Source organism: Pseudonocardia sp. CA-142604 (genome assembly GCF_050948475.1).
GTDB lineage: Bacteria > Actinomycetota > Actinomycetes > Mycobacteriales > Pseudonocardiaceae > Pseudonocardia > Pseudonocardia alaniniphila.
This window is the reverse complement of record NZ_CP192045.1, coordinates 7,152,450-7,264,901: the sequence shown is the minus strand read 5'-3', so window position 1 is coordinate 7,264,901 and position 112,452 is coordinate 7,152,450. Positions and strand designations below refer to the sequence as shown.

Annotated in this window: 110 protein-coding genes (2 of these 110 running past the window's edge); 59 read left to right on the top strand and 51 right to left on the bottom strand. The window is 70.1% G+C overall.

Annotation, left to right across the window (positions count from 1 at the left end; all coding sequences use genetic code 11):
* On the bottom strand, nt 1–228 hold the 5' portion of the coding sequence (locus tag ACQPZQ_RS32990; protein WP_433287332.1) for a hypothetical protein. Its footprint begins 627 nt before the window's first position; the window shows 228 of its 855 coding nt (coding positions 1–228); the start codon lies at nt 226–228; its stop codon lies beyond the left edge, outside the window.
* An 88-nt stretch (nt 229–316) separates the two neighbouring features.
* On the opposite strand from ACQPZQ_RS32990, the gene ACQPZQ_RS32985 reads away from it, so the two are divergent.
* Together ACQPZQ_RS32985 and ACQPZQ_RS32980 are read left to right on the top strand one after the other, a co-directional pair.
* Nucleotides 317–1,936 (top strand): hypothetical protein, encoded by a 1,620-nt coding sequence (locus ACQPZQ_RS32985; protein WP_433287330.1) that lies wholly within the window; start codon nt 317–319, stop codon nt 1,934–1,936.
* A gap of 39 nt (nt 1,937–1,975) precedes the next feature.
* On the top strand, nt 1,976–3,199 hold the full coding sequence (locus ACQPZQ_RS32980; RefSeq protein WP_433287328.1) for a hypothetical protein: 1,224 nt from the start codon (nt 1,976–1,978) through the stop codon (nt 3,197–3,199).
* Between the two features lie 1,505 nt (nt 3,200–4,704).
* Here ACQPZQ_RS32980 and ACQPZQ_RS32975 read toward each other — a convergent pair.
* The 4 genes from ACQPZQ_RS32975 to ACQPZQ_RS32960 all read right to left on the bottom strand — a co-directional run bounded on the left by ACQPZQ_RS32975 (nt 4,705) and on the right by ACQPZQ_RS32960 (nt 7,423).
* Complete coding sequence (locus ACQPZQ_RS32975) at nt 4,705–4,863, bottom strand: DUF6760 family protein (RefSeq protein WP_338104185.1); 159 nt, start codon at nt 4,861–4,863, stop codon at nt 4,705–4,707.
* Complete coding sequence (locus ACQPZQ_RS32970) at nt 4,860–5,333, bottom strand: hypothetical protein (protein ID WP_433287326.1); 474 nt, start codon at nt 5,331–5,333, stop codon at nt 4,860–4,862. Before ACQPZQ_RS32970 ends, ACQPZQ_RS32975 begins: the two co-directional genes overlap by 4 nt.
* Nucleotide 5,334: 1 nt before the next feature.
* Nucleotides 5,335–5,784 carry a phage tail protein gene (locus tag ACQPZQ_RS32965; protein WP_241036087.1) on the bottom strand — a complete coding sequence of 150 codons (450 nt, stop codon included), beginning with the start codon at nt 5,782–5,784 and terminating at the stop codon, nt 5,335–5,337.
* 61 nt (nt 5,785–5,845) lie between these two features.
* A complete protein-coding gene (locus ACQPZQ_RS32960; RefSeq protein ID WP_433287324.1) occupies nt 5,846–7,423 on the bottom strand; it encodes a phage tail sheath family protein in 1,578 nt (525 codons plus the stop codon).
* A 222-nt stretch (nt 7,424–7,645) separates the two neighbouring features.
* On the opposite strand from ACQPZQ_RS32960, the gene ACQPZQ_RS32955 reads away from it, so the two are divergent.
* Both ACQPZQ_RS32955 and ACQPZQ_RS32950 read left to right on the top strand, forming a co-directional pair.
* The gene (locus ACQPZQ_RS32955; RefSeq protein ID WP_433287322.1) at nt 7,646–9,127 is read left to right on the top strand and encodes a hypothetical protein; all 1,482 of its coding nucleotides are present in this window, start codon (nt 7,646–7,648) and stop codon (nt 9,125–9,127) included.
* A gap of 35 nt (nt 9,128–9,162) precedes the next feature.
* Nucleotides 9,163–9,777 (top strand): eCIS core domain-containing protein, encoded by a 615-nt coding sequence (locus tag ACQPZQ_RS32950; protein WP_433287320.1) that lies wholly within the window; start codon nt 9,163–9,165, stop codon nt 9,775–9,777.
* Between the two features lie 37 nt (nt 9,778–9,814).
* Here the strand turns inward: ACQPZQ_RS32950 and ACQPZQ_RS32945 are convergent, their stop codons facing one another.
* From ACQPZQ_RS32945 to ACQPZQ_RS32930, 4 genes are all read right to left on the bottom strand, one after another.
* On the bottom strand, nt 9,815–11,833 hold the full coding sequence (locus tag ACQPZQ_RS32945; RefSeq protein ID WP_433287318.1) for an AAA family ATPase: 2,019 nt from the start codon (nt 11,831–11,833) through the stop codon (nt 9,815–9,817).
* Nucleotides 11,830–12,450, bottom strand: a complete 621-nt coding sequence (locus tag ACQPZQ_RS32940) for a DUF4255 domain-containing protein (protein WP_433287316.1) — start codon at nt 12,448–12,450, stop codon at nt 11,830–11,832. Before ACQPZQ_RS32940 ends, ACQPZQ_RS32945 begins: the two co-directional genes overlap by 4 nt.
* 61 nt (nt 12,451–12,511) lie before the next feature.
* Nucleotides 12,512–13,051 (bottom strand): helix-turn-helix transcriptional regulator, encoded by a 540-nt coding sequence (locus ACQPZQ_RS32935; RefSeq protein ID WP_433299477.1) that lies wholly within the window; start codon nt 13,049–13,051, stop codon nt 12,512–12,514.
* A 116-nt stretch (nt 13,052–13,167) separates the two neighbouring features.
* Nucleotides 13,168–13,509: a COG4315 family predicted lipoprotein gene (locus ACQPZQ_RS32930; RefSeq protein ID WP_433287315.1), complete on the bottom strand. Its 342-nt coding sequence runs from the start codon at nt 13,507–13,509 to the stop codon at nt 13,168–13,170.
* 643 nt (nt 13,510–14,152) lie between these two features.
* Here ACQPZQ_RS32930 and ACQPZQ_RS32925 point away from each other — a divergent pair.
* Nucleotides 14,153–16,654 (top strand): beta-glucosidase family protein, encoded by a 2,502-nt coding sequence (locus ACQPZQ_RS32925; RefSeq protein ID WP_433287313.1) that lies wholly within the window; start codon nt 14,153–14,155, stop codon nt 16,652–16,654.
* On the opposite strand, the gene ACQPZQ_RS32920 is transcribed toward ACQPZQ_RS32925, so the two are convergent.
* Nucleotides 16,647–16,910, bottom strand: coding sequence for a PLD nuclease N-terminal domain-containing protein (locus ACQPZQ_RS32920; protein ID WP_433287311.1), 264 nt, complete (start codon nt 16,908–16,910; stop codon nt 16,647–16,649). The two genes, ACQPZQ_RS32925 and ACQPZQ_RS32920, sit on opposite strands and share 8 nt — an antisense overlap.
* On the bottom strand, nt 16,907–18,073 hold the full coding sequence (locus tag ACQPZQ_RS32915; protein ID WP_433287309.1) for a VanZ family protein: 1,167 nt from the start codon (nt 18,071–18,073) through the stop codon (nt 16,907–16,909). Before ACQPZQ_RS32915 ends, ACQPZQ_RS32920 begins: the two co-directional genes overlap by 4 nt.
* 272 nt (nt 18,074–18,345) lie before the next feature.
* Between ACQPZQ_RS32915 and ACQPZQ_RS32910 the strand changes: the two genes are divergently transcribed.
* The 4 genes from ACQPZQ_RS32910 (at nt 18,346) to ACQPZQ_RS32895 (ending at nt 22,007) form a co-directional block, all read left to right on the top strand.
* Entirely contained in the window at nt 18,346–19,155 is an 810-nt protein-coding gene (locus ACQPZQ_RS32910; protein ID WP_433287307.1) for an IclR family transcriptional regulator domain-containing protein, read from the top strand.
* Nucleotides 19,156–19,349: 194 nt separating this feature from the next.
* Entirely contained in the window at nt 19,350–20,537 is a 1,188-nt protein-coding gene (locus tag ACQPZQ_RS32905; protein ID WP_433287305.1) for a cytochrome P450, read from the top strand.
* 1 nt (nt 20,538) lies between these two features.
* On the top strand, nt 20,539–20,736 hold the full coding sequence (locus tag ACQPZQ_RS32900) for a ferredoxin (protein WP_433287303.1): 198 nt from the start codon (nt 20,539–20,541) through the stop codon (nt 20,734–20,736).
* Nucleotides 20,737–20,813: 77 nt separating this feature from the next.
* Nucleotides 20,814–22,007, top strand: a complete 1,194-nt coding sequence (locus tag ACQPZQ_RS32895; protein ID WP_433287301.1) for an acyl-CoA dehydrogenase family protein — start codon at nt 20,814–20,816, stop codon at nt 22,005–22,007.
* A 51-nt stretch (nt 22,008–22,058) separates the two neighbouring features.
* Here ACQPZQ_RS32895 and ACQPZQ_RS32890 read toward each other — a convergent pair whose 3' ends face one another.
* Nucleotides 22,059–22,856, bottom strand: a complete 798-nt coding sequence (locus ACQPZQ_RS32890) for an alpha/beta fold hydrolase (protein WP_433287299.1) — start codon at nt 22,854–22,856, stop codon at nt 22,059–22,061.
* Nucleotides 22,857–23,122: 266 nt separating this feature from the next.
* Here ACQPZQ_RS32890 and ACQPZQ_RS32885 point away from each other — a divergent pair, with 266 nt between their 5' ends.
* Genes ACQPZQ_RS32885 through ACQPZQ_RS32870 form a run of 4 tightly spaced genes read left to right on the top strand, consistent with a single transcriptional unit; the run spans nt 23,123 to nt 27,507 of the window.
* Nucleotides 23,123–24,301 (top strand): sugar ABC transporter substrate-binding protein, encoded by a 1,179-nt coding sequence (locus tag ACQPZQ_RS32885; protein WP_433287297.1) that lies wholly within the window; start codon nt 23,123–23,125, stop codon nt 24,299–24,301.
* A 6-nt stretch (nt 24,302–24,307) separates the two neighbouring features.
* The gene (locus tag ACQPZQ_RS32880) at nt 24,308–25,918 is read left to right on the top strand and encodes a sugar ABC transporter ATP-binding protein (RefSeq protein WP_433287295.1); all 1,611 of its coding nucleotides are present in this window, start codon (nt 24,308–24,310) and stop codon (nt 25,916–25,918) included.
* A gap of 2 nt (nt 25,919–25,920) precedes the next feature.
* A complete protein-coding gene (locus ACQPZQ_RS32875; RefSeq protein ID WP_433287293.1) occupies nt 25,921–26,937 on the top strand; it encodes an ABC transporter permease in 1,017 nt (338 codons plus the stop codon).
* Between the two features lie 9 nt (nt 26,938–26,946).
* A complete protein-coding gene (locus tag ACQPZQ_RS32870) occupies nt 26,947–27,507 on the top strand; it encodes a VOC family protein (protein WP_433287291.1) in 561 nt (186 codons plus the stop codon).
* Between the two features lie 10 nt (nt 27,508–27,517).
* Here the strand turns inward: ACQPZQ_RS32870 and ACQPZQ_RS32865 are convergent, their stop codons facing one another.
* The 8 genes from ACQPZQ_RS32865 to ACQPZQ_RS32830 form a co-directional block, all read right to left on the bottom strand.
* A complete protein-coding gene (locus ACQPZQ_RS32865) occupies nt 27,518–27,988 on the bottom strand; it encodes an RpiB/LacA/LacB family sugar-phosphate isomerase (RefSeq protein ID WP_433287289.1) in 471 nt (156 codons plus the stop codon).
* Nucleotides 27,985–28,932: a hypothetical protein gene (locus ACQPZQ_RS32860; RefSeq protein ID WP_433287287.1), complete on the bottom strand. Its 948-nt coding sequence runs from the start codon at nt 28,930–28,932 to the stop codon at nt 27,985–27,987. The genes ACQPZQ_RS32865 and ACQPZQ_RS32860 overlap by 4 nt, the downstream gene beginning before the upstream one ends.
* A complete protein-coding gene (locus ACQPZQ_RS32855; RefSeq protein ID WP_433287285.1) occupies nt 28,929–30,188 on the bottom strand; it encodes an NAD(P)/FAD-dependent oxidoreductase in 1,260 nt (419 codons plus the stop codon). The genes ACQPZQ_RS32860 and ACQPZQ_RS32855 overlap by 4 nt, the downstream gene beginning before the upstream one ends.
* A 96-nt stretch (nt 30,189–30,284) precedes the next feature.
* On the bottom strand, nt 30,285–31,307 hold the full coding sequence (locus ACQPZQ_RS32850; protein ID WP_433287284.1) for a Bug family tripartite tricarboxylate transporter substrate binding protein: 1,023 nt from the start codon (nt 31,305–31,307) through the stop codon (nt 30,285–30,287).
* Entirely contained in the window at nt 31,304–31,816 is a 513-nt protein-coding gene (locus ACQPZQ_RS32845; protein WP_433287282.1) for a tripartite tricarboxylate transporter TctB family protein, read from the bottom strand. The genes ACQPZQ_RS32850 and ACQPZQ_RS32845 overlap by 4 nt, the downstream gene beginning before the upstream one ends.
* Entirely contained in the window at nt 31,813–33,348 is a 1,536-nt protein-coding gene (locus tag ACQPZQ_RS32840; RefSeq protein WP_433287281.1) for a tripartite tricarboxylate transporter permease, read from the bottom strand. Before ACQPZQ_RS32840 ends, ACQPZQ_RS32845 begins: the two co-directional genes overlap by 4 nt.
* Before the next feature lie 2,974 nt (nt 33,349–36,322).
* A complete protein-coding gene (locus ACQPZQ_RS32835) occupies nt 36,323–37,348 on the bottom strand; it encodes a cupin domain-containing protein (protein WP_241036061.1) in 1,026 nt (341 codons plus the stop codon).
* A gap of 79 nt (nt 37,349–37,427) precedes the next feature.
* A complete protein-coding gene (locus ACQPZQ_RS32830) occupies nt 37,428–38,636 on the bottom strand; it encodes an MFS transporter (RefSeq protein WP_433287278.1) in 1,209 nt (402 codons plus the stop codon).
* 139 nt (nt 38,637–38,775) lie between these two features.
* On the opposite strand from ACQPZQ_RS32830, the gene ACQPZQ_RS32825 reads away from it, so the two are divergent.
* The 6 genes from ACQPZQ_RS32825 (at nt 38,776) to ACQPZQ_RS32800 (ending at nt 46,728) form a co-directional block, all read left to right on the top strand.
* On the top strand, nt 38,776–39,882 hold the full coding sequence (locus ACQPZQ_RS32825; RefSeq protein ID WP_433287277.1) for an ornithine cyclodeaminase family protein: 1,107 nt from the start codon (nt 38,776–38,778) through the stop codon (nt 39,880–39,882).
* A 240-nt stretch (nt 39,883–40,122) separates the two neighbouring features.
* The gene (locus ACQPZQ_RS32820; RefSeq protein WP_433287275.1) at nt 40,123–41,232 is read left to right on the top strand and encodes an ABC transporter substrate-binding protein; all 1,110 of its coding nucleotides are present in this window, start codon (nt 40,123–40,125) and stop codon (nt 41,230–41,232) included.
* Between the two features lie 47 nt (nt 41,233–41,279).
* Complete coding sequence (locus ACQPZQ_RS32815) at nt 41,280–42,404, top strand: ABC transporter substrate-binding protein (protein ID WP_433287273.1); 1,125 nt, start codon at nt 41,280–41,282, stop codon at nt 42,402–42,404.
* 30 nt (nt 42,405–42,434) lie between these two features.
* Nucleotides 42,435–44,189: an ABC transporter permease gene (locus tag ACQPZQ_RS32810; protein ID WP_433287271.1), complete on the top strand. Its 1,755-nt coding sequence runs from the start codon at nt 42,435–42,437 to the stop codon at nt 44,187–44,189.
* Nucleotides 44,190–44,219: 30 nt separating this feature from the next.
* Entirely contained in the window at nt 44,220–45,386 is a 1,167-nt protein-coding gene (locus tag ACQPZQ_RS32805; RefSeq protein WP_433287269.1) for an ABC transporter ATP-binding protein, read from the top strand.
* Nucleotides 45,387–45,417: 31 nt separating this feature from the next.
* The gene (locus tag ACQPZQ_RS32800; RefSeq protein WP_433287267.1) at nt 45,418–46,728 is read left to right on the top strand and encodes an MFS transporter; all 1,311 of its coding nucleotides are present in this window, start codon (nt 45,418–45,420) and stop codon (nt 46,726–46,728) included.
* 20 nt (nt 46,729–46,748) lie between these two features.
* Here ACQPZQ_RS32800 and ACQPZQ_RS32795 read toward each other — a convergent pair whose 3' ends face one another.
* Nucleotides 46,749–47,618: a FadR/GntR family transcriptional regulator gene (locus ACQPZQ_RS32795; RefSeq protein ID WP_433287266.1), complete on the bottom strand. Its 870-nt coding sequence runs from the start codon at nt 47,616–47,618 to the stop codon at nt 46,749–46,751.
* A gap of 217 nt (nt 47,619–47,835) precedes the next feature.
* On the opposite strand from ACQPZQ_RS32795, the gene ACQPZQ_RS32790 reads away from it, so the two are divergent.
* The 4 genes from ACQPZQ_RS32790 to ACQPZQ_RS32775 all read left to right on the top strand — a co-directional run bounded on the left by ACQPZQ_RS32790 (nt 47,836) and on the right by ACQPZQ_RS32775 (nt 51,189).
* Complete coding sequence (locus ACQPZQ_RS32790) at nt 47,836–48,150, top strand: 2Fe-2S iron-sulfur cluster-binding protein (RefSeq protein WP_433299475.1); 315 nt, start codon at nt 47,836–47,838, stop codon at nt 48,148–48,150.
* Between the two features lie 112 nt (nt 48,151–48,262).
* Nucleotides 48,263–49,549 carry a Rieske 2Fe-2S domain-containing protein gene (locus ACQPZQ_RS32785; protein ID WP_433287264.1) on the top strand — a complete coding sequence of 429 codons (1,287 nt, stop codon included), beginning with the start codon at nt 48,263–48,265 and terminating at the stop codon, nt 49,547–49,549.
* 16 nt (nt 49,550–49,565) lie between these two features.
* Complete coding sequence (locus ACQPZQ_RS32780) at nt 49,566–50,069, top strand: hypothetical protein (RefSeq protein ID WP_433287262.1); 504 nt, start codon at nt 49,566–49,568, stop codon at nt 50,067–50,069.
* A gap of 145 nt (nt 50,070–50,214) precedes the next feature.
* On the top strand, nt 50,215–51,189 hold the full coding sequence (locus tag ACQPZQ_RS32775) for an ABC transporter substrate-binding protein (protein ID WP_433287260.1): 975 nt from the start codon (nt 50,215–50,217) through the stop codon (nt 51,187–51,189).
* Nucleotides 51,190–51,243: 54 nt separating this feature from the next.
* Here ACQPZQ_RS32775 and asnB (ACQPZQ_RS32770) read toward each other — a convergent pair whose 3' ends face one another.
* From asnB (ACQPZQ_RS32770) to ACQPZQ_RS32750, 5 genes are all read right to left on the bottom strand, one after another.
* Nucleotides 51,244–53,115 carry an asparagine synthase (glutamine-hydrolyzing) gene (asnB, locus tag ACQPZQ_RS32770; protein WP_433287258.1) on the bottom strand — a complete coding sequence of 624 codons (1,872 nt, stop codon included), beginning with the start codon at nt 53,113–53,115 and terminating at the stop codon, nt 51,244–51,246.
* Nucleotides 53,116–53,650: 535 nt separating this feature from the next.
* Nucleotides 53,651–53,845 (bottom strand): hypothetical protein, encoded by a 195-nt coding sequence (locus ACQPZQ_RS32765; RefSeq protein ID WP_433287256.1) that lies wholly within the window; start codon nt 53,843–53,845, stop codon nt 53,651–53,653.
* Between the two features lie 49 nt (nt 53,846–53,894).
* The gene (locus tag ACQPZQ_RS32760; protein ID WP_433287254.1) at nt 53,895–54,488 is read right to left on the bottom strand and encodes a cyanamide hydratase; all 594 of its coding nucleotides are present in this window, start codon (nt 54,486–54,488) and stop codon (nt 53,895–53,897) included.
* A gap of 49 nt (nt 54,489–54,537) precedes the next feature.
* Complete coding sequence (locus ACQPZQ_RS32755; protein WP_433287252.1) at nt 54,538–54,939, bottom strand: cupin domain-containing protein; 402 nt, start codon at nt 54,937–54,939, stop codon at nt 54,538–54,540.
* A 50-nt stretch (nt 54,940–54,989) separates the two neighbouring features.
* A complete protein-coding gene (locus ACQPZQ_RS32750) occupies nt 54,990–55,922 on the bottom strand; it encodes an NADP-dependent oxidoreductase (protein ID WP_433299473.1) in 933 nt (310 codons plus the stop codon).
* 283 nt (nt 55,923–56,205) lie between these two features.
* On the opposite strand from ACQPZQ_RS32750, the gene ACQPZQ_RS32745 reads away from it, so the two are divergent.
* On the top strand, nt 56,206–57,369 hold the full coding sequence (locus ACQPZQ_RS32745; RefSeq protein WP_433287251.1) for an MFS transporter: 1,164 nt from the start codon (nt 56,206–56,208) through the stop codon (nt 57,367–57,369).
* A 131-nt stretch (nt 57,370–57,500) separates the two neighbouring features.
* Here the strand turns inward: ACQPZQ_RS32745 and ACQPZQ_RS32740 are convergent, their stop codons facing one another.
* Complete coding sequence (locus ACQPZQ_RS32740) at nt 57,501–57,677, bottom strand: hypothetical protein (RefSeq protein ID WP_433287249.1); 177 nt, start codon at nt 57,675–57,677, stop codon at nt 57,501–57,503.
* Between ACQPZQ_RS32740 and ACQPZQ_RS32735 the strand changes: the two genes are divergently transcribed.
* Nucleotides 57,670–58,590 carry a CapA family protein gene (locus ACQPZQ_RS32735; RefSeq protein WP_433287247.1) on the top strand — a complete coding sequence of 307 codons (921 nt, stop codon included), beginning with the start codon at nt 57,670–57,672 and terminating at the stop codon, nt 58,588–58,590. The genes ACQPZQ_RS32740 and ACQPZQ_RS32735 overlap by 8 nt on opposite strands.
* Nucleotides 58,591–58,736: 146 nt before the next feature.
* Here ACQPZQ_RS32735 and glnA read toward each other — a convergent pair whose 3' ends face one another.
* On the bottom strand, nt 58,737–60,161 hold the full coding sequence (gene glnA / locus ACQPZQ_RS32730; protein WP_433287245.1) for a type I glutamate--ammonia ligase: 1,425 nt from the start codon (nt 60,159–60,161) through the stop codon (nt 58,737–58,739).
* 161 nt (nt 60,162–60,322) lie between these two features.
* On the opposite strand from glnA, the gene ACQPZQ_RS32725 reads away from it, so the two are divergent.
* The 3 genes from ACQPZQ_RS32725 to ACQPZQ_RS32715 are packed head-to-tail and all read left to right on the top strand — an operon-like array spanning nt 60,323 to nt 62,222.
* Nucleotides 60,323–60,796: an RDD family protein gene (locus ACQPZQ_RS32725; protein ID WP_433287243.1), complete on the top strand. Its 474-nt coding sequence runs from the start codon at nt 60,323–60,325 to the stop codon at nt 60,794–60,796.
* Between the two features lie 34 nt (nt 60,797–60,830).
* Nucleotides 60,831–61,418 (top strand): GyrI-like domain-containing protein, encoded by a 588-nt coding sequence (locus ACQPZQ_RS32720; protein WP_433287241.1) that lies wholly within the window; start codon nt 60,831–60,833, stop codon nt 61,416–61,418.
* A 24-nt stretch (nt 61,419–61,442) separates the two neighbouring features.
* Complete coding sequence (locus tag ACQPZQ_RS32715; protein ID WP_433287239.1) at nt 61,443–62,222, top strand: MerR family transcriptional regulator; 780 nt, start codon at nt 61,443–61,445, stop codon at nt 62,220–62,222.
* 35 nt (nt 62,223–62,257) lie between these two features.
* Here the strand turns inward: ACQPZQ_RS32715 and ACQPZQ_RS32710 are convergent, their stop codons facing one another.
* Entirely contained in the window at nt 62,258–62,986 is a 729-nt protein-coding gene (locus ACQPZQ_RS32710; protein WP_433287238.1) for a DUF4191 domain-containing protein, read from the bottom strand.
* A gap of 85 nt (nt 62,987–63,071) precedes the next feature.
* Nucleotides 63,072–64,073 (bottom strand): lipoyl synthase, encoded by a 1,002-nt coding sequence (gene lipA, locus ACQPZQ_RS32705; protein WP_433287236.1) that lies wholly within the window; start codon nt 64,071–64,073, stop codon nt 63,072–63,074.
* A 102-nt stretch (nt 64,074–64,175) separates the two neighbouring features.
* On the opposite strand from lipA, the gene ACQPZQ_RS32700 reads away from it, so the two are divergent.
* Entirely contained in the window at nt 64,176–65,111 is a 936-nt protein-coding gene (locus ACQPZQ_RS32700; protein ID WP_433287234.1) for an LLM class F420-dependent oxidoreductase, read from the top strand.
* Nucleotides 65,112–65,135: 24 nt separating this feature from the next.
* On the opposite strand, the gene ACQPZQ_RS32695 is transcribed toward ACQPZQ_RS32700, so the two are convergent.
* Complete coding sequence (locus ACQPZQ_RS32695; RefSeq protein WP_433287232.1) at nt 65,136–65,612, bottom strand: ArsR/SmtB family transcription factor; 477 nt, start codon at nt 65,610–65,612, stop codon at nt 65,136–65,138.
* 42 nt (nt 65,613–65,654) lie between these two features.
* Here ACQPZQ_RS32695 and ACQPZQ_RS32690 point away from each other — a divergent pair, with 42 nt between their 5' ends.
* A complete protein-coding gene (locus ACQPZQ_RS32690) occupies nt 65,655–65,879 on the top strand; it encodes a hypothetical protein (protein WP_433287230.1) in 225 nt (74 codons plus the stop codon).
* 6 nt (nt 65,880–65,885) lie between these two features.
* On the opposite strand, the gene lipB is transcribed toward ACQPZQ_RS32690, so the two are convergent.
* The 4 genes from lipB to lpdA all read right to left on the bottom strand — a co-directional run bounded on the left by lipB (nt 65,886) and on the right by lpdA (nt 70,980).
* A complete protein-coding gene (gene lipB / locus ACQPZQ_RS32685; protein WP_433299471.1) occupies nt 65,886–66,632 on the bottom strand; it encodes a lipoyl(octanoyl) transferase LipB in 747 nt (248 codons plus the stop codon).
* Between the two features lie 111 nt (nt 66,633–66,743).
* Nucleotides 66,744–67,634 (bottom strand): TIGR01777 family oxidoreductase, encoded by an 891-nt coding sequence (locus ACQPZQ_RS32680; RefSeq protein ID WP_433287229.1) that lies wholly within the window; start codon nt 67,632–67,634, stop codon nt 66,744–66,746.
* Nucleotides 67,635–67,699: 65 nt separating this feature from the next.
* Nucleotides 67,700–69,529: a 2-oxoglutarate dehydrogenase, E2 component, dihydrolipoamide succinyltransferase gene (gene sucB / locus ACQPZQ_RS32675; RefSeq protein ID WP_433287227.1), complete on the bottom strand. Its 1,830-nt coding sequence runs from the start codon at nt 69,527–69,529 to the stop codon at nt 67,700–67,702.
* Between the two features lie 68 nt (nt 69,530–69,597).
* Nucleotides 69,598–70,980, bottom strand: coding sequence for a dihydrolipoyl dehydrogenase (gene lpdA / locus ACQPZQ_RS32670; protein WP_241042828.1), 1,383 nt, complete (start codon nt 70,978–70,980; stop codon nt 69,598–69,600).
* Nucleotides 70,981–71,223: 243 nt separating this feature from the next.
* Between lpdA and ACQPZQ_RS32665 the strand changes: the two genes are divergently transcribed.
* The gene (locus ACQPZQ_RS32665; protein WP_433287225.1) at nt 71,224–71,571 is read left to right on the top strand and encodes an oxidoreductase; all 348 of its coding nucleotides are present in this window, start codon (nt 71,224–71,226) and stop codon (nt 71,569–71,571) included.
* Nucleotides 71,572–71,588: 17 nt separating this feature from the next.
* On the opposite strand, the gene ACQPZQ_RS32660 is transcribed toward ACQPZQ_RS32665, so the two are convergent.
* Nucleotides 71,589–73,100: a leucyl aminopeptidase gene (locus ACQPZQ_RS32660; protein ID WP_433287223.1), complete on the bottom strand. Its 1,512-nt coding sequence runs from the start codon at nt 73,098–73,100 to the stop codon at nt 71,589–71,591.
* Nucleotides 73,101–73,271: 171 nt separating this feature from the next.
* On the opposite strand from ACQPZQ_RS32660, the gene ACQPZQ_RS32655 reads away from it, so the two are divergent.
* The 4 genes from ACQPZQ_RS32655 to ACQPZQ_RS32640 all read left to right on the top strand — a co-directional run bounded on the left by ACQPZQ_RS32655 (nt 73,272) and on the right by ACQPZQ_RS32640 (nt 77,237).
* On the top strand, nt 73,272–74,525 hold the full coding sequence (locus tag ACQPZQ_RS32655) for an APC family permease (RefSeq protein ID WP_433287222.1): 1,254 nt from the start codon (nt 73,272–73,274) through the stop codon (nt 74,523–74,525).
* 7 nt (nt 74,526–74,532) lie between these two features.
* The gene (locus ACQPZQ_RS32650; RefSeq protein WP_433287220.1) at nt 74,533–74,955 is read left to right on the top strand and encodes an SRPBCC family protein; all 423 of its coding nucleotides are present in this window, start codon (nt 74,533–74,535) and stop codon (nt 74,953–74,955) included.
* A gap of 11 nt (nt 74,956–74,966) precedes the next feature.
* Complete coding sequence (gene gcvT, locus ACQPZQ_RS32645) at nt 74,967–76,064, top strand: glycine cleavage system aminomethyltransferase GcvT (protein WP_433287218.1); 1,098 nt, start codon at nt 74,967–74,969, stop codon at nt 76,062–76,064.
* 66 nt (nt 76,065–76,130) lie between these two features.
* Nucleotides 76,131–77,237, top strand: coding sequence for a branched-chain amino acid aminotransferase (locus ACQPZQ_RS32640; protein ID WP_433287216.1), 1,107 nt, complete (start codon nt 76,131–76,133; stop codon nt 77,235–77,237).
* A gap of 19 nt (nt 77,238–77,256) precedes the next feature.
* Here the strand turns inward: ACQPZQ_RS32640 and ACQPZQ_RS32635 are convergent, their stop codons facing one another.
* The 3 genes from ACQPZQ_RS32635 to ACQPZQ_RS32625 all read right to left on the bottom strand — a co-directional run bounded on the left by ACQPZQ_RS32635 (nt 77,257) and on the right by ACQPZQ_RS32625 (nt 79,758).
* Nucleotides 77,257–78,039 carry an adenosylcobinamide-GDP ribazoletransferase gene (locus ACQPZQ_RS32635; protein ID WP_433287214.1) on the bottom strand — a complete coding sequence of 261 codons (783 nt, stop codon included), beginning with the start codon at nt 78,037–78,039 and terminating at the stop codon, nt 77,257–77,259.
* 91 nt (nt 78,040–78,130) lie between these two features.
* Nucleotides 78,131–79,171, bottom strand: a complete 1,041-nt coding sequence (cobT, locus tag ACQPZQ_RS32630; RefSeq protein WP_433299469.1) for a nicotinate-nucleotide--dimethylbenzimidazole phosphoribosyltransferase — start codon at nt 79,169–79,171, stop codon at nt 78,131–78,133.
* Nucleotides 79,172–79,200: 29 nt separating this feature from the next.
* Nucleotides 79,201–79,758, bottom strand: coding sequence for a bifunctional adenosylcobinamide kinase/adenosylcobinamide-phosphate guanylyltransferase (locus ACQPZQ_RS32625; RefSeq protein WP_433287212.1), 558 nt, complete (start codon nt 79,756–79,758; stop codon nt 79,201–79,203).
* Here ACQPZQ_RS32625 and ACQPZQ_RS32620 point away from each other — a divergent pair.
* A complete protein-coding gene (locus tag ACQPZQ_RS32620) occupies nt 79,757–79,954 on the top strand; it encodes a hypothetical protein (RefSeq protein WP_433287210.1) in 198 nt (65 codons plus the stop codon). The two genes, ACQPZQ_RS32625 and ACQPZQ_RS32620, sit on opposite strands and share 2 nt — an antisense overlap.
* A gap of 46 nt (nt 79,955–80,000) precedes the next feature.
* Here ACQPZQ_RS32620 and ACQPZQ_RS32615 read toward each other — a convergent pair whose 3' ends face one another.
* A complete protein-coding gene (locus tag ACQPZQ_RS32615) occupies nt 80,001–80,633 on the bottom strand; it encodes a DUF3043 domain-containing protein (RefSeq protein WP_433287208.1) in 633 nt (210 codons plus the stop codon).
* Between the two features lie 33 nt (nt 80,634–80,666).
* On the opposite strand from ACQPZQ_RS32615, the gene ACQPZQ_RS32610 reads away from it, so the two are divergent.
* From ACQPZQ_RS32610 to ACQPZQ_RS32590, 5 genes are all read left to right on the top strand, one after another.
* Complete coding sequence (locus ACQPZQ_RS32610; RefSeq protein WP_433287206.1) at nt 80,667–81,785, top strand: glycerate kinase family protein; 1,119 nt, start codon at nt 80,667–80,669, stop codon at nt 81,783–81,785.
* 146 nt (nt 81,786–81,931) lie between these two features.
* Nucleotides 81,932–82,294, top strand: coding sequence for a HesB/IscA family protein (locus ACQPZQ_RS32605; RefSeq protein WP_241042839.1), 363 nt, complete (start codon nt 81,932–81,934; stop codon nt 82,292–82,294).
* A gap of 145 nt (nt 82,295–82,439) precedes the next feature.
* Complete coding sequence (locus ACQPZQ_RS32600) at nt 82,440–83,360, top strand: carbohydrate kinase family protein (RefSeq protein ID WP_433299467.1); 921 nt, start codon at nt 82,440–82,442, stop codon at nt 83,358–83,360.
* Nucleotides 83,361–83,589: 229 nt separating this feature from the next.
* Nucleotides 83,590–83,907, top strand: a complete 318-nt coding sequence (locus ACQPZQ_RS32595; protein ID WP_433287204.1) for an ArsR/SmtB family transcription factor — start codon at nt 83,590–83,592, stop codon at nt 83,905–83,907.
* On the top strand, nt 83,904–84,329 hold the full coding sequence (locus ACQPZQ_RS32590; protein ID WP_433287202.1) for an SRPBCC family protein: 426 nt from the start codon (nt 83,904–83,906) through the stop codon (nt 84,327–84,329). Before ACQPZQ_RS32595 ends, ACQPZQ_RS32590 begins: the two co-directional genes overlap by 4 nt.
* A gap of 14 nt (nt 84,330–84,343) precedes the next feature.
* Here the strand turns inward: ACQPZQ_RS32590 and ACQPZQ_RS32585 are convergent, their stop codons facing one another.
* Complete coding sequence (locus tag ACQPZQ_RS32585; RefSeq protein WP_433287200.1) at nt 84,344–85,354, bottom strand: MsnO8 family LLM class oxidoreductase; 1,011 nt, start codon at nt 85,352–85,354, stop codon at nt 84,344–84,346.
* 55 nt (nt 85,355–85,409) lie between these two features.
* On the bottom strand, nt 85,410–87,323 hold the full coding sequence (asnB, locus tag ACQPZQ_RS32580) for an asparagine synthase (glutamine-hydrolyzing) (RefSeq protein WP_433287198.1): 1,914 nt from the start codon (nt 87,321–87,323) through the stop codon (nt 85,410–85,412).
* A gap of 224 nt (nt 87,324–87,547) precedes the next feature.
* On the opposite strand from asnB (ACQPZQ_RS32580), the gene ctaC reads away from it, so the two are divergent.
* The 5 genes from ctaC (at nt 87,548) to ACQPZQ_RS32555 (ending at nt 92,678) form a co-directional block, all read left to right on the top strand.
* Nucleotides 87,548–88,459: an aa3-type cytochrome oxidase subunit II gene (gene ctaC, locus ACQPZQ_RS32575; protein WP_433287196.1), complete on the top strand. Its 912-nt coding sequence runs from the start codon at nt 87,548–87,550 to the stop codon at nt 88,457–88,459.
* A gap of 10 nt (nt 88,460–88,469) precedes the next feature.
* Complete coding sequence (locus tag ACQPZQ_RS32570) at nt 88,470–88,868, top strand: cytochrome c oxidase subunit 4 (RefSeq protein WP_433287194.1); 399 nt, start codon at nt 88,470–88,472, stop codon at nt 88,866–88,868.
* Between the two features lie 177 nt (nt 88,869–89,045).
* Complete coding sequence (locus ACQPZQ_RS32565; protein ID WP_433287192.1) at nt 89,046–90,530, top strand: purine-cytosine permease family protein; 1,485 nt, start codon at nt 89,046–89,048, stop codon at nt 90,528–90,530.
* Nucleotides 90,527–91,072, top strand: a complete 546-nt coding sequence (locus tag ACQPZQ_RS32560) for a cysteine hydrolase family protein (protein ID WP_433287191.1) — start codon at nt 90,527–90,529, stop codon at nt 91,070–91,072. Before ACQPZQ_RS32565 ends, ACQPZQ_RS32560 begins: the two co-directional genes overlap by 4 nt.
* Before the next feature lie 196 nt (nt 91,073–91,268).
* Nucleotides 91,269–92,678 carry a multicopper oxidase family protein gene (locus tag ACQPZQ_RS32555; protein ID WP_433287189.1) on the top strand — a complete coding sequence of 470 codons (1,410 nt, stop codon included), beginning with the start codon at nt 91,269–91,271 and terminating at the stop codon, nt 92,676–92,678.
* A 24-nt stretch (nt 92,679–92,702) separates the two neighbouring features.
* Here ACQPZQ_RS32555 and ACQPZQ_RS32550 read toward each other — a convergent pair whose 3' ends face one another.
* Nucleotides 92,703–93,503: a FadR/GntR family transcriptional regulator gene (locus ACQPZQ_RS32550; RefSeq protein ID WP_433287187.1), complete on the bottom strand. Its 801-nt coding sequence runs from the start codon at nt 93,501–93,503 to the stop codon at nt 92,703–92,705.
* A 91-nt stretch (nt 93,504–93,594) separates the two neighbouring features.
* On the opposite strand from ACQPZQ_RS32550, the gene ACQPZQ_RS32545 reads away from it, so the two are divergent.
* Nucleotides 93,595–94,527: a proline iminopeptidase-family hydrolase gene (locus tag ACQPZQ_RS32545; protein WP_433287185.1), complete on the top strand. Its 933-nt coding sequence runs from the start codon at nt 93,595–93,597 to the stop codon at nt 94,525–94,527.
* Nucleotides 94,524–95,912: an APC family permease gene (locus tag ACQPZQ_RS32540; RefSeq protein ID WP_433287184.1), complete on the top strand. Its 1,389-nt coding sequence runs from the start codon at nt 94,524–94,526 to the stop codon at nt 95,910–95,912. The genes ACQPZQ_RS32545 and ACQPZQ_RS32540 overlap by 4 nt, the downstream gene beginning before the upstream one ends.
* An 18-nt stretch (nt 95,913–95,930) precedes the next feature.
* Here the strand turns inward: ACQPZQ_RS32540 and ACQPZQ_RS32535 are convergent, their stop codons facing one another.
* The 3 genes from ACQPZQ_RS32535 to ACQPZQ_RS32525 form a co-directional block, all read right to left on the bottom strand.
* Complete coding sequence (locus ACQPZQ_RS32535) at nt 95,931–97,088, bottom strand: acyl-CoA dehydrogenase family protein (protein ID WP_433287182.1); 1,158 nt, start codon at nt 97,086–97,088, stop codon at nt 95,931–95,933.
* 81 nt (nt 97,089–97,169) lie between these two features.
* Complete coding sequence (locus tag ACQPZQ_RS32530) at nt 97,170–97,679, bottom strand: hypothetical protein (RefSeq protein ID WP_433287180.1); 510 nt, start codon at nt 97,677–97,679, stop codon at nt 97,170–97,172.
* A gap of 90 nt (nt 97,680–97,769) precedes the next feature.
* Nucleotides 97,770–98,435, bottom strand: a complete 666-nt coding sequence (locus tag ACQPZQ_RS32525) for an O-methyltransferase (protein WP_433287178.1) — start codon at nt 98,433–98,435, stop codon at nt 97,770–97,772.
* 132 nt (nt 98,436–98,567) lie between these two features.
* Here ACQPZQ_RS32525 and ACQPZQ_RS32520 point away from each other — a divergent pair, with 132 nt between their 5' ends.
* The 8 genes from ACQPZQ_RS32520 (at nt 98,568) to ACQPZQ_RS32485 (ending at nt 106,270) form a co-directional block, all read left to right on the top strand.
* Nucleotides 98,568–99,875, top strand: coding sequence for a sensor histidine kinase (locus ACQPZQ_RS32520; RefSeq protein WP_433287176.1), 1,308 nt, complete (start codon nt 98,568–98,570; stop codon nt 99,873–99,875).
* Nucleotides 99,876–99,889: 14 nt separating this feature from the next.
* Nucleotides 99,890–100,531: a response regulator transcription factor gene (locus ACQPZQ_RS32515; protein ID WP_433287174.1), complete on the top strand. Its 642-nt coding sequence runs from the start codon at nt 99,890–99,892 to the stop codon at nt 100,529–100,531.
* Nucleotides 100,532–100,603: 72 nt separating this feature from the next.
* Complete coding sequence (locus ACQPZQ_RS32510) at nt 100,604–101,143, top strand: TIGR00730 family Rossman fold protein (protein WP_433287172.1); 540 nt, start codon at nt 100,604–100,606, stop codon at nt 101,141–101,143.
* A gap of 87 nt (nt 101,144–101,230) precedes the next feature.
* On the top strand, nt 101,231–101,731 hold the full coding sequence (locus ACQPZQ_RS32505; protein WP_433287171.1) for a carboxymuconolactone decarboxylase family protein: 501 nt from the start codon (nt 101,231–101,233) through the stop codon (nt 101,729–101,731).
* A 68-nt stretch (nt 101,732–101,799) separates the two neighbouring features.
* Nucleotides 101,800–102,525 (top strand): isocitrate lyase/PEP mutase family protein, encoded by a 726-nt coding sequence (locus ACQPZQ_RS32500; RefSeq protein ID WP_433287169.1) that lies wholly within the window; start codon nt 101,800–101,802, stop codon nt 102,523–102,525.
* Between the two features lie 176 nt (nt 102,526–102,701).
* Nucleotides 102,702–103,874: an acyl-CoA dehydrogenase family protein gene (locus tag ACQPZQ_RS32495; protein ID WP_433287168.1), complete on the top strand. Its 1,173-nt coding sequence runs from the start codon at nt 102,702–102,704 to the stop codon at nt 103,872–103,874.
* 44 nt (nt 103,875–103,918) lie between these two features.
* Entirely contained in the window at nt 103,919–105,163 is a 1,245-nt protein-coding gene (locus ACQPZQ_RS32490) for an MFS transporter (RefSeq protein ID WP_433287166.1), read from the top strand.
* A 171-nt stretch (nt 105,164–105,334) separates the two neighbouring features.
* The gene (locus tag ACQPZQ_RS32485; RefSeq protein WP_433287164.1) at nt 105,335–106,270 is read left to right on the top strand and encodes an acetamidase/formamidase family protein; all 936 of its coding nucleotides are present in this window, start codon (nt 105,335–105,337) and stop codon (nt 106,268–106,270) included.
* A 3-nt stretch (nt 106,271–106,273) separates the two neighbouring features.
* On the opposite strand, the gene ACQPZQ_RS32480 is transcribed toward ACQPZQ_RS32485, so the two are convergent.
* On the bottom strand, nt 106,274–107,128 hold the full coding sequence (locus ACQPZQ_RS32480; protein ID WP_433287162.1) for an alpha/beta fold hydrolase: 855 nt from the start codon (nt 107,126–107,128) through the stop codon (nt 106,274–106,276).
* A gap of 26 nt (nt 107,129–107,154) precedes the next feature.
* Nucleotides 107,155–107,562: a hypothetical protein gene (locus ACQPZQ_RS32475; protein ID WP_433287160.1), complete on the bottom strand. Its 408-nt coding sequence runs from the start codon at nt 107,560–107,562 to the stop codon at nt 107,155–107,157.
* A gap of 135 nt (nt 107,563–107,697) precedes the next feature.
* On the opposite strand from ACQPZQ_RS32475, the gene ACQPZQ_RS32470 reads away from it, so the two are divergent.
* Complete coding sequence (locus ACQPZQ_RS32470) at nt 107,698–108,642, top strand: LysR substrate-binding domain-containing protein (protein ID WP_433287158.1); 945 nt, start codon at nt 107,698–107,700, stop codon at nt 108,640–108,642.
* A 16-nt stretch (nt 108,643–108,658) separates the two neighbouring features.
* Here ACQPZQ_RS32470 and ACQPZQ_RS32465 read toward each other — a convergent pair whose 3' ends face one another.
* A complete protein-coding gene (locus tag ACQPZQ_RS32465) occupies nt 108,659–108,883 on the bottom strand; it encodes a hypothetical protein (protein ID WP_433287156.1) in 225 nt (74 codons plus the stop codon).
* Between the two features lie 228 nt (nt 108,884–109,111).
* On the opposite strand from ACQPZQ_RS32465, the gene ACQPZQ_RS32460 reads away from it, so the two are divergent.
* Nucleotides 109,112–109,294, top strand: a complete 183-nt coding sequence (locus ACQPZQ_RS32460; RefSeq protein WP_241042043.1) for a MerR family DNA-binding transcriptional regulator — start codon at nt 109,112–109,114, stop codon at nt 109,292–109,294.
* 103 nt (nt 109,295–109,397) lie between these two features.
* On the top strand, nt 109,398–109,670 hold the full coding sequence (locus ACQPZQ_RS32455) for a hypothetical protein (RefSeq protein ID WP_433287154.1): 273 nt from the start codon (nt 109,398–109,400) through the stop codon (nt 109,668–109,670).
* Between the two features lie 32 nt (nt 109,671–109,702).
* Here the strand turns inward: ACQPZQ_RS32455 and ACQPZQ_RS32450 are convergent, their stop codons facing one another.
* Complete coding sequence (locus ACQPZQ_RS32450; protein WP_433287152.1) at nt 109,703–110,779, bottom strand: DUF418 domain-containing protein; 1,077 nt, start codon at nt 110,777–110,779, stop codon at nt 109,703–109,705.
* On the bottom strand, nt 110,772–112,452 hold the 3' portion of the coding sequence (locus ACQPZQ_RS32445; RefSeq protein ID WP_433287150.1) for a Pls/PosA family non-ribosomal peptide synthetase. The gene runs 1,244 nt beyond the window's last position; 1,681 of the gene's 2,925 nt are visible here — the last part of the coding sequence; its start codon lies beyond the right edge, outside the window — the gene reads right to left on this strand; it ends in the stop codon at nt 110,772–110,774. The genes ACQPZQ_RS32450 and ACQPZQ_RS32445 overlap by 8 nt, the downstream gene beginning before the upstream one ends.

Sequence of the window (112,452 nt, the reverse complement as noted above, 5' to 3'; positions counted from 1 at the left end):
CGACGTGCCGGTGCGGCGCCGGAGCTGCACCGCCGGCGGCGAGGCCGGTGGTGCGGGCGATGCCACGGTTCCCGGCGTCGGCCTCGGCGCCGGGTCCTGAGCTCCGCTCATCGAGGATTCGGCCAGGCCCAGCACCGAGATGCCACGCAGCGGCGCCAGGTCCGTCCGGGACGGTGGGGAAGCCGGCGACAGGCCGTCGGGCAGCTCGGAGGTGGTCGAGTTCTCCATCGCCCGTTGAACCGCGGTCGACGCTGACAATCCCGTCGCCGTCGCCCCGAGGCGCGACATCGACGCTCCGCTCGCCGAGGTCAACGGCGTGACAGCGCTCGAGGCGTGTCCCACGCCGTCGGACCGGGCCGACGAGGGGCCGGTCGCGCCGCTGCCCGGTGATGCGGATCGGAGAGGGCGTGTCACGGCCGTGCTCGTGCTGCGTTGGACGGCGGTGCCAGCCGGCGTACTCGACGACGACGTCGGGGTCGTCGCTGTGCTGCGTTGCACGGTGGAGGCGCCCGGTGTGGCGGGCGACGCGGTCGTGGCACCCGATGTACTGCGACGCACGGCGCCGCCGCCCGTGCCGGGTGCTGCGGACAGCGGAGCCGCGGTGCCCGACGTGGCGGTTCCTACGGTTCCTGCGTCGGCACCGGCTGTTGCGACGGGTGATTGCCTGACCGTTCTGCCGGGAGCGGCGACCGGGAGGCCCGACGTGTCCGAGTCGGCCAGGCGTTGCACGTTCGCGCCGGATGACGACGCGAGCGGAGCACCCGGAGCGGACGCCGAGGCTCCGGGCTGTGGCGCCTCGCGGTTTGCCCCGGAGGACTGCGGCGTGAGCGGCGTCGCGGAGGCGATCGGCCTGGTACCCGTCGTCGCCGCGCCGGTCGACGACGAGGGTGCGGTGCTGGATGGAGCGGAGGCATCCGCGGCACCCGTCGCGGCCGGGCCTGCTGTGGAGGGGCGCGCGCCCGGTATTGCCGAACCGGTCGACGGTGGTGTCGTGGCCCGCGCAGGTGTGGCGGATGCGCGTTGCACCGTGGTTCCCGTTCCCGTCCCCGTCCCCGTCCCCGACCCCGGCGACGCGGTTGCGGAGGTCGAGGGGGACGACGGTGCGGTCCGTGGGCTCTCCGTGGTGCTGCCGGTCCCGGCGGCCGGGTTGCCCAGCCGGGAGATGGCCGGCGGGGTAAGGGTCGACGACGTTGTTGCCGCCGGGTTGGTTGCCGCCCGATTCGTTGCTGCCGGGTTGGTTGCCGCCGGATTGGTGGCCGTCGGATCGGTGGGTGCAGGCGTAGTGGCCGCCGGGGTGGTGGCGGTCAGGGGTGGTGCCGCGGACGTGAGGGGTCGGCGCTGCACCGCGGCGGGTCCGCCCGACGGCGATGTGGCCGACGGCGATGTGGACGACGTGCTGGTGGTCGATGTGGTCGATCCGCCGGAGGAGGTCGACGTGCTGGCCCTCGTCGATTCGCCGGATGCGCTCGGCGTGCTGCCGGTGGACGAACCGCCGGACGTGGCCCGCCCGCCGGACGTGCTCGGCGGGGTCGACGAGCTCGCCGAGCGCGACGTTGCCGAGTTGCTGCTCGGCGTCGTGCCCGGCGTGGCTGGACCGGCAGGGGAGGTGCGCGGCTGCTGCGGCGAGCGATCGGCTGCCGCCGAGCGCCCCGGCCCTGGCGTGGCCGGGGTCGTGGCACCGGCGGCCGTCCGTTGCACGGTGGTGCTCCCGGTCACCGGGGTCGAGGTCGTCGTAGGGGTGCCTGCCGATGTGGTGGGCCGATGTCCCTCGGCGATGGTCCCGGTCGTGGACGACGGCGCGGTAGCCGGTGGGGTCGTGGAGGTCAGGGGTGGTGCCCCCGAGGTCAGGGGTCGGCGCTGCACCGCTGTCGGTTCGCCGGAACGCGATGCGGCCGCTGAGGTCGACGTCGTCGAGGGGCCGGACGTGGACACCTGACCGGACGTGGCCGACTGACCGGACGAAGACGACCCGCTCGTGGTTGACGTACCCGTGGCCGACGTACTTGAAGTCGAAGTACTCGACGAAGTCGATGTGGACGGCGAGTTCGACGTGCTCGACGTGCTCGACGTGCTCGACGTGGTGGACGACGTCGACGCGGCCGGAGGCGACCCCGACCGGGGCGCGGTCGACGGCGACGTGGCCGCCGGGGGTGTGGTCGCCCGCTGTGCGCTGGTCGACGTGGGGGAGCTGGTCGGGGAGGGGCCGGTCGTGCTGGGCGCGGCCTGGTCGGGGGCGGGCCGTGACGAGTCGCCCGGCCTTGCCGAACGGCTCGCGGGTGATGTCGTGGGAGCCCCGGCCGCGCGTTGCACGGTGGTGCTCGGCAAGGACACGGGTGACGGCGCCGCGGACCCGGGCGTCGAGGTCGAGGTCGCCGACGGGGAGGTCGGTCGGCCCTCGGTCGTGCTGCCGGCCGCGGGGGAAGCCGGCGGCATGGTGGTGGTCAGGGGTGGTGCCGCGGAGGTGAGCGGTCGCCGCTGTACCGCTGCGGGGTCGCCCGAGCGTGACGAGGTCGCCGCGCCCGACGGGGAGGCAGCCGTCGAGGAGCTTGCGGATGTGGCCGATGCGCCGGTTCCGGATGTGCTGGATGTAGATGCGGCTGACCGTGCGCCGGCTGAGGGGGTGCCGGCGGATGTGGCCGTGGGGGAGGCACCGCTTCCGGATGTGCTGGATGCGGATGTGGCCGATCGGGAGGCGGCCGAGGAGGAGCCACCGGATGTGGCCGTGGGGGAGGCACCGGATCCGGATGTGCGCGAAGTGGATGTGGCCGATCGGGAGCCGGCGGATGTGGCCGTGGGGGAGGAGGCGGTTCCGGATGTGCTGGATGCGGCCGGTCGGGAGCCGGCCGAGGGGGTGCCACCGGATGTGGCCGAGGGGGTGCCACCGGATGTGGCCGAGGGGGAGGCACCGGATCCGGATCCGCCCGAAGTGGACGTAGCCGGTCGAGAGCCGGCAGGCCCGGACGTGCTCGATGTGGACGTGGCCGATGGGGAGGCGGCCGACGAAGAGCTCGCGGATGTGCCCGACCGAGCGGTGGCCGACGGGGAGGCGACCGATCGGGAGATGACGGGTGGGGGAGGGGCCGACGGCGTGGTGCCGGATGGGGAGGTCGACGGCGCGGTCGGGGATGTCGGGGGTGTCGGGGTCCGGCGTGAGCGCGACGTGGGTGTGGACGTCGACCCCGGGTTCGGCGTGGTCTGACCCGCGGGGGAGGTGAGCGGCCGGCCGGGCGCCGCCATCCGGGCCTCGGACGGTGCCGGAGGCGCGATGGGCGTGGCGGCCTCGCGTTGCGCGGTCGTGTCGGCCGTCCCCGGCGTCGGGGATGCCGGGGTGCTGGCCGTCAGCGGAGGTGCCGCGGACGTGAGGGGTCGGCGCTGCACCGCGACGGGCTCACCTGAGCTCGACGTGGGCGCGGACGCAGCGGACGAGGTGGCACTGGCTGCCGAGGCCGGCGTCTGCGACTCCTTCGCCGTTGCCGTGGACGCCTCATGGACCGGTTGTGCTGCGGGCGCGCGCTGCACCGTGGACGAACCCGGTGCTGTGGCGGGGGACGTCTGGCTTCCCCCGTCACTGGACGTTGTGCGCGGCCCGCGGCCTAGTTCGGTGGACGCCGGTGCCGGGGAGTCGGCGTCCGGTGGTGTGACGGGTACGGCGGGCACCTGTGACGCGCCGGCTGGGGAGCGGAACGTTTGCGTCGGAGGTGTCGGAGCCGAGGCTCCGGTGGCAGTGCGCTGCACGTGGGTGTCGGTCGTGGCGGGCGGGCCGCTCGTTGCGGTCGGCGAGATGGGCGGCCCGATCCGTGACCGGCGACGGACCGTCCGGAGCGGCTGGCTGTCCGGATGGTTCTCGCTCCGCGATGCGGGCGGGGCAGGGGTCGGTGTTGATTCCCCTCGTGGAGTCCCGGTCGTGTTGGTGAGCGGCGCGCCGAACCCGACGGGTCGCCGTCCGGGCGGGGTGGATGTGCGCTGGACAGTCGTGTCGCCGCTGTGGGACGGCTGCGAAGCGGTGGGGGTGACAGCCGCCGGTGTCGAGGACACATCCGGTGCGGGCTCGGAGGAGAGAACGCCCGGAGTAGCTCGTCGTTGCAGGACCGGAGCCTGTCCATCGACCGACGCGTGCGGCGGGGAGGAAGTGCTCGACGTCGAGCGGCTCGGCCGATCCGGCGGCGAGTTCGCAGGATCACCGACCGGACGTGGTGGCGGGGTGGCCGCCGCCTCGGGCGAGGCCGCTGTCGGGTCCGAATGTGCAGGTCGGGGAGGGGGCGTAACCGCCGCCAACCGCCGGACAGGGGCCTGCGGAGCGGCCGAGGTCATCCGACCGGGTTTCGTCGTTCGTTGCACCCGCACCACAGGGTGCTCGGGCTCCGGTGCCGGCTCGGCCGCCCGGGATTCGACCGGCAGCGGCGGCATGTCCAGGTCGAGCGGTTGCGGCTGCCCGATCCGCGTGAAGAGCAAGCCGTGCATCACCCCGCTCGGCGCGTCCGCACTCACGTTGTGACCAAGGTCGCCGCTGGTCATCCGCGGATCCGCGAAGGTCGCGGGACCCCTCACACCGGTGTCGCTGACGCGCTGGGGAGCGGCCACGACCCGTTGTATGGGCCCGACGTTCTTCCATTCGGACGGCGGAGCGGCCGGTGGCGCGGCCGGCGTCGCCGGCCGCGCCGAGGCCGGCCGCGGCCGGCGGAAGCGTGAAAATAGGTCCATCGATTACTGGCTTTCCTCGATCCGGCGCACGAGGGCGCTCGCCTCGGCCACGTACCGACGGCGGTCGTGGTGCTCGAGATCCAAGACGTCCTCCAAGCGCCAGTGAAAGTAAAAGGCCAGGTACGCAATCTCCTCATGAATACGAGGAGTTGCGTACGTCACGATTCCCCCAGGCGGCTCCCACCGAGCTCCACATCGAAGGGCTGTTCACAGTGCGGACAGACCACAGATGCGCGCGTGTGGCCTTCCGCGTTGACCTGCCGGTAGAAGTCCTGCAGGAATGCCAGATCGGCGGCGAACATCTTCTCGACGATCTGGTCGTTCGCGGGCCCGAGTGTGCCCAGTTCGGTGATCACCCGCCCGAGAAGCACCACCGAGAGGTACGCCGGGTTCTCCTTGACCCTTATGTCCCGCAACGGCAGAAGTTCGTCACGGGCCGTGGCCAACCGCATCTTTCCTCGACGATGCAGGGTGCCCGACTCGTCGATGTAGCCCCGGGGCAGCTCGAACTCGAACTCGGTGCGCAGGGCCTCTCGCTGCGGCGGTGCATCGAGAGGCTCCGGCTCCGGTACCAGGGGTGCGGGCTCCAGCGTGGAAGGAGCAGAACGGATTCGCTGGCCGCCTCGACGCATATCAGCTGTTCTGGATGTTCATTGTTTCCCAGTTGATCTCGATGTCCTGGGTGAACGGTGACGTGCTGCCGGCTTCGCCGCCCGTGGTCGTCACGCTGCTGACCCAGGCGTTCGTCAGGTTGAACCGCATCTTTTCCTGTCCCGTGTAGTCGTTCACCACGAGGGACACGTTCTTGCGGGCCGTGTCCATGTTGCCGGCCATTGCGTCGTCGACCCACTGCGAGAACTGGCTGGCATTGTCATCGAGACCACGGGTGACCGTGACCGTGCCGCCGTCCGGAGCGCCGGGCATCTTCTTGCGGAGCGGCTTCCCCTGCTGGTCGACCTGCTGGTACTCGACGACGCCCAGCGAGTACTTCATCTCCCCGATCTTGTTGATCGGCTCCTGGATGCCGTCGATGTCGACGGTGAACTGATGAGCAACATACGCGTCGCCCGGCTGGAGAGTCATGAGCGGCTCCTTGGAGATCTACCTGTGAGAACTGGGTGAGCGAGGGGTGGTCGGGCTGCTGTCACTCGGTGAGCTCGCCGCCGCCCTCGGAGTACTGGGAGAGCCGGAAGACCACGAATTCGGCGGGCTTCACCGGCGCGACTCCGATCTCGCACACCACTCGGCCCTGGTCGACCGACTCGACGGGGTTGGTCTCCTCGTCACACTTGACGTAGAACGCGTTCTGCGGCTGGTTGCCGAACAGCGCTCCGCTTCGCCACTCCTGGAGCAGGAACGCCGTGACGTTGCGCCGGATCCGCGCCCACAGCGATCGGTCGTTCGGCTCGAAGACGACCCACTGGGTGCCGTCGAGGATCGACTCCTCGAGGTAGTTGAAGTAGCGGCGCACGTTGAGGTAGCGCCAGGCCGGGTCCGAGGAGAGCGTGCGGGCGCCCCAGACGCGGACACCGCGGCCGGGGAAGACCCGGATGCAGTTGATGCCGACCGGGTTGAGCAGGCCCTGCTCACCACGGGTGATCTGCGTGCCGAGGTCGATGGCGCCGCGCACCACCTCGTTGGCCGGAGCCTTGTGGACGCCGCGCTGGGCGTCGGTGCGTGCCCACACACCCGCCATGTGACCGCTCGGCGGGACCAGCCTCGGCTGTCCGGTGGCCGGGTCGAACACCCTGATCCAGGGGTAGTAGAGCGCGGAGTGCGCGGAGTCGTAGGCCGCGGTCACCTGGCGCCAGTCGAGGATGTCCTTGGCCTTCATCGCCGGAGGCGGGTCGAGGATGGCCATCCGATCGCCCATCTGCTCGCAGTGCGAGATCATGGCGAGCTGGATGGCCTTCAGCCCGTCCATGTCCAGGGCACCGCGCTCGTAGGCCGCCATCGCGTCGGGCACGGCCACCATGGTGATCTCGTCGATCTCCTCGAGCCCGCCGAGCCCGGTGCGGTCGTCCGTGTCGCCCATGAAGTGGCCGGAGTTGAACTTGACTGGAGCGTCAGCGTCGCCACCCCGGGTGGAGACGACTGCCGACGGGGAGCTGATGGTGACCGTCTGGTTGGAGGGCCGGCTCAGCTGTCCGGCCGGGATCGCCTCCTCCACGGTGACCAGCTTCGAGTTCTGCCGCACCTGGTTGACGACGTAGTTGCGGTTCCCCTTGCGCGCCGAGACATCGAACGTCTCGAGCGTGTTGTCGCCATCCTTGATGGTCAGCGTGAAGCGGTCCTCGGGGACGTCCCCGGCGCTGTCGGTGACCTCTGCAGTGAGCTGGCCTCCGCCGTTGCGGGGCAGCGCGGAGATCCGGAACGGACCGAGCGCGGCGGGCTCGGCGGCAGGCACAGCGGCCGCGCTGCGCGACCGGGGCTCGCTCCCGTTCTCACCGTCGTCGGGTCCACTGCCGACTCGGACGACATAACAAATCGAGCCGCCGTTGTTGAGGTACCCGTACACGGCGTGGGCGAGGTAGCAGCCCTCCGCGAACTCACCGAACTGGGCGACGTATGACGACCAGTTCGGAATCAGTACCGGCGTGTTGAGCGGGCCAGTGGGGGCAAAACCGACAAAGGCGGCCACCGACGTGCCCACACCCTGAATGGGGCGTGAGCCGCTGGGAACCTCCTCGACGTAGACGCCGGGCGACAGGTAAGTAGGCATGCAGGAGATTCCCTCGTACCGGAGATGGGCTGACCGAACAGACTTTTATTCGAATCCTGGGCTGCCTGCTCACGGCAGTGAAGGTCCGCTCGACTCGGGGAACGGGCATCCAGTCTGACCGATGGCTTCCCACGAGTACATGTCCGTTCGGGCGGAGAGTCTGCCCTGACCGCTGCCCTTTTGACCCAAGATATGGCCCAGGGTGCTTCCTAGACTTGTTCAGTGAGTGTATGGACCTCTCTGGAGCCGACAACCGGCACTGTCGCTCCAGGAGCAGCCGCGGCGACGTTCACGCTTCGGGTGCGCAATGGCGGCGACACCGTGGAGGAGTACCAGCTCAGCCTGGTCGGGTCGTTGAGCCGCTGGAGTCAGATCTCCCCGGACAAGCTGCGGCTCTTCCCGGCCGACGAGGGCAGCGTGACCATCACCATCAAGGTGCCCCGAACGCCGGAGGCCCTCGCCGGCCCGACTCCTTTCGGTGTGCGGGTCGTGCCCCGTGAGCATCCCGAGCTGTCCGACGTCGCCGAAGGCACCATCACCGTCACGCCCTTCGGGGAACTGCGTGCCGAGATGAACCCCGTGACGGTGCGCGGACGCCTCTCCGCGCTGCTGCGCTTCACCGTCAACAACCGGGGCAATGCGCCGCTCGAGATCCGGCTGGTCGGCAAGGACGATGAGGGCAAGCTCGTCTTCGACGGGCGGGAGCCGTCCACGCAGGTGCCGGCCGGGGTTGTCGGGACGCCGGTGCTGAGGATCCGTCCCCGTCGGCGACGGCTCACCGGGAAACCGCAGCGCTACCCGTTCGCGGTGACCGTGACGCCGCCCGAGACGGCGGTGGCGACCGGGGCGAAACCGGCGCTGCTGCGGGGGACGTACATCCAGCAGGGGCTGGTGCCCAAATGGCTGTTGTTCCTCATCCCGCTGCTCCTGCTGGCAGGCCTCCTCGCAGGCCTGTTGTATCTGCCGTTCACGAACCTGCAGTCCCGCTTGTTCCCGGCGTTGAACCTCCCGTCCCTGCAGCTGCCATCCGTGTCGGTACCTCAGCTGCCGGGCGGCGGCGTTCAGGCCACCTTCCAGCAGCAGCCCCCGCCCCAACAACAGCAGCAGCAACAACAGCAGCAACAACAAGGACAGCAGCAGCGACAGCAGCGCGGATCAGGCACCGGTCTGGGTCAGGGAACCAACGTGCTGATCGCCCACTCCGAGCTGGCGCTGACGGTGCTCGGCAATGAGCGTGGCGGCCCGCCACTGGCCGTGTCGAGCCCCCTGAACCCGCAGCAGCAGAACGTGAACCAGCAGAACCAGAACCAGCAGAACCAGGGCCAGAACAACCAGAACCAGAACAACCAGAACCAGCAGCAGCAACTGCAACAGCTGCGTCGCCTGCAGACGTGGAGCCTGGTCCGCCTTCAGGACGGCTCGACGGCGATCCTCCCGGTGGCGGCGGACAACTTCGTTCTCCAGCAGCCCAACAGCAACAACAACTCGCAGCTCAGCCTGCAGGACCTCAGCGGTGGGCAACAGCTGTTGAAGAACCAGGTGTGGATCCTGCGTCCCGCAGGCAGCAACGACGTCGTGACCATCGTCAACTCGCAGACCGGAGCCTGCATGACCGATATGGGCAACGGACAGCCGGTGCAGGCGTCGACATGTCAGAACCAGCTCGCCCCGGCGCAGGAGTGGCAGCTCGTCGCCGCGTCCTGACCGGGGTCCGTCCGGACCGAGTAGGGAGAGTCCACATGCGTGCGGAAGCGAACGGCGCGGCGGAGCGCGAAGCCCGTGACGCCGCCCGTGTCAGGCCCACGGCGCGTTCCCCGAAGGCGGAGCCGGGCGCAGACACCGTCTCCTCCCGGATGCTCGCGCTGCAGCGCCTGGCGGGAAACGCGGCGGTCACACAGTGGCTCGCTGCCGACGAGGCGCGCGACGAGGCCGACGTGGCGGGGTCCGCGGGTGAGCACTCGGCGGAGCCGCAGCCGGTGCAGCGGTCGTCGGTGCACGACGTGCTGGCCTCGCCGGGTCGTCCACTCGATCCGGGGGTGCGGCGCAACATGGAGTCCGCGTTCGGGACGGACTTCGGAGATGTCCGGCTGCTCAGCGACGGAGCCGCGCAGAAGTCGGCGCGGGAGATGAGTTCGATCGCCTACACCTCGGGCAACAAGATCGTGTCGGCCGGAAATCTCGACGACCACACCCTCGCCCACGAGCTGGCCCACGTCGTCCAGCAACGACAGGGTCCGGTGGCCGGCACCGACAACGGCGACGGACTGCGGGTGAGCCACCCCGACGACCGGTTCGAGCGGGAGGCCGAGGCAACCGCACGGTCGATCACGGCCAATCGTCACCGTCACGGATGACGGCGGTGCCGGGCACTCCCCGCCCGGCACCAGCGGCTCACCAGACGACCCGGCCCATCTTCTGGTACTCGCGTTGGGCCCCGAGAAACGCGTCGGCGTCGGAGATGGGCTCCTCGCGACCTGCGGCGATGTAGGCAGCGGTGACCGCAGCGCTACGGATCCCGCCGCCGGACAGCTCGTACCGTTCCCCGAGTGCCTCCAGGTCCAGACCCGGCATGCACGGTGCGTGCGCCAGGCACTGACGCCACAGCTCCGTACGCAACGCCGGATCAGGGAACGGGAAGTCCACGACGAGGTCGAGCCGGCGTGTGAACGCTTCGTCGATGTTGGCCCGCAGGTTCGTGGTGAGCACGGCGACGCCGTCGAAGGACTCCAGCCGCTGGAGGAGGAAGGCGCTCTCGAGGTTGGCGTACCGGTCGTGGGAGTCCTTCACCTCCGAGCGTTTGCCGAAGATGGCGTCGGCCTCGTCGAACAGCAGCACCGAGTCGGTGCGGTCGGCCTCGGCGAAGATGCGTTCGAGGTTCTTCTCGGTCTCGCCGATGTACTTGTCGACCACTGAGGACAGATCCACCACGTAGAGCACGACGCCCAACTCGCCGGCCACCACCTCGGCCGACAGGGTCTTTCCCGTACCCGAGTCGCCGGCGAAGAGGGCCGCCACTCCTCGCCCGCGCCCGCCGCCGGGACGCAGTCGCCAGTCGCGCAGCACCCGGTCGCGTTGTCTGGCCCGCAGCACCAGTTCGCGCAACTGCTGCAGCGGCTCCTCGGGAAGCACCAGGTCCGCCCAGCCGACCTCGGGATTCACCTGACGGGCGTGCTGGCTGAGCAACGGCGCCGACTGCTGGCGCGCGCCGTGCTGGATGTGGACGGTGCTCACCGGCGCGGTGTCGAGTGCCGCCAGTGCACGAGCGGACCGGACGGCCCGGCGAACATGGTCGCGGCCGAGCCGGAACGGCGCGACGGTGGCGGCGAGATCACGCACGTCGGCGTCCTCGCCCAACTCGTCGGCCCAGTGCTGCACCGATGCCAGGTCACCGGGCGGGACATCGAGCGACAACGCGACCGCGGCCGTCGCCCATTGTGGATCGAACGGCCTGGCATCGACCAGGACCACCGGAACCCCGACGTCCTCCAGCGCGCGCAGAATGCGGTTCGGGTGTTCCGGCAGTGGGCTGATGACGAGCGCCGCGCCACGCAACCGGGCTTCCCGCACCAGAACCGGGATCACGTCGGAGGCCTGTGTGGCGTCCGTGGCGGGCGGCAGGTCGCAGCGCAGGACGGTGTGTCCGAAATGCTGCAGCGCGTCCACCGCCACGGCCGCGCCGGTGGCAGGCCGCCGTTCGCGCAGGTGCACGACGACCGGGGCCGCGGTGAGCAGCCGGCCCAGCTGGACCTCGAACGAGTCCGCCGCCGGTTCGAGCCCCTCCGCGGGCGGCGGTGGTTGGGTCACAGTGCTGAGCAGCCCTTCGTCCAGCACGTCGTCGCCGAGCAGGTGGGCGACGACCCGCTCGGGAACGCGCAGCGCCCGGCCGGGCAGTGGCCGATCCCTGTCGTCCTCAACGGTCAGCAGGCCGCCTCGCACCAGCGGCCCGGCAGGGTGGACGCGGGCGCGGGCGAACCTGTGGTGCGGGCCCAGCCCGACGAGCTCCAGAGCAACGGAGACGGTCGCCCGGCGCCGCGAGACGTCGTCGTTCAGGAACGCGTAGAGGGGCTCGAACCGACGGTCGACGTCCGGGGCGAGCGCGGTCAGAAGGATGTGCAGGTCCAGCACCGACAGAGAGAATCGCGGGATCAGCGCGCTCAACCGGTCTTCAGGCGCGTCGGTGGGTTCCATGACGGCGTCGTACCCGTCGTCGTGGTCGCCGTCCGCGACCTCGCTGCCGGGTGGGGGCCGGTGCGCCCACTGCAGCGCAACCTCCGGGGACAGGTACAGCCCGCGCAGCGGGTCATTGGTGGCGGCCTCGCCCGCACTGCGCTGGCGGACGAGACCCGAGGCCCGAGCGTGCAGCAGGTCCACCCGATGCAGCAGCGGGACGGCTGGATCGGCGGTGGTCACGGCGTGCGATCTCGATAGCTGCGCGTTGCCGAATCGACGACCGCGCCGGTGGGTTCGCGCACCTCGATGGTCTCTTCGACAACCGGCGGTCCGACCCGGTACTCGGGAGAGGCGGTGAACGGCGCGACCACGACGACGTCGAGCGATGGTTTCAGCTCGCCCCCGAGGGCGGACCACAGGTCGGCGAGCGAGCGCGACTCAGGGGGCGGCACCGCGACCGTCATCGGAATCGACAGGTTGAGGTCCCTCAGTGCTCCGGTCAGGTCCTCGGCCGGGAGGATCTCGTGTTGCAGCAGCAGGATGAGCAGTGCCGAGAGCAGGCGATGCTCGTCCTCCGGCCGCGTTGTCCACGCCGTCACGAGGTAGGAGAGCCGGAACCAGCGTGGTGGCTGCCGCCTGCCCACGACCCGGCCGTCCTCGTTGCGGACCGGGACCGCGCCCCGCTCACGCCTGCCGACCTCCTCGCGGATGTCGTAGAGGTAGACGTTGACGGTCGGTGAGTTCCGCCGGGCCGCCCAGTTCCTGGTGGGCGCGGCGAACTCGATGTCGGTGATCACGCCCGGCAGGGCACGTGTTCCGATCAGGGACCGGAGCGCGTCGTCGATCTCGTGGATCACTGCCCGGTCTCCTGAAGCGTGTCAGGTGCTTCTAGTCGAGATGTCTCGGTGGTGCGGCGCATCAGATGTAGCCCTCGCGGAGGGCATAGGCCACCGCGTGAGCCCGGTTGCGCAACTGCAGGCGGGACATCACCCCGTAGAGCACGTTCTTGATGGTGCGCTCCGAGTAGGCGAGCTTCTCCGCGATCTGGTGGGTGTCCAGGCCGTCGGCGACGAGCCTGAGCACGTCGACCTCTCGTGGTGCCAGGCCGACAGGCGGTGCCGTTGACGCCGAGTGCGGCGCGGTCCGTTGCGATCGGCCGACATGGGCGATCAGCTGTCCGAGCAGATCGGGAGGCAGCTTGGAGTCGCCACGCGCGGCCGAGCGGACCGCTCCGATCAGCCGGCTCTGGGTGGCCTCGGCGCGCCACACGATGGTGCGCACCCCGCACTCCAACACGGCCATCAGCTCGGGTTCCCGCAATTGATCGGTGACCAACACCACGCGTCGGCCCGATTCCCGGGTCAATCGGCGCAGTTCGACGACGGCGAGTTCGTCGACCCGGTGGGTCAGCACGAGGGCCACCGAGTCGCCGTTGGGCGGGGTCGACGGATCGACCACTTCCAAGGCGGGCTGATGCCGAAGATGGCTGACTGCGCCGGCTTGTGCCAATGGATCCGCGGAATGCACGGTCACCGTGATGTGAGGGGCCATGTTGTTTCCCGATGCCTACTGTTTCAGCTGCCGGCCTTCGAGCCGTTGGGGGCGGCAGCGAACCAGGTTCCGCCCACTCCCTGTCCTGTCGCCTGGCCGGGAACCTGGTCCTGGCTGTAGCGGTAGAGCGGCCATCCGCCGAGGGTCACCTGCTGCGTGCCATCCGGGCGCTGAATAGCGCCGAGTGCGTTGGCGTTCAGATTCCGGAAGCTAATCGTGTTCTTCGTCAGTACCGGGGGCCAGGTGACGGCACATTGGCCCGTGCAATTCGATCTCGACGGGTTGGCCGTGTCCTTGTCGAATCGGTAGAGCGTGAAACCCTGGCCGTCCACCACTACGTTGCCGAGGCTGCCGTTCTGGCCCACCTGGAGCGTCGTGGGCCAGTAGCCCCCCTCTGAGCTGCGCTGTCCGAGCGATGTTGAACCCTGGGAGCCGCCTCCGGACGTGTCCGAGCCCTGCCCGGACTGGATCGGTGCGGGAGCAACAGGCGCTGCGGGTAGAGCCGGTGCGACCGCCGGCGGAGGCGCGGTCTGCACCAGGCCACAGGAAGTCAGCGCAACGGCACTCAACGTGACCAATCCCAGTTTGATGCGCAGGCTTGTGTGCACTCGACTTGCCTTTCGGACGGATTCGGCGGGCTCGGCTGGATGGGATGGTCGACGGATGCGCGGGCCGCTGTGCGACACGAACAGTTAACGTAGCCGTTAACATTAATTCGGTTTTCGTCGGATTTTGGAATCGACTAGATGGGTGTTGGCGAAGGGGGAGCGTAGGCAAGGTGTGACAACTCGTCAAGGATAACACCTTGCTTCTCCTGCTTGGTTTGATTTCGTTCGCGGTGAAGATCCGTTGCGTACGTTGGATCCGAAAAGACCGGACCCTCGGCCATTGGTGTCCTTCGTGGATACCGCCCAGCGCAACACGACGCGACAACTGAACCGTCGGAGAGCGTAGTACGTGTAGGTACCCTTCCTGACGGTCTCGATGCCGAGCAGGACGGAGCACTACATGACGGCCGATTCCACCGTCCCACCACAACGGGCGCTCGTCGACGAGATGCGGCGTCTTGTGGCGGCTCTCGCGATCGAGGACCGTGTGCGGCTGTTGACCGGTGCCACCGCGTGGACCCTGCACGAGCTGCCGTCGATCGGGCTGCGCAGCCTGGCGGTCTCCGACGGTCCCATCGGGGTGCGAGGTACCGGCGACTCGCTGCGGTCGGCGCAGATGCCCGCCCCCAGCGCCATGGCCGCAACGTGGGACGAGGAGGTGCTCGGGGCTCTCGGAGTGCTGATGGCCGGTGAGGCGCGGCGCAAGCAGGTGGACGTCGTGCTCGCCCCGGTGGTGAACCTCCAGCGCACGCCGGTGGGAGGTCGCCATTTCGAGTGCTTCTCCGAGGACCCGGTGCTCACCGGTCGCATGGCGGTCGCCTTCGTGCGGGCCGTCCAGGCCGCCGGCGTCGGTGCCTGCGTGAAGCACTACCTCGGCAACGAGTCGGAGACCGACCGCACCTCCTACATCGCGCGGATCGACCGGCGCACGCTGCGCGAGGTCTACCTCGCCCCCTTCGAGCGGGTCGTGCTCGACGCGGGGGTCTGGACCGTGATGGCCGCCTACAACGGTCTCGACGACGGCACCGAGTCGGCTCCCGCAACGGAGCATCATGGCCTGCTCACCTCGATCCTCAAGCAGGAGTGGGGCTTCGAGGGACTGGTCATGAGCGACTGGCAGGCGACGACGACCACCGAGGAGTCGGCGCTGGCGGGCCTGGACCTCGTCATGCCCGGGCCGGGCGGTCCCTGGGGTGAGGCCCTGCTCGCCGCCGTGCGGTCGGGCCGCGTGCCCGAGTCCGTTGTGGACGACAAGGTCGCCAGGGTGCTCGCGGTGGCGCAGCGGGCAGGTGCGCTCTCCGGCCGTCCTGGTCAGGTGGAGCCCTATCGCGTTCCCGGCGGCCTCCCGGAGTCGGACGCCCCCGAGGTGCGTGGGCTGCTGCGGTCCGTGGCCGCCCGGTCCACCGTCGTCCTGCGCAACGAGGACGCGCTGCTCCCGGTCGCGGCCGAAGGAGTGCGCACGATCGCTCTGATCGGTGACAACGCGCTCGATCCGTTCGTGCAGGGCGGCGGTAGCGCGCACGTCGTCGCGCCGCACCAGCCCGACCTGCCGGCCGCGTTGCGCGAGGCGTTCCCCACGGCAGAGGTCACCGCGCATCCCGGGGGCGCGACGCGGCGCCACGTCCCCCTCGCTCTGCACGACGTGGTGCCCGGCGGCTTCACCGTGCGCGCGCTGGACGCCGTGGGTGCGGTGCTGGAGGAACGCCACCACGATGCACCGTGGGACGGCTGGGTGCGCGCGTTGCCGACCGGCACCGCGGAGGTCACCGTCGGCGCCGATCTCCGGCCGGCGGAACCGGGACGCCACGTCGTCGAACTGTGTGTCGTCGGGGCCCACCGCGCGTACGTCGGCCAGGACCTTGTCAGTGCGAGCGATCACCGCGCGGGCAGCGAGGTCGTGCTCGACGGCTCCGCAGGCCACCCGGCCGGGACCAGCCACCCCGTGGACGTGGCCTCCGCGGCCACGGTGCCCGTGACCGCGACGCTGCAGGTGGTCGACGCCGCGGGCTTCGGCCGGTTCGCCCGCCTCGAGGTGCGCCACCGGCCTCCGTCGAAAGCCCCGGCCGGTGACGATCTGACGGCCGCCGTGCAGGCAGCGCGGGCCGCTGACCTGGCGGTCGTCGTGGTGGGCACCAATCCGGAGGTCGAGTCCGAGGGTTGGGACCGGCGCGACCTCGCGCTCCCGGGAGCGCAGGACGAGCTCGTCCGCCGGGTCGCGGCCGCCAACCCGCGCACCGTCGTCGTGGTGAACGCGGGAGCCCCGGTGCTCCTGCCGTGGCTGGACGAGGTGCCGGCTGTGCTGTGGTGGTGGCTGCCCGGGCAGGAGGGGGCCGCTGCTCTCGCCGACGTGCTCGTCGGTGCTGTCGAGCCCAGCGGCCGGCTCCCGTGGACCTTGCCCGCGAGCGCCGAGGACGTTCCGGTGCCCGACGCCGTGCCCGTCGACGGCGTCGTGCACTACTCGGAGGGGACGGACGTCGGGCACCGGGCGTGGGACCGCCTGGGGCGGAGCCCGGCTCGGGAGTTCGGCTTCGGCCTCGGGTACGGCGCTTGGGAGTACGGCGAGGCGACGGCCGGAGCGTGGTCGGAGAGCGCCGGTGTGATCGTCGCCGTCGAGATCGCCAACGTCGCGGAGCGGCCGTCCCGCGAGGTCGTCCAGGTGTACCTGGAGCCGCCGGCGGCCGATCCGCGACGGCCCGTGCAGTGGCTGGGCGGGTTCACCGGAGCCGAGGTGGCTCCTGGCGAGCGGGCGTCGGTACAGGTCGCCGTGCCGTCGCGGGCGTTCCAGGTCTGGGACGTGGACGGGCCCGGCTGGCGCACGCCGGCCGGACGCTACCGGTTGCGTGCCGGGCGCTCCAGCCGGGACCTGCGTGCGACGACCACCGTCGACGTACCGCCTACGTGAAGGCTTCCTGTTTGCGTCCGACGAGGAACCACAGCACCGGGCCGAGGAACGGCGCGCAGAAGGCGAAGATGATCCAGACCAGTTTCATCCCGCCGCTCTGGCGGCTCCCCAGGATGCTGACGAGCGCGGCGAGGAAGAAAATGACGTACGCGAGCATGGCGATCACCAGCACGGCGGCGACCACGGGTCCCCAGATCTGCTGGGGGTTCTGAACAGCAGCGGTGGCTGCGGCGGTGAACGTGTTGTCGATGGTCATCGGAACATCTCCTTCTCGGTGGACGTGAACGCGGCCGGGGTGTCGGCCGCAGGTCGGGTGCGTGAGTCGATGACGAGCAGCCCGGACGCCAGCCCGGACAGACCGCGATGGGAGCGGCTGCGCCAGGCGGCAAGGACGCAGGCCACGAGCAGGAAGCCGGACAGTTGGCTCGCGGCGGGAACGATGGAGCCGAGTCCGGACAGGAGGAAGTAGCCGAAGCCGCCGCACAGCAGCGCGGGAATGACCTGCCTGCCCGGTCGAGCACCGTCCGCGCGGATCCGGCGCAGCCGTACCGCACGCTGGCCCAGCGTCGCGCTGCCCTCACCGAACGACGGGACGGCCAGCAGGAGCACGGCCGGCAGCCACGCGCTGAGGGCGGAGCTCACCAGTGGGCCCCACGGCTGCGCGTTCACCCTGACGCCCAAGCCGTACTCGGCCACGATGATCAGGGCGGTGGTGAGGCATGCGCCCAGTAGGAAGACCGAGACGGCGTCCACCAGCATGCCCAGCAGGCGGCGCCTGGTCGTGACCGGGCGGGCGACGTCTGCCGACGCGATGGCGTCCGGCCTGTGCAGCAGGCCCAGGAGCGGGGCGAACAGAAGCCCGAACGCCGTGCCGAGGGTGTTCGCGAGCAGATCGTCCACATCGAACAGCCGGTAGGGGCACGGGACCAGGAACCAGTTCCCGGTGAGCTGGGTGCACTCGATCAGCAGCGATACCCCGAACCCGGTCAAGACCACGGCGGCAGCGCGGTGGCGCACCAGGCGGTGCGGGAAGTAGTGGCGAAGGTAGGCGCCGAGCGGAACGAACAGCGCAACGTTGAACATCACCTGCTGCACTGCCGGGTTCGCGAGCAGCCCGCCCACACCCGGTTCCCGCTGCTCCTTCGCGATGTCACCGAGGAAGCGCAGCGGATCCCACTGCAGATCCGCCGACGCCGGGTGCGCGACGCACCAGGCGTCGTCGATCTGGGGAACGGGGAAGAGCGTGTAGGCGACGAGCGCGAGCCCGTAGACGAGGAAGGCCAGAGCGAGGAGTGCTGCACCGAGGCCCAGTTCGCCCCGCCGCCGATAGCTGCGGAAGACGAAGGGCACGAGCAGGACGACGGCGAGCAGTACGCCACCGAACACTGCGAGCAATCCGGGCAGCAGCCTGGAGGACATCAGTACCGTCAACCTCGCCTCACCGCTCTGAACGGGCCGGATGCCCGTTCGTGATGATCAGTCTGGTGACAGGGGAGCGGGCTCGGATCGGTCCAACGGCCGGTGGTGAGGGCCGCGGGTCGTACTTCCGGCTGATCGTCGAGGCGGCGGCTGCCCGCTCGTTCATCAAGATCATTCACGGACGTTCGTCCGCTTGTCGGACGTCGGGTGAAATGTCCACTTGCCGGAGGCGGTTACCCTGGCGCAACGCCACGTCGAGCGGGGGTCACGCCATGGCGCGGACCGGCACCGGACCGGACTTCATCGAGGCGCTCGCCCGCGGGCTCGACGTGATCGCCGCGTTCCGGCCGGGGCGCGCTGCGATGTCGCTCACGGAGGTCGCCACGGCCACGGGGCTGGCGCGGCCGACTGCGCGGCGCATCCTGCTGACGCTGGAAGAGCTGGGTTATGTCCGCATCCGGCACGCCGGCTTCGAGCTGACTCCGCGCGTGCTGGAGCTCGGTGTCGCGTACGTCCGTTCGCTCGGCTTGTGGCACACGGCCCGCCCGCACATGGAACGGCTGGTCACTGCCACGAACGAGTCGTGCTCGATCGCGCAGCTCGACGGCTCGGACATCGTGTACGTGGCGCGGGTGGCGGTGCCGAAGATCGTGGCGTTGTCGGTGCAGATCGGCACGAGGTTTCCGGCGCTGCCGACCTCGCTCGGCAAGATCCTGCTCGCGGCCCTGCCCGTCGACGAGCTGGACCGGGTTCTTGCCGAGCCCACACGGTCCGGGCTGACGGCGCGCTGGCAGCCCGACCGGGCGGAGCGGGATGCGGAGCTTCGCGAGGTGCGCGCCCGCGGATGGGCGCTCACCGACGAACAGCTCGCCCCCGGCATCAGGTCGGTTGCCGCCCCGCTGCGGGACGGTTCAGGCGGGGTCGTCGCCAGCATCAACGTCAACACCCACGCGGCGGAGACGTCGGTGGATCGCCTGCTCGATGCGCACCTGCCACTCCTGTTGCGGGCCGCAGCGGACATCAGCGCCGACTACGCGCACCTGCCGGGTGCCTCGCGGAAGATTCCGCCGGCCGCCTCCTGACGAACGCCCCGAGCGGACCCGTGCGGAGCGCTGCGGGTTTGTTCCGGTTTGACCGTTTTCCGCCGCTCGTCAGCGGTCCTTGACATTGGTTCGAGCCGTCAGGCATCGTCCGGATCGTGTCCGCAAGGCGGACAAGTGTCCACTGACCAGCCCTGTGGGTGACAGCCCTGCTCCGGAAGGACGGACCTCGCAACATGACGACGACCGCTGCCCCGACGTACGGAGCGGACATCTACGAGGACCAGGTACTCCTCGAGCCGTACGAGCACTACCGGGCGCTGCGGGAGCTGGGGCCGGCGGTCTGGCTCGAGCAGCACGGCGCGTTCGCGGTGGCGCGGTACGCCGAGGCGCGGGCCGTCCTCATGGACAGCGACACCTTCCGGTCGGCGAACGGGATCGCGCTCAACGAGCCGGCGAACCAGGCGATCCTCGGCTGCACGCTCGCCAGCGACGGGGACCTGCACTCCCAGCTGCGCAAGGTGGTGGCGCACCGGCTGACGCCCCGGGCCCTGCGCCCGATGCGCGAGCTCGTCACGGAGCGGGCCGACGAGCTGGTGGCGGGACTGGTGCAGCGCGGGTCGTTCGACGCCGTCTCCGACCTTGCCCGCGCGCTGCCGCTGTCGATCGTGCCCGACTTCATCGGCTGGCCCCAGGAGGGCCGCGAGCACCTGCTGGAGTGGGCCGGAGCCAACTTCGACTCGTTCGGGCCGATGAACGCGCGGGCGCAGCGAGCGATGCCCAAGTGCGGCGAGATGGCCGCCTACGGCGCGGAGATCGTCCGCACCGGCAACGTCCTGCCCGGCAGCCTCGGCGCCGGCGTCCTCGAGGCCCGCGACCAGGGCGAAGTCACCACCGAGCAGTGCATGATGCTGATGCTCGACTACCTCGCCCCCTCGCTCGACACCACGATCAGTGCCGTCGGCAGCGCGGTGTGGCTGTTCGCGCAGCACCCCGACCAGTGGGACCTCATCCGATCCGATCCCGGTCTGATCCCGAACGCGGTCAACGAGGTGGTCCGCTTCGAGTCGCCGATCCGCGCGTTCGGCAGGCTGGCCGAGAACGACACGGAGATCGGCGGCGTCCCGATTCCGGGCGGGTCGCGCATCCTGGTGATCTACGCGTCGGCCAACCGCGACGAGCGCAAGTTCGAGCGCCCCGACGAGTTCGACGTCACCCGCAGGGACGCGGTCCACCAGCTCGGTTTCGGGATCGGCGAACACGGCTGCGCCGGACAGGGCCTCGCTCGGATGGAGACCGAGTCGCTCCTCGCCGCGCTCGCCCGGTCCGTCACGCGGTTCCACGTCGGCACGCCCGAGCGCGCCCTCAACAACCTGATCCGCGCATTCGGAACCCTCCCGGTGACGGTCGAGACGGGCGCCTGACGTGCGGATTCTCGTCGACCACGACCGCTGTGAGGGCCACGGCCTGTGCGCGGGCCAGGCCTCGGAGGTCTTCGAGCTCGACGAGGAAGGCGAACTCATCTACCGCTTCGACGGTCAGGACGTACCGGAGGAGCTCACGTCAGCCGCGGCACACGGGGCGTCCGTCTGCCCGGTGGCCGCGCTCCGGGTCGTGCACTGACCGACGGCCCGAGAACGGCCAGTGGCGCCGAGCGCGCCGTCGCCCGATGTTCCCGCACACGAGAAGAGGAGCAATCAATGACGACAGCACCCTCGGTGCTCGGCCGTGCCGACGGCGCCGACCGGCCCACCGATCTGGTGGCCGCCGCCCGTGAGCTCCAGCCACTGGTGCGTGAGAACAGCGCCGCCGGCGAGGCCACGGGGCAGCTCACCGACCCGGTGGTCGACGCCCTGCACGACAAGGGCCTCTTCGGCATGTGGGTCCCGGCCTCGCTCGGCGGCGTCGAGCTCGACCCCGTCTCCTCGCTCGAGGCCGTGCAGGCCCTCACCGAGGCCGACCCGTCCACCGGCTGGGTCGTCATGGCCGCGTCGCTCGCCACGGGTACCGGCGGTGCCTACCTGGGCGACGCGGCGGTGGCGGAGATGTTCCAGGGGGCGCGCTTCCCGGTTGTCGCGGGCCAGGGCACCCGACCGGGCACCGCCGTGCGGGACGGCGACGGCTACCGGCTGTCGGGATCGTGGAGCTTCGCCTCCGGCATCAAGCACGCGCAGTGGATCCACACGCTCGGGATCGTGAAGGAGACCGGGGAGCCACTGATCTTCGTGCTCCCCGTCGACAAGGCCGAGTTGATCGACAACTGGGACGTGCTGGGCCTCAAGGCCACCGGCAGCATCGACTACACGATCGAGGACGTCTACGTCCCGGCTGCCTTCACCCACTCCGGACCCACCGAGACACCGGTGCGCGGTGGCTCGCTGTTCACCCTCGGGATCATGCACTTCGCGCTGATCGGGCACTCGGCTTGGGCGCTGGGGGTCTCGCGCCGGATGCTCGACGAGCTGTCGGGACTGGTCCGTTCCAAGGCAGGCCGGCCCGGCACCATGGCCGACAGCCTGGCTTTCCAGGCCGCATACGGTGAGGCCGAGGCCCGCTGGCACGCGGCCCGCTCCTTCGTCTACGAGACGTGGCGCGGTGCGAGCGAGACGATCAACTCCGGCGCCACCCTCAGCGTGGATCAGAAGACGCTGCTGCGGCTTGCTCTGTACAACGCCACGTGGGCGGCGGAGGCGATCAGCGTCGCCGTCTACCGGGCGGGGGGCACCACAGCGCTGCGCGCGGGCGTGATGCAGCGCTACTTCCGCGACATGCACGCCGGGACGCAGCACATCACCTCGGCCCCGGGCGTGATCGAGGGCTGCGGGCGCTATCTGGGCGGCCTCGCCCCTGCGCACGACTGGCTGTACATGAACCTGGTACCCAGGGCGAGCTGACACAGACGACGACAGCCGGACCGGGGATCCCCGGTCCGGCCGCGGCGATCCTCAGCGGGCGGTGCCGCCGAGGAAGTCGATCACCAGTTCGGCGACGTAGTCGGGACGCTCCTGGTAGAGGGCGTGACCGCACTCGGCGGCCACGCGCAGTTCGGCTCCCGCGATCGCGGCCGCGTAGGCATCGCTGTGTGCTCGCGGGATGATCGAATCCACTTCCGCCGCCAGCACGAGCGTCGGCGCGGTGATCCGCGGTAGTCGTCCGGGCAGCTCGGGGTCGTGCAGGAACGGGTCGCGCGCGAACCGATCGAACGCCTTCGCGTCGCGCGCGGCCTGCTGGGCCGCGTCGGGCGTCGGAGGCACGGACAGCGCGGCGTCGGCGATCGCGCTGTCGTAGAACAGCGCCCGCACGATCTCCGGCGGCGACATCGTGAACAGGTCGGCCGGGGGAGCGTCCGGCACGTGCAGCCCGGCGGGGGCCATGAGGACGAGGTGCTCGATCCGGTCCGGCACGCTGCTGGCGAGCTCCGCGGCCACCCAGCCGCCGAAGGAGGCGCCGACGAGGTCGAACCGGTCGACGTCGAGCTTCTCCAGCAGATCCACGTAGTGCGGCACGAGCTGCGGTACCGAGCCGATCTCGGGCAGCTCGTCGGACAGCCCGAAGCCCGGGTGGTCGGGTGCGATCACGTCGAAGTGCTCGGAGAGCCGCTCCAGGTACGGGTTCCAGGCCCCGGCACCGCCTGCAGCGTGGAGGACCACGACGGTGCGGCCCGACCCCTTCCGGAACAGGTTGATGGCGCCCGAGCCCATGGGGACCCTCGTCGGGGCCGGGGCTGTGGAGGAAACGGTCACTCTCGACTCCTCTGCGACGACTGCAGCGGACACCTGTCCGTTCTGCAGACCGTCATCCATCCCGTAGTGGCCTGTCAACGTCGGCCATCGCGCTCGCATGCGCGTACGACAGGAGTCTCGGACGGTGTTGCCGTCGCGGACAGCTGTACGGCAGGCGGTTGACAATCCCTCGCGCGAGAGTCAGGGTTCCGCCGATATCCGCGTCAGGCCTCGCAACCTGCGTCGGATCACCCGTGCTCTGCGCCCCCGACGACGAGGACGACCCCATGGCTCATCCCGTGATCCGATCACCGCGGCTCCGTCGGTGGCTCGCCGTTCCGGCCGCCGCGATCGCGCTTGTCGTGGCGGCCTGCGCGCCCGCCGCGAACGACGCGGCCTCCTCCCAGCCGGGCACGGCGGTCTCCGCGGAGACCATCGCCCAGCTGAAGGCGCAGCTCGCCACGGGTCAGGAGCAGCCGGAGTGGGCGGCCCAGGGTCCCGCGTTCTCGGTGGCCGGGCTGGCGGGCAAGAAGATCCTCTCGATGCCCGTGAGCAGCCAACTCGCCGGTTGCGACAGCATGGCGCGCGACGTCGTGGAGATCGCCAAGAGCGTCGGCATGACCGAGAGCAGCTACTTCCAGAACGACGGCGGCCCCGCCGCGTGGGTGCAGGGCATGAACCTCGCGATCAACCAGGGGTTCGACGGCGTCGCGCTGGTGTGTGGCATCGACCCCGCCGCGCTCGCCCCGCAGATGGAGGCGGCGAAGCAGGCCGGCATGAAGGTCGTGGACATGCACCTGGCCGACGTCTCGGAGGCGGCGTCGCCGCTGATCGCGGGCCAGACCAACGGCCAGTTCAACGACGCGATGCGGATGGGCGTGGCGGCGGCCCTCGTCGACGCCAACGGCAACGCCATCGACGCGCTCGTCATCACGTCGAACGAGAACCCGCCGTCCATCGGCATGGAGCAGACCGTCAAGGACGAGTTCGCCCGCCTCTGCAAGGAGTGCGGCGTCGAGTCGATCAACGTGCCGATCCCGTCCTACGCGACCGACCTGTCCGGTGCGGTCCGGTCCGCGCTCGTCCGCAACCCGGACATCCGAGCCGTCTTCACGGTCTACGACGCGCAGACGCCGTTCGTGCTCCCGGCGATCAAGGCCTCCCGCGTCCCGGCCAAGACCTACGCCTTCGGCGGCGACGAGCAGTTCGTGAAGCTGATGGCCGACGCGTCGAACCCGATGGGTACGGACATGGGCCCCAACTTCTCATGGATGGCCTACACCGGCGCCGACCAGCTGTTCCGCGTGGTCGCTGGGCAGCCACCGATCCCAGCGGCCCAGGCCTACTCCCCGTACCGCCTGTGGACGCCCGCCAACGTCGGCGAGTTCACCCCACCCGACTTCGGCTTCGGCGACTCGTTCGTCGACGGCTATCGCAGCCTCTGGCTCGACGTCCCCGGAGCCTGACTCCCGATGGGAACCACGGCCTTGGAGCTGCGGAGTGTCTCGAAGCAGTTCGGCGCGACCCGGGCCCTGTCCGATGTGGACCTGACCGTCGATCACGGCGAGGTACTCGCACTCCTCGGCGAGAACGGCTGCGGGAAGTCGACGCTGGTGAAGGTCATGGCCGGTGTGTACGAACCGGAGCCCGGCGCGCGGATGAGCGTGGACGGGGTGGACGTGCCGCTGCCGATGCTGCCGGGGACCTACCGGGAGATCGGCCTGAGCTTCGTGCACCAGGACCTCGGGCTCGCCCGGCCGCTGACGGTGCTGGAGAACCTGCTCGGCGGCACGGTCGACGGGATGGAGTCCTCGCGCTGGCGGATCCGCTGGCGCCACGAGGCCCGCAGGGCCACCGAGATGCTCCGTTCGTACGGGGTGCAGGTGGATCCGTGGACGGTCGTCGACCGCCTCGCGCCGGTCGACCAGGCCCTGGTGGCCATCGCCCGCGCGGCGGAGGAGCTCAAGCAGCACCGCGCGCGGTCGGGCGCCTCGTCGTCGGTTCTGGTCCTGGACGAGCCGACGGTCTTCCTCCCCGAGGAGGAGGTGAGCTTCCTCTTCGACCTGATCCGGTCGGTGGTCGCGTCCGGGTCGAGCGTCGTCTTCATCTCCCACGACCTGCCTGCCGTCCGCGAGATCGCCGACCGGGTGACCGTCCTGCGGGACGGCCGCGTAGCGGCGAGCGCCCGGATGAGCGACGTGACCGACGAGGAGATCGTCGAGCTCATCGTGGGGCCTGCGGCCTCGGCCAAGGACGCGTTCGGGCACGGCGAGGTGCGGTCGGCGACCGGGCGGGAGTTCGACCGGTCACCCGATGCCGGCCTGCACGTCACCGGGCTGGCCGGCGGCCGGGTGCGTGGTCTCCACCTCGACGTCGCGCCCGGGGAGGTCGTCGGCCTCGCCGGTCTCATCGGCTCGGGCGCCGAGGACGTGCCGTACCTCCTGTTCGGCGCCCGCCCCGCCACCGGCGGCGAGATCACGCTGAACGGCCGGACCACCCCGCTCACCCGGCAGAACCCCAGCGCGGCGGTGTCGTCGGGCATCGCGCTGATCCCGGCCGAGCGGCGCCGCGACGCCATCGCGCCGGAGGTGTCGGTGGCCGAGAACATGATGCTGCTCGTCGTCTCCCGGTTCCGGAAGCGCGGTCGCCTGCGCACCGGGCAGCTCCGGGCCACCGCCGACGAGCGGGCCGAGATGCTCGACCTGCGGCCGCGTCGCACGACCATGCCCGTGGGCACGCTCAGCGGGGGCAACGCCCAGAAGGTCGTGCTGGCGAAGTGGCTGGAGATCCGCCCGCAGCTGCTCCTGCTGCACGAGCCGACGCAGGGTGTCGACGTCGCTGCCCGCGCCGAGATCTACCGGATCATCCAGCGCGCTGCCGAAGGCGGCATGTCGGTCGTCTGGGTCTCCAGCGACTTCGACGAGCTGGCCGCCGTCAGCGACCGGGTCGTCATCGTCAGCGGTGGTATGGCGACGACCGCGATCGAACTCTCCGACATCTCGCCCGAGGCCATCACGACCGGTGTCTACGGCGCGGCCACCGCGACGGGCGAGTCCTCCATCTCGACAGTGGGACGGGCGTGACGATGAGCAGCACGCAGGTGGTGAAGCGTCAGGGCGGCCCGGCTGCCAGGGGGCCCGCTGGGAACGGGGGCGGTGGCGTCACGTGGCTCGGCCGCTGGGCGGAGCGCGCGGCGCTCCCGGTGGCATGGCTGGTGCTGTTCATCGTGTTCGCGGTGCTGTCGCCGGACCGGTTCCTCTCGATGGGGAACGTCTCGAACATCCTGGGATCGCAGTCGATCCTGTTCATGCTCGCGCTGGCGGCGCTCCTGCCGTCGATGGTGGGGGACATCGACCTGTCGCTCGGGGGCGTGGGCGGGCTCGCCGCCATCGCCATCGCGGTGCTCAACGTCAACCACGGCGTGCCGATCACGCTCGCCTGCCTCGTGGCCGTGGGCATCGGGGCCGTCTGCGGTGCGCTCAACGCGCTGTTCGTGGTGCGGTTCAACACCGGCCCGTTCATCATGACGCTCGGCACGGGCACGTTCTTCACCGGCTTGATCTTCTGGGTCGCCAACTCCACGACGATCGTCGGCGTTGCGCCCGAGCTCTCGGAGTGGACCTACCTGCGCAGCCTCCTCGGCGTGCCGGTGCAGTTCTTCTACTGCCTGCTGATCATGCTCGCGATCTGGTACGTCGCCACCTACACGCCGCTGGGCGTGCGGGCGCTGTTCGTCGGGCAGTCCCGGGAGGTCGCCGTGCTCAGCGGCATCAAGGCCGACCGCATCCGGTGGGGCGCCTTCGTCCTCGCCGGCGTGATCGCCGCCCTCGCAGGCGTGCTCTACGTCGGCACCACCGGGTCGGCGGGCCCGACCTCGGTCGACACCTTCCTGCTCCCGGCCTACGCGGCGATCTTCCTCGGTGCCACCTCGATCCAGCCCGGCCGGTTCAACGCGCTGGGCACGGGGATCGCCGTCCTCTTCCTCGCCACCGGCGTCGCCGGCCTGCAGTTGCTGGGCGCGCAGGACTACGCGCAGCAGCTCTTCTACGGCGCGGCCCTCGTGCTGGCCGTGACGATCTCGCGCTACCTGCGACGCAACTAGGGAGGATCTGTGGGGGATCTCGGTTTCGGCCAGCCACGCGACGGCGTGATGCAGATGGCCTACATCGTGGAGGACATCCGGGCGTCGATCGCGTACTGGACCGAGGAGCTGCACGTCGGGCCGTGGTTCCTGCTCGACTCGTTCACCGGTCGCCATCCGGTCTACCGCGGCGAGCCGAGCCGGGCCGAGGTGTCGATCGCGATGTCCTTCGCGGGCCACATGAACATCGAGCTCATCCAGCCGAAGGACGGCCATCCGTCGGTCTACCGGGAGACGCTGGAGCAGCGCGGCTACGGCTTCCACCACTTCGGCGTGTGCACCGACGACATCGACACGGCCATCGCCGACCTTGAGGCGAAGGGCCTCACCCTCGCGTTCCGCGCGGGCGTGGGGAGCGGCGGGGACGTGGCCTACATGGACGGCGGGATCGCCAAGCCCGGGATGACCGAGCTGATCGAGTACACGCCCGGGATGGACGCCGGCTTCACGGCCATGTGGCGCGCGAGCCGGGACTGGGACGGCACCGACCCCGTCCGGCCCTTCGGCGCGCGGCCGGCCGACGCCGGATGAGCTGCCGACGCTAGGGCGTCTCGCCCAGCTCCACGGCGGCGATCTGGTCCAGCCGCCGCTGATGCACGCCGCCTTTGAACGGCGTCTCCAGCCACGTCTCGACGATCTGCACGGCGAGCTCGGGTGTGACGACCTTGGCGCCGATCACGAGCACGTTGGAGTTGTTGTTGCCGCGGGAGATCCGGGTGCTGAAGAGGTCCTGGCAGAGGCCGGCGCGGATGCCGCGGATCTTGTTGCAGGTGATGGCTTCGCCTTGGCCGCTGCCGCCCAGGACGATGGCCCGGTCGGCGGGCCCGTCGATGACCTGCCGGCAGACGTCCACGCACAGCGGCGGGTAGTCCACGATCTCGTCGCCGACGTGCGAGGCCCTGTCGTCGACGTCGTGCCCGTGATCGGCGAGCCAGCTGACGAGGCGCTCCTTCAGGTCGACGCCGTTGTGGTCGGACGTGATCGCGATGCGCACGTGTTCTGCCTTCCTCATGCGGTCAGATCGAGCGTGCCCTGCGCGAAGACCTCCTCGATCGCGGGCGGGCGATCCAGGATCTTCTGGTCGACGGCGCTGCGCAGCAGCTCGTCCAGCGTCTTACGGTTGGGTGCGATCCCGTGGGGGAGCGGGTCGGCACCCGTCGACTCCATCACGCGCGCGTACATCCGGTCGGTCGCCGTCGGGTTCGTGATCGTGCCGCTGCGCAGCCGCTCGACGTAGAGCTGCTTCGCGCGGGCGAACGCGTCGAAGACCTCCGTGGCGACCTCCGGCTGTGCCCGGAGCACCTCGTCCTTGATCACGACGAGGTGGTTGATCGGGTAGAGGCCGCGCTGCTGCATCGCCCGGAAACCCGCTTCCAGCGGGTCGGGGATCAACGGTGTGACGTCGGGGCCCTCGATTCCCGCCCCGATCACCGCCGCGAGCTCGCCGCGTTCGAGCATCTCGTCCAGCGTCGTTCCCGCCTCGACCGGCACCACGTTGCCCGGCGGCCGGTACTGCGCGACGTGTTCGTCGCCGGACAGCACCCACGTCACCGTGCTGAGGTCGACGCCGTACTCGTCCTGGAGGACGGACCGCGCCCAGACGCCCGTGGTGACCGTGTAACCACGGCTCACCCCGACCTTGCGTCCTTCGAGGTCCTTGGGGTTGCGGATGTCCGACGTCGTGCTGCGGTGGATCGCACCGTGATGGAAGCCGCGCACGAGGAACACGGGCACCGCGGTGAACGCCACTCCGTGCGCCTTCGCGACGAGGTAGGTCGTCAGTGCCATCTCGCACACGTCGAACTCCAGGCCGCGGACCATCCGCCGGAACGCGTGGACGAGGACGGGCACCTCCTCGAACGCGAAGCGGAATCCGTGCGGCGTCACCGCGCCGGTCTTGAGTGCTTCGTTGTTGCCTTGCGTGCGGGTCACCGTCAGCAGCTCTCGCGGGCTCACGCCGCCGCCTCCGTGCCGGCGCCGAGCAGGCTCTTCAGCGGGATGGCGGCGTCTGCCGCCTTGTCTGCGTCGATGGTGGTGCCCCGGTCCAGTGCCTTGCGCACCACCATGTAGTCGACTGGGCTGTTGACGGCGTCGACCGCCAGCAGCCGGTCGTCCTCGTAGTAGAGGACGGAGAAGCGCTCGCTGTCGGGGGTGCCGCGCACCACGACCGTGTCGTAGCCGAAGGAGAGCCCCGCGATCTGCAGGCGCAGATCTCCCTGGTTCGACCAGAACCACGGCACGCTCCGCGGGTCTTCGACGCTCCCGAGCAGCGTGGCCGCCGCGACAGCGGCCTGGGCCTGCGCGTTCTGGACGGACTCCAGCCGCACCCGGCCCTCGCCCGTGAGCGGATGCGGACGGGCGGTGCAGTCGCCCGCCGCGACGACGAAGGGCACGCTGGTGCGCGCGTGGGCGTCGACGACGATGCCCCCGTCGCACTCGAGGCCGATCCGCTCGGCAAGCTCGGTGCGCGGAACCACCCCGATGCCGACCACCACGACGTCCGCCTGCAGCTCGGTGCCGTCGGCGAGCACCACGCCGCGGACCCGCCCTCCCTCACCGGTGAAGGCCGTGACCGTGGCCGAGAGCTGCACGTGCGTGCCGCGGCGCTCGTGCGCCTGCCGGTAGAACTCCGAGACGACCGGCGCGACGTTTCGCCACATCAGCCGCTCGGCCGCCTCCACCACGGTGACGGTCTTGCCCTGGCTCCGGGCCGCAGCGGCGGCTTCGAGGCCGATGAATCCGCCGCCGACGACGACCACCCGCGCCGCGTCGGCCAGCTGGGACCGCAGGCGGGTCGCGTCGTCGAGGTCGCGCAGGTAGCAGATGCCGTCGAGGTCCGCGCCCGGCACGTCGAGGCGCCGCGCGCCGGCTCCGACGGTGAGCGCGAGCCGGTCGAAGGTCAGCTGGCGCCCGGCTGCGGTGATCGCCGCTCCGCCGGGGTGGGAACCGGGGGACAGGGCCAGGTCGGTGACCTGCTCACCGCTGATGAGCGTGATGCCCGCCTCCGCGTACCAGGCCGGGGTCCGCAGAGCCACGGAGCTGTGGTCCGCGTCGCCTGCCAGGTACTCCTTCGAGAGCGGTGGCCGCTGGTAGGGCGCGTGCGGCTCGTCGCCGATGAGCGTGATGGGCGCGGTGTCACCCCGCCCGCGGAGCGTGACGGCCAGCTGGAGGCCCGCCTGGCTGGCACCGATGATGAGGGTGCCGGCGTTCACCGTGGACCTCGGACGAAGCACCGCAGGCGCGTGCACGGCATTGAGCTCCCCTCTCGGTATTGGCCATACCATTATACCATCGGATGGCGGGGTCCCCTACGTGATCTCGCGCAGCGCCGTCTGGAAGGCGGCGTCGGAGTGGAGCAGCGCGTCCACCGCGCGGGCAGTGGCCTCCCCGGGCAGGAACTCGATCGGCCTGCGCTGCTTCGTGGACTTCGCCACGAGCTCGGGGTCGGTGAGCGCGCAGGCGAACGCGTCGCGCAGGAACTGCAGCCGGGCAGGCTCCACGTCCGGGGTCGTGGCGACCGTCCGGCTGGTCGCGGCCAGGTCGAGCAACGAGGAGAGGATCTGGGTCTGTTCCGGGGTCCGCAGCGGGAGGTCGGCCGCGGTGGGTGTGTCGGTGAAGAGCTCGTCGTCGGTCTCGCCGATCGTGAGCAGGGGGCGGATCTCGCCGGCACGGATCGCGCTCGACACGCTGGCGACCGGGAGGACCTGGGCGTCGGCGTCGCCGCGGAGGTAGGCGGTGCGGGCCTCGCCCGAGCCCGAGAAGCCGGTGATGACGTCCACCGGGAAGTCGAAGATCCGGGACAGCAGGGGCGGGTTGACGTAGTCGTTGGACCCTGGCCCCGTCGAGACGAACTTGACCGGCTCTGTCGAGCGGCGCATGTCGTCGAACGTGCGGAACCTGCTGTCGGACGCCACCACGACGACGTTCGCCTCGGACGAGACCCTGGCCAGCCAGGAGAGCTCCGACAGGTGGAAGTTCAGGCCCTCGGCCTGGCCGAGCTCGGCGCTCACCGCGCCCACGGTGTTGATGATCTGGACGCGCAGCCCGTCCGGATCCGCGACCGCGGTCTGGGACGTCGCGAGCAGCCCGCCCGCGCCCGGCTCGTTGATCACGGTGACGTCGCTGCCCGTGCACCGGGAGAGGTAGGGCGCGATGTCGCGTGCGTACAGGTCGTAGCCGCCGCCGGGCTCGTACGGCACGACGAACTCGATGGTCTCGCCTGCGAAGAACTCCGCGGGAGGCGCTCCCTCGCCGTTGCCCCCGCACCCGGCGGCGGCGAGCAGGCAGGTGACCGCCGCGCCGGCCAGGGCGGCACGAACTCCGGCTCTCATGCGAACAGTCCTTCCGGGAGCTGGATGGCGAGCAGTTCGACGAACACGAGCCACAGCAGCAGACCCATTGCCGCGGCGTAGATGGCGCAGAACCGCCAACCGGCCCGGACGCTCAGCCGCAGGTACGCGGCGGTGAACACCACGGTCGTGACGACCAGGCCGACGACGTAGACCGCCGCGAAGAAGCCCGCGACCCACAACAGGGAGCTCCGCCAGTTCGCGGCCCCCGCCGTGGCGAACACGTGCGCGGGGTCGTGGTCCGCCTCGCCGTCGGCCGCTGCGGGTACCGGCGCCGGGACGCGGGTCCGTCCCATGAGCACCAGGACCAAGTGCAGTGCGCTCAGCCCGACGCCGACACTCGCCACCAGGGTCGGGACCAGCGAAGCGCGGAACCCCCACTGCCGGGCCAGCAGCAGCGCTCCGGCGAAGACCACCAGCAGGACGATGGTGAACACGAGGTCCGGTGTGCGACGTGCGCCTTCCGGGGTCAATGGGTTCGGCGAGGTCACAGCCGGTCTCCCGTCTCCTCGAGCTGCGCCGACCGAGTCGAGCGCCTTCGTCGCCACAACGGGCGGGCGAGGGTGACCACGATGATCGCCGCCACGATCAGCACCAGCGGCCTCGTCAGCCACTCGAACCCGTAGAGGGAGTAGGACAGGAACAGGTACCGCTCCGCGATCGAGCCGAGCACCACCGCCAGCAGGAACGGGACGCGCGGCCAGTCCCAGCGGACGCAGAGCACGCCGATCACCGCGGCTCCGAGCATCACGAGCACGTCGCCGAAGTTGTTGCTGGCGGTGAACGCGCCGATGGTCAGGAGCATCAGCAGCGCCGGCACGATGTATGTGCCGGGCATGGTCGTGAGCCGGGTGAGCTGCCGGACGAGCAGGAAACCGACGGCGACCGCAACGATGTTGGCGAGGATGGTCACCCACGCCATCGACAGCGTCACGTCGAGGTCGGAGGTCAACATCTCGGGCCCGGGGTCCAGGCCGACCACCAGAAACGCGCTGAGCAGCACGGCCGTGGCGGCACCGCCGGGAATCCCGAACGCCACAGTCGGGATCAGCGCACCGCTGTCCTTGGCGTTGTTGGCCGAACCCGCGGCGATGACGCCCTCGATCGAGCCCTTGCCGAATTCCTCGGGGTGCTTGGAGGTCTGCTGGGCGTGGCCGTAGGCGAGGAACTGGGCCACCGACCCGCCTACGCCGGGCACCATGCCCACCCCCACACCGATCGCGCTCGAGCGGACCACGAGCCACCAGTGGGCGAAGGAGTCGCGCACGCCCCGTCCCAGCCCGGACAGGTCGCCCGACGCCGAGCTCGCACCGGCCGCGGCAACCTCCGCCTCGGCGCGCGAGATGCTGCGCCTGCTGAGCATCAGCTGCAGAAGCTCGGTGCCTCCGAACAGCCCGACGACCAGCGGGACGAGCGGGATGCCGGCCCAGAGATAGAGCTCGCCGAACGCGTAGCGCGGCACGCCCTCCTGCGCGTCGATCCCCACCATCGCCACCAGCACGCCGAACGTCGCCATCAGCAAGCCCTTCAGCATCTGCTTGCCCGACAGCGCCACGACGAACGTCAGCCCGAGAACCGTGAGGACGAAGAACTCGGCGGGCCCGAACGACAGCACCAGCGGCCGGACGATCGGGATGATCGCCACCAGCACGATCGCGCCGAAGGCCGCGCCCAGCGCGGAGGCGGACAGCACAGCCCCCAACGCCCGACCCGCCTGACCGCGCTTCGTCATCGGGTGCCCGTCGAGCACCGTCGCCGCGGACGTCGCCTCGCCCGGCACGCCGAACAGCACCGAGGTGATGTCACCCGCCGTCGAGGTCACGGCGAGCATCCCGAGCAGGAACGCGAACGCCTGGACCGGCTCGAGACCGACCGTGAACGGCAACATCAGCGCGAGCGTGACCGCACCACCGAGGCCGGGCAGGATCCCGACCGCGAACCCGAGCGCGATACCCACCAGCATCAGCAACAGCGTCTGGAGCTGAAATACCTGGGTGAGACTGCCGACCAGCGCTTCTCCCATGGATCCTCCGTGATCTCGCGGCCGGCCACGTCGTCGTGCCGGTGGGATGGCTGTCGTGTGGGGTCGCTGCGTTCCTCAGGCTGCCCGCGACACCGGTGTAAAGGACATACCATTTGCCCGACTGGTGTCCAGTGTCCGGAGGAGGCGACTTCCGGGGACGGTGACGGGTTCGCGACCCCCGGGGCCAGACGGCAGGTCATGGGCGGCGGCACATCTCGGGCTGGCCGGCCGTGATCCGCGGCTTGGTGCACGGGGCGGCGCCCAGCCCTGCTTGCCGGGTCCGGGCTGCTGATCACGGCCGCTGATCAGGCGGAGCGTGCGCAGTCGGTCCTTCCCATGCCGATGATCACCGGTTGGGTACGCGCAGCCGTGCCCCGCGCGGCTCCGAGGCCCAGATCGATGATCATGAAAGGGATCCGGCGTAGCCGCGCTAGTCAGACCGGCTCCCGGTGCTCCAGGCGCGATGATCACCAGTTGGGTACGGACAGCTGCGCCCTGGGTGGCTTCGGGGTCCGGATCATTGGCCATGACGGGCAGATCCCGGGGTCGCCCTGCGTCAGGCCGGCTGCGCCCGATCCCCGGCGTGATGATCATCGGTTCGGGACCTGGAGCAGTGGCTGGTGCGGTTCCCGGTCCCAGACCGTTGATCATGACGTGGCAGGCCCGGGGGCCGCCGGCGTCAGGCCGGCTTCGCTGGGTCTCCGGACGCGATGATCATCGGCTCGGTACGCGCAGCGGTGCCCTGCGCGGTTCCGGGGCCCGGATCGTTGATCATGAGGGCGAGGCCTCGGGAGCCGCTCGCGTCAGGTCGGCTCGCGGGGTCTCCCGGCACGGTGATCATCGGTTGGGTGCGTGCAGCCGTGCCCGAAGCGGTTCCCGACCCCCGAATGATGATCATGAACCGTGGCGGGTCCAGTTAGCGCGCGGAGCGACCTAGCCGGTCATGACCGGTGGGCCAGGTATGGGGCCGGCGTTGCGCCACTCCGCTGCGCCGGGGCTCGGTGCCTTGATCATCGGTTCGAGACCCGCAGCAGGGTCTGGGGCGGTTCCCGGTCCCGAACTGCTGATCATGGGTGGCGGACCCGGTCATGAAGCCGCCCTCACCCGGCCCGCCGGCCTCCCGCACCGTGATCGTCGCTCCGGGCAGCGGGTCTGGCCCAGTGATCGTCGGTTGGGGACGTGCGGCCGGGTCCAGCCCTGTTCCCGGCCCTCAACTGCTGATCATGGACGGTGGATCTGGTCATGGACCCCGCGCCCCGCCTGCCCGCCGGACCGCGCACCGTGATCGTCGCTCCGGGCGGCAGGTCTGGCCGATGATCGTCGGTTGGGTGCGTGCAGCAGGGTCTGGCCCGGTTCCCGACCCCCGAATGCTGATCATGAATCGTGGCGGGTCGAGGTAGCGCGCGCAGTTCGGTTCCGGGGCGACCGACCGGTCATGACGGGTGGGCCAGGTATGGAGCCGGCTCTGCGCCACTCCGCTGCGCCGGGCCTGGGCACGGTGAGCATCGGTTCGGGACCCGTAGCAGGGTCTGGCGCGGTTCCCGGTCCCCAACTGCTGATCATGAGCGGTGGATCTGGTCATGAACCCCGCGCCTGGCCTGCCTGCCGGACCCCGCACCGTGATCGTCGCTCCGGGCGGCTGGTCTGACCCGGTGATCGTCGGTTGGGGACGTGCCGCTGGGTCCGGCCCTGTTCCCGGGCCCCAAATGCTGATCATGTGTGGTGGGGGCAGCTGCGCGCGGTTCGGTTTCGGAGCCCGAGCCACCGGTCATGAGCAGCGGGCCGGTTGTGGAGCGTCCCGCACTACGCCGCTGGGGGTCTCGGCGGTGATCATCGGTTTGGGACCGGCAGCAGGGTCTGGCCCGGTTCCCGGCCCCGAACTGCTGATCATGGGCGGTGGATCTGGTCATGGACCCCGCGCCCCGCCTGCCCGCCGGACCGCGCACCGTGATCGTCGCTCCGGGCGGCAGGTCTGGCCGATGATCGTCGGTTGGGTGCGTGCAGCAGGGTCTGGCCCGGTTCCCGACCCCCGAATGCTGATCATGAATCGTGGCGGGTCGAGGTAGCGCGCGCAGTTCGGTTCCGGGGCGACCGACCGGTCATGACGGGTGGGCCAGGTATGGAGCCGGCTCTGCGCCACTCCGCTGCGCCGGGCCTGGGCACGGTGAGCATCGGTTCGGGACCCGTGGCAGGGTCTGGCGCGGTTCCCGGTCCCGAACTGCTGATCATGGGCGGCGGACCCGCTCATGAAGCCGTCCTCGCCCGGCCCGCCGGCCTCCCACGCCGTGATCGTCGCTCGGGGCGCCTGCTCTGGCGCGTTGATCATCGGTTCGGGACCCGTGGCAGGGTCTGGCGCGGTTCCCGGCCCCCAACTGCTGATCATGAGCGGCGGGCATGGCCATGGAGCTGCGTCCGCCCTGTGGCCGGCCTCCCGTGCCGTGATCGCTGATCCGGGATGCTGCGGCCGCCCCGGCTCGATGATCGTCGGTTCGGGACGTCCGGCAGGGTCTGGCCCGGTTCCCGGGCCCAGAACGCTGATCTTGGGCGCTCGCGGGGATCAGGAATCACCCACGCCAGGCTGCCGCGCCCAATCCGGCCGAGGTGAAGAGTGGGCCGCCAGCCTCGAATCACCTGTCATAAGCGGTGGTTCGCCCGGACGTCCAGCACCATGATCGTCGGTTCGGGACCGAAAGCCGCGCCCAGCGCAGTTCCCGGCCCCGAACCGATGATCATGAGCACTGACCTGCCCGGAGCCACTCGCCCGGAGCGCCGCTCGGTGAAGATCGCCGGCCCGGGGTCCGCGGAGGGATCCAACGCAGTTCAGCACCGACCCGCGTCCCGGGACCCCGCCCGGCCCCGCGGACGCACGGCCGGGTCCAACGCGGTGACCTGGCCGAACTCACTGATCACGAGAACTGGCCGGGAACCGCGTACGCCGGGCCGGGGTGTGAGCCCGGCCCGGCGCTTCAGAGGGTCAGGCGCGGCCGGCCGTGGCCAGCTCGACCGTGTCGTACTCGGGGGAGTTCTCGAAGTAGTGCACCCGGTCGTAGCCGAGGTGCTTGAACACGCGGTTCTGGGAGGCGAGCAGCCGCAGTTCGGATCCGTCGGCCGCGAAGTGCTGGACCACGGTGTTCTGCGGGACGTAGAGCGTGTCGCCCTTCTTGATCTCGTGGCGGGTGGGCTTCTTCGCGATGCGGGCGTAGTACTGCTCCGCGATCTCCTCCTGTACCTCCCAGTGCAGGGAGTAGCCCTCGCCGGAGAGGACGTAGTCGACCTCGTCGGCCATCTTCCAGTGCTTGCCCGAGCGGCTCCCGGCCGGGATGGCGAGCTCGAAGATGTCGACGCCGAACTGACGCAGGTCCGTGCGCTCCTTGTTGATCAGGTGCCGGACGTTGCCCAGCGGGGTGGTCTCCCAGTGGGTGTCCTCGGGTGAGACGACCTTCTTACGGTCGAGCACGCCCTCGGTCCAGATGCTCGACCAGTCCTCGCGAGGGCCGAACTCGTCCTCGCGCTCGATCGGTGCGCTGCGGCCCTGCTGGATCAGCCCCATGAACATCCACGTGCACTTCGCCTTGACGACGAGCGCGACGGCCTTCTCGTCGTACGGGTTGAAGTGCCGGTGCACCGAGTCGGTGTGGACGAAGACGAGGTCGTCCTTCTTCCAGTCGTAGCGCTTGTCGTCGTGGATCTCGTAACCCGCGCCCTCGAGGATGTAGAAGGCAGCCTCGTTCTGGTGTCCGTGTCCGTGGTTGGAGCTCTGCGGGGGCAGCTCCACGAAGTGGACCTGCAGGGTCTGGGTCAGGAACTCCTCGTCGCCCGGGCCGATCCGCCACCAGGTGCGTGACTTCTCCGAGTCGCCGGAGTGGCCCACCTTGGCGTCGTCGACCACCACGGAGTCGTCGCGCACCCGCTGCGCGGCGAGCTGTGCCTTGCGGAACTCGCCGAGCCCGTAGGTCTCCGAGGTCAGCCCGCGGACGAAGACCCGTCCCTTCTTGCCCATCTGATCTCCTGTTCCCCCGGCAGTCGGCCGGCTCGGCGCTCGTGGTCGGCCGTCACCGTAACAGGTAAATGACAAACGTTCATACCATTCGCGAGGGCGGCGACGCGGCCGCACGACGCAGGGCGCGGAGCCGCGGGAACAGCGCCACTCCGGCGGCGAGCGCGGTCGCGCCGGCGACGACGAACCCGGTCCGGGCTCCGAGCGCCTCGCAGATCCAGCCCAGCAGCGGGCCGCCGAACGGTGTGGAGCCCAGGAACACCAGTCCGTGCAGGGCCAGAACCCGTCCGTGCATGCCCGGATCGCTGCCCAGCAGCAGTACGGACCGTCCGAGCGTGTTGAACACGATGTTGACGAATCCCATGGCCACCATCGCGGCGTACGCGGCCACGAGCACGGGGGCTGCCGCGGTGACGAGGTTGACCGCGCCGAACGCCAGGCACGACAGCAGCAACCCCCAGGACGTCGCCGTCTCGCGCGCGGCGCTGAACAGTGCGCCGAGCACCGCGCCGAGCCCGAGTGCGGCGGTGAGGTAGCCGTACACCTCCGGTCCACTGTGGAAGGTTTCCTGCGCGAGCAGTGGCAGCACCACGCGGAAGTTCTGCCCGAACAGCGCGACGATCCCGACGAGCAGCAGCGTCGCCCAGAGATCCGGTGTGCGCCGGACGTAGCGCAGGCCTTCCCTGGCCTGGTGTTTGCGGCGGCCCGCGGGGGAGGCGCGGGGGCGCAGCGCCGCCGGGTCCATCCGCATCAGCCCGATGAGAACCGCGAGGAAGGAGACCGCGTTCACGATGAACGCGATCCCCACTCCGGTCGTGGCGATGAGCAGGCCGGCGATCGCCGGGCCCACCAGCCGTCCGGCGTTGTGCACGGTGGAGCTGAGGGCCTGGGCGTTGACGTAGTTGGCCTGCCCGACCATCTCGCCGACGAACGCCTGTCTCGCCGGGGTGTCCAGGACCGTCACGACGCCCAGCGCGAGTGCGAGGGCGTAGACCATCCACAGTTGGACCACCCCGGCCAGCGCGAGCGCGCCGAGCGCCGCCGCGAGCACCGCCTGTGCGGCCTGGGTCGCCATGAGGAGGCGCCTGCGGTCGGTGCGGTCGACGACTGCGCCGCCCCAGATGCCGAGCAGGAGCACCGGCCCGAACTGCAGGACGGCGCTGATGCCGAGCGCGACGCCGCTGTCGGTCAGGGTCAGGACCAGCCAGTCCTGGGCGACTCGCTGCGCCCACGTGCCGACCACCGAGATGGCGTGGCCGACGAAGTACCTGCGGAAGTTCGGTTCCTGCAAGGAGCGGAACACCCGGCCGTATGCGCGTCGGGTTGCCCGGAAAAGCCGTCTCACGCGGCGGCGGCCTGCACTTCCCGCTCTCCCCTTCCGGTCGGGAAGGCCCAATGGTAAGACCTACAAACCGAAAAGAGGAAGAGCCATGCTGCTGATCGACAACGAGGCGACGGCAACCGTCCTCGCTATGCCGGCCGTCGTGGCCGTGCTCGAGCAGACCTACCGGGATCTCGCGGGTGGTCACGCGATCTGCCGGCCGCGGATCGACATGCGCTTCCCTGTGGGTGACGGCGACTCGATCTACCAGTGGGGTTCGATGGAAGGTGGGTCGGCCGCCTCCGGGTACTACGCGATTCGGATGAAGTCCGACGTCCTGACCGAGGTGGAGTACGGCGGCACCCGCACGCAGGAGAAGTACTGCGTCTCGCCGGGGACCTTCTGCGGCCTTGTCCTCCTGTTGTCCACCCGCACCGGCGAGCCGCTGGCCCTGCTCAACGACGGCGTGCTGCAGCACATGCGGGTGGGTGCCGACTCGGCGATCGGCACGAAGTACGCCGCGCGCGCCGACGCCCGTGTGCTCGGAATGCTCGGCTCCGGCGGCATGGCGCGAAGTCACCTCGAGGCGCTGCTCGCGGTCCGGCAGATCGAGCGCGTTCAGGTCTACAGCCCGACGACGGCCAATCGTGAGCGCTACGCCGCCGAGATGAGCGAGCGGCACGGGGTCGACGTGGTCGCCGTCTCCCACGCGCGCGACGCCTTCCGTGGCGCCGACATCGTCGCAGGCTGCACGGACGCGGCGGCGGATGTGATCGTCGGCGACTGGTTGGAGCCCGGCACGCACGTGACGTGCGTCGGTGGCCGCCCCGATGCCCGCGCGTTCGAGGTGCTCGATACGTGGCTGCGGCTGGGCACCGCGCCGGCACCGGTCAACGACCCGTCCTGGCGTCCGACCGACGAGTTCCTCGCCTACGTCGCCCGCTCGGAGGACCCGGTGTGGGCGCGGCACTCCCATGGCCGGGTGCGGCGTCCGCCCGAGGGGCCGGGCGCGCCCCGCGTCGTCACCTTCGACGACGTCGTGGCCGGCAGGGCTCAGGTGCGCACCGGCGACGGAGACATCACGTACTCGGAGCGCGGCAACGTCCAGGGCGCCCAGTTCTTCGCCGTGGCCGGGCACGTCTACGAGCAGTGCCGGGAGCGCGGGCTCGGTCACGAGTTGCCGACGTCGTGGTTCCTCCAGGACATCAGGGACTGAGATGCGCCGCCTGGCTCGACGGGACACGGCGGTCGGGACCGGGCCGAGCCGGACACGTGCGGTCACATTCCCGTCACGATCGTCGATCAGCGTGCTGAGTCCTGCCCGGGGGGCCGCTTACGATCTGGCGCGTCAGTCCGCGCAAAGGGTATGACCTCAGACCAATACGTGTTACTTTCGCCCGCGAGGAACCAACCTCGCGTCCCGGCCTCGGCCGGCTCTTCCTCGCAGGAGACCCCGATGACGTGTTCTCTGGCATTTCGGGCGGCCGCCACCGCAGTGGCCGCCGCCCTCGTCCTCGCCGCGTGCGGCGGCTCTCCTACGGCGGGCACCGGCCCGGTGGTCGCGGAGAAGACCGCGGCGACCGAGACCTACCAGCGCATGAACGCCATGTCGGGAGGGCAGCGCACCGACGCGCTCGTGAAGTGCGCGGAGGAGGAGGGCAAGGTCTCCGTCTACACCTCGAACACCGACATCGATCCTCTGATCAAGGGGTTCTCCGACCTCTACGACATCGAGGTCTCCGTCTACCGCGGCAACTCGGAGTCGGTGCTGCAGCGCGTCCTCCAGGAGCAGTCGGCCGGCTACTACGGAAACGACGTGATCGAGACGAACGCGCTCGAGCTGAACGTGATGCACCGCGAAGCGCTGCTGTCGCCGTACGAGGGCGAGCTGCGCGAAGCCGTGCGCGAGGAAGGCAAGGCCGAGGGATGGACGGCCACGCGGTTCAACGCCTTCGTGATCGGCTGGAACACCGATCTCGTGAAGCCGGGTGAGGAGCCGAAGAGCTTCGAGGAGCTCGCCGATCCGAAGTGGAAGGGCCGCGTCTCGATGGAGATCGGCGACGTGGACTGGTTCACCGCGCTCTTCCGCCACCTGATCGAGCAGGGGCGGAGCGAGCAGGAGGCCCTCGACCTGTTCAAGGCGGTCGCCGCGAACGCCCAGATCACCAAGGGCCACACCGTTCAGGGCGAGCTGCTCTCGGCCGGCCAGTTCGCCGTGGCCGTCTCGGTGTACAGCCACACCGTCGACAACGCCGCGGCCAAGGGCGCCCATGTCGCATGGAAGCCGGCGCAGGGCGAGGCCGCACAGCCGGTCGTCGTGCGGCCGAACGGCATCGGGCTGATGAAGAACGCCGTCAACCCGTGTGCGGCGATGTTGTTCGTGGACTACGAGCTCAGCGCCGGCCAGGAGGCCGTTGCGGAGGCGAACCGGATCGGCGCCACCGCGGAGGCGGCGAAGGCACTCGACGGCCTGGACGTGGTCGCCGTGCCGGAGCAGGAGCTGCTCGACAACCCGAAGAAGTGGGACGACCTCTACGCCGAGGTCACCCGTAGTGGGTCTGCATGATCGCCCGCACCCACTCGCCGATCCCTGCACCGTCCAAGGAGGACTCCGTGCGCACGACCCGTCTCCGAATCGGCCTCACCGCAGCCCTGGCCGCACTAGCGCTCGTCGCATGCGGGGGGTCCCCGACCGCGACGAACGGCGTGCCCGCCGCCGGGGGAGGTGCCGCAGCAGGCCAGGCGGAGGCCGTCTTCGCCGAGCTCACGGCGCTGAAGGGGCAGCAGCGGCGCGACGAGCTCGTCAAGCGCGCCAAGGAGGAGGGGCAGCTGGCCCTCTACACGTCCATGACCTCCGACGTCGCCGATGCCATCACCAAGGCGTTCACCGACCAGTTCGACATCCCGATCTCGGTGTACCGCGCCGGTTCCGAAACGGTGCTGCAGCGCGTTCTGCAGGAGCAGTCGGCGCACTTCGCCGGCAACGACGTCGTGGAGACCAACGCAACCGAGCTCGCGGCCCTCGAACGCGAGGGATACCTCGCCGAGTACAAGGGGGAGCGCCGCGACCTCGTGCCCGAGGCCGGCCGGTTCCCCCGCTGGACCGCCACCCGTTTCAACCTGTTCTCGCCCGGCTGGAACACCGGCGTCATCGACTCGGTCGGCGGCCCGCCCAAGACCTGGGAGGACCTGGCCGACCCGCGCTTCGACGGCAAGCTGTCCATGGAGCTGTCCGACACCGACTGGTACCTCACGCTCTACGAGTACTGGAAGCAGCAGGGCAAGACCGACGCCGAGGTCGACAAGCTCTTCGCCGACATGGCTCAGGGCGCGCAGATCACCAAGGGCCACACGGTGCAGGTCGAGCTGATGTCGGCCGGCCAGTTCGCCGTCGCCGCCTCCGCCTACACCTACATCGTCGAGCGAGGAAAGCAGGACGGCGCCCCGATCGAGTACGCGCCGCCCGTCCAGCCGGTGATCGCGCGGCCCAACGGCGTGGCCCTGATGAAGAGCGCAACCCACCCGGCCGCCGCGATGCTCTTCAACGACTGGATTCTCGACGAGGGCCAGAAGGTGATCGCGGATCTGCACCTGACCCCGTCGATCATCCAGGGCAACGACCCCCTCGCGGGTGTGCAGATCATTCCCGTCGACGTCAACAAGGTCCTCGACGAGAACGCCGAGTGGAGCAAGAAGTACGAGGCCGTCGTCAGCGGTGGCTCGCCCGCCAGCAACTAAGACTCCCGGTCGGAATACGAAGGTGATGACATGACCACAGCGATGCCGACGGCGCCGTCCACGGCGCCGCCGCAGCAGTCTGCGGAGCCGGCTTCGGGCCTACTGGCGCGAGTTCGTTCGCTGCTCACGCTCAAGTTGCTCATCGTCGCCGGCGTGGCCGTAGTCATCGGCTACCTCGCGCTCGTCCCGCTGTACTACCTGCTGTACGGGACGTTCTTCGACGCGAACGGCTTCACGCTGGGGGCCTTCGCGCGGGCCTACACCGCCGACGGGATCGGCGAGCTCATCACGAACTCGCTGTTGTTCGCCATCGGCGCGGCGATCCTGAGCCTTGTCGTCGGCACCGCGTTGGCATATCTCAACGTGCGGACCGACGTCCCGTTCAAGCCGCTGTTCTTCGCGGCGTCGATGATTCCGCTGATCATCCCGGGGATCCTCTACACGATCTCGTGGATCTTCCTGGCGAGCCCGGACATCGGCCTGCTGAACGCGTTCCTCGAACCGCTCGTCGGTCCCGGCTTCTTCGACATCTTCACGATCTGGGGCATGATCTGGGTCGAGGGGCTGCACCTCTCGCCCATCGTCTTCCTCCTGATGGTGGCGGCGTTCCGCTCGATGGACCCGTCGCTGGAGGAGTCGGCGCTCATGAGCGGCGCCAGCCGCTGGACGACGTTCCTCAAGATCACCGTCCCGCTCGTCCGGCCGGCGATCGTCGCGAGCATCCTGGTGATGACGGTGCGCAGCCTCGAGAGCTTCGAGGTTCCTGCCCTGCTGGGCCTGCAGAACGGCATCTACGTCTTCACCAGCCAGATCTACTTCACCCTGCGCAGCTACCCGCCGGACCTGGCCGGTGCGGGTGCGCTCGCGGTCGGCCTGCTCGTGATCGCCGTCCTCGGCGTCATCCTGAGCAACCGGGTGGGCAGGAACGGCAAGGACTTCCAGACCGTCACGGGCAAGGGGTTCCGGCCGCGTCCCATGGAGCTCGGCAGGTTCCGCTGGGTGGCAGGCGGGCTGATCATCCTGTACTTCGTCGCGACGGTGCTGGCTCCGCTCGCGGTGCTGCTCTACACGTCGTTGCTGAAGTTCTACGTCGCGCCGTCGGCGGAGGCGTTCCGCACGATGACCCTGGACAACTATCGGGAGCTCGCCGGATTGTCCTCGGCGGGCACGGCGCTGAAGAACAGCCTGATCCTCGGTCTCGGCTCGGCGACGGCAGTGATGTTGTTCATGTCCGTGGCCGCATGGATCGTCGTGCGCTCCAAGATCCGTTTCCGCGGCCTGCTCGACCAGCTGGCGTTCGTCCCGCTCGTCATTCCCGGTCTCGTGCTCGGCCTCGCCATCTCGTTCGTGTACCTGCGCAGCCCCATCCCCATCTACGGCACGATCTTCATCCTGCTGATCGCCTACTGCACCCGGTACATGCCCTACGGCATGCGCTACGCGGTGACGTCGATGCACCAGATCTCCGCCGAGCTCGAGGAGTCGGCACAGGTGAGCGGCGCGAGCTGGTGGCAGACGTTCCGGCGGGTGCTCCTGCCGTTGCTGAGCCCGGGGCTCGTGGCCGGGTTCATCTACATCCTGACGGTCTCGTTCCGCGAGCTGAGCAGCTCGATCCTGCTGTACAGCCCAGGCAACGAGGTGTTGTCGATCCTGATTTTCGAGCAGTTCGAGAACGGTTCGTTCACGATTCTCGCGGCCCTCGGCGTCGTGATGGTGCTGACGCTCGTGGTGCTCGTGACCGTCGCCTACAAGGTCGGGGCCAAGGTCGGCCTCCGGCAGGACTGACCCCCGCCACGCGTCCCGAAGGAGACAAACGTGCTGGCCATTGACAACCTCGTCAAGACGTTTGCGGCGGACAAGAAGTCGCGCAAGCAGTCCAAGGCGGCGAAGGCGAACGGTGACGAGGCGGAGCCGACGCGCGTGTTCGCCGTCCACGACGTGAGCTTCGAGGTCCAGCAGGGAGAGATGTTCACCCTGCTCGGACCGTCCGGTTGCGGAAAGACCACGACGCTGCGCTCGATCGCCGGGCTGGAGAAGCCCGACTCCGGCAAGATCTCGGTCGACCGGCGTGTGCTGTTCGACGCGGCAGCGGGCAAGTCCACCGTCAACGTGCCGGCCAATGAGCGCGGACTCGGAATGGTGTTCCAGTCCTACGCGATCTGGCCGCACATGTCGGTCTTCGACAACGTGGGCTTCCCGCTACAGGTGCGTAAGCGCTCGCAACGACCAGCCAAGGCCGAGATCGCCGAGCGCGTGGAGCGGGTGCTCGACGTGATGGAGCTCGGTCATCTGGCCGGCCGCCAGGCCACCAAGCTCTCCGGCGGGCAGCAGCAGCGACTCGCGCTGGCGCGCGCCCTCGTCACGCAGCCGCCGCTGCTGCTGCTCGACGAGCCGCTGTCCAACCTGGACGCCAAGCTGCGCGAGTCGCTGCGGTTCGAGCTCAAGCGCCTCCAGCGCGAGCTCGGCATCACCTCGATCTACGTCACCCACGACCAGGTCGAGGCGCTGGCGCTGTCCTCGCACATCGCCGTGATGCGGCTGGGCAAGGTGGTGCAGCTCGGCAAGCCACGCGAGATCTACACCAACCCCAACTCACGGTTCGTCGCCGAGTTCATCGGCACCTCCAACTTCATCACCGGCACGGTCGCGGGCCACGACGGGGACTGCGTCACGGTCGACACGACCGAGGGCAGGCTGCGGGTGCGCTCCGCGATCGCCCTCCCGGTGGGTGACGAGGCGATCGTGTCGATCCGCCCGGAGGCGGTCGAGATCGGGCTGGACGGCTCCGGCGGCACCGTCCCGAACGAGTGGACGGGGGAGGTCGTGAACCGGGCCTTCCTCGGGGACTCGGTCGACCACGTCGTCAAGGTCGGCAAGGTCGAGGTCCGCAACCGCTCCAACCCGGACGTCTCCGTCGCGCCGGGAACGACCGTCCACCTGCGGATGGACCCCGACAAGCTCTCGCTGGTGCCGGTGGACTAGCACAGCTCGACCTCGACGGAGGATTCGCAAGGTGGCAGTGCCCGCAGTGCTGCGGAATCGCGACTTCAACCTGTACTGGGCGGGCGTCGTCCTGTCGCAGATCGGGACCCGTGGCACGGTTGCCGCGAACTACTTCCAGGTCTACGCGCTCACGGGCTCGGTCCTGCAGACCGGGCTCGTCGGCGCAGGCCAGGCGGTCGCGCTGATCGTGCTCAGCCCGATCGGCGGCGCGTACGCCGACCGGCTCGACCGGCGCAAGCTCCTGATGTGGGCGCAGGTGGTCAGCCTCGTCGTGGCCGTCCTCCTCGCCGTGCTGACACTGACGGGGCAGGCGCAGGCCTGGCACGTGATCCTGAGTGTCCTCTTCACCACGGCTGCTGCGACGTTCGACCAGCCGGCCCGCCAGGCGCTCATTCCGGCGATGGTGCCCAAGCATCAGCTCGCCCAGGCCATCGCGCTGCTCAACCCGTCCCGCGAGGTGGCTGTGCTGGTCGGTCCCGCGCTCGCCGGGGTCTTCATCGCCGTCGGTGGTCCGGGGCTGATGTACGCGGTGGACGCGGTGACCTACGCCGTGCTCGTCGGTGTGCTGGCGGTGCTCCGGGTGGCGCCGCTGGTCCAGGCGGGACCTCCGCGGTCGGTCTTCGGATCCGTCGCGGAGGGCGCCCGGTACGTGCTGAAGCGGCCGCTCGTCACGCGGCTCATGGCCTTGGACCTGGCCGCCACCGTGTTCGGCGCCTACCGGGTGCTGCTGCCCGCGCTGGCCCTCGACATCCTGCACGTGGGCCCGACGGGCTACGGGTTGCTGTCGTCCGCCCCCTCCGCCGGTGCGCTGCTCGCCACGTACGTGATCTTCCGCGTCGTCGCGCGCAGCAACCGGCTCGGCCGGATCGTGCTGGCGTCCACAGCGTTGTACGGAATCGCCGCGATCTTCCTGGCGCAGTCGCGGTGGTTCCCGCTCGCGCTGGTGGCGGCCCTGTTGCTCGGCGCGCTCGACGCCATGGCCACCACCATCAGGCACGCCGCGGTGCAGGTCGACACGCCCGACGACATCCGCGGCCGCGTCACGGCGTTCTACCAGATGTCCTCGCGCGGGGGCCCGGCGCTCGGGGACCTGCTCATGGGCGCATTCGCGGGGGTCGTGGGTCCGATCGCGGCCCTGACGATCGGTGGTCTCGGCCCGGTGCTCGTGGCGGCCGCGTTCCGGGCCCGCCCCAACGTCGTCCGCGAGTACACCAGCGCCTCGGTGCCGGAACCCGACGTCCCCGCGCCGGAGGAACCGCAGGCCGGTGGGACGCGCACACAGGCGAACAGTTCGCGGACCACGGGTGATACGTCGGCGTAGTCGATCTGGTGGCCGTCCGCTCAGCCGGACTTCCCGGTGGCGGGGCCCTTCCTGGTCGCGCTGCCGGTGGGCTTCTCGGCGACGGTGTCGGCCCGCTTGCGGCCGCCGGGGCGGCTCGTCCGCCGGGTGTCGCCGCGTTCGGCGGTTGCGACCAGCTTCGCGGTTCTCTCGAGGTGGGTTCTCATGAGCTCGGTCGCCCGTGCCGCGTCTCGTTCGGCGATGGCGTCGACGAGCGCGCGGTGTTCCCTGACGCCGCGCCTGCCGTGCAGCGGAGCCGCCTCCCGGGCGCGTTCGAGCGACATGACCAGCGGGTCGTGCAGCGACTCGACCAGCATCGCGATGGCGCCGTTGTGCGTTGCCCGTGCGTAACGCGTGTGCCACTCCGCAGACAGGGCGAGCGGATATTCGTCGCCTTCGAGTGCTGCTTTGCTGCGATCGCAGATCTCGTACAGCGCGGCGATGTCCTCCTTGGTGGCCCTCTCGCAGACCAGCGGAATGATCCCGAGTTCGAGCACCATCCGCGTCTCGGTGACCTCCTGTGCCGACATCGTCGACAGGGTGATGAGATCGGCGATGCCTTCTCCGACGAGTCGGCTGCTCGGTGCCGTGACGAACGCTCCACCTCGCGCGCCGACCCGGATCACGACCAGGCCGTTCGCCTCGAGGACCCGCAATGCCTCGCGGACGGTGACGCGGCTGACGCCGAACCGCTCGCACAACTCGCGCTCGGCGGGCAACCGGTCGCCCGGCGCCAGATCGCCCTGGCGGATGAGCAACCGAATCTGGTCGACGATCATTTCCGAGACGCGCCCGACGCTCACCCGGGTGAGGAGGTCCCCCTTTCCTCCTTCAGGTGGTGTCGCGGCTGGGACGGTTCCCGGCGTGGTCATTTGTGCAGTGTACGGGCGTAGGTCCGATCGGTCTGATGGTTGCTACCAATCGGAGGAAGGCTTCTTCACCAGTCGCATTGGAGTCCGACGCCCCTTCCTCCGGGGGCTCTGTCGTCCCTGAGCCGAACGCCCGATTGTGGCCTCCATGTCCTAGCCCATGGTCTAATGGACAGGCCAAATAGTCGGTGCCGGGAAAGGGCGAGAGACTTTGACGAAGGTGATCTACGTCGACGCCGAGGGGCGGGAGTACGCCGTCGACGCCGTGGTCGGCGAGTCGGTCATGGCCATGGCGGTCAAGAACGGGGTCCCCGGGATCGTCGGGGAGTGCGGCGGGAACGCCTCCTGCGCCACCTGCCACGTCTGGGTGCGAGAGGAGTACGCGCGGCTCGTCGGCTCCCCGGGCGACCTGGAGGAGGACCTCCTCGACCTCGGCGTGTCCGAGCGGCGGCCGACGAGCCGGCTCTCCTGTCAGATCGCGGTCGCGTCCGACCTCGACGGCCTGACGGTCGACATCCCGCCCGACCAGCCGTGAGGCGGCTCCGGCTGCCGTCTTGACAGCGTGGGGATAAGGGTATGACATTAGTCCGAAATGGTTCACAAGTCGGTTTCTCGGCGGCCCGTCGGTAGACCAGAAGGAGACGCTCGTGCTCAGACGAGAGATCAACGACCTCTTGACGCAGACCGGGCCGGGCACACCGATGGGCGAGCTGTTCCGGCAGTACTGGATGCCTGCGCTCCTCGCGGAGGAGCTCCCGGAGGATGACTGCCCCCCGGTCCGGGTCAAGCTCCTGTCCGAGCGGCTCATCGCATTCCGCGACAGTCAGGGGCGATACGGCCTGATCGACGAGTTCTGTGCCCACCGTGGCGTCTCGCTCTGGTTCGGCCGGAACGAGGAGTCGGGCCTGCGCTGCTCGTACCACGGCTGGAAGTACGACGTCACCGGTCAGTGCATCGAGGTGCCGTCGGAGGCCGACAACAGCAACTTCTGCGAGAACGTCAAGCTCACGGCGTACCCCCTGGTCAAGATCGGGGACGTCCTGTGGACGTACATGGGGGACAGGCGCAACCGCCCCGCGCTGCCCGAGTTCGAGTTCGCGCAGGTCCCACCCGAGCAGACCTACACGTCGAAGCGCTGGCAGCAGTGCAACTGGCTGCAGGCGTTCGAGGGAGGAATCGACTCCAGTCACGTCACATGGCTGCATTCGGGCGGGCTGAAGAACGACCCGCTCTTCAAGGGCGCGAAGGGAAACGAGTACAACCAGAAGGACACGAAACCGTTCTTCGAGGTGGCCGACAGCGACGGTGGGCTGTTCGTCGGCGCGCGCCGCAACGCCGAGGAGGGCAGTTACTACTGGCGGATCACGCCCTGGGTGATGCCGGCCTTCACAATGGTGCCGCCGCGCGGTGACCATCCGATCCACGGCCACTTCTGGATCCCGATCGACGACGAGAACTGCTGGGCGTACAGCTTCGACTACCACCCCATGCGGGCCCTGACCGCGAGCGAGCGGCAGGCGATGCTCGACGGCCACGGGGTGCACAGCAAGAACATCGCCGGCACGTACCGGCCCGTGGCCAACCTCGACAACGACTATCTGATGGACCGCGAGGCGCAGAAGCGCGGCGAGGACTACTCGGGGGTCAAAGGCATCGCCATCCAGGACGCGTCGCTGCAGGAGAGCATGGGTCCGGTCGTCGACCGCACGAAGGAGCGGCTCGTCCCCGCCGACAGCGGGATCATCAAGGCGCGCCAGAAGCTGCGGAAGGCCGCGCTGGCCCTGCGCGACGAGGGCGTGACGCCTCCCGGTGTGGACCCCGCCCACCAGCGCGTGCGCTCGGCGGCGGTGGTCCTGCCCCGGTCCGAGTCGTTCCTGCAGTCCTGCCGCGACGACGTCCGCGTCAGGCCTGGCGTGCCGATCTCGTCGGTCTGACCTGGGAGCCTGCTCGATGGCCATGAGCGAGAGCGCCAGAGCGGCGTCCGCCGCGGAGGCGCGCTTCCGGATCAACGCCGCGATCGCCCCCGCCCGTGCCCCACGCATCGTTGCGCTGGACGCGAGGGCGGCCGGGGTCGTCCGGCGCGTGGCGGCGCACCAGTGGGCGAACGCGCGCTTCGTCGTCTGCGAAGGCCTCGCCCCCGGCGCGAACCGCGGGGACGCCTCGCCCGACAGCGTCCTGCTACGAGACATCGAGGGCACGCCGGTCCTGCTGAGCGAGGAGCTGACCCGTACCGACGCCGTGTTCATGGTCGCGTCCGACGACTCTGGCGCGGCGTGTGCATGGACGATCGGCAGGGCATGCGCGGAGCACGGGGTGATGACGGCCGGCTTCGTCCTCGGCGACGGATTCGAGGCCGACGGCGCGGTTGCCGGCCTGCGGCCGCACGCCCGCGTGCTTCTGCCCACGGCGGACGAGAGCGACGTCGTCGAAGTGCTTCGGGCGCTGCGAGCCTGAACGAACCCCGCAGGACCGAAATGGTCCAGCGGAACTCCTGGCGCACCCGAAACAAAGGGGAGAATGCGCTGTTCGCCTCCATCGACGGCCGGCTCGGCGCCGGCGATTCCGGGTTATAGTCGTGACATCCGGGGGGAGGATCGCGATGAAAATCGCTGGAGCGTTGTTATCTGCCGCCGTCGTGACGATGGCACTCGCGGTGCCTGCGTGTGCCGATCAGTCCTCGTTGACTGTGAGTGTATTTCAGGGCATGCAGAACCTTCCGCTCTTCGCGGCGCAGCAGAAGGGCTTCTTCGCCGAACGCGGCTTATCGGTCAACGTCGAGACCACGCCGTCGTCCGACGAGCAGCGGGCCGGCCTCGCCGACGGGAAGTACCAGATCATCCACTGCGGGATCGACAACGGTGTCGCCATGGCAGATGTCGCGAAGGTGGACGTCGCGGCGGTGATCGGCGGCGACAATGGCTTCAACCGGCTGATCGTACAGCCCGACATCCACGCGATCAGCGACCTTCGCGGCAAGACGGTGATAGTCGATGCGCCCGACACCGCGTTCGCGTTCCAGCTCTACGAAATGCTCAAGCGCGGCGGCCTCAACAAGGGCGACTACAACATCAAGTCGGTCGGAGCGACGGCGAAACGACTCGTCGATATCCAGCAGAACAAGGACGACAAGGCGTCCATGCTCAACCCGCCGTTCGCCTTCACCGCGCAGAACGACGGTCTCAAGGACCAGGGTTCGGCAGTGTCGACGATCGGTCCCTATCAGGCGACTGCAGGTATCGTGCTTCGGTCGTGGGCCAAGGATCACCCCGACATTCTGGTCAAATATCTGGAGGCCTACATCGAAGGGCTGCGCTACGTGCTCGATCCGAAGAACAAGGATGAGGCGACAAGGATGCTGGCCGACGGTCTGAAGCTGCCGCCCGACGTCGCGGCCGCCACCTACGCCGTCGCCACAGATCCGGCCGAGGGGCTGGCGAAGGACGGCCGGTTCGACGGTCCGGGCTTCGACAACGTGTTGCGGTTGCGCACCGACTGGACCGGGCGTGCGCCCCGCCCGGCCGCCGCCTACGTGGATCTTTCCTATTACGAGAAGGCGCTGGCCGGGCTCGGATGACGTCAGCTCGCCCCACGACCTCGGCGCCGGCGCCCTCCCGGGGAGTGGGAATCGTCAGAGGTCGAGCGCGACTCCGTAGTCGGTGCACCAGGCGTCGAGGTTCAGAATCTGCTCGAGCTGGAACCGAGCGCCCAGCCCGGAGCGGTGGCCGATGGGTTCGGCCAGCTGCTCCCGCAGTGCGTCACGGTCGAGCAACGGCGCGACGGGTGAGTCGGGTCGGTCGAGCAGCACCGACAGCTGCGCGCGCAGCCATCGCTCGTAGCCCGCGTCCTGCGGGGACGGGTACGGGCTCTTCACTCGCTGTGCCACCGACTCGGGCAGCAGGTCCGCCGCGGCTGCACGCAGCAGGCTCTTCTCCCGCCCGTCGAAGCGCTTGTGCGACCAGGGCGTGCCGAAGACGTACTCGACGAGGCGGTGGTCGCAGAACGGGACCCGCACCTCGAGCCCCACGGCCATGCTCATCCGGTCCTTGCGGTCGAGCAGGACGGGCAGGAAGTGCGTGAGGAAGAGGTGGCAGACCTCGCGCATCCGGCGTTCATGGGGATCGGCGGCGGCCGGGCCGGTCAGCGCGGGCACTGCCGCGAGCGCCGTCCGGTACTTGTCGTTGATGTAGGAGTGCATGTCGAGCTGCTTGGCCAGGGACTGGTCGAGCAGGCCGGATCGGGTCATGTCGTGGTTCAACATCCGTCCGGCAAGCCACGGGAACGTGTCGGCGGCGACGGTGTCGGCGTCGGAGAAGTCGCGGTAGCCACCGAACACCTCGTCGGCCGACTCCCCGGACAGCGCCACGGTGGACTCCTGCCGGACCGCCTGGAACAGCAGGTAGAGCGACGTGTCCATGTCACCGCCGGAACCGACCACCGGGAGGTCACGCGCGTGCAGGACGGCGGCTCGCACGGCGGGGTCCATCAAGGCCTCGTTCGCGAGCGTGATGTCGCTGTGGTGAGTGCCGACGAATTCGGCCACGGCGTGGGCGTAGGGGGTGTCGGGAGTCGGACGCACTTCGTCGGCTACGAAGTTCTCGGTGTAGCCGGCGAACTCGACTGCGAACGAGCGCACCTGCTCGGTGCTGTGCCGCGCGGCCAGCGCGGTCAACGCCGACGAGTCGAGGCCGCCGGACAACAGCGTGCACAACGGCACGTCGGCCACCAACTGACGCTGCGCGGTGTCCTCCAACAGCTCCCGCACGTGCCGCACCGTGGACGGCACATCATCGGTGTGTCCGGTGTCCTCGAGCTGCCAGTACCGCAGCTCCCGGATCCCCTCACGGCTTACCCGCACCACGTGCCCCGGGGGTACCTCTCGCAACCCCCGGAACACCGCGTTCCCCGCGTCGGCGCTCCACGTGAGCACCCGGCGCAGGCCGTCCGCGTCCACCACCCGCTCCGCCAGTGCGTTCGCCAGCACCGCCTTGGGCTCCGAACCGAACAGCACGCCGTGCGCGGTCGGGTAGTAGTACAGCGGCTTGACGCCCAGCCGGTCCCGCACCAGCACCAGCTCACGGGCCTGCGAGTCCCAGATCGCGTAGGCGAACATCCCGTTCAGCTCACGCACCGCGTTCCGTGGATCATCGCGGCCCCACTCCTGGTGCGCGCACAGCACCACCTCGGTGTCACTGCTCGTCTCGAACCGGTGCCCTGCCGAGGCGAGCCGCTCACGCAGCTCCCGGAAGTTGTAGGTCTCCCCGCTGTAGACCAACGCCAGCCCGGTGCGTCCCTCGTCCCGCACGGTCATCGGCTGCCGGCCGCCCGGCAGATCGATGATCGCCAACCGCCGGTGCCCCAGTGCGGCCGGCCCGTCGACCCACGTGCCCTCGTCATCCGGACCGCGGCACGCCATCGTCGCCGTCATGTCGGCCAACTCCCGGCGAGCGGCAGGGTCCGCCAGGTCGCGCTCGTAGTCCACCCATCCGCAGATCCCGCACATGCTCATCCACCCCAACGCGATATAGTTACATCCAATACTTGTAACGTTACCGTGGTTGCAGCTTTGGGTTGAATCGCGAACGCACCGTTCGCGCCGGTACATCCGGATCTCGCCTCGGTGACACTGCTCACCCGCGAGAGCTCGGCCGTCGAAGGTCGGGATTTCGGTAAGCCGGCCACGCGGGCGGCGGGACGGAAGTGTTCCCGTGAGCTGGGCCCGGCTGAGGCGCAACGCCTGGTCGAGGTTTGCCCGTAGGGCCCGGACCCGGGTCCGGCTGCGTCGCGCAGGGATTGTGCCGGCCTCGATGGAGGGCCGAAGCGCCACCGAGGCGGCCGCGGCGTTCGCTGCGAGTCCGCAGTAGACGCGGGAGGTTCGCGGCGCTGGACCGGTCGCCGATCGCATCCGCCTCGACGGTCACGGCCTTGTAGAACGACTACAGCCGGCCCTCGCGGTAGGCGCACGTGCCCAGGTCTGGCGTTGATCGCGGCGTTCCTCGAGTTCGGGCCGGGAAGCGGGGATGCGTCGGCTCCTGGACTCAGTGCACGTACTCCCCGGCTACCTGGCCGGCGAGCCGCTCCCGCACGGAGTGCTCGTTCGAGCCGATGCGATCCGCCGGCTGGACCGACGTGAGAGGCCCGGCTCCGGCCATCGCCGAGCAGGGCCCGAGCCGCTCGCCGAGCCCCGTGGAGAGCCCCTGCTTCACCGAGCGGAGGAGCAGGCGCCGCGGCATGAACGGCGTCGCGGCTTCCGGCGGACCCGTGAACGGGTCGTCAGGAGGATCAGGCAGGTCGGTGGTTGTCGAGGGGGTTGGCGGCGACGAGCCCGGCCATGTTCCTCCTCTCGACGGATGCAGCGGAGGCACTGTTCGGCTTACGACCCGCCTGGTCCGTGAAGTTCGCCAGCACCTCCGCGCCGAATCCCAGCCAGGGATAGCGGGCGAGCATCTCCGTCCTCGCGTCAGGCGGGAACTCTTCCGAATGGCGTCCGACCACCTCCCAGCTGGTGGCGACCTGCAGCAGGTGGGATTCGGGGTCGGCGGACGGGGATACGTCGTCGCGCATGTGCAGCACGATGATCTCCGCGGCCCTGGCGGCCCGCTCCTCGGGCCAGCCGGCCGCCACGCCGAAGACCCAGGCCAGATCCCCTCCCGCGACCTCGAACGGAAGCCGGTGGTTGTCGAACGCCTCCGTCAGGCCGATGTCGTGCAGCATCGCCGAGACGTAGAACAGCTCGTCGTCGAAGGTGATCCCGTGCGCTCTGCCGTACGTCGTTCCCCAGAGGTAGCAGCGGACGGAGTGGTTGAGCAGCGCCGGCGAGTGGAAACGGGTGGCCACGGATAGCGCGGCCGCGGCAGCGGGAGTCTCCGGAAACATTGTTCACCTTTCATATCGTCGATTGCTGATCACGGTGGCGCGGCGACGACTACCGAGGCGGTGCGGGAATGCGTTGGCTCGCTTTGGCTGCAAGCTCCTCATCGGAGACCATGGTGATCATCTCGACTTCAGGAGTGCACAACGCGACCACCACGAAGCGGCTCGTTCTGTCGTCGAGCAGGTTCGCGACCGTGTAGTGGATGACATCGCCACCCGGTTCCCAGAACGCCTCTCCGGCCTTGATCGGATACGGCGCCTCTCCTTCGAGTTCGAACAGCATCTCGCCCTCGAGCATGTAGCCGAACACGGGTCCGGAGTGACGGTGTGGGGCGATACCAGGGTCTCCCGGGGGCAGTTCGAGGACTCGGACCATCGCGGAGGAGCCCGGCGCGATGAACGGTGGCACGAGTACCAGTAGATCTTCCTGGCTCATGTTGGAAGAGGTGGGCATTTCATCTCCTTTGTCATGCCGCTCGCCTACGGCGAACTCTCGGGCGCCGGTCAGTCCTGGACGGTCAGCACGGTCTTGCCGGGGTGGGCCCGCCTTACGGTGCCGCTCGCGTACGCGGCTCGGCCTTCGGCCAGCGGGAACGTCGCGGCGACGCCGACCTTCAGCCTGTCGGTGTCGATCATGTCGGCGATCCGGGCCAAGCCGTTCTGCTCTGCCGTCACGACGAAGAAGAGCGCGGTGACGCCGTACTCGTCGGCCAGCTCCTGCGAGGGGGGTTCCTGCAGGGTGATCAGGCGCCCGCCGCGGCGCAGTGCTGCGAACAGGGCGTCCGGTACCTCCCGGCCGACGGCGTCGATCACGACGTCGAAGACCCCCGTCTCCGCATCCAGCGGCTCGCGGTCGGTGTTGATCACGCGGTCGGCGCCCAGCGAGCGGACGTATTCCACGTCGGGGGTGTGCACCGTGCTCGTGACGCTCGCGCCCAGAACCGTCGCCAGTTGGGTGGCGAAGGCACCGACACCGCCGGCGCCGCCGTGCACCAGCACGCGCTGGCCCGGTTGAACTGCCGCATGCTCGACGAGGGCCTCCCATGCGGTCAACGCCGGGAGCACAGCGGCCGCCGCGACGACGTGCGACACCGTGGACGGCCGGATGGCCACACTCGTGGCCGGCACGCTGACGTACTCCGCCGCGGCGCCGTCCCGGTCGAACGGGACCAGCCCGTAGACCTCGTCGCCGACCGAGAATCCGGTGACACCATCGCCGACCTCGGCCACGACCCCGGAGAACTCGTGAGACGGGATCACCGGAGTCCGGTCGACACCATCGGCGGCCCACGTGTCGGGCCAGGTCAGCTCGTCGAACGTGATCGCCGCCGCGTGGACGGAGACCAGTACCTCGCCCGTGCCCGGGGTCGGCCATGGTGCAGGTTCGTACACCAGAACCTCGGGACCACCCTGGGTGTGCGCCCGCAGCGCCATCATGCTTCTCACGGCGGTTCAGCCCTCCTCGTGTCACTGAGTGCCTTCGCGATCGCGGGCACAGGCTGCACGTTACACTCAAGAGCTGTAACGATTGGTCAGTGTAGGCGTGTCTCCCCGATGTCGTGGCAGGTCAGGGCGACCTGACGCCGAGCGGGGAACACGACGTCGAGCGAAGCCGGGCCGGGCGATGACGCCACAGACCAGGCCGCCGGCAGCACACCGGGTGGCATGGCGCCCTGACGACGCACGTCGAACGTTGAACGACGACCCTCGGAAGGCCCCGATGTCCGTACGCACCCATCTGCTCGCCGCCGGTTCCTTCACCGTCGGCACGAGCGACTTCGTGGTGTCGGGCGTACTGCTCGACGTCAGTGGGAGGCTCGGCGTCTCGCTGACCGCCGCGGGCCAGCTCGCCACGGCGTTCGCGATCGCCTACGCCATCGGTGCCCCGCTGCTCAGCACCCTCACCAGCCGGTGGGACCGCCGCACGCTGCTGCTCGCCGCGCTCGTCGTGGCCGCCGTCGGCAACGGGCTGTCCGCAGTGGCCACCACGTACCCACTGCTGATCGTCGGCCGGATCATCGCCGCGCTCGGCGCGGCTGCCTATCAGCCGGCCGCCACGCTCGTGGCCACCGCCATGGTCCCGCCCGCCCAGCGCGCCCGCGCCGTCGGCATCGTCGTCGGTGGGCTGACGCTGTCACTCGCCCTCGGCGTGCCCGCCGGCGACCTGCTCGGCAGCAGACTCGGCTACGGCGTTGTCTTCGGGGCGGTGGCCGTGGTCACCGCACTGGTCGCAGCCGCCGTGCCGCTCTGCTTACCCCGCATCCCGGCGCCCCCGGCGGTGACGCTGCGCCAGCGCTTCGCCGTCGCCGCTGACTGGCGCGTGCTCACGGCGCTCGCGATGACCTTGGTCAACGTGCTCGCCGCGATGGTCGTCTTCATCTATGTGGCGCCCTTGGTGAACGCCACGGGCGGCATCCACGGCGCCATCGTCGCTCTTCTGCTGGTCGTCTACGGCATCGGAGCGATGGTCGGCAACACGGGGGGCGGCCGCGCTGCCGACCGGTTCGGCGCCGTGCCCACGCTCTTCGCCCTGCTCGCCGGATCGGTCGTCACGGTCGCGGTGCTCGTGCCGGCCGGGAGCACCGTCGTGGGCGCCGCCGTGGTTCTCGCCCTGTGGGCTGCCTTCAACTGGGCGTTCAACCCCCCGGCGCAGTCCCTCCTGCTGGAACTTGCTCCGGCCGGCGGCCTGGTGCTCTCGCTCAACTCGTCGGCGATCTTCGTCGGCGCCGCCGTGGGTGGAGTGGTCGGCGGAATCGTGATCGGCGCTGGTGGCCTCCTCGCGTTGCCCCTGGTCAGCGCGGGCTTCAGCCTCGTCGTGATCGCTCTACTGCTGACACTTCAGCGCGGCCGCAGGTCCGTGGAGGCGGAGAACGTCGTTGCGTGACGCTGCTCGCACCGCGAGGCGCGACGGGTCGGGCGTTCCAGGGACCCGGCGCGTGATGCGAACCTGACGTGATCACCGTGCTTAGGCTGGAACTGTTCCCCTCGAGCCGAGCCTGGAGTTCGTTTGTCGCGTCAGGCCTGCCGCCGGACCGCCGCCGCCCTCGTCGGGGTGGTTCTGGCCGTGAGCGGTTGTTCCGGCGGAAACGCCGGTGCGACCTCGATGAACACGGCGCCGCCCGCGAGGGCGACGACCACCTCCCCGCCACGGGCCGCCGCCGGCAGGGAGCCGGCCGGCGCTCCAGTGACCATCGCCTTCGGCGGGGACGTCCACTTCGAGGGCGTCATCGCCAACCGCCTGGCCGCGGACCCGGCCACCACGTTCGGGCCGATCGCCGGCGTGTTGCGCCGTGCCGACCTGGCCGTTGTCAATCTGGAGACCGCCGTCACCGAGCGGGGCACCCCGGCGGCCAAGGAGTTCACCTTCCGGGCGCCTCCTTCGGCCTTCGTCGCACTGCGCTCGGCAGGTGTCGACGTGGCCACCATGGCCAACAACCACGGGGCGGACTACGGGGTGGTGGGGATCCGCGACTCACTGGCGGCGGCCAAGCAGGCCGGTGTCCTGGTGGTCGGGATCGGGAACGACGCCGCCGAAGCGTTCCGGCCCTACGTGGTCACCGTGGACGGCCAGCGCATCGCCGTCATCGGTGCCACCCAGGTGCTGGACTCCAGCCTCGCCGCCGCCTGGAGCGCCGGCGATGGCAAGCCGGGCCTGGCGTCCGCCTACGACGAGACGCGGCTGCTCGCGGCCGTGCGGGCAGCCCGGGCCGAGGGCGACACCGTGGTCGTCGACCTGCACTGGGGCCGTGAGCTGGAGCGCTGCCCGATCGACTCGCAGCGCGCACTGGCGCTCAAGCTGGTCACGGCAGGAGCGGACGTGGTGGTCGGGTCCCACGCCCACGTCCTGCTCGGCGGTGGCTACCTGCGCGGCGCCTACGTCGACTACGGGCTCGGGAACTTCGTCTTCTACGCGCGCGGAGGGGTCACCGCCCAGAGCGGCGTGCTTCTCCTGACCCTCCGTGGACGGGCGGTCACCAGGGCCACGTGGGTCCCGGCCGTGATCTCGGGCGGCATCCCGCACCCGCTCCGGAGCGCGGCCGCCGAGCGGGCGGTCGCCACCTGGCGCTCCCTCCGCAGGTGCGCCGGCCTGGCGGCGACGCCGTAGGTCCCCTGGAGGCGCGACCCCAGCGCGTCGCCGGTGCACATCGTGTGCACCAAAAACGGCGGTCGACGCCGCGAGACACCGGAAGAGGTCCTCGCAGGTCAACCGCCGTTTCCGGGGCTGCCTATCAGGTCAGCGCAACGTCAGGATCAGACGTCGTAGTAGAGCGCGAACTCGTACGGGTGCGGGCGCAGCCGCAGCGGGTCGATCTCGTTGTCCCGCTTGTACGAGATCCAGGTCTCGATGAGGTCTGGCGTGAAGACACCGCCTTCGAGCAGGTACTCGTGGTCCTCCTCGAGCCGGTCGATGACCGCGGCCAGGCTGCCCGGAACCTGGGCGATGTCCTTGGCCTCCTCGGGCGGCAGCTCGTAGAGGTCCTTGTCGATCGGCGCAGCCGGCTCGATCTTGTTCTTGATGCCGTCCATGCCGGCCATCATCATCGCCGAGAACGCCAGGTACGGGTTGCCCGACGAGTCGGGGCAGCGGAACTCCAGGCGCTTGGCCTTGGGGTTGTTGCCCGTGAGCGGGATCCGGATACACGCGGAGCGGTTACGCGCCGAGTACACCAGGTTCACCGGCGCCTCGAAGCCGGGCACCAGGCGGTGGTAGGAGTTCACCGTGGGGTTGGTGAACGCCAGCAGGCTCGGGGCGTGGTGCAGCAGGCCACCGATGTAGTAGCGGGCGGTGTCGGACAGCCCGCCGTAACCGGACTCGTCGTGGAACAGCGGCTGGCCGTCCTTCCACAGCGACTGGTGGGCGTGCATGCCCGAGCCGTTGTCACCGAACAGCGGCTTCGGCATGAAGGTGGCCGTCTTGCCGGCGTGCCAGGCGGTGTTCTTGACCAGGTACTTGAACAGCATCACGTCGTCGGCGGCGTGAAGCAGCGTGTTGAAGCGGTAGTTGATCTCGGCCTGGCCTGCGGTGCCCACCTCGTGGTGGCCGCGTTCGACCTCGAAACCGCTGGCGACCATGTTGGCGACGATGTCGTCGCGCAGGTCGGCGTAGTGGTCGACCGGCGGCACCGGGAAGTAGCCACCCTTGTAGGCGACCTTGTAGCCCTGGTTGCCCCCGGCCTCCTCGCGACCGGTGTTCCACCAGCCCTCGACCGAGTCGATGTGGTGGTACTGCTGGTGCGGGTCGGACCCGAAGCGCACCGAGTCGAAGATGTAGAACTCCGCCTCCGCGCCGAAGTAGGCGGTGTCGGCCACACCGGAGGCCCGCAGGTACTCCTCGGCCTTGCGCGCGACGTTGCGAGGGTCGCGGCTGTAGGGCTCGCCCGTGATCGGGTCGTGCACGAAGAAGTTGATGTTGAGTGTCTTGTGCTTGCGGAACGGGTCGAGCCGCGCTGTGGCCGCATCCGGGAACAGCGCCATGTCGGACTCGTTGATGGCCTGGAAGCCGCGGACGGACGAACCGTCGAACGCGATGCCCTCGTCCATCAGATCCTGGGTGAACGTCGAGGCGGGGACAGTGAGGTGCTGCATGACACCCGGGAGGTCGCAGAACCTGATGTCGACGTACTCGACGTTCTCGGCCGAGATGTAGCTCAGAACCTCTTCGGAGTTGCTGAACACCCTCACTGACTCCTTTCAACGGCACGCTCAGGGGGTCGGTTGACCGCTCTTGTCAGCGACGCTATGGGCGTGGTGTTGCCCGGCTGTCACTCGGCCGTTTCGCGGAGGTTAACGGACCGGGCGGCCCGCTCATCAGGACCTGTCGCCCTACGCTAGACGCCATGGCGCGCTGGATCGAGTCCTGGATGCCCGGATCGGGCACCGGTTCCATGGGGCGCGGTGGCGAGGGCCATCCAGGGCAGCGCTTTGGTCTGCCTGCCGAGGGTGTGAGCTCCGTCGCCGGGTTCGGGCGGCGATTGGCCGCGCTCGTGGTCGACTGGCTGCTCGGCTACCTGATAGCGGTACTGGTGCTGGGGTCGGAGGAGATCGGCGGCCCGAACCTTCCGTGGGCGGTGCTCGGCATCTGGTTCCTGCTCACGGCCGTACCGGTGGCGGTGTTCGGGGCGAGCGCGGGCATGACCCTCCTCGGCATCCGGGTGGCGTCGATCGACTCCTCCGCCGTGATCGGGATACCGCGGGCCCTGCTGCGCACAGCACTGATCGCCCTGATCGTGCCGCCGCTCGTGCGCGACTCCGACGGCCGGGGCTGGCACGACCGTGCGGTGCGCAGCATCGTCGTCCGCACGCGCGCTTGACCCTCCCCGTACGGGAGAGCCGAACGTCGACGGCATGGAAGCCGACACCATCACCCCGGACCCGACGAATCCCGGCCCCACGACCACGAACCCGGCTCTTGCCGACCTCCCGGCCCGGGACACCCTCGCCGTCGACGGCCGGGGAGCTCCGGAGCATCCGTCCTTCGGTGCCGCCGTCCGTGCGTTGTTCGCGGTGCGATCCGTCCTCGGCGACGCCGAGGACGTGCCGCTGGAAGGCACTTACAGCCAAGGCGGGAGCGTGGAGTCGGACGACGCCCCGCCGTTCGACCTCGCGCATCCCGACGGCTGGCACTGGCGGCTCGTCGTACCCGCACCGCCGGATGCCACCGACGAGGCCGTCGCCGCTGCGGCCGCGCGCTTCGGGGAGCCCGTCCAGCGTCGCCGACAGCCGGAACGCCGCGTGGCCCGGCTCCTGCATCTCGGGCCCTACGCCGACGAGGAGCCCTCCCTCGCCGCGCTGTACGCGTTCATCGCTCGACACGGGCTGGTGCCGGCGGCCCCACACACCGAGATCTACCTCACCGATCCCTCGTCGACGCCCCCGGCCGAGCTGCGGACCGTCCTGCAGGTACCGGTGGTGCTACCCGGCACGCAGAGCTGATGGCGCGTTGACCAGGCCGGCCCGATGAGCCTGATGCCGATCGGGGTGTTCGCCCGCCTTGCCCGTCTCACGGTCAAGGCGGTGCGGCACTACGACGCCGAAGGGCTGCTGGTCCCGGCCTCGGTGGATCCCCATTCGGGATACCGCTACTACCGAGCCGACCAGGTGCGGACGGCCACCACGATCGCACTCCTCCGCGGTCTCGACGTGCCGCTGCCCGTGGTACGCGAGGTGCTGGCGGCCCCCGATGAGACGACCGTGGCCGCCGTGCTCGCCGCCCAGCGGGAGCGCCTGGCCGCTGAGCTGGCCCGGCGTGAGCAGGTGCTGCGGTCTCTCGACGCGCTGCTGGTGGCGCCGGAGCGCGTGCGCTACGACGTCGCGATCGCCGAGCGGGCTCCACTCGCGCTGGTCGGGATGAGCGGCCCGGTGCGGGCAGACGCGATCGACGTGGACACGGCGGCGCTGTGCACCGCCGTGCTCCGGGCCGGAGCAGGGCAGGGCCGCGAGCCGCTGGTCGGGGTCTTCCCGCTGGACCTGACGGAGGAGTTCACTGTGTCGGTCGGCGTGGCGGCAGCGGCCGGAGCGCCCGACGTGATCATGACGCTTCCCGGCGGCCCGTGGGCGGCCACACTGCACGTCGGGCCGTACGAGGAGCTGCCGCTGGCCTACACCGCCGTGCTGGAGCACGTGCGCGCGCTCGGGCATCAGGCCAAGGGGCCGGTGACGGAGACTTACCTGACGGACCCGAGCACCGCGACGCCCGACGAGTACGTCACGCGGGTGGCGATGCCACTCGAGGACTAGTGCCGCGGAAACCCCGTTTCCTCGGCACCAGGTGCTCAGCGGCGGCGCACCGTGCGCTGCACGCTGCGCATCTTCGCCCCGGCCGGCATCGGGCCCTTCGGCATCGCCGCGGCGCGGGAACCCAGCGCGGCGAGCCGGGCCTCGAGGGACTCCATGTCCTTCGCGCTGATGTTGCGCGGCAGCTTCATGATGTGGCGCTGCAGCTGCTTCAGCGGCACCATGCCCTCTTCGTTGCCCACGATCAAGTCATAGATCGGGGTGCTGCCCGCGACCCGCGCGGTGCGCTTCTTCTCCTGAGCGAGCAGGCTCTTGACACGGTGCGGGGCGCCCTCTGCCACGAGGATGACCCCCGGACGGCCGATCACGCGGTGCACGGCGTCGAGGTGGGTGGTGCCCGCCACGCCGGCGGTGACCCGCCACTGGCCGCGCATGTTGTCCAGCGCCCAGCCCGCGGCGCCCGGTTGCCCGTCGGCCTTGGTGTACACCGACCGCTGCACCCGCCTGCCGAAGATGCTGATGGCGGCGAGGATGCCGATCGCGAGCCCGATCGGCAGCAGGAGCCAGTGGAGATCGAAGATCAGCCCGATGCCGAAGACGACGGCCACCGACACGACGATGGCGCCCACCATCAAGGGGATGAGCGCCTTGTCCTCCCGGCGCTGCATCTTCAACGCCTCGAAGATCTGCTTGCGGCGCGCCTTCGACGCCGCACGCTTGGCGCGCGCGGCTTCCTTCTTCGCTGCCTTGTCGGGCTTACCGGCCATACGGCTCAGGATACGGGTCGTCCAGCGATGATCGCGGGCAGATCCGCCCCGCCGGCGGGGGGACTTTCCAGGACGACCGCGGAGGTCAGCGGGCCAGCAGCGAGCGTGCCTCCTGGGCGGCGGCGCCCTCGTCGGCGAGGTGGGCCAGATTCTCCGGGAGCTCCTCGCCCCGATGCGCCACGGTCTGGGCGTAGAGCCGGCCTGCGCGGTAGGACGAGCGCACCAGCGGACCGGCCATCACCCCGGCGAACCCGATCTCCTGTGCCACCGCGGAGTGCTCGACGAACTCCTCCGGCTTCACCCACCGCTCCACCGGGTGGTGGCGCAGCGAGGGGCGCAGGTACTGGGTGATCGTGATGATCTCGCACCCGGCGTCGTGCAGGTCGCGCAGTGCGGAGACGACCTCCTCCGGCGTCTCACCCATGCCGAGGATGAGGTTGGACTTGGTGACCAGGCCCGCCGCCCTGGCTTTGCTGATCACATCGAGGGAGCGCTCGTAGCGGAAGGCGGGGCGGATCCGCTTGAAGATCCGCGGCACCGTCTCCAGGTTGTGCGCGAGCACCTCGGGCCGGGAGCCGAACACCTCGGCGAGCTGGTCGTCGATCGAGTTGAAGTCGGGAATCAGCAGCTCGACGCCGGTGCCCGGGTTGAGGCCGTGGATCTGCCGGACGGTCTCGGCGTAGAGCCACGCCCCGCCGTCCTCGAGGTCGTCGCGGGCCACCCCCGTGACCGTGGAGTAGCGCAGGCCCATCGTGCGCACCGACTCGGCGACGCGGCGCGGCTCGTCGGTGTCGAGGTCGGCGGGCTTGCCCGTGTCGATCTGGCAGAAGTCGCACCGCCGCGTGCACTGTTCCCCGCCGATGAGGAACGTGGCCTCGCGGTCCTCCCAGCACTCGTAGATGTTCGGGCAGCCCGCCTCCTCGCACACCGTGTGCAGGCCGCCGGATCGCACCAGGCCCTTCAGCTCGGTGTACTGCGGACCCGTGCGGGCGCGGGTCCGGATCCACGGCGGCTTGCGCTCGATCGGGGTCTCGCTGTTGCGGACCTCGAGGCGCAGGAGCTTGCGGCCCTCCGGTGCGATCGTCACGTACGTCAGGCTACGCCGAAGCCCAGCGGCGCGATCTCCTCCCATGTGACGTGCGGGGCACGCACGCGGTGGGGCCGCCGGGTGAGGGGTTAGCGTTCCCCAATGGACTTCAGGATCTTCACCGAGCCTCAGCAGGGGGCCTCCTACGACGACCTGCTGCGGGTCGCCAGGGCAACCGAGGACGCGGGCTACGACGCGTTCTTCCGGTCCGACCACTACCTGAAGATGGGCGAGGTGTCCGGCGAGCCGGGCCCGAGCGACGCCTGGATCACCCTGGCCGGGCTCGCGCGCGACACGTCACGGGTCCGGCTGGGCACGCTCGTCAACTCGGCGACGTTCCGGCTCCCCGGGCCGCTGGCGATCGCCGTGGCGGGGGTCGACCAGATGTCCGGCGGCCGCGTGGAGCTGGGCCTGGGCGCGGGGTGGTTCGAGGCCGAGCACGCGGCCTACGGCATCCCGTTCCCCGGGCTGAGGGAGCGGTTCGACCGCCTCGAGGAGCAGCTGGAGATCGTCACCGGCCTGTGGCGGACGCTGCCGGGCGAGAGCTACTCCTTCGCCGGCACCCACTACACGGTCACCGACTCGCCCGCACTGCCGAAGCCGGTGCAGCAGCCGCAGCCGCCGCTGATCGTCGGCGGCCACGGCCCGAAGCGCACGCCCGCTCTCGCCGCCCGGTTCGCCACGGAGTTCAACGTCGCCTTCAGCTCACCGGACGTCATCGCCGCCCAGTTCGAGCGCGTCGCCGCGGCATGCCGGGAGATCGGCCGCGACCCCGCCGAGCTGGTGCTCTCCGCCGCGCACACCATCGCCGTGGGGCGTGACGACGCCGAGGTGACCAACCGCTGCGTGACGATCGGCCGCAAGGTCGACGAGCTCCGGACTGACGGGCTGGCCGGCACGGTGGCCGAGATCGTCGACCGGCTGGGGCAGTGGCGGGAGAAGACCGGCATCACGCGCATCTACCTGCAGCTTCTCGACCTCGCCGACATCGACCAGATCGAGCTGATCGCGTCGGAGGTCGTTCCGCAGCTGCGCTGAGGCGGCCTCAGCCAAGCGATGGCCCTACCTGAGCTGCCCGGCGACGTCGGCGGCCGCGCTCAGCAGCACCAGCGCCGGCACCACGGCGCGGGGTGCGATCCGGTAGGACCCCCGGCCGTCCTGCTCCACGAGCCCGGAATGGGTCAGGGAGCGCAGATGGTGGTAGAGCTGGCCGGTCGAGGCCAGATCTGCCGCCGCCTGCAGGGCTGCCGTGCTGTGCGCGCCGTCGGTGAGCAGGCTGCGGACGATGCGGGCCCGGGCCGGATGCCCGAGCGCTGCCAGCACCGCCACCCGTGGGCCGTCGTCCAGGCCGAGAACGGCGCCGGCGTCGAGCGCGATCTCCCAGACGACGTCGCCGTGCAAGTGCACGTCACCCGAGTAGCGGACGGTGCCCGAGCCGTCCGCTACGGCCGGTGGTCCGGTGGGCGGTTCGCCGTGTTCGAGCGCCTCGATGCGGCGCTCGAGTTCGGCGAGCCGCTCCGGCAGGGATTGGTCGTGCACTCGTTACCTCGGATATCCGGAATTACAGAATACGATAGCGCCATGGACAAGCACCCGGATCGCACGAGTGGCACGGCGATGGGCGCAGCGATCGCGGTCGGGATTGCGGTCGGAGCCGTCTTCGGCGTCCTCGCCGGCAACGTGGCGTTCGGCATCGCCATCGGGGTGGTGCTCGGCGTCGCGTTCGGTGCGGCGCGGCCCGTCGGGCGCCGGGGGTCGTCGGACTCGTCCGACGATCGCTCCGGCCCGCCCGAGGGCACAGGCTGAGCTCGCTCAGCGCAACGAGGGATGCAGCTGCAGGTCGAGGCCGGCAGGGGCGGCCACGCGCGGCACGATGTGCTCGGCCACGGGCACCGTGCCGTCCAGCACGGCCGTGACGGCCTCGGCGGCCGCTTCCCGTACGTCCGCCACGCCGACGGTCCTGCCCAGCTCCAGTGAGAGCGAGCTGGTTCCGGCGTCGGTGATGCCGCACGGCACGATCCGGTCGAACTCGGTGAGGTCGGGATCGCAGTTGAACGAGAAGCCGTGCTGCGTGACCCCACCCTGGACGCGCACGCCGATCGCACCGATCTTGCGCTCCGGGCGGATGTCGTCGGCGGGCAGCCAGACGCCGCTGCGGCCGTCGATCCGGCCCGCCGCGGTGAGCCCGAAATCGTGGGACACGCGGATCAGCGCCTCCTCCAGCCGCCGCACGAAGTCGACGACGTCGAGCGGCTCGGTCAGCGCCACGATGGGGTAGCCGACGAGCTGGCCCGGGCCGTGCCAGGTGATACGGCCGCCCCTGTCGACGTCGACGACGGGGGTGCCGTCGGTGGGCCGGTCCTCGGGCCGGGTGCGCTTACCCGCGGTGTAGACGGACGGGTGTTCCAGCAGCATCAGCACGTCCGGTCCGGTGCCTTCGCGCCGGGCGGCGGCGTTGGCACGCTGCATGTCCCAGGCGGACACGTAGTCGACAGTGCCCAGCCGGTCGATCCGGACGGGGTCGGTGGTGCGGCGGCAGGACCGGCCGGTGTGACGCATACCCATGATTCTTACGCTACGCCCGGGATCGCCTGGCTGGGGACGGCGCCATGTTGGTGGGGGCAATTGATCCACAGGAACCGGGCGACTCGCGGGGTGCAGGCGGCCGAGTCAGCGGTCGAGAGCTGCGGCCAGCGCATCGCGCACGGTGGTGTGGCGGAACTGGTAGCCGTGCTTCTGCAGCACCGCGGGCACGGCCATCGGCCCGGTGAGCACCAGTTCGTCGGCCATCTGGCCCAGGGCGGTTCGGAGGACGAACGCCGGCACGGCGAACGGGGCCGGCCGGCGCAGCACCTCGGACAGAGCCAGGGTGAACTCCGCGTTCGTGACCGGCTCGGGGCCTGCGAGGTTGACCGGCCCCGACACGTCGGGGCGTTCCAGCAGGAACCGGATGGCTCCGACCTCGTCGTCGAGGGAGATCCAGGGGAACGCCTGCTCTCCGGTGCCGATGCGGCCGCCGAGCATCAGCGAGAACAGCGGCCGCAGCCTGCCCAGGAGGCCGCCCCGTGGCGACAGCACCGCCGACGATCGCAGCAGGACGACCCGTGCTCCTGCCAGCGCGGCCGGTGCGGTGGCGGCCTCCCAGTCGCGGCAGACCTCGGCGAGGAACCCCGCGCCGAGCGGTGCCGTCTCGTCGGCCACGTCGGAACCGGTGTCGCCGTAGTAGTTGATGCCCGACGCGTTGAGCAGGGCGGGCACGCCGTGGTCGGCGACGGCGCCTGCCAGCACCTCGGTGGGCACGTTGCGGCTGTCGCGCAGGAGTTGCTTGCGTGCACCGCTCCACGGGCGGTCGCCGATCCCGGCCCCCGCCAGGTTGACCACCGCGTCGACGCCGTCGAACGTGCCGTCGTCGATGCGGCCGGCCGGTGGGTCCCAGCTCCGCTCGTCCGGCGCGGCGGCGGGCCGTCGCACCAGGCGCAGCACCTCGTGACCCGTGGCCCGGAGATGGGCCACGAGCGAGGTTCCGATCAGGCCGGATGAGCCGGCGACGACGATGCGCACGCGGTGATCCTCGCCGAACCCGACGGAGCGCGCGAGTCGGGCGCGCGCCCCGTGCGGGTGAGTGGTCAGAGCCCGAGGTCGGCCTCGAACGCACCTTCCTCGAGACGTGCCTTGATCGCGCTGACGAAGCGGCCTGCGTCGGCCCCGTCGACGAGACGGTGGTCGTAGGTGAGTGGCAGATAACACACCGAGCGGACGGCGATGGAGTCCTCGCCGTCGGGCCCGGTGACCACCGTGGGCTGCTTCGTGATCTTGCCGGTGCCGAGGATGGCGACCTGCGGCTGGTTGATGATCGGGGTGTCGAAGAGCGCGCCGGCGCTGCCGATGTTGGTGACGGTGAACGTGCCGCCCGACAGCTCGTCCGGGCCGATCTTGTTGGACCGGGTGCGCTCGGCCACGTCGGCGATCCGCCGGGCCAGACCGGCGAGGTTCAGGTCCTCCGCGTTCTTGATCACCGGGACGAGCAGCCCGCGGGGGGTGTCCACCGCGATCGCCATGTGCACGGCGCCGTGGTAGACGACCTCCTTGGTCTCCTCGTTGATCGAGGCGTTGACCTGCGGGAAAGCCTTCAACGCCTCCACGGCCGCCTTGACGAAGAACGGCAGGAACGTCAGCTTCACGCCCTCGCGCCGCTCGAACTCGGCCTTGGCGCGGGCCCGGAGCCGTGCGATGTGGGTGACGTCCACCTCCTGCACGGTGGTGAGCTGGGCCGACACCCGCAGCGACTCGGTCATCCGCTGCGCGATCACCTGCCGCAGTCGCGGCATCTTCACGGTGGTGCCGGGCTGCGGGCCGTCGGGGGAGGGCTTCGGCATCCGCGTGGGCTCGGACGGTGCGCTCGCCGCGGGCGCGGCGGCCGCGGCCGGTGCGGGTGCGCGCTCGGGCTCCGGAGCCGGCTTGCGCGACTCGGCAGCGGCGAGCACGTCCTGCTTGCGGATGCGGCCGCCCACGCCCGTGCCGGTGATCGCCGAGAGGTCGACGTCGTGCTCCGCGGCGAGCTTGCGCACCAGCGGCGTGACGTACGGGGCTCCGCGACCGGCGTCGCCGCTCTCGGGCCGCTCCGGCTCGTCGGCCACCAGTTCGTCGCGCTCCGCCTGCTCCTCGGCCTGCTCGACGGCCTGGGCGGAGACCTTGCCGTTGGTGGAGGGATGCTCTGCCTCGGGCTCGGGAGCCGCCTGCTTCGCGGGCTCGGGCTCGGGGGCCGGCTTCTGCGCAGCCGGCTTCTCCTCGGCGGGAGCGCTCTTCGCGGGGGCGGCGGACGCGTCGCCGATCACGGCGAGCTGGCCTCCGACCTCGACCGTCTCGTCCTCACCCGCGGTGATCTCGAGGAGCGTGCCGGCGATGGGGGAGGGAATCTCGGTGTCGACCTTGTCGGTGGAGACCTCGAGCAGCGGCTCGTCGACCTCGATCGAGTCGCCCACCTGCTTGAGCCAGCGGGTGACGGTGCCTTCGGTGACGCTCTCACCGAGCTCCGGCATCGTGATGGCGGTGCCCTGGCTGGTGGACGTCGTCTCGGCACGCGGAGCGGCGGCAGGCTCGTCGGACGGCGCAGCCTGGGCCTTCGCCGGCTCGGCTGCGGCCTTCTCCTCGGCGGGCGCCTCGGCAGCAGGCGCCTTGTTGCCCTCGACGTCGCCACCCGAGTCGCTTCCGGAGTCGGAGCCGTCGCCGATCACTGCGAGCTCGCCGCCGACCTCGACCGTCTCGTCCTCGGCGGCGACGATGCGCTGCAACACGCCCGCGGCGGGCGAGGGGATCTCGGTGTCGACCTTGTCGGTGGAGACCTCGAGCAACGGCTCGTCGACCTCGACACGGTCCCCCTCCTGCTTGAGCCACCGGGTGACGGTGCCCTCGGTGACGCTCTCACCGAGGGCGGGCATCTGGACGGAGAAGGCCATATCGGGTCGGAGCTCCTCTTCCTGCGGTTCGGGTTCGGGTGGCCGGAGCAGCGGTCGGCTGCGCCTGGTCACGAGTGGCTGTGCAGCGGCTTGCCGGCCAGCGCGAGGTGGGCCTCGCCGAACGCCTCGTTCTGGGTGGGGTGGGCGTGCACCAGCGCAGCGACGTCCTCGGCCTGTGCATCCCAGTTGTAGACCAGCTGGGCCTCGCCGATGAGTTCGCCCACGCGGGCGCCGACCATGTGGATGCCGACGACGGGACCTGGTGTGCCCGTAGCCCCGGCCTTGATCAGCTTGATTGCGCCTTGTGTCTGCAGGATCTGGCTCTTGCCGTTGCCCGCGAGGTCGTAGGTCAGGGTCTGGATCTCGCCGTACTTGTCCTTGGCCTGCGCCTCGGTGAGCCCGACGGACGCGACCTCGGGCTCGCAGTAGGTGACGCGGGGGATGCCGGCCTCGTCGATCGGCGGCGGGTTGAGGCCCGCGATGTCCTCCGCGAGGAAGATGCCCTGGGCGAACCCGCGGTGGGCGAGCTGCAGCCCGGGCACGATGTCGCCGAGGGCGAAGACGTTGGGCAGGTTGGTGCGCAGCCGCTCGTCGGCGAGCACGAAACCGCGCTCCATCGCCACTCCGGCCTCCTCGAAACCGGCGTCGGCGGTGTTGGGACCGCGACCCACGGCGACCAGCAGCAGGTCGGCGTCGATCTCCTCGCCCGATTCGAGCGAGACGGTGACGGTGTCCTCGGTCTGCGTGGCACCGGTGAACCTGACGCCGGTCTTGAACGTGATCTTGCGACGGCGGAAGGCGCGCTCGAGGAGCTTGGAGGCGAACTCGTCCTCGTTGGGGACGAGCCGCGGCAGCGCCTCGACGATGGTGACCTCCGAGCCGAAGCTGCGGAACACCGAGGCGAACTCGACGCCGATCACCCCGCCACCGAGGATCACGATCCGGTCCGGTACCTCGTCGAGGTGGATGGCCTCGCTGCTGGTGATGATGCGGCCACCGATGTCGAGGCCGGGGAGCGTCCTGGAGTAGCTGCCGGTGGCGAGCACCACGTTCTTGCCCACGTAGCGGTCATCGCCGACGACGACGGTCCGCGGCCCCTCGAAGCGGCCGGTGCCCTCGACCAAGGTGATCTTGCGGGACTTCACCAGCCCCTGCAGTCCCTTGTAGAGCTTGGCGATGACGCCGTCCTTGTAGGAGTTCACGCCGGCCATGTCGATGCCGGCCAGTGAGCTCTTGACGCCGATCCGGTCGCCCTCGCGGGCGTTGTCGGCCACCTCGGCTGCGTGCAGCAGGGCCTTGGTGGGGATGCAGCCGTAGTGCAGGCACGTGCCGCCGAGCTTGTCGCGCTCGACCAGCACCACGGACATTCCCAGCTCGGCCGCCCTCAGGGCGCAGGCGTAACCGCCCGATCCGCCCCCGAGGATCACCAGGTCCGCGTTGTGCTCGGGCACGTCAGAACTCCCTCACCGAATTGCCGGCAGTGCTTGTGACAGTGGCTGTAACGCCGCTTGACCCATCTTGTCATCCGCCGTGGTCGGGTGCGGCGGCTGGTCACACGGGAGAAAACCGTCGACCTCGGACGTTGGCGCAGTCAGGAGGTGGGGCGCGATGAGCGAATTGGCGAGCGAGGGCGGGACCCGGCCGTCGAGACAGTGCCCACGCGGCACGAAGGCCGGACACGGAGGGGACGAACGGTGAGCCTCCTGGGCAGGCTCGGCCGAGGTCTCAAGGGCGGGCTCCGTGGAGCCGACTCCGGCGATGTCGCGCACCTGCGTAGCTGGGCGGAGACCCACGAGGGGGTGGAGGCGTTCGTGGAGCCCCGCACCACCGTCACCGCCACGACGATGCTCCTGGTCGACCGCGACGGCGCGTGGACACGGCGGCGCATCTCGTCGCCCGACGGCGCGCGCAAGCTGGCCCGTTCGCTGCGGATGCCGGTGTACGACGTTCAGCTGGTGGGCTATCCGCAACGGATGCGTGACCACGACGCCCGCCAGCGCATCCTGCGCGAGCGGGAACGCCGCAGGGATCTCAACGGGTAGCGGGCGGGCGCCCGGGATCAGCCGTTGGCCGCGATGTCGCTGAGCACGGCGACCAGCGTGCGGACGGGAACGCCCGTGCCACCCTTGGTGGTGTAGCCGTACGGCGCGCCGGTGTGGAACGACGGGCCCGCGATGTCGATGTGCGCCCACGGCAGGTCGGCGGGCACGAACTCCCGCAGGAAGGTGCCCGCCACCAGCATCCCGCCCCAGCGCGTGCCTGTGACGTTGGCGATGTCGGCCACGCGGGAGTCGAGCTCGCCACGCAGGTGCGGGGGCAGCGGCATGGCCCAGGCGTCCTCGCCGGTGGCGCGGCCGAGCGCGGCCACGCGGTCGCGGAACTCGTCGCTGCCCATCACGCCCGCGGTGCGCAGACCCAGTGCGATCTGCTGGGCGCCGGTGAGCGTGGAGGTCTCGATCAGGTAGTCGGGCGCGTCCTCGGCGGCTCTGGCGATCGCGTCGGCCAGGATCAGCCGGCCCTCGGCGTCGGTGTTGAGCACCTCGACGGTGCGGCCGCCGTACATACGCAGGACGTCGCCGGGACGGTATGCGGTGGCGCTGGGCATGTTCTCGGCCATCGGCACGGTCGCAGTGACCGCCACGGGTAGCTCCAGCCGGGCGGCCGCCACGGTGGCGGCGATCACGGCCGCCGCGCCGCCCATGTCGGAGGTCATGTGGTCCATGTTCGCGGCGGGCTTGATCGAGATGCCGCCGGTGTCGAACGTGATGCCCTTGCCGATCAGCGCGACCGTGGCCCGCGGTGCCGCTCCGCCCGAGTAGCGGAGCCGGACCAGCCGTGGCCCGCGCGACGAGCCCTGCCCGACGCCGAGCACGCCCCCGTATCCACCCTCGGCGAGCTCGTCGCCTGCCAGCACCTCGACCTCGATGCCCGCCGCCTCGGCCAGCTCGCGCGCGCGGGCGGCGAACGTCTCCGGGAACAGGTCGTTGGGAGGGGTGTTCACGAGGTCGCGTGCGGTGCGGACGGCCTGCGCGACGCCCGTGGCGGTGCGCAGGATCTCCGCGGCGTCCCCGTCGGTGCTGTCGGCGAGCAGGCCGACGCGGCCCACCGGCGCCCGTCCCGCGCCGTTGCTGCGGTAGTCGGTGAACGTGTAGGCCCCGAGCAGGCTGCCCTCGGCCGCGGCGGCCAGGTCGATCCGGCCCAGCGTGCTGACCGCGCTCCCGGTGCCGGCCAGCGCGCGGGCGGCCGCGCCGGAGGCCCGGCGCACGGCCTCGGCGCCCGGTGCCCCGTTCGCCTCCAGGTCACCGAGCCCGACCGCGACGAGCAGCGGTGCCGTGATCGCGCCGCGCGCGGGCAGCTTCACCACCTCGTCGGCCTTGCCGGACGCTCCCGCGATGGCGAGCAGGGCGGGCAGGTCGGCGTCGGCGCCGCGGAACGCCTCGCCCACGTCCTCGGCGCCGGGCGCCAGGCGTGGCGCGGAGTCGTCACCGCTCGCGGGCAGCAGTCCGACGACCACGGCGTCGGTCTCGGCGGTGGCGGGCGAACCGCCTTCCACATACAGATCGGTGGACACGCGCTGTCCTCTCGATGAAACGGAGTCCGCTCGAGTCGGAGCGGTTGCCGGGTGTTCCCGGGAGGCCGGACCGGACGCGGACCGGCGCAGACTAAGGCGAGATCGCTTCGAGATGGTAATGACACCGGTGTGCAGCCGGATCAGGCAGGGCCGGGTGCAAGGGTGGGGCACGTGTCCTGGAGCCTGCAACGTCGCCTCGGTACGGCCGATGCGGTGGTGCTCGGGCTGGCGGCCATGCTCGGTACGGGTGTGTTCGCGGTCTGGGCCCCTGCCGCGGGCGCGGCGGGGTCGTGGTTGCTGCTCGCGGTCCTGCTCGCCGGGGTCGTCGCGACGTGCAACGCGGGCTCCACAGCCGACCTCGCCGTGGCCCATCCCGAGAGCGGCGGCGGGTTCGTCTACGGGCGGGAGCGGCTCTCGCACGGGGCAGGCAGGCTCGCGGGTGTCGCGTTCCTGGTGGGCAAGACGGCATCGGCCGCCGCGGCGGCCGGGGTGTTCGGTGCCTACGTCCTTCCGTCGCACCCCCTGCCGACCGCGATCCTCGTGATCATCGCCGCCACGGTGCTGAACACGGCGGGTGTGCGGTGGACGGCGCGCGGGGCGTACGCGCTGGTCGGCGGCACGCTGGCCGTCCTGCTCGTCGTGGTCGTCGTCGGGTTGTTCAGCACACAGGTCGATCCCGTGGGCTCCGCCGCCACCCCGGACGTGGAGCCGGTGGCGATACGGGGCGGGGTCATCGGGGTGCTCACGGCCGCTGGGCTGGTGTTCTTCGCCTTCGCCGGCTACGCGCGCATCGCCACACTCGGGGCCGAGGTCCGCGACCCGGGTCGCACGTTGCACCGCGCCATCGCCATCGCGCTGGGCATCGCCCTCGTCACCTACATGCTGGTGGCGGTCGCGCTGCTGGTCGGCTTCGGGAGCGAACGGCTGGCCACGGAGCCCACGCCGCTGGTGGCGCTGGTCGACGCCGGGGAGGCGAGCGCTCTCGGCGTGATCGTCCGGGTCGGGGCCGCCATGGCGGCCGCATCCGCGCTGCTGGCTGTGCTGGTGGGGGTGAGTCGCACGGCATTGGCGATGGCGCAGCGTCGTGAGCTGCCGTCCGCGCTGGCCGTGGTCTGCTCGCGGGGCACCCCGTTCTGGGCCGACCTCGCGGGCGGTGTCGCGGCGATCGTGCTCGCCGTGCTCGCCGGGCCGATGGCGGCCATCGCACTGTCGGCGTGCTCCGTCCTCGTCTACTACGCCGTGATCAACCTGGCCGCCCTGCGGCTGCCTGCGTCGCAGCGGCGCTGGCCCGTCTGGTCGTCGGTGCTGGGGCTGCTGTTGTGCGTCTCGCTCTCGGTGATGCTGGCGCTGCAGCAGGTGCTCACCACGGCCGTGGCGCTGGTCGTCGGCTGGGCTGTTTGCACGGTCTTCTCCCGCCGTCGATGATCACCTGATGGAGTTCCGGAGATCGGTGACGATCCAGGCGGATCGGGACCGCGTGTTCGCGGTGCTGACCGACGTCGAGCGCTGGCCGGAGTGGACCGCATCGATGACCGCGGTGCGCCGGCTGGACGAGGGGCCGCTCGCGGTCGGCAGCCGTGCTGAGGTACGTCAGCCCCGCCTCCCCGTCGCCCGGTGGGAGGTCACGGAGATCGACCCGGCCACGGGTTTCATCTGGGAGTCGACCAGTCCCGGCGTCCGGACCGTCGGCGAGCACCTCATCGAAGCCGACGGTGCGGCGGGTGCCACCCTCGTGCAGTTACGGGTGGTCCAGCACGGTCCGGTGGGTGCGGTGTTCGGACTTCTCGCGGGCGGGCTGACCCGCCGCTACCTCGCGATGGAGGCCGACGGCCTGAAACGACGGTGCGAGCAGTAGCGTCCACGGTCGTGGACGACCTCCTGACCAGCCCGTTGCACGATCGGCACGTAGCGCTCGGGGCCACCCTCGGGGCGTTCGGCGGCTGGTCGATGCCGCTCTCCTACCCGGACGGCACGGTGGCCGAGCACACGGCGGTGCGCGAGGCCGTCGGTGTCTTCGATGTGAGCCACCTCGGCAAGCTCGCGATCACCGGGCCCGGCGCTGCGGAGTTCGTCAACCGCTGCTTCACCGCTGACCTGGGCAAGATCGGCCCGGGGCACGCGCAGTACACGCTCTGCTGCACGCCCGAGGGTGGCGTCGTCGACGACCTGATCGTCTACCTCGTGGGGCCGGACGAGGTGCTCGCGGTGCCCAACGCCGCCAACGCCGCCCAGGTCGCCGAGCTCCTGAGGGCAGCGGCCCCGGCGGGCATCGAGATCCGCGACCGCCACCGCGACCTGGCCGTGATCGCCGTGCAGGGCCCCCGTTCGGCGGAGCTGTTCGCCACCGTGTTCGGCGGGCTCGACGGAGTGACCGGCCTCGACTACATGGCGTTCACCGACGCCGGGGCGGTGCGTGTGTGTCGCACCGGCTACACCGGCGAGCGGGGCTACGAGCTCCTCGTGCCCGCCGACGAGGCGCCGGGTGTGTGGGACGCGCTGCTCGCGGCTGCCGGGCCACTCGGCGGGCGCCCGGCAGGCCTGGCCGCCCGCGACACCCTGCGCACGGAGATGGGCTACCCCCTGCACGGCCAGGACCTCTCGGTGGACATCTCCCCGGTTCAGGCAGGCAGCAGCTGGGCGGTCGGATGGTCGAAGCCCGAGTTCTGGGGCCGTGACGCCCTGATCGCCGAGAAGGAGGCAGGCCCTGCCCGCCGGCTGCGGGGGTTGCGGGCCACCGGACGCGGCGTCCCCCGCGCGGGGATGGCGGTGCTGCGCGGCGGCGAGCAGGTCGGGATCACCACGTCGGGCACGTTCTCCCCGACCCTGAAGACGGGCATCGCGCTGGCTCTGGTCGACACCGCGGCCGGGGTGGGCGCGGACGCAGAGGTGACCGTCGACGTGCGCGGACGGGCTCTGGAATGCACCGTGGTGAAGCCACCGTTCGTCCCCTCGCACGTGCGGTGACGCGCCACTGCCCACAAAGTAGGACGTCCGACTGTCGGCCTTGCTCGACCAGATAATGTAAAGACCATGGACCCGCAGTTCTCCCGGACGCTCAACCCCGCCCCGGCCACGAAGGCCCAGCGCGACGCCATCTTCGCCGACCCGGGGTTCGGCAGGTACTTCAGTGACCACATGGTCACGGTGAAGTGGTCCGCGGGAGCGGGTTGGCACGACCCGGCGGTCGTGCCCTTCGCACCGCTGCAGCTCAGCCCGGCCGCGATGGCCCTGCACTACGGGCAGACGATCTTCGAGGGCCTCAAGGCCTACCGTCAGCCCGACGGCTCCATCGCGACGTTCCGGCCCGACGCCAACGCCGCTCGCTTCCGCGGTTCCGCCGCGCGGATGGCGATGCCCGAGCTCCCCGACGAGCTGTTCTTGACGTCGCTGTCGGAGCTGCTGGCCGTCGATCACGAGTGGGTGCCGGCCGCAGGCGGGGACCACTCGTTCTACCTACGGCCCTTCATGCTGGCCACGGAGCCCGGGCTGGGAGTCAGGCCCGCGGCGGAGTACCTCTACATCCTGATCGGCGGCCCGGCCGGAGCGTACTTCCCCGGGGGCAGCATCGTGCCCGTGGACGTGTGGCTGACCACCGACTACACGAGGGCGGCGCTCGGCGGCACCGGCACGGCCAAGTGCGGCGGCAACTACGCGGCCTCGCTGCTGCCGCAGGCCCAGGCTGCGGAACACGGTTGCGCGCAGGTGGCCTACCTCGATGCCGTGGAGCGCACGTGGGTCGAGGAGATGGGGTCGAACAACATGTTCTTCGTGTTCGGCTCCGGCGAGCAGGCCGAGGTCGTCACTCCGTCGCTGACCGGCACGATCCTGAGCGGGATCATCCGAGACTCCGTGCTCGTGCTGGCCAAGGAGCTGGGCTGCCAGGTCACCGAGCGGCGGGTGTCGGGCCAGGAGGTGCTCGAGGGCGTGGCGGACGGCCGCATCACCGAGATCTTCGGCAGCGGCACAGCCGCCGTGGTCGCGCCGATCGGCGGGGTCAAGCATGCGGGTGGTGAGGTGCGGATCCCAGGCGGTGAGCCGGGCGAGGTCACGATGAAGCTGCGCGGGATGCTCACGAGCATCCAGTGCGGCACCGCGCCGGACACGCACTCCTGGATGCGCACGCTGGTGCCCGCCTGACGACCTCAGGCCGCGCTGCTCACCAGCCCGCGCTGCCCGTCGGTCCTCCCGTTGCGAGCAGCACCAGCGCCGCGGTGGTGGCGACCTCGCTCGCTGCGCCGAGCACGTCGCCGGTCATGCCGCCGAAGCGGCGGGCCGTGTGCCAGGACAGGGCCACAACGAGGACGGCACCGACGCCGATCGCCAGCACGCCCCGCCAGCCCCACCCCAGGAAACCGGCGACGGCGAGCACGATCCACCAGGCCGGGGCCATCCACCACGGTTGAGAGCCGGCGACCGTGGACCCGAGCCCGCCGGGGCGGGCCGCGGGGACTCCGCGCCGGCACACCCACGCGAACGCCGCGCGGCCCGTCGCGCACGCGAGCGCCACGGCGGCGAGCGCGGTCACACCACGCGGCGCGAGGGCGGCCAGCGCCGAGGCCTGGGTGCCCAGCGCCACCAGCAGCGTGACCACCGCGAACGGCCCCGCCCCGCCGTCGCGCATCACGGCGAGGGCGCGCTCCGGCGGGCCGAAGCAGCCCAGGCCGTCGGCGGTGTCGGCGAGCCCGTCCACGTGCATCCCACGCGTGGCCCCGGCCAGGAACCCGACGGTGAGCAACCCGGCGGCGAGGCCAGGCACCCCGAGCGCTCCCAGGCCCAGCAGAACCCCGCCGGCCACGGCACCGAGCAGCGCGCCGACGATCGGAGCCCACCGGATCGCCGCGGCGGCGACGGGCGCTGCCGGCGCATCCGTCCGCACCGGCAGCACGGTGAGCCAGCTCAGCGCCAGCGCCCAGCCCTTCACGTCCGGGTCCCGGCGCACGCGAGCCCGGCGACTCGCGCACGTGAACCGGGCGACTCGCGCTCGCGGAACGGGCGAGTAGCGGCCGGTGCGCCGGGCCAGGCGTGCATGGTCACGTGAGTCCGAGATCCGCGGCCGTCGCTGTCTCGGCGAGCAGCCGTGCCGCCATCTGCAGCAGCGGGACGACGGTGGTGGCGCCCGTGCCGTCGCCGACCCGGATGCCCAGGTCGAGCACCGGCGTCAGGCCCAGGTGTTCGACGGCGAGCGTCATCGCCGGTTCGGGCGAGCGCTGCGCCACCAGCCACCACTCCCGGGCACCGGGCGCGAGCTCTTCGGCCAGCAGCGCGCCCGTGCCGACCACGAGCCCGTCGAGCACCACCGGCGTGCGGCGCAGTGCCGCTTGCAGGCAGAACCCGGTGAGCGCGGCGAGGTCGGAGCCGCCGGCGACGCGCAGCAACGCCAGTGGGTCACGGGTGTGCTCCCTGGTGCGGCGTAGCGCGTCGCGGACGGCCGCGGCCTTGCGCATCCACGCGTTGTCGTCGATGCCGCTGCCGCGCCCGACGACGGCGACCGGCTCGGTACCGGTCAGGGCGGCCACCAGCACAGAGGCCGCGGTGGTGGCACCGACGCCGATCGAGGCGGGCAGGAGCAGGTCGGCCCCCGCGTCCACCTCCTCGTCGGCCAGCGCCCGCCCGATCCGGAAGGCGCGTTCGGCCTCCTCTGCGGTGAGAGCGTCCTCGCGGTCGATGCGCCCGGAGCCGCGGCGCACCCGATAGCGGTCGACGGTCTCGGCGTCGTGGTCGAGCCCGATGTCGACGACCCGCACCGAGACCCCGGCGACGGGGGCCAGCACGGCGACCGGGGCGGTGCTCTCGCGCACCGCGGCCACCTGTCGCACCGTGGCGTCGCCCGCATGGGCCGACACTCCCGCTGCGGCGATGCCGTGGTCGGCCGCGATGACGACAACCCGCGGCCGGGCGGGCGGCCGGGGCGGGCAGGCGCCCTGCGCCGCGGCGAGCCAGACGCCCAGCTCGGCGAGGCGGCCGAGGGCGCCGTCGGCGACCGCGAGCTCGGCGAACCGGGCGACTGCTGCGCGGCGGGCGTCGACGTCCGGGGCGGTGACGGCAGGCAGGTCCACGTCCCTATCCAACAGCGCAGAACACCCGTAGCCCGCCGCGGGGCCTACTTGAGTCGCAACGGCAGACCGGCCACCAGCAGCAGCACTTCGTCGCACACCGCGGCGAGCGCTGCGTTGGCAGCGCCCAGCTCGTCACGGAACAGGCGCCCGGCCCGCGTCGGCGGAACGACACCCAGCCCGACCTCGGCGGAGACCAGCACGATTCGGCCGGGACATGCGGCCACGGCGTCGACCAGCTCGGCCACCTCGGCGCCGACGGCAGGCGGGACCTGCGCGGACTCCCAAGCGCCTGCGTCGTCCAGCAGGCCGGTCAGCCACGTCGCCATGTCGTCCACCAGCAGCGGGCCGCCTCCCGCTCGCACCAGCCGGGGGAGGTCGGGATCCTCCACAGTGGTCCAACCCTCGGGCCTGCGGGCGCGGTGCGCGTCGATCCGGGCCGACCACTCGGCGTCGTCCTCGCGGCGCCGCGCCGTGGCCACGTAGCGGACGGGGGCGTCGGCGGGCAGCAGGTCCTCGGCATAGCGCGACTTGCCCGACCGCGTGCCACCGAGCACGAGCGTGCGGCGTCCGGTGACCACACGCCACGCTAACCTGACCACCATGGCATTCCGGTGGCGGTACCTGAACGCGGCCGGCGACCAGGTCGACGGGCCCGACGAGCAGTTCGAGGACCAGCAACAGGCCGAGGACTGGTTCTCGGCCGAATGGCAACTGCTGCGCGCTACGGGCGTCGACGCCGTCACGCTCCTCGACGACGACCACGAGGTCTACGGCCCGATGAGCCTGCACGAGGCCTGAAAGGCCCTGCCGCGGGAGCCGCGGCAGGGGACCCAGTGCCGTGGAACTAGGGGTTGGCGCCTCGCTGCACGCGTGGCTTCGGCATCCGCAACTTTCGGAGCTGGCTCGCGCGCGTGAAGGCGTACCAGCCGACCGACAGCGGGCTGATCGTCTCGTTCGGGAACTTCGCGCGCGCCTTACGGGTGACCGTGACGCCGAGGAAGATCCCCTCGACGACCATGACGGAGAGCGCGATCAGGCTGAACAGGCTGAGGTACTGCTGCGCCGCGGGGAACGGCACGAGCAGCGACAGCACGACGATCACCGCGAGCGGCATGAACAGGCCCATGATGTGCGGCCGGGAGTCCACGACGTCGCGGACGTAGGCCTTCACCGGCCCGCGGTCGCGCGGCATGAGGTACCGCTCGTCGCCCGCGGCCATGCGCTCGCGCCGCTCGGCGGCGTCGCGGCGGCGCTGATCCTTGTCGGGCCGGTTGGCCCGGGCCAGGCGGGAGGCCTCGCGCTGGGTGCGGGGCGGGGGCGGGGCAGGGCCACGGCGCCGGGTCTCCGCCTCGCGGCGCTTCGGCGTGGGCCGGCCCTTGCCGGCGGTGCGGCCGTTGTCCCCGGGGCCCTGCGTGACATCGGTGTCGGGAGCGTCCGCGCTGACGGCGGACGGTGTTGAGCGGCGCAGGAACCTCACGGCTGTAACCATACGGGCGATACGGTGCCGGGCATGCGAGTGGTTGTGGCTCCCGACTCCTTCGGCGGAACCTTGAGCGCGACGGCCGCGGCCGACGCGATCGCGGCGGGTTGGCGGCGCAGCGCGCCGGACGACGATCTGCGGTTGCTCCCGCTGGCCGACGGCGGCACCGGATTCGTCGAGGTGCTGCACACCGCCCTCGGCGGAGAGTGGCACGAGCTCGACGTCACCGGCCCGTTCGGTGACCCGGTGCACGCCCGCTGGCTACGGATCGGCTCCACGGCCTACCTGGAGTCGGCGGCGGCGTGCGGCCTGCACTTCGTCCCGCGGGACCGGCGCGTTCCCGAGACCGCCCGCACCGTCACCACGCGGGGCGTCGGCGAACTCGTGGCCTCGGCACGGGACGCAGGCGTCACCGAGGTGGTCATCGGGCTGGGCGGCTCGGCCACCACCGACGGAGGCGCCGGGATGCTGGCCGCCCTCGGCGCGGTGACCGTCGACGACGCCGGGAAGCCTCTCCCGCCCGGGGGCGCGCCGCTGGCCCGCAGCGCGCGCCTCGATGGCCGGCCCGAGCTCGGCGGGGTGCGGCTGGTCGCGGCGGCCGACGTCGACAACCCGCTGCTCGGCGAGCACGGCGCCGCCGCCGTCTTCGGGCCGCAGAAGGGTGCCGACGCCGCCGCCGTCGCCGAACTCGACGCCGCACTGGCCCGTTTCGCCGACGTCCTGGCCGCAGGCCTCGGCACCGACGTGCGGGACGAGCCGGGAGCGGGCGCGGCGGGCGGCCTCGGGGCGGCGTTGCTGGCCTGCGGCGCAGGCCGCGTGTCCGGAGCCGGCCTGGTCCGCGAGCTCGTCGGACTCGACGCCGAGCTCGACAAGGCCCAGCTCGCCATCACGGGCGAGGGGAGTTTCGACTGGCAGTCGCTGCGCGGGAAGCTCATCACCGCTGTGGCGAAGGGGGCGGCCGAGCGCGGGGTGCCCTGCATCGTGATGGCGGGCCAGGTGTCCGTCGGCCGTCGGGAGGCTGCGGCTGTGGGCGTCGAGTCGGCGTACTCGGTGGCCGAGGACGCCGGTGGTGTGGAGGCGTCGATGGCCGACCCGGCGGGCACGCTTGCCGCGCTCGCGGAGCGTGTCGCCGCCCAGTGGAGCCGCTGAAAGTGGCCCGGGTCACCCCGTTCGTGGCGGGGGGCCCACCACTGCGCAAGGGCCTACTATGAAGGTAGAAACCGGAAAATCCCGGACCGGCCCCGCCGGAACGGCACTGCCGGAACAGCACCGCCCCGATCGTTGTTGGGAGAGCCATGACCGTCGATAACACGACCGATGTCGTCACCGAGACGCACGGCGTCGAGCTGACCGACACCGCCGCCGCCAAGGCGAAGGCCCTGCTCGACCAGGAGGGCCGTGACGACATGCACCTGCGCATCGCCGTTCAGCCGGGCGGTTGCGCCGGCCTGCGCTACCAGCTGTTCTTCGACGACCGGTCGCTGGACGGCGACCTGTTCCGCGACTTCCACGGCCTCAAGGTCGGTGTCGACCGCATGAGCGCGCCCTACCTGCAGGGCGCCGTGATCGACTTCGTCGACAGCATCGAGAAGCAGGGCTTCACGATCGACAACCCCAACGCGGGCGGTTCCTGCGCCTGCGGCGACTCGTTCAACTGACGGTTTCGTCCGGCACGTTGTGCCGGACCACGAACCCCGGCTAGGAGCTTTTGGTTCCCCAGCCGGGGTTCGTTGCGTAGTGGGCCCGGTAGGGTTCCTGATCGTGCCTATTGCCGTCACCGGATCCATCGCCACCGACCAGCTCATGCACTTCCCGGGCCTGTTCGTCGATCAACTGGTCGCGGATCAGCTCGACCGGCTCTCCCTGAGCTTCCTGGTCGACGACATGGTGATCCGCCCGGGCGGGGTGGCGGGCAACATCTCCTACGCGCTCGGCGTGCTGGGCCAGTCGCCGCTCCTGGTGGGCGCCGTGGGCGCCGACTTCGGCGAGTACCGCGCCCGGCTCGAGGCCAACGGCGTGGACTGCTCTGCCGTGCTCGTCTGCAAGGACGTCAACACCGCCCGCTTCGTCTGCACCACCGACGACGACATGCGCCAGCTCGCGTCGTTCTACACCGGCGCCATGGCCCGCTCCCGCGAGATCTCCCTCGCCCCGCTCGTCGGCCGGGTGGAGCTGGTGCTCGTCGGGGCCAACGACCCCGACGCCATGCTGCGCCACACCGACGAGTGCCGTGAGCTGGGGCTGCCCTTCGCGGCCGACCCGAGCCAGCAGCTGGCACGCATGGAGGGCCCGGAGATCCGCAGGCTCGTCGAGGGCGCCCGCTACCTGCTCACCAACGACTACGAGTGGGAGCTCCTGCTCAAGAAGACCGGCTGGACCGAGACGCAGGTCGCGGAGAAGATCGACATCCGGATCACCACGCACGGCGAGAAGGGCGTGGAGATCTACGGGCGGGAGACGCTCAAGGTCGGCGTCGTCCCGGAGACCAGCAAGGTCGACCCCACGGGCGTGGGCGACGCCTTCCGCGCCGGGTTCCTCGCCGCAGTGGAGGGCGGGCTCTCCCTGGAGCGGGCCGCGCAGCTCGGCTCGCTCATCGCCGTGCAGGTCCTCGAGACCGACGGCCCGCAGGAGTGGACGTGGGACCGTGCGGACGCCCTGGAGCGGCTGCGCGACGCCTACGGCCCGGACGCCGCCACCGAGATCGAGCGGGTTCTGCCTGCCTGACCCCGACCTCGCTCCTGCCGCGGTGAACGTGGGCGGGAGCGGCTCGTCGCAACCGGATGAGCACGTCCGCGCGTTGTCGCCGGCTTCGTCCTGCGAACCGAACCCGCCGCGTGCCCGGAGACTGCACCCTGCCGTCGTCATGCCCGCGGTTCGACTTCCTCGTCCGTGTCCGTGCCGAAAGCGTCGGAAATACTTGACGTGTCGGAGATTTCCGACGTAATCTCGGGACGTGTCCGACGACGCCGTGTTCCTCGCCTTGGCCAACCCGGTACGCCGGCGGCTGCTGGAACTTCTTGCCGACGGACCCCGCACCGCCGGTGACCTCGCTGGGCAGTTCGACCTGAGTCGTCCTGCCGTCGCCGAGCACCTGCAGGTGTTGCGGCGTGCCGACCTCGTCCGTGACGAGCCGGTCGGACGCCAACGGCACTACCACCTGACCCCGCAACCGCTCGAACAGCTCACCGACTGGCTGCATCCGTTCGAACGGATCTGGCGTGAGCGTCTGCGCGCTCTCGCCGACATCATGGAGGACGAGGACACGCCGTGACCGAGACCCGCATCGCCACCATCGAGGTCGACCAGTTCATCGCTGCACCCCCGGAGAAGGTCTGGCGCGGCCTGACCGACCCTGAACTCCTCGCCCGCTGGTGGGTGCCCAGCGACATCGCCGCCGTCGTCGGCCACCGATTCCACCTACAGATGCCCGGCTTCGGCCCACAGCCCTGCGAGGTGCTGGAGGTCGAACCCCATGAGCGGCTCGTCTACACCTTCGCCAACTGGACGCTGACCTGGCGCCTGGTCGCCGAAGGCCACGGCACCCGCCTCCTGCTCGAACACTCCGGGTTCGACCTCGACGACAAGCGCGAACGTGACGCCTTCGACCGCATGGGGCCAGGCTGGCGCGACGCGGTCCTGCCCCGACTCGCCCGCCTTGCCACCGAACTCACCGAACTCGACCGACCGGCGTAGCGGTCGGCGCGGGGTCACCCGTCCGAAGCGGCCGCTGCGGTGCCGGCCGCCAGCTCGAAGGATCGAGCCCGGTCCACGATGTCGTACACGGGCGTGACGAGCATCAGCTCGTCCGCTCCGGTCCGTACGGCGAGGTCGCTCAGCTGCCGGGCCACGGAGTCCGGACCACCCAGCACCTGGTCCCTCCGGTAGTCGTCCACGAACTGCTGTTCCTCCGCCGTGAACGCGTGCCCCGCGGCCTCCGCTCGCGGGAGCAGCGAGCCGGGCTTCCCGGTGGCGAGAAGGGCTCGCCACAGGTAGGCGGGCCGGGCCAGCTCGTCGGCCCTGTCGTCCGTGCCGGCGCAGATGGTGTGTACCGCCACCAGCGCATAGCTCCGGGATGCCCATCGCGACGGCCGGAAGTTCTCGCGGTAGAGGGCGATGGCGGCGTCGGTGTTCTCCGGGCGCAGGTGGTGGGCGAACGCCAATGGAAGGCCCAGCTCCGCGGCGAGGGCGGCACCGGCCGTTGACGAGGACAGCAGCCAGGGTGCGGTAGCGCTCTCGAACTCCGGGAGCACCGTGACGGCCGGCTCGGCGGAGTCCTGGGCGATGAACCCGAGCAGGTCGCGGACGTGCTGTTCGTAGTGGTCGCCGTCGGCGTCCGGGTCGCCTCGCCGCAGCGAACGGATGGCTGCGGCGTTCCGCGTCCCCGGCCCGCGGCCGATCCCCAGGTCGACCCGGCCGGGATGCAGGGCGTCGAGCGTGGCGAACTGCTCGGCGACGGCGAGGGGTGAGTGGTTGTTCAGCATCACACCGCCCGAGCCGACCCGGATACCGGACGTGGCCGCGATGATCTGCCCGATCAGGACGGCCGGGGCGGCGCTGGCCGACGAGGCCGAGCTGTGGTGTTCGGCGACCCAGAACCGGCGATAGCCGAACTTCTCCACCCGGCGGGCGAGTTCGACGGTGCTGGTGAGGGCGTGGCGTGCCCCACGCCCCCGCTCCACCCACGACAGGTCCATCGCAGACAAGGGCACGGAGAGCATGCCCTCGAACGTAACGAGATCCGAGCAGCCGCCCGGGTCCGTTCCGTCACACCGCTCAGAGCCGCACCGGGTAGGCAGGCTCCGGCACCTCCGGCCGGATGCGCTGCTCCACGAAGATGCCGTGCCAGAGCAGGAACACCAGCAGCGTCCAGATGCGGCGGCTGTGGTCGATCGGACCCTCGCGGTGAGCGTCGAGCATGCGTTGGACGGCGGCGAGGTCGACGAGGTGGTCGGCCTGCGAGTCGCGGATGATGTCGCGCGCCCAGATGTACATCTCGTCGCGCAGCCACAGCCGGATCGGCACCGGGAAGCCGAGCTTGCGCCGGTGCAGCACGTGCGGCGGGACGATGCCGTGCAGCGCCTTGCGCAGCGCATACTTGGTGGTGCCCTCGGCGAGCTTCTCCGACAGCGGTAGCCCGGACGCCACGGCGAAGACCTCGGGGTCGAGGAACGGCACCCGCAGCTCGAGCGAGTTGGCCATCGTCATCTTGTCGGCCTTGACGAGGATGTCGCCGCGCAGCCACGTGAACAGGTCGACGTGCTGCATCCGCGACACCGGGTCCCACCCCTGCGAGTCGCGGTAGTGGGCAGCGGTGATGTCGGTGTGCGAGCGGCGCGGGTCGTACTGGCGCAGGACCCCGGCCAGCTGGTCGTCCCGGAAGATGCGGGCGTTGCCGTAGTAGCGCTGCTCCAGCGGGAGCGCACCGCGGCGCAGCAGGTCCTTGCCCCGCATGCCCTCGGGCAGCCGGGTGGATGCGCGGCCGAGCAGCCCGCGCACGGCGCCGGGCACCTTCTCGAACGGGGCGAGTGACAGCGGCTCGCGGTAGATCGTGTAGCCGCCGAAGAGCTCGTCGGCTCCCTCCCCGGACAGCACGACCTTGACGTGCTGGCGCGCCTCCCGCGCGATGAACCAGAGCGGTACGAGCGCCGGGTCGGCCACCGGGTCGTCCAGATACCAGACGATGAGCGGCAGCGCGGCCATCATCTCGTCCGGTTTGACCGTGCGGACGACGTGTCGCACGCCGATCGCCGCGGCCGACTCGGCCGCCACGTCAACCTCGGAGTAGCCCTCGCGCTCGAAGCCCGTGGTGAAGGTGATCAGGTTCGGGTTGTGCTGTTTGGCCAGCGCGGCGATCGCCGTGGAGTCGATTCCGCCGGACAGGAACGCGCCGACCGTGACGTCGGCGCGCATGTGCTTGGCGACGCTGTCGCTGAGCACGTCGGCGATCCGCGAGTGCAGGGCGGACGACCCGCCGGCGGCACCGGAGTGGAACGTCGGCGTGAAGTAGCGCTCCTGCTCCACCTCACCGCCGGGCCGGACCGTGAAGTGGGTGCCGGACTCGATGCGCCGGATCGAGCGGTGCAGGGTGGCGGGCTCCGGCACGTACTGCATCAGCAGGTAGTGGTGCAGGGCCGCGGGATCGAGGTCGGCGGCGAGGTTTCCGAGGCCGAGCGTGGGCGCCAGCTCGAGCAGGCTCTTCTTCTCGCTCGCGAACGCGACGCCTGCCGGCCCGGTGGCCACGAAGAGCGGTTTGATGCCGAACGGGTCGCGCGCGCCGAACAGCACGCGCTCGCGCGCGTCCCAGATGACGAACGCGAACATCCCGCGCAGCCTGCCGACCGCGGCCGGACCCCAGTAGTGGTAGGCGGCCAGGATCGCCTCGGTGTCACCCTTCGTGGCGAACGTCGCCCCGTACTGCTGGGTGAGCTCGTCGCGTAGCTCGAGGTAGTTGTAGATCTCGCCGTTGAAGACGATGGTGTAGCGGCCGTTCGCGTAACTCATCGGCTGGTGCGAATGCTCGATGTCGATGAATGCGAGCCGGTTGAAACCGAAGACGACGTCGGCGTCGTTCCAGGTACCGCTCTCATCCGGTCCGCGGTGACGCGCGCAGCGCAGCGCCCCGGCGATCGACCCGGTGCGCCCAGCGGCGTCGGCCCTGGCGGTCAGCAGTCCCAGCAGTCCACACACAGCGAGCCAGTATGCCGACGGCGTGCCGCACTGCCCGTGCCGACCCGACCCCCGGATGGAGGGTTTGCTCAGCTAGTCTCTACGCGAGGTCGAAGGCGTGAAGGCGCGCCCAGCCGGGTTACCCGGCGGCCGACGGAAGACGACGGGTTTGGAGGCGGCGCGCAGTGGGCCGAGCACAGCGCGGGAGAGAGCACCGTTGGTCCGGGCTCCCGGGTCGCGGTCGGGTGGCGAAGCTGGTCTGTCTGGCCGCGCTGGTCATCCCGCTCACCACGGGTTGCTCGGTGGACGAGGTGCTGCGCTTCGGCTGGCCGGTGGGCGTCACCCCGCAGGCGGAGGCGATGCGCAACCTGTGGACCTGGTCCGCGGTCGCTGCGCTCATCGTGGGCGTGATCACCTGGGGCGCGATGTTCTGGGCGATCATCTTCCACCGCAAGCGCAAGGGCGACGACGACACCCCGCCGCGGCAGACGCAGTACAACCTGCCGATCGAGATCGTCTTCACCGTCATCCCGACGATCATCGTCGCGGTGCTGTTCGGCTTCACCGTCAACGTGCAGAACTACGTCGACCGGGACCTGCCCAACCCCGACCTCCGGGTGGACGTCACCGCGTTCCAGTGGAACTGGCGCTTCGCCTACCCCGACGACCGGGGCGCGAACGGCCAGCCGATCAGCACGCAGGGCAGCTCCGAGGTGATTCCCCTGCTGGTGCTGCCCACCGACCGGCGCATCCAGTTCACGCAGCAGTCCACCGACGTGATCCACAGCTTCTTCGTGCCGGAGTTCCTGTTCAAGCGGGACGTCTTCCCGGACCCGAAGCAGAACGACCAGGACAACGTCTGGCAGATCGACCGGATCGACCGCACGGGTGCGTTCGTCGGCCGCTGCGCTGAGCTCTGTGGCGCGTACCACGCGATGATGAACTTCGAGGTCAGGGCCCTTCCTCCGGACCTGTTCGACCGGTGGGTCACGTTGCGTGAGCAGGTCAACCCGGCCACGGGCGCTCCGTACACGGCGGGCGAGGCGCTCGGCGCCCTCAACTGCGGGGAGCTGTGCGCGCCGCAGGCCACCACCACCTACCCGTTCACCACCGACCGCACGCAGCGTTCGGCGTCCGAGCCGCCCTCGGGGAGCTGAGAGACACGCCATGAAGGTCGAATCCCGCATCTTCGAGATCATCACGGTCTTCTTCTTCATCGCCGGCATCGTCTACACGGTGCTCACCCGTGAGGTCGTCGGCGTGGTCGGGCTGTTCCTCACCGGCGGCCTGTCGCTGATCATCGGCACGTACTTCCGGTTCGTCTCGCGGCGGCTGGAGGCGCGCCCGGAGGACAACCCGGACGCGGAGGTCTCCGACGGCGCGGGCGACGTCGGCTTCTTCTCCCCGGGCAGCTACTGGCCCATCACCGTGGCCGGCGCGGCAGCCATCCTCGGAGTCGGACTCGCGTTCTTCTACGCGTGGCTGATCGTCATCGGTGTCGTGGTGGTGCTGATCGCCGCCGCCGGCCTGGTGTTCGAGTACCACATCAGGCCGTCCGAGCACTGACCCGCACGCACTGATCTGCCCAGAGCCCTGGCCGGCCGTCGCCGACCAGGGCTCTGGCATGTCCGGAGGCTCCGCCCGTCTTCGGGTGACGGGCGTGATCCCGATCACCGCCGCTCCCGCATCGCGCAATGATCGACCTACGGTGCGCGCGGAGAGCGACAGATGCCGGGAGGCGCCGTGGTGACGCATGAGAACGGCGGCTCGTCGGCGGCCGTTCAGGACCCCAGGGCGAGCGTCCTGCGGGTGGAGGGCAACGGCATCAACGTCGTGGCCGACGAGGAGCGCACGAGCAGGTCGTACCAGCTCTTCTGGCCGTGGTTCGGCGCCAACGTCTCCGTGCTCGCGCTGAGCTACGGGGCGTTCGCCTTCGGGTTCGATATCTCGTTCGCCCAAGCGGTGGTCGCCGGTGTGGTCGGGATCGTCCTGTCGTTCCTGATCTGTGGCTTCATCGCACTCGCGGGCAAGCGCGGCTCCGCACCGACGATGGTGCTCAGCCGCGCTGCGTTCGGGGTACGCGGCAACCGTCTGCCCGCCGCCATCTCCTGGCTGCTGATGGTCGGCTGGGAGACCGTGCTCACGGTCCTGGCCACCCTGGCCACCGCCACTGTGTTCCGCAGGCTCGGCTGGGGTGGGGGAACGTCGACGATGGTGATCGCGCTGGTCGTGGTGGCCGCGTTGATCGTGCTCGCAGGCGTGCTCGGCTACCACCTGATCATCCGGCTGCAGACCGTCATCACGGTCGTCACAGCGGTGCTCACCGTCGTCTACATCGTGCTTGTCGCCGGGCAGGTACAGCTGTCCACGGTCACGGCGCTGCCGGAGGGATCCGGTCAGAACGTGCTCGGAGCGGCGGTGCTCCTCATGACCGGCTTCGGCCTGGGCTGGACGAACGCCGCCGCGGACTACTCCCGGTACCTCCCGCGCAGCGCGTCAGGTCGCGGGGTCGTGGCCTGGACGACGTTCGGTGGCGCGCTCGCGCCCGTCCTGCTGTTCGTGTTCGGCCTGCTGCTGGCCGGCTCGTCCACCGGGCTCAGCGAGGCCATCGCGGTGGACCCCATCGGGGCGCTGGCCGCCGCACTGCCGACCTGGTTTCTCGTCCCGTTCGTCGTGGTGGCGGTGCTGGGGCTCGTCGGGGGCGCGGTGCTGGACATCTACTCGTCAGGGCTGGCGCTGCTCGCGGTCGGCCTGCGCGCGCCCCGCTACGTCGCCGCGCTGATCGACGGCGTGATCATGGTGATCGGCACCGTGTACGTCGTGTTCTTCGCGGGGGAGTTCCTCGGCGAGTTCACCGGCTTCCTCATCACCCTCGGCGTGCCGATCGCGGCGTGGTGCGGGGTGATGCTCGCCGACATCGCGCTGCGCCGCCGGGACTACGCCGAGGCCGACCTGTACTCGCCGTCCGGCCGCTACGGGGACGTCCGGGCGTTCCCGATAGCGGTGGTGCTGGTGGGCACCGTGCTCGGCTGGGGCCTCGTCACGAACACTGCTGCGGGATGGCTGAACTGGCAGGGATACCTGCTCGGTCCGCTGGGCCTCGGCGGACGCGACGGGGCATGGGCGGCCGCCAACCTCGGTGTGCTCGTCGCGCTGGTGCTGGCCTTCGTGGCCGGCCTGATCGGCACCCGGTCCGCCGTGCGTGCCCAGGAGTCCCGCACGTCGTGACGGCCCATCTGGCGGTGATCGACATGCAGCGGGTGTTCGGTGACCCCGGAAGCGCCTGGGCCACGCCGCGGTTCGCCGAGATCGTGCCGCGGATCCGGGTGCTGGCCGAGGCGCTTGCACCGAAGGTGACGTTCACGCGGTTCGTGGCACCCGACGAACCAGCTGGAGCGTGGAGCGACTACTACGCGCGCTGGCCCTTCGCGCGTATGCCCCCCGATGCGCCGCTCTACGAGTTGGTGCCCGACTTCGCCGGCCCCGGTCCGACCCTCGACGCCACGACGTTCTCCAAGTGGGGTCCCGAACTGGCCTCCCGCGTCGGGCCCGACGTTCTCGTGCTCGCCGGGGTGTCCACCGACTGCTGCGTGCTGTCCACGGCGGTCGGTGCGGCGGATGCGGGCGTGCCGGTGCGGGTCGTGGCGGACGCCTGCGCCGGCGTCGACGACCGCAGCCACGCCGCGGCCCTGCATGTGCTCGGCCTCTACTCCCCGCTCGTCGAGGTCGTGGACACCACGACCGTGCTGGATTCGCTCGGGGGACCGTAGCGCGATCCCGAGGCCGTCGATTCGCTGAACACGATCGGTTGGCGGCGCCCGTGCGTGGCTTGTTTGCTGCCGCTATGCGAGAGTTCGGTCGATTCACGTGGGGGGGTGTGCTGCCCGCAACACGCGGTCCGAAGCTTTCTTCGGTCGGGCCGTTGCATGGTAATACCGCCTTGTCCACGGAAGAGAGGATCGATCAATGCCGTTGATCGAAACCGGTCGGCCGCCACGGATCGATCGTCGGCAGTTCATCCTGATGGTGGGTGTCGGCGCTGCGGCCGTGGCGACCGGATGCCAATCGGCGCCCGTTGCCGTCATAGCGGAGAAGTATCCGGAGCCCGAGCAGATCGTCAGCAAGAACGGTGTGCTGTCAGCGGCGGTGACGGTGACCCGCCAACCGGTCGACATCGGTGGCCAGCAGATTGTGGGCACCGTCTACAACGGTTCCTTCGTCGGGCCGACCCTGCGCTTGCGCCCGGGGGAGCGGCTGGAGTTGGCCGTCACGAACAACCTGCCCGAGATGACGAACATCCACTTCCACGGTCTGCATGTATCGCCGTCCGGAATTTCCGACAACGTCTTCATCATGATCCATCAGGGGCAGACGCAGAACTATGTCGTCGAGATACCGGAGAACCATCCGTCGGGGACGTTCTGGTACCACACCCACGCGCATCCCTACACCGAGAAGCAGGTGTTCGGTGGCCTGGCCGCCCTGCTGATCGTCGACGGCCTGACGGAGAAGCTGCCGCCGGAGCTGCACGGCATCCAGGAGCGGACCGTCGTCCTCAAGGACTTCCAGGCCGTCAACGGAGCCATCCTCACGGAGAACATCGACAGCAACGCGCCGACGACCAGGACGGTCAACGGCGCCATCAACCCGTCGCTCGAGATCGAAGCCGGCGAGACGCAGTTGTGGCGGCTGGCCAACATCGGCGCGGACATCTATTACCAGGTGCAACTCGACGGGCACCCGTTCCATGTGCTGACCGTCGACGGCAACCCGGTCTGGCGGGTGGACAGCAAGGATTCGATCGTGATGCCTCCAGGCACCCGATTCGACGTGCTCGTCCAGGGTGGCGAGCCGGGTGATCACATCCTCAGAACGCTCGCGTACGACCAGCAGGGCGACCAGTACCCCGAAGCTGCGCTGGCCACGCTCACCGTTGTGCAGTCGTCGCGAACACCTGCCGCAATACCTGCGCGAGTGGTTGCACCGTATGACCTCTCCACGACCACGGTGGACAACGCTCGTACCATCACCTTCGCCAAGGATCAGGCCACCGGCCATTTCATGATCGACGGCACGATGTACGACGAGGCGCGCATCGACCAGCAGGTGAAGCTCGGCGCCGTCGAGGACTGGACCATCAAGAACCAGGACAAGCAGCAGCACCCGTTCCACATCCACGTCAACGACTTCCAGGTGATGTCGATCAACGGTGTGCCGTACGACGCGGTCAGTTTTCAGGACACTGTCAACGTGCCGGCTTTCGGGGAGACCGTGATTCGCATCCCGTTCCGGGATTTCACCGGGAAGTTCGTCTACCACTGCCACATTCTCAACCACGCCGACAAGGGGATGATGGCGAACGTCGAGGTCGTGTAGCGCGGGCTGCCCCCGGCGGGGCGGTCATCGTGTGGCGGACACGGAGACGGTGCTCTTTTCGGGGTGGGAGTCGTCTGGGCCGGGGTGGCGCCGCGCCAGGCGCTCGACGGCGTGCCGCAGAGCGTCGTGGGTGATCGTGAAGTGCGCCCGCGCGATCGCTCCCGCCCGTTCCGGGTCACCCTCCGCGATCGCGTCGACGAGCGCGCGGTGCTGAGGCGCCGCGCGTCTCCGGAGCTCCTCGGTGACCGGTTCGATCGCCAGTCCGACGTTCATCCGCGCCAGCAGCTCGCGGGAGAGCCGCGCCAGATGGCGGTTGCCTGCGGCGTCCAGTACCGCCTGGTGCAGGTCGTGGTCCGAACGCCGGGCGGTCACGGCGTCGCGGGCGGCCTCGTGCTCGGCGAGCGCGGCCCGCATCGCGGCGAGGTGGGCAGGTGTGCGGCGTTCGGCCGCCGTGCGCGCGATCGTCGACTCGACGAGGCAGCGTAGGTCGGACAGCTCCACGAGCTCGTCCCAGCCGGGTAGGAGGGTGCGGCGCACCGCGTCGTCGCTCAGCGGCCCCCAGCCCTCCAGCACGACTGCGCCGCCGTTGCGACCACGGCGCGTCACGATGTAGCCGGCGTCGCGGAGACGGGCGAGCGCATCGCGCAGGGTGGCCCGGCCCACCCCGAGAAGTGCGGCCAGCTCCCGTTCCGGCGGCAGGCGTTCACCCGGCGAGAAGTCGCCCACCGCAATGGCGGTGACCAGCCGGTCGGTGACGGCGTCGACACTTCGTCCCGCCCGTAACGGACCGAGCCAGGCAGATCCGCCTTCCGAATTGGGCGTCATGTCCGAATCATCCCACCTCGATATCTAAATGGTACTTGTAGGAGTCCAATAAGAGAGTCATGATCTCGCCGACCTCCGGAGGCGATTCATCGTGACTGCTCCCCGTGCCCTCGTTGCTGCCGATCGAGAGGGCACTATCCCGTTCGGCGGGTACGAGACCTGGTACCGGATCACGGGCGAGCTACGCCCGGACCGGACCCCGCTCGTCACGCTGCACGGCGGCCCCGGCTGCACCCATGACTACCTGTTGACGATGGCGGATCTGGCCGAGCGCACGGGCCGGGCGGTGATCCACTACGACCAGCTCGGGAACGGCCGGTCCACCCACCTCCCGGAGAAGGGCGCCGACTTCTGGACCGTCGAGCTGTTCCTCGCCGAGCTCGACAACCTGCTGGCGTCGCTGGGGATCGAGGACGACTACCACCTGCTCGGTCAGTCGTGGGGCGGCATGCTCGGCGCCGAGCACGCGGTGCGGCGCCCGGCCGGGCTGCGCAGCCTGACGATCGCCGACTCGCCCGCGTCGATGGAGCTGTGGGTGGCCGAGGCCAACCGGTTGCGTGCCCTGCTGCCCCCCGAGGTGCAGGCCACGCTGCTCGCCCACGAGGCGGACCAGACCTATGACCACCCCGACTACGTGAAGGCGGTGCAGGTCTTCTACGACCGGCACGTGTGCCGGGTGGTGCCCAATCCGCCCGAGGTGGCGGTCAGCTTCGCTGCCCTGGAGTCCGACCCCACGGTCTACGGGACGATGAACGGGCCCAACGAGTTCCACGTCCTCGGGACGCTCCGGAGCTGGTCGATCATCGACCGGCTCGACCGGATCGCGGTTCCCACCCAGCTCATCTCCGGTGCGCATGACGAGGCGACCGCCGAATGCGTCCAGCCGTTCGCGGACGCCATTCCCGATGTCCGCTGGGATGTCCTGCCCGAGTCCAGCCACCTGCCCCACGTCGAGGAACGAGAGACTTTCATGAACCTGCTCGAGGGCTTCCTGGCCACGGTGGACGAGCGGGTGGCCCGATGACCACCGAGCGTCCTGTCAGCGAGTCCGCCGAGGACAGCGAGCTGCGCGAGTTCGGCTACCAGCAGGAGCTGCGGCGCAGCCTGACCCTGCGTGACCTGCTGGTTTATGGGCTGGTGTTCATGGTGCCGATCGCGCCGTTCGCGATCTTCGGCGTGGTGTTCAACGCGTCGATGGGCATGGTGCCCCTGACCTATGTCATCGGGTTCGTCGCGATGATCTTCACCGCGTTGAGCTACCGCGAGATGTCGCGGGCATTCCCGATCTCGGGCTCGGTGTACGCCTACGCCGGCCGCGGCCTGCACCCGGCGGCCGGGTTCCTTGCAGGGTGGGCGATCCTGCTGGACTACCTGCTGGTGCCGACCCTGCTCTACGTCACCGGGGCGGCCGCGCTGGGCTCGGTGTTGCCGGGGGTGCCGCAGGCGGTGTGGGTGATCCTGTTCGTGGTCGTCAACACCGTGGTGAACCTGCGTGGGATCGAGACCACGGCGCGGACGAACAAGATCTTCCTGGTCGGCGAGCTACTGGTGCTGGCGCTGTTCGTGGTGCTGGCGGTGGTGGCGATCTCCCGCGGGGTCAACGGGGCGAGTTGGTCGTTCACACCGTTCTTCAACCCCGAGGTGTTCCAGCCCAGCCTGATCTTCGCGGCGTTGTCGGTGGCGGTGTTGTCGTTCCTGGGTTTCGACGCGATCAGCACGATGGCCGAGGAGACCAAGGGCGGGGCCCGGGTGGTGGGGCGGGCGACGGTGATCGCGCTGGCGATGGTGGCTGCGTTGTTCATCGTGCAGACCTATCTGGCGGCGTTGCTGGTGCCGGGTCAGACGGAGTTCGCCGGGGAGACGGCCACCAACGAGGCGTTCTACACGGTGGCCGAGTTGGTGGGTGGGGCGTGGTTCAAGGTGGTGGTGGCGATCGCGGTGGCGTTGGGGTCGGCGATCGCGAACGCTTTGGTGGCGCAGGCGGCCACGTCGCGGTTGTTGTTCTCGATGGCCCGTGACCGGCAGTTGCCGCGGTTCCTCGCTCACGTGCACCCGACCCGCCGCGTGCCGGAGCGGGCGGTGCTACTGGTGTCGGTGGTGAGCCTGGTGCTGGGGCTGTTCTTCGTGGGGCAGATCGGGTTGTTGTCGTCGCTGGTGAACTTCGGTGCGCTGTTCTCATTCTTGTTGCTGCACGTCTCGGTGGCCGCGTGGTATCTGATCAAGCAGCGGCAGCGGACCTACGGGTTGCATCTGATCGTGCCGTTGCTGGGTTTCGTGATCATCGGTTATGTGCTGGTGAACGCCGACGCCAACGCCAAGATCGGCGGGCTGGTGTGGCTCGCTGTTGGGGTGGTGGTGCTGGTCGTGCTGCGCATGACGGGACGCACGATCGAACTGAAGGTGAGCTGACCCGCGCCCCCCTGCGCCTCAGCCGCGGGCAGCCGCCCCGAGGGCCAGGCGGGCGATGATCACCTGCTGGATCTGCGAGGTGCCCTCGTAGATCCGGAACAGCCGGGCGTCGCGGTAGAAACGCTCCACCGCGACGCCGCGGATGTACCCGGCCCCGCCGTGCACCTGCACCGCGCGGTCGGCCACCCGGCCCACCATCTCGCTGGCGAAGTACTTCGCCGCCGACGGGCCCTGCACCTTGTCGGTGCCGGCGTCGTACGCGCGGGCGACGTCGAGCACGAGTGCGCGACCCGCGTAGTGGTCGGTGATCGAGTCGGCGATCAGGCCCTGGATCAGCTGGTAGGACGCGATGGGCCGGCCACCCTGCTGGCGGGTCTTCGCGAACTCCACCGACTCGTGCACCAGTCTCCCGGCCATCCCGACGCACAGCGCGGCGATGTGGGCGCGGCCGTGCGCCAGGCACTTCGTGGCGGTACGGAACCCCTGGTCGAGGCCGGCCTCACCGCCGACGAGCGCCTCGGCCGGGACGCGCACGTCGTCGAGGTGGACGTCGGCGGTCCACGCTCCGAACTGGCCCATCTTGTGGTCCTTCGGGCCGATCGTGAGCCCGGGTGTGCCGGCCGGCACCAGGAACGTCGAGATGCCGCGGTTGCCGGCGGCGTCGGGGTTGGTACGGGCGAACACCATGATCACGTCGGCGACCGGGGCGTTGGTGATGAAGCGCTTGGAGCCGTTGATCACCCAGCCGGTGCCGTCGCGGCGGGCCGCGGTGACGAGCCCGGACGGGTCGGAGCCCGCATCGGCCTCGGTGAGGCCGAACGACGCCGTCACCTCGCCCGACGCGAGCCGCGGCAGCCAGGCCTTCTTCTGCTCGTCGGTGCCGCCTACCAGCAGTACCTGGCCGGCGATGCCGTTGTTGGTGCCGAAGAGCGAGCGCAGCGCCGGGGTGGTCCAGCCCAGTTCGAACGCGAGCTGTGCCTCCTCCACGAGCGTCATCCCGAGGCCGCCGTACTCCTCGGGGATCGCGAAGCCGTAGAGGCCCATCTCCTTGCAGGTCGCGATGATCCGCTCCGGGATGGCGTCCTCGGCGTCGATCTGCTCCTCGAGTGGCACGACCTCCTTGCGGATGAACGTGCGCACCGCGGACAGCACGTCGGCCAGGTCGGAAGGCTCCACGTCGATCTCCCGTCGTTCGTCGCTCGGGGCAACGCTAACGGCCCGCTACGACGGGGAGCGACGGTGGGACGGGAACTCCGGTCAGCCGGCGAGGCCGGGCGGAGGTGTGGCGCCGAGGGTGGTGAGCAGGGTGGCGACCTTGCGGTCCAACTCCCGTCCGACGGCCGAGATCTCGGCCCGTCCGAGGCTGTCGAACTGCGTGCTCGGCTGCTCGAAGACGCAGACCGCCTCGCCCGCTCGGTCGGCGCGAATCAGGAACCGCAGCGGGGCGTACATCATGGCCACCGGGTCGTAGCGGTACATCCGCTCCGCGATCACGTGGTTGCCCACCAGGAACTCGGTGCAGTCCGACAACGCTCGACCGCCCACCAAGAGCGACCGTACGTCGAGCGCCCAGAAGCGCATGAGGCCGAGCGGCGCCGTACGGCCGGCGAGCGTGACGACGTCGTCCCAGTTCTCGAGTGCCGTGAACCGGTCGAGGTCGACGACCGGCAGCAGGTCCTCGAATCGGCGGATGGCCTCGGCGTAGGGCAGCCCGAGTGGCACGGAGAGTCGGCGCACCGTGTGGGTCGCCGTTGCTGTGTCTGTCATGGTTCTCACCTCGCAGTTCTGACATGCTCCATGAAAACTAGCCCGCTCGAGGGTACGCTCGGACTTCCATGGTGCAAGTCAGATGGCGGGCTACTGCACCAGCGCGAGCAGGAAGCCGTCGTAGCCCTTCGTGCCCACCGTCTGAATCACGGTGGTGCTCACCCGTTCCTCCCGGGCGACGGCCTCGGCGAGCCGGCGGGTGCCGATGACCGAAGGGTCATCACTTCCGTTGTCGGCCACCCGGCCGTCGCGCACGACGTTGTCGACGATGATCATGGAGCCCGGCCGGGACAGCCGCAGGGCATGCTCGAAGTACACGAGGTTGGAGACCTTGTCGGCGTCGATGAACGCGAGGTCGAAGGGCCCGTCCACAGCGGGGTCGAGAGCCGCGAGGGTGTCGGCGGCGGGCCCGACCCGCACCTCCGTGACTCCGGAGAGACCGGCCTCGGCCAGGTTCGACCTGGCCACCTCGGCATGCCGGGGGTTGATCTCGCACGTGATCAGCCGCCCGTCCGGAGGGAGGGCTCGCGCCAGCCAGATCGTCGAGTAGCCGCCCAGGGTGCCGACCTCGAGGATCCGCCGCGCGCCGATCGAGCGCGCCAGCAGGTGCAGCATCTTGCCCTGGTGCGGGGAGACGTCGATCGACGGCAGGCCACCGGCGGTGTTGGCCTCCAGCGCGGAGTCGAGCACCGGATCGCGTCCGAGCAGCAGCTGTCCGAAGTAGTCGTCGACCGACGACCAGACATCCTCAACCATGTGGCCGAGCCTAAGGTGCCGGAGATCGGCTCCGCGCCGGATCTCGGGCGCGCGGAATGTCGGGTTGGCCCTACCCTCCCTGCGGAGGTGCACCGGCTGGGGCCGGTGACCACAGGGGGCGAGGGTGGGCGCATGACAACGGAGTACGTCACGGCGCCGTCGCCCGCCACGCGGGCCGTGGGTATCAGCAGATTCTGGCGGGGCATCGGCTATCTCCTCAGCGGCCTGCCGGTGGGCATCGTCGCGTTCGTCGTCGCGATCGTCGGGTTCGCACTCGGCCTGGGGACCTTCGTCATCTGGATCGGACTACCCGTGCTGGTACTGACGCTGCGGGCAGCGCGTGGGCTCGCGGTCGTCGAGCGTCGATCCACCGAGTGGGCCACCGGCCGGGCTCTGCCTCCGCACTACTACCGCGCGGCGCGGGGCCGGGGTATCGGGAGGCTCTTCCGCGCGCTGATCGATCCGCAGTCGTGGCGGGACATGCTGCACGCCGTGGTCGCCTTCCCGGTGCGGATCGCGACGTTCGTCATCACCGTCGCATGGACGGTGGGCGGGCTCGGCGGGCTGCTGTACGTCACCTGGCAGTGGGCCCTACCCGATGACGACGAGGGCGGCGGGCTGTACTGGCTGCTGACCGGTGACCAGGGCCGGGTCGGCGAGATCGCGGTCAACACGGTGCTCGGCGCGGTGATGCTGGCGACCTCGCCGTTCGTGGTGCGCGGCCTCGTCGCCACGCGTGCCGGCCTCGCCCGGGGTCTGCTCACCAACCAGACCGCCGCGCTGCGGGCCCGCGCCGCCCAGCTGGAGTCGAGCAGGCGCGCCGCCGTGCAGGCCGAGGCGCAGACGCTGCGACGGCTGGAACGTGACATCCACGACGGCCCGCAGCAGCGCCTGGTCCGGCTCAACATGGACCTCGAAGCCGTCGCCCGCCGCCTCGACGACGATCCGGACAAGGCACGCCCACTCGTCGCCGAGGCACTGGAGCAGAGCCGGGAGGCATTGGGTGAGCTGCGCGCCCTCTCCCGCGGCATCGCCCCGCCGATCCTCGCCGACCGAGGGCTCGGGCCGGCGCTCGCCGCGGCCGCCGCCCGGTGCCCGGTGCAGGTCTCCCTCGACGTGGCGCTGGCGCAGGGCGAACGGCTCGCCCCTGCCGTCGAGAACACGGCCTACTTCGTGGTGACCGAGGCCCTCACGAACGTCGCGAAACACGCACAGGCCACGCTGTGCACCGTGCAGGTGAGTGCCGACGCGCAGCGGGTGCTCGTCCAGGTACGTGACGACGGACGCGGCGGCGCCCACCTCGGCAAGGGCCACGGCCTCGCCGGGCTGGCCGACCGGCTCGCCACCGTCGAGGGCGCGCTGGACGTCGTGAGCCCGCCGGGTGGTCCGACGGTGCTGACCGCCGAGATCCCGCTCGCCGGGTTGGGGGAGCGGCCATGAGGGAGGTTCGTTAGGTGCGAGTTGTGCTGGCGGAGGACTCGCTCCTGCTGAGGGAGGGGCTGGTCCGGCTCCTCGACGAGGCAGGGGCGTCCGTGGTGGCGGCGGTCGGGGACGGCAAGGCGCTGGTAGAGGCCGTTCACGAGCACCGGCCGGACGTCGCCGTCGTCGACGTCCGGATGCCGCCGACGTTCACCGACGAGGGGCTGCGCGCCGCCCTCGAGGTGCGCCGCACGGTGCCGGGCACGGCCATCCTCGTGCTGTCGCAGTACGTCGAGGAGTCCTACGCCTCCGACCTGCTCACCGCGGGCGGGGGCGTCGGCTATCTGCTCAAGGACCGGGTGGCGAAGCTCGCCGACCTGTCCGACGCACTCGAGCGCGTGGTCGACGGCGGCACCGTGCTCGACCCCGAGGTCGTCTCCGCGCTGTTCGCGCACCGCCGCCGCCGCGACCCGCTCTCCACACTGTCCCCCCGCGAGCGCGAGGTGCTGGGACTCATGGCCGAGGGCCGCACGAACACCGCGATCGGCCGCACCCTGGTGATCACCCAGGGCGCCGTCGAGAAGCACATCTCCTCGATCTTCACCAAGCTCGGGCTTCCCCCGTCCGGCGACGATCACCGTCGGGTCATGGCCGTGCTCACCTGGCTCGGGGTCTGAGCGCGCCGATCGTCGGCGGCCCCGGATATTTTGTTCCGTGAACCCCGATTGATCAGATCTTATAGTTCACGTGTGAATATCTGTGTTTTCCTCTCCGGCGCAGACCTCGACGAGCGCTACACGCGCCCGGCCAGGGAGTTCGCCGAGCTCATCGGCAAGGGCGGCCACACCCTCGTGTGGGGTGGATCGGATACCGGGCTGATGAAGGTCGTCGCCGACGGAGTACAGGAGTCCGGAGGGCGGCTCGTCGGGATCTCGGTCAGCTTTCTCCGGGACTGGGCCAGGAAGGACGCCGACGAGATGGTGATCGCCAAGGACCTCGCAGAACGGAAGGCGTTGCTGCTGGCCGGATCGGACGCGGTGGTGGTGCTGGCAGGCGGCCTGGGCACGCTGGACGAGGCGACCGAGGTCCTGGAGCTGAAGAAGCACAAGCTGCACAACAAGCCGGTGGTGCTCCTGAACACGGCGGGCTTCTACGACGGGTTGACACTCCAGCTCCGGCGGATGGAGAAGGAGGGCTTCCTGCCGGTGCCCTTGGCCGAGCTGGTCTTCGTCGCCGACGAGGGCGCCGCTGCGCTCGCCCACCTGGAGGAGTCCGCCGCAACGCGGTGACGGGGCGGCGGCGAGCAGAATTGGCCCAGGAATCCGTCGTGGAAATGACCCAGATTCGAGCAGTACCTGACACGTAGCGTCGCAGACGTGACAACGACCAGCGCGCAGGAAGACAAGAACCACCTCTCAGAGCACGCACCGCGCGTGGACTGGATGAAGCTCGCTCCCGACGTCTACAAAGCCATGATCCGTCTCGACACGGCCGTGCGGAACGGCGTCGAGACGACGTTGCTCAACCTGGTCAAGATCCGTGCGTCCCAGATCAACCACTGCGCCTTCTGCCTGGACATGCACAGCAAGGACGCATTGGCGGCCGGTGAGTCGGCGGAGCGGATCATCCAGCTCGACGCCTGGACGGAGTCGAAGCACTTCTACACCGCGAAGGAGATCGCGGCGATCGAGCTGACCGAGGCGATCACCGTGCTCACCGACGGCTTCGTCCCCGACGAGGTGTACGCGAAGGCCGCGGCCGAGTTCGACGAGACCGAGCTGTCCCACCTCATCGCCGCGATCGCGACGATCAACGCGTTCAACCGCTTCGGTGTCTCCACTCGAATGGTCCCCGGTCACTACACGCCGGGCGCCTGACTCCGTCGATCTGCGCCGCATCTGACGTCCGCACCATCACCCCTCGCCTTACTCGGGACAAGAAAATAATGACGGTCTCCACTTTCCGTGCCCTGCACCACGACCGCCCCGCCGGCGACCCGCTCGTCCTGGCGGGGCCGTGGGACGCTGCCAGCGCGCGGGTCTTCGCCGACGCCGGCTACCCCGCCCTCGCCACCCCGAGCGCCGGGGTCGCCGCCTCGCTCGGATACGAGGACGGCTCGACCCCGCCCGACGAGATGTTCACCGCGGTCACCAGGATCGCCCGGGCCGTCTCCGTGCCCGTATCCGCCGACGTCGAGTGGGGTTACGGCCTCGCTCCCCGAGAGCTGGTCGGGCGCCTGCTGGAGACGGGCGTCGTCGGCTGCAACCTGGAGGACTCCGAGCACCACACCACGATCAAGGAGCCCGAGCGGCACGCGGATTGGCTGGCCGAGGTGCGGGCCGAGGCCGGTGACGCTCTCTTCATCAACGCGCGCGTCGACACCTTCCTGTTCGGGACGGGTGACCTGGCCGACGCCCTGGAACGCGCCCGTCTGTACGTGGCCGCCGGTGCCGACTGCGTGTATCCGATCCTGGCGCCGCCCGAGGTGCTCCCTGCCCTGCGGGAGGGCATCGAGGGCCCCATCAACATGGCTGCCGGACCCGACGGGGGGTCCGTGGCCGAGCTGGGACGGCTGGGCGCGACGCGCATCACCTTCGGCCCGCAGATGCAGCAGCACGCGATCGGGGCGATCGGCGAGCTCGCGAGGGGGCTGCTCGTCACCACCGGCTGAGCGCCCGGCCGTCGGGTACACGCCGAACTCGGTACCCCATTCCATTGACGAAACCGTGCGGCATGAATCGTCAATGCCCTCATTCTTCCTGTTTGGATGGTTTCATGAACGTGACTTCACATTTCCTGAAAGAAGGCCCGGTGAGTGCGGGCTTCTCGGAAACAGTGGGTCGATCCATGGATGACCGATCGTCCCTGGTTGCCCGTGCGGAGCGGCTCCGGCCGATTCTGGCGAACAACGCCCGACAGGGAGCCGCTGATCGGCGGGTCGCCGAATCGAGCATCGCCGCGCTCGCGGAGGCAGGCCTGTTCAAGGTGATGCTGCCCAGGCGATACGGCGGTTACGAGGCGGGCGTCCGCACGAGTCTCGACGTGATGGCGGCTGTCGCGTACGGCGACGGCGCCGCGGGCTGGGTGGTGTCGCTGGTGAACCACTCCGCCTGGGACATCGGGTTGTGCCCGACACGTGTGCAGGACGAGGTGTTCGGCGCCGACCCGGACACCCGGGTGTGTGGCTCGCTCGCACCTGTGGGCACCGCTGTCGCGGTCGAGGGAGGTGTGCGGCTGTCCGGCCGTTGGGGCTACGTCTCGGGCTCGCTGCACGCCCAGTGGGCAGTGCTCGGGTTCAACCTCGTCGACGAGACAGGAGCTGTGATCGAGGGCGCGGTCGCACCCGTCCCGGCCGCCGACTACACGGTGTCCGACACGTGGTTCACAGCCGGGATGAGGGGGTCGGGAAGCAACACGCTCAGCGCCGAGGACGTGTTCGTGCCGTGGCATCGCGTGGTGCTGCGGGCACGCCTGGACGCAGGCGACTACCCCACCGAGCACAAGGACGAGATCACCTACCGCAGCGGCTTCTACCCCACTCACACGATGGGGCTGATCGGCCCGCTCCTGGGGCTGGGGCGGGCGGCGCTCGACCACGTGCTGGACGCGGCGGGCACGAAGCGGGTGGCCGGCACCGTGTTCCGTCGGCAGGCCGACTCCGCCGGCCTCCAGATGCTGCTCGGCGACGCCGCTCTCCTGATCGACACCGCGCACCTGCACGCGTACCGGGCGGCCGACGACCTCGACGACCACGCCGCACGAGGTGAGCAGCCGTCCTTCCCCGCGCGGGCCCGGGTGCGGGCGGACGCGAGCCGGGCAGCGGGGCAGGTCGTGGACGCGATCACCATCCTGCTCAACGTGCACGGTTCCGGGGGCTTCGTCGATTCCAGTCCGCTGCAGCGGATCTGGCAGGACGCGAACGTCGCGGCGCGGCATGTGTCCCTGCTGCCGGGCATCAGCTCCGAGGTCTACGGAAAGGCCCTCCTCGGTCTTCCGAACGATGTCGTGCTGTCCCTGTAGCAGCCCGCCTCGCAACGCCGCCCGGTACGTCACGAGGAAGATCGATGCGTCCACCCACCGTCCGGAAAACCCCCGGCGAAGCATCAGCCGGAATCAGCACCAAGCTCGCGGTCATGCTGGCCATCGCGTCCGGGATGGCAGTCGCGAACATCTACTACGCCCAGCCTCTGCTGGAGCAGATCGGACGAGACCTCGGAGTCGGGCCGGCGGGACTCGGCCTGGTGACGACCGTGACCCAGGTCGGGTACCTCCTGGGCCTGATCCTGATCGTGCCACTAGGCGACCTGATCAACCGTCGGCTCCTCATCGTCGCGGGGTGCGTGATCGCTGCGGCAGCCCTGGTCGCTGTGGCCGTGTCTCCTGGCTCGCTGATGTTCCTCATCGCCAGCGCCCTCGTCGGAGTGGTGTCGGTCGTGCAGCAGGTCATCAATGCCTACGCAGCCGTACTGAGCAGCCCCGAGTCGCGGGGCCGGATCCTCGGCATCGTGACCAGCGGCGTCGTCTTCGGTGTCCTGCTCGCCCGTACCGTGTCCGGCGTGCTCGCCGATGCTCTCGGCTGGCGCTCGATCTACGTCGTCTCGGCACTGCTCATGCTCGGGCTCGCGCTCGTACTGGCCCGCAAGCTGCCGCCGGAGACCAGCAGGGGCGCCGTCCCGTACCGACGCCTGATCACATCGGTCGTCACCTTGACGATTCACGAGCGCGCGTTCCGCGTCCGCAGCCTGATCACGCTGTTGGTGTTCGCAGGGTTCGGCGCCCTCTGGGGTTCGGTCGCACTGCCACTGACAGCCGCGCCGTGGCACCTGTCCACCACCGAGGTGGGCCTGTTCGGTCTCGCCGGCGTCGCGGGAGCCATCGGCGCCTCCCGCGCAGGCGCCCTGGCCGACCGCGGCCGGGCGCAATGGGTCACCGGCGTCGCCCTCGTGCTGTTCGCCGTGTCCTGGGCGCCGATCGGCTGGTTGCCGCAGTCCCTGATACCGCTGATCATCGGAATCGTCATCCTGAACTTCGCTGGTCAGGCCATCAGCGTCACCAACCAGCACCTCATCGTGGCGATCGATCCCACTGCCAGCAGCCGGCTCATCGGCAGCAACACGGTGTACTACGCCATCGGCACCGGTGGTGGCGCGATCGCGGCAACCATCGCCTACAGCGCCTCGGGTTGGAGCGCCGTCTGCATTCTCGGCGCCGGTCTCACCACGCTGGCATTCCTGATCTGGGCCGTCGACAGAATCTCTGCGACCCGCCGCGCCCCGACCGGACGGGCAGCGAACCGGCCGGCCACGTGATCCGGCGCGCGCCGCCCCGGCATCATCGACCCGCCACTCCTCGGTCTGCTCTCCTGGCTCGGCACATGCGTCCGGCCGAGCCGCGGCGTGCGACCATCCCGTTGGATCGTGATCATCGGGTGTCGCGTCCGCCGCACACAGCAGCGATCCGGTACTCCCGGAAGGAGTCGCATGACCGAGCACCACCTCGAGCCCACCCCGGAGACGGCGATCGACGTCTTCAGTCGCGAGACGGCGCCCGTTCTCACCGTCGAGCCGGGGGACACGGTGGTGGTCGGGTCGCTGGACGCGAGGGGGCATCTGGAGCGCCAGCAGAAGCCGGGTGAGGTCCGGCCGCTCATGTTCGCTCCTCGCGGGGGCCACTGCCTGACCGGTCCGATCGCGGTGCGGGGCGCGGAGCCGGGCATGGTGCTCGCGGTGCACCTGGTGTCGATGCGGCCCGGCGAGTGGGGCTGGACCACGGCCGCGGCGAGGGACAAGTGGCTGGTGCGCCGGCTGGGGCTCGCGGACGGCCCGCCGTCCCATCTGCTCTGGGAGCTCGACGCCGAGCGGGGCGTCGGCGTCAACGACCGCGGCCACAGCGTGGCGCTCGCCCCGTTCCTCGGGGTGATCGGGCTGCCCCCGGCCGCGGCGGGGGAGCACTCCACGATCCCGCCCCGGGCCGAGGGCGGCGGGAACATCGACTGCCGTGAGCTCGTCGCCGGATCCACCCTTTACCTGCCGGTCACGGTCCCGGGCGCACTGTTGCACCTCGGGGACGGCCACGCCGCGCAGGGCGATGGGGAGGTCGGTGGCACCGCGATCGAGTGCCCGATGACCACGACGGCCGTGCTCGACCTGGTCACCGACCTGGCCGTACCCGGCATCCACGCCGTCACCCCCGGCGGCCGCATCACGTTCGGCTTCCACGAGGACCTCAACGAGGCCATGGCCGAGGCCCTCGACGCGATGCTCGTGTGGATGCAGTCCCTGATCGACTTCGACGGCGAGAACCCCAAGGCCGCGGCCCTCGCGCTCGCCAGCACGACGGTCGACATGCGGATCACCCAGGTGGCCAACGACACCTGGGGTGTGCACGCCGTGCTGCCGCACGACGCACTGGGGTGAGGGCTACGCCATCTGCTTGCTCCGCAGCTGCTCCAGGGCCTGCTTCAGGTAGCCGCGGAACACCCCGTAGTTCTCGCTCATGGGGAAGTGCCCGATCTCCTTCATCTCGATGAACGAGGCGTTCTTGATCTGAGCGGCGGTGCGCCGGCCGTCCTCCGGGGTGGTGAGGTAGTCGTACTCGCCGGTCAGCATCACCACCGGGCACCGCTCGCCGTCGATCGCCCCGAGCTTGTCCCGCAGGTCGTGGTCGACCGAGTAGAAGTACAGGTCGCCCTTGAACGCCTCGGAACCCTGGCTGTAGTAGAACCAGGTCTTCCAGCGGTCGGCCACCGGCGACTGCGGTGCCATCAGGTCCCAGACGCCGCTCGCGCACACCTGCGCAGCGTTGGCGTGCGGGTGCTGCCACCAGTCGAGGTAGAAGCCGGGGGAGTAGTCCGCGCCTTCCACCGGGATCACGCCCGCGAACCGCTCCGGATACCGCAGGGCGAGCTGCAGTGCGATGTTGCCGCCGAACGAGGAGCCCATGAAGATCGGCTGCTCCAGCTCGAGGGCGTCGCAGAGAGCCACGATGAACTTCGCGTAGTGGTCGGCCGTGAGCTTGTACTCCTCGGTCCACCACTCGCTGTTCTCCGGCGGGTCCGACTTGCCGTGCCGCGGCAGGTCGTAGGCGATCACCCGGTAGTTCGCGGTGATGTCCTCGTCCTCGAGCAGGCCGCGCCACTGGTGGTTGTGGCAGCCCGCCGTGTGCTGGCACACGAGCGGCGTGCCGGATCCGTTCTCCAGATAGAAGACCTTGTACTGCAGCCCGTCGACATCCACGTCGACGTAGTGCCCCGTCACCGGGGAAATCCTCGCCATGATCGATTCCTCTCCGTTTCGGGATGTCAGACGGGAACGCCGACGCCGCGCAGCAACTCGATCTGGCGCGTCAGACAGCGGAGGTTCTGCATCAGGACGAGGATGTCGCCCTCCAGCTTCATGTCACGCTGGAAGGTGGCCGCCCAGATGCCGTGGTACATCGGCGGAGGTGTTGCCACGCCGAAGTTCCGCCACGTCTCGGCACTGGCCCGGATCGCGAACTGGTAAGGCACGTCGAGTGGGCCGGGATCCACTGCGACCTGGGCGACCTTCCCCGAGACGACGCGCACCGCGAAGGTGTGCTCCGCCATGTCGAGCAGGTAGGCGCACGTGAAGTACTTGCCGTGGGCCTGGATCTCCGGATCCTGGTCGTTGGCTTCGATGAACGCCCGGGCCCAGTCGGCGGGCGCCGGGGCTTGGGTAGCGGTGGCCATCCGGGTACTCCTCTCTGAGCGGTTCGCCGTCAATCTGACTCCCCGCCGGATGCGCCGGTCCAATACCTGTCGTGCACCGACCGATAGTTCGCAGCAATTGGTCCGAACGCGGATCACCGGCCTATCGTCGGCAGGGTGCACACGCCGTTGGAGCTGCGTCTCCTGCGCTACTTCGTCGCGGTAGCGGAGGAGTTGCACTTCGGTCGGGCAGCGGCCCGGCTGCACATCGCGCAACCCTCGCTGAGCGTGCAGATTCGCAAGCTCGAACACGGTATCGGCACCGCGTTGCTGCTACGCACCAGCAGGCACGTCGAGCTGACTGCTGCGGGCGAGGTGTTGCTCTGCGAGGCCAGGCGACTGCTCGACGCCGCCGATCGCGCGGCGGAGTTGACCCGCGCCGCGGCGCACGGGGCACGCGGCTCGCTCGTGGTGGGCTTCCAGGCCAACGCCGCGGCGGAGCTCACACCGAAGATCCTCTCCGCGTTCCAGGTGCGCCACCCGGGCATCCAGGTCGAGATGCGCTCGCACGACTTCTCCGACCCGTACGTCGGCCTGGCCACGGGCAGCTCGGACGTCGCCTTCGTGCGGCCGCCGCTGCTGATGCAGGACTGGCTGGCCATCGAGACCCTGTTCGTCGAGCCGCGGTTGCTCGTGGTGTCGAGCGAGTGCTCGCTGGCGCAGTTCGCCGAGGTCACCCTCGAACAGCTCGCCGATCAGCCCTTCGTCGCGCGCCGGGCACCGGACTACTGGCGCGACTTCTGGCTCGCCACCGACGCCCGTGACGGCCGGCCGGTGCGACTGGGCGCCGAGGTGACCACGGTGGACGAGTGCTTCGAGGCCATCCTGGCCCGGCGTGGGATGGCCTTCACCCAGGCGTCCACCCAGCGCTTCTACGACCGGCCGGGCCTTGCGTTCATCCCGGTGCGGGAGCTGTCCGCCTCCTCGTTGTCCATCGCGTGGCGCACGGACATGGACGTGCCGGTGGTCCACCGGTTCGTCGAGACGGCACGGGCGGCCGCTGCGTGGCCGTCCGTGCCGGGTGATCTGAACTCGTCGGCCCTGGGTGCCCTCGGCAGCTGAGAACGCGCGAGCCCGGCTACCTCACCACGCGCAACCTGGTGCGGGCAGTGGCCTGCGCGGCGAGCGCGGACAGCGTGCAGGGAAACCGTGCGCTGGGTGTGCCGCACCCACCCCGTGTGCACCCGCGGCACCTGCCGGTTCCGTCGTCGACGTGATCTGCGAGCAGCCGCGCCGCCACGTCCGGCATCGCTGCGATCGTGGCAACCAGGGCCGCCCACGAGACCTGCGGGTCACTCGCCACGTCGGGCCTCCCCGCGTCGAGAGCTGATCTCCCGCTCGTCCGGAGGAGCGTCAGCTCTGTACTCACCGGTCACGTCTCCCCCAGGGTCTCGCCCGCTCGGAACGTTCAGAATCGTACCGAACGAAGCCTACCTGTGACGAGTCGAGATTGTTGCGCTGAGTTGAGACGTTCGCTCAGTCTGAACTGGAGCATCTACATCGGCTCTGACCAGCGCCTAACGTTGAGAACGTGGAGGACCTGGTGAGCACCGGAGACCTCGCGAAGGCTCTGGGAGTCTCGCGGGGAGCTGTGATCCGCTGGGTGAACGCGGGGCTCATCACGCCCGATGTGACCACGCCGGGCGGACACCACCGCTGGGACGTCAAGCGCGTGCGCGAGCAGTTGCGTGGGCAGCGGAAGCGCGACGAGTAGGACGCGGCCTGCGCTCGTGCCGGCGAGGGCTCGAACGAACGATTGCAAACGCCGCGCCGGGAAGCGCACACACCGCTGCTGATCAGCGCCTACCGTCCGCAGCGTGGAACTAGTGAGCACCGGGGCACTCGCGAAGGCGCTCGGCGTCTCGCGCGCTGCCGTGAACAGGTGGGTGGGCACCGGCCTGCTCGTACCGGACGTCACCACACCCGGCGGCCACCACCGGTGGGACGTCGACCGTGTGCGGGAGCAGCTCGGCGGGAGAGACGGCGTACTGGGCGAGGCTCCAGGCGGTCGCTACGCCGTGGTGTGCGCCGTTGCGCACCACGCCTTGTCCACGCCGGCCGATGCCACTCCGCGCGATACGCAGGAGTGAGCCGCCAGCGCGGGCAACCGATCGGGGTCCGGTCACTCCGGCTCTTTTCTGCCGGCCGCCAGCACGGCATGCCGTGCCCGGCAGGAGAGCTGCGCCACCAGAAACTCCAGCGGTCCGTCAGCCAGGAACCGTCGCCACAGCACGGCGAACAGCAACGCACCGACGAGCAGCACCGGGTACTGCTCGGCAGGGCTGCGCCCCAGCGCGCCGGTGGCGAGCACCACCACGAACCCGCAGTAGAGCGTGAGCACCATCGTTCCGACAGCCGTGAACGGCCGCAACAGACATTCCGTCGCGCGAGTGCGCACCAGGAGTATCGCGACCGCGAGCATCACGACCGCTGAGCCGAGGCTGTTGATGCTGCGAATGAGATAGACCCAGCCGTGCGAACGCGATGCCGGAAAGGCGAGCCACCACACCCACGAGACGGCCACGACTGCGAGCCCGCCGATCAGCACTCCGCGGGTGAGCTCCGCCGACGACAGGTCCATGCGGCCGATGGCAAGCCCCGTGCAGATCGAGGCGAGATAGATGAGCACGGGATAGGGACCCGTGACGAAAACGTCGATGAGCAGCCCGGACGGATCGGCGACCACGGTCGAGAAGGTGGGATTCCCCTGGAGCCGCGGGACGCTGCTGTCGAGCGTGGAGGCCACCATGATCGGCGTGATGAGCAGCACCACCGCCGCGAAGCGGACCAGGAACCATGGCCGACGCCCCAGGAACAGGGTGGTGATCAGCACGAGCACGCCGTAATAGGGGAGGACGACCGGCACGGCGTCACGGAATCCGAGTGCGAGACCGATCGCCGCGATCAGCACGGCCTGCACGGCAACCTCCGCACGGGCGCAAGCGCGGTGCCGACGATCCGGGATCCGGCATCCCCCCGAGGTCAGCGCGAGGCTGACGCCCGCGACCAGCGCGAACGCCACCGCGGGACAGTCACCTGCGCTCATGGGCCCCAGTGCCGATAGCCCGTTGCCGGGCGCGGCACGGAACGCGCCGGCCGCCATCAGGCCGAGTAGAGCGAGGCCTCTGGCCAGGTCGACACCGGTGCGGGGGCCTCGCACGGATGCACAGGCCCCCGCTTCGGGCTCTCCGTCAGACACCCGCCGTCCCTACGGTCACCCGTCCGATCGGTCGGGTGAGGTCGAGCTTGTGCGCGTGGTCGTCCCGGACCTCGACAGCCGGATTGCCGCCCCACCGGGCGTCGGAGGGGATCTCCTCGCCCTTCATGACATAGGCATGCGGCTCGATCACGACGTCGTCGCCGACCGTCGTGCCGTAGTTCAGCCACGCCCCGGTGCCCACGGTGACGCGGGAGCCGAGCGTGATGTAGCCGGACTTGAAGATGCCGTCCTCCTGGGAGTGGCCCTGGAGCTCTGACGACTGGTTGACCGTGCAGTCATCACCGATGGTGACGAGAGAACGCTCGGTGAGGAAGATGCCGTCATCGAAGAAGCGGCGCCCGACCCGCACACCGAGCATGCGCCACAGCAAACTCTTGAACGGCGTGCCGTTGAACAGCATGTAATAGTCTTGCCAGTTGGCCTTCCAGTATCGTTCGTGCTTTCGGAAATACGGGTCGTAGATCGAACAGTACTGCGGTCGCAACTTTCTGAATCGTGGAGTCACGAGGCGTTCGGTGAGCACCCAGACGATGATCAGCCACAGCGGGTAGGACAACCCGGACAATGCAACTGCCAGCAGGGCGTTGCCTTCCTCGTAGACCGTCGAGAGGACTCCGACGAGAACCAGCGTGGAGAGCAGGAAGGACCACCGCAGGAACAGGAAGAGCAATATGGTGACGATGTTGTGTCTGTTCTTGGCGCTGAGGCCGCGACGTTCGTCGGACCGGCCCAGGCGTTGCGCCTTGTCCCGTGCGACGGTCCGTGGGATCGGGAAGGCGGGAGCACCCATGAGTCCGGTGTTCTCCAGGAGCGGGCCGTCGATCGGGATCATGGTCTTCGATCCGATGAGGCAGTTGTCGCCCACTCTTCCCTGAGGGATGAAGTAGAGATTGTTCCCGACGAAGCTGTTGGCCCCGATCCTCGTTCGCGAAAGACGGAACGAGGTACTCGAGAGCTCGGCATTGAGCATCGCCTGAACGTCGGCCACCATCGTCCCGCTCCCGATCGTGACCAGATAGGGATTGTCGTGCCTGACCTTCGTGCCGAAGTTGGACCCGGTCTGCACGACCGTGGAGAGATCGTATCCGATCCAGCGAAGGTAGGGGACCACGTACGAGCTGTCGCCGAAGACGTTCAACAGGAACTGACTGTTGGTCAGTCGCGCGATCGCGGTATGGATCCCGTAGTGGAAGCCGAACAAGGGATACTCCGTATCCGGCTCGATCATGCGGTTGAGCAGCCGGGGAATCGTCCCGACGGCCAGTACCGCGAGCACGAGAGTGCCACCGACGATCACCGCGGAGACGGTGGCCAAGTCGCGATAGAAGGACCAGGTGGCGAGCGCCCCCGGCTCGGGGTCCAGGAGCCTGGTCAACTGCGGGATCCTGTCGACAGCCAGAGTCAGCAGGCCGGTGGTCAGTGGGACGGAGACGACGAATATGCCCAGCAGTTGCGAGATTCCGAAGGACATCGCTCTGCGTCTGGATCCCGGGATCTGCGCGACCATCCGATAGTTCGCGTCCGTGCGCTCCGGCGGGGATCCGTGCCAGCTTTCGCCGGCAGGCACGATCTGCCCCTGATGGAGCGAGGAGACGTGTCCGAGCTGGGCGCCGTCACCCATGGATGCTCCGATGTCGATCAGCGACGCCTCG

What these genes read in the sequence shown, in the direction of transcription:
- ACQPZQ_RS32875 (WP_433287293.1), top strand. Translation starts at nt 25,921, where the DNA reads ATGAGCAGCACGCAGGTGGTGAAGCGTCAGGGCGGCCCGGCTGCCAGG.
- ACQPZQ_RS32970 (WP_433287326.1), bottom strand. Translation starts at nt 5,333, where the DNA reads ATGCGTCGAGGCGGCCAGCGAATCCGTTCTGCTCCTTCCACGCTGGAG.
- ACQPZQ_RS32525 (WP_433287178.1), bottom strand. Translation starts at nt 98,435, where the DNA reads ATGGTTGAGGATGTCTGGTCGTCGGTCGACGACTACTTCGGACAGCTG.
- ACQPZQ_RS32825 (WP_433287277.1), top strand. Translation starts at nt 38,776, where the DNA reads ATGCTGCTGATCGACAACGAGGCGACGGCAACCGTCCTCGCTATGCCG.
- ACQPZQ_RS32530 (WP_433287180.1), bottom strand. Translation starts at nt 97,679, where the DNA reads ATGACAGACACAGCAACGGCGACCCACACGGTGCGCCGACTCTCCGTG.
- ACQPZQ_RS32700 (WP_433287234.1), top strand. Translation starts at nt 64,176, where the DNA reads ATGGACTTCAGGATCTTCACCGAGCCTCAGCAGGGGGCCTCCTACGAC.
- ACQPZQ_RS32585 (WP_433287200.1), bottom strand. Translation starts at nt 85,354, where the DNA reads ATGCTCTCCGTGCCCTTGTCTGCGATGGACCTGTCGTGGGTGGAGCGG.
- ACQPZQ_RS32710 (WP_433287238.1), bottom strand. Translation starts at nt 62,986, where the DNA reads ATGGCCGGTAAGCCCGACAAGGCAGCGAAGAAGGAAGCCGCGCGCGCC.
- ACQPZQ_RS32485 (WP_433287164.1), top strand. Translation starts at nt 105,335, where the DNA reads ATGACCGAGCACCACCTCGAGCCCACCCCGGAGACGGCGATCGACGTC.
- ACQPZQ_RS32820 (WP_433287275.1), top strand. Translation starts at nt 40,123, where the DNA reads ATGACGTGTTCTCTGGCATTTCGGGCGGCCGCCACCGCAGTGGCCGCC.
- ACQPZQ_RS32960 (WP_433287324.1), bottom strand. Translation starts at nt 7,423, where the DNA reads ATGCCTACTTACCTGTCGCCCGGCGTCTACGTCGAGGAGGTTCCCAGC.
- ACQPZQ_RS32910 (WP_433287307.1), top strand. Translation starts at nt 18,346, where the DNA reads ATGGCGCGGACCGGCACCGGACCGGACTTCATCGAGGCGCTCGCCCGC.
- ACQPZQ_RS32885 (WP_433287297.1), top strand. Translation starts at nt 23,123, where the DNA reads ATGGCTCATCCCGTGATCCGATCACCGCGGCTCCGTCGGTGGCTCGCC.
- ACQPZQ_RS32950 (WP_433287320.1), top strand. Translation starts at nt 9,163, where the DNA reads ATGCGTGCGGAAGCGAACGGCGCGGCGGAGCGCGAAGCCCGTGACGCC.
- ACQPZQ_RS32850 (WP_433287284.1), bottom strand. Translation starts at nt 31,307, where the DNA reads ATGAGAGCCGGAGTTCGTGCCGCCCTGGCCGGCGCGGCGGTCACCTGC.
- ACQPZQ_RS32740 (WP_433287249.1), bottom strand. Translation starts at nt 57,677, where the DNA reads ATGGTCACTGGAGCGCCGGCCGGCTCCCTGCCGGCGGCGGCCCGTGGC.
- ACQPZQ_RS32745 (WP_433287251.1), top strand. Translation starts at nt 56,206, where the DNA reads ATGTCCGTACGCACCCATCTGCTCGCCGCCGGTTCCTTCACCGTCGGC.
- ACQPZQ_RS32480 (WP_433287162.1), bottom strand. Translation starts at nt 107,128, where the DNA reads ATGGCGAGGATTTCCCCGGTGACGGGGCACTACGTCGACGTGGATGTC.
- ACQPZQ_RS32475 (WP_433287160.1), bottom strand. Translation starts at nt 107,562, where the DNA reads ATGGCCACCGCTACCCAAGCCCCGGCGCCCGCCGACTGGGCCCGGGCG.
- ACQPZQ_RS32540 (WP_433287184.1), top strand. Translation starts at nt 94,524, where the DNA reads ATGACCACCGAGCGTCCTGTCAGCGAGTCCGCCGAGGACAGCGAGCTG.
- ACQPZQ_RS32865 (WP_433287289.1), bottom strand. Translation starts at nt 27,988, where the DNA reads ATGAGGAAGGCAGAACACGTGCGCATCGCGATCACGTCCGACCACAAC.
- ACQPZQ_RS32880 (WP_433287295.1), top strand. Translation starts at nt 24,308, where the DNA reads ATGGGAACCACGGCCTTGGAGCTGCGGAGTGTCTCGAAGCAGTTCGGC.
- ACQPZQ_RS32920 (WP_433287311.1), bottom strand. Translation starts at nt 16,910, where the DNA reads ATGACCATCGACAACACGTTCACCGCCGCAGCCACCGCTGCTGTTCAG.
- ACQPZQ_RS32690 (WP_433287230.1), top strand. Translation starts at nt 65,655, where the DNA reads ATGGACAAGCACCCGGATCGCACGAGTGGCACGGCGATGGGCGCAGCG.
- ACQPZQ_RS32775 (WP_433287260.1), top strand. Translation starts at nt 50,215, where the DNA reads ATGAAAATCGCTGGAGCGTTGTTATCTGCCGCCGTCGTGACGATGGCA.
- ACQPZQ_RS32620 (WP_433287210.1), top strand. Translation starts at nt 79,757, where the DNA reads ATGGCATTCCGGTGGCGGTACCTGAACGCGGCCGGCGACCAGGTCGAC.
- ACQPZQ_RS32490 (WP_433287166.1), top strand. Translation starts at nt 103,919, where the DNA reads ATGCGTCCACCCACCGTCCGGAAAACCCCCGGCGAAGCATCAGCCGGA.
- ACQPZQ_RS32550 (WP_433287187.1), bottom strand. Translation starts at nt 93,503, where the DNA reads ATGACGCCCAATTCGGAAGGCGGATCTGCCTGGCTCGGTCCGTTACGG.
- ACQPZQ_RS32605 (WP_241042839.1), top strand. Translation starts at nt 81,932, where the DNA reads ATGACCGTCGATAACACGACCGATGTCGTCACCGAGACGCACGGCGTC.
- ACQPZQ_RS32835 (WP_241036061.1), bottom strand. Translation starts at nt 37,348, where the DNA reads ATGGGCAAGAAGGGACGGGTCTTCGTCCGCGGGCTGACCTCGGAGACC.
- ACQPZQ_RS32965 (WP_241036087.1), bottom strand. Translation starts at nt 5,784, where the DNA reads ATGACTCTCCAGCCGGGCGACGCGTATGTTGCTCATCAGTTCACCGTC.
- ACQPZQ_RS32750 (WP_433299473.1), bottom strand. Translation starts at nt 55,922, where the DNA reads ATGATGGCGCTGCGGGCGCACACCCAGGGTGGTCCCGAGGTTCTGGTG.
- ACQPZQ_RS32755 (WP_433287252.1), bottom strand. Translation starts at nt 54,939, where the DNA reads ATGCCCACCTCTTCCAACATGAGCCAGGAAGATCTACTGGTACTCGTG.
- ACQPZQ_RS32610 (WP_433287206.1), top strand. Translation starts at nt 80,667, where the DNA reads ATGCGAGTGGTTGTGGCTCCCGACTCCTTCGGCGGAACCTTGAGCGCG.
- ACQPZQ_RS32760 (WP_433287254.1), bottom strand. Translation starts at nt 54,488, where the DNA reads ATGTTTCCGGAGACTCCCGCTGCCGCGGCCGCGCTATCCGTGGCCACC.
- ACQPZQ_RS32600 (WP_433299467.1), top strand. Translation starts at nt 82,440, where the DNA reads ATGCACTTCCCGGGCCTGTTCGTCGATCAACTGGTCGCGGATCAGCTC.
- ACQPZQ_RS32765 (WP_433287256.1), bottom strand. Translation starts at nt 53,845, where the DNA reads ATGCCGCGGCGCCTGCTCCTCCGCTCGGTGAAGCAGGGGCTCTCCACG.
- ACQPZQ_RS32725 (WP_433287243.1), top strand. Translation starts at nt 60,323, where the DNA reads ATGGCGCGCTGGATCGAGTCCTGGATGCCCGGATCGGGCACCGGTTCC.
- ACQPZQ_RS32895 (WP_433287301.1), top strand. Translation starts at nt 20,814, where the DNA reads ATGACGACAGCACCCTCGGTGCTCGGCCGTGCCGACGGCGCCGACCGG.
- ACQPZQ_RS32495 (WP_433287168.1), top strand. Translation starts at nt 102,702, where the DNA reads ATGGATGACCGATCGTCCCTGGTTGCCCGTGCGGAGCGGCTCCGGCCG.
- ACQPZQ_RS32625 (WP_433287212.1), bottom strand. Translation starts at nt 79,758, where the DNA reads ATGGTGGTCAGGTTAGCGTGGCGTGTGGTCACCGGACGCCGCACGCTC.
- asnB (WP_433287258.1), bottom strand. Translation starts at nt 53,115, where the DNA reads ATGTGCGGGATCTGCGGATGGGTGGACTACGAGCGCGACCTGGCGGAC.
- ACQPZQ_RS32570 (WP_433287194.1), top strand. Translation starts at nt 88,470, where the DNA reads ATGAAGGTCGAATCCCGCATCTTCGAGATCATCACGGTCTTCTTCTTC.
- ACQPZQ_RS32925 (WP_433287313.1), top strand. Translation starts at nt 14,153, where the DNA reads ATGACGGCCGATTCCACCGTCCCACCACAACGGGCGCTCGTCGACGAG.
- lipB (WP_433299471.1), bottom strand. Translation starts at nt 66,632, where the DNA reads ATGCGTCACACCGGCCGGTCCTGCCGCCGCACCACCGACCCCGTCCGG.
- ACQPZQ_RS32640 (WP_433287216.1), top strand. Translation starts at nt 76,131, where the DNA reads ATGGACCCGCAGTTCTCCCGGACGCTCAACCCCGCCCCGGCCACGAAG.
- ACQPZQ_RS32795 (WP_433287266.1), bottom strand. Translation starts at nt 47,618, where the DNA reads ATGACCACGCCGGGAACCGTCCCAGCCGCGACACCACCTGAAGGAGGA.
- ACQPZQ_RS32905 (WP_433287305.1), top strand. Translation starts at nt 19,350, where the DNA reads ATGACGACGACCGCTGCCCCGACGTACGGAGCGGACATCTACGAGGAC.
- ACQPZQ_RS32840 (WP_433287281.1), bottom strand. Translation starts at nt 33,348, where the DNA reads ATGGGAGAAGCGCTGGTCGGCAGTCTCACCCAGGTATTTCAGCTCCAG.
- ACQPZQ_RS32810 (WP_433287271.1), top strand. Translation starts at nt 42,435, where the DNA reads ATGACCACAGCGATGCCGACGGCGCCGTCCACGGCGCCGCCGCAGCAG.
- ACQPZQ_RS32715 (WP_433287239.1), top strand. Translation starts at nt 61,443, where the DNA reads ATGAGCCTGATGCCGATCGGGGTGTTCGCCCGCCTTGCCCGTCTCACG.
- ACQPZQ_RS32780 (WP_433287262.1), top strand. Translation starts at nt 49,566, where the DNA reads ATGGCCATGAGCGAGAGCGCCAGAGCGGCGTCCGCCGCGGAGGCGCGC.
- ACQPZQ_RS32500 (WP_433287169.1), top strand. Translation starts at nt 101,800, where the DNA reads ATGACGGTCTCCACTTTCCGTGCCCTGCACCACGACCGCCCCGCCGGC.
- sucB (WP_433287227.1), bottom strand. Translation starts at nt 69,529, where the DNA reads ATGGCCTTCTCCGTCCAGATGCCCGCCCTCGGTGAGAGCGTCACCGAG.
- ACQPZQ_RS32720 (WP_433287241.1), top strand. Translation starts at nt 60,831, where the DNA reads ATGGAAGCCGACACCATCACCCCGGACCCGACGAATCCCGGCCCCACG.
- ACQPZQ_RS32520 (WP_433287176.1), top strand. Translation starts at nt 98,568, where the DNA reads ATGACAACGGAGTACGTCACGGCGCCGTCGCCCGCCACGCGGGCCGTG.
- ACQPZQ_RS32555 (WP_433287189.1), top strand. Translation starts at nt 91,269, where the DNA reads ATGCCGTTGATCGAAACCGGTCGGCCGCCACGGATCGATCGTCGGCAG.
- ACQPZQ_RS32915 (WP_433287309.1), bottom strand. Translation starts at nt 18,073, where the DNA reads ATGTCCTCCAGGCTGCTGCCCGGATTGCTCGCAGTGTTCGGTGGCGTA.
- ACQPZQ_RS32650 (WP_433287220.1), top strand. Translation starts at nt 74,533, where the DNA reads ATGGAGTTCCGGAGATCGGTGACGATCCAGGCGGATCGGGACCGCGTG.